General features: G+C 68.9%; 68 protein-coding genes. 32 read left to right on the top strand and 36 right to left on the bottom strand.

All coding sequences use genetic code 11. The features are described 5' to 3' along the window. The 7 genes from FMQ63_RS16985 to opgC all read right to left on the bottom strand — a co-directional run. Positions 1-2468: excinuclease ABC subunit UvrA (locus FMQ63_RS16985; protein ID WP_141276664.1), on the bottom strand; the 2468-nt coding region annotated here is incomplete at its 3' end. Between the two features lie 118 nt (positions 2469-2586). Further along, positions 2587-3945: a sensor histidine kinase KdpD gene (locus FMQ63_RS16980; RefSeq protein WP_011553484.1), complete on the bottom strand. Its 1359-nt coding sequence runs from the start codon at positions 3943-3945 to the stop codon at positions 2587-2589. Beyond that, positions 3942-4622, bottom strand: coding sequence for a response regulator transcription factor (locus FMQ63_RS16975; protein ID WP_011553483.1), 681 nt, complete (start codon positions 4620-4622; stop codon positions 3942-3944). The genes FMQ63_RS16980 and FMQ63_RS16975 overlap by 4 nt, the downstream gene beginning before the upstream one ends. 22 nt (positions 4623-4644) lie before the next feature. After that, a complete protein-coding gene (locus tag FMQ63_RS16970) occupies positions 4645-7734 on the bottom strand; it encodes an efflux RND transporter permease subunit (RefSeq protein ID WP_011553482.1) in 3090 nt (1029 codons plus the stop codon). After that, positions 7731-8840 carry an efflux RND transporter periplasmic adaptor subunit gene (locus tag FMQ63_RS16965; RefSeq protein WP_011553481.1) on the bottom strand — a complete coding sequence of 370 codons (1110 nt, stop codon included), beginning with the start codon at positions 8838-8840 and terminating at the stop codon, positions 7731-7733. Before FMQ63_RS16965 ends, FMQ63_RS16970 begins: the two co-directional genes overlap by 4 nt. Further along, a complete protein-coding gene (locus FMQ63_RS16960) occupies positions 8837-10045 on the bottom strand; it encodes a TolC family protein (RefSeq protein ID WP_216608502.1) in 1209 nt (402 codons plus the stop codon). Before FMQ63_RS16960 ends, FMQ63_RS16965 begins: the two co-directional genes overlap by 4 nt. 68 nt (positions 10046-10113) lie before the next feature. Then, entirely contained in the window at positions 10114-11382 is a 1269-nt protein-coding gene (gene opgC, locus FMQ63_RS16955) for an OpgC domain-containing protein (RefSeq protein ID WP_011553479.1), read from the bottom strand. Between the two features lie 199 nt (positions 11383-11581). Here opgC and FMQ63_RS16950 point away from each other — a divergent pair, with 199 nt between their 5' ends. Continuing rightward, on the top strand, positions 11582-12940 hold the full coding sequence (locus FMQ63_RS16950; protein WP_225909253.1) for a hypothetical protein: 1359 nt from the start codon (positions 11582-11584) through the stop codon (positions 12938-12940). A 12-nt stretch (positions 12941-12952) separates the two neighbouring features. On the opposite strand, the gene FMQ63_RS16945 is transcribed toward FMQ63_RS16950, so the two are convergent. The 4 genes from FMQ63_RS16945 to FMQ63_RS16930 all read right to left on the bottom strand — a co-directional run bounded on the left by FMQ63_RS16945 (position 12953) and on the right by FMQ63_RS16930 (position 16693). Then, complete coding sequence (locus tag FMQ63_RS16945; protein ID WP_020478322.1) at positions 12953-14167, bottom strand: tetracycline resistance MFS efflux pump; 1215 nt, start codon at positions 14165-14167, stop codon at positions 12953-12955. Positions 14168-14324: 157 nt separating this feature from the next. Continuing rightward, positions 14325-14975, bottom strand: coding sequence for a TetR/AcrR family transcriptional regulator (locus tag FMQ63_RS16940; protein ID WP_011553476.1), 651 nt, complete (start codon positions 14973-14975; stop codon positions 14325-14327). A 17-nt stretch (positions 14976-14992) separates the two neighbouring features. Further along, positions 14993-15985 carry an aromatic ring-hydroxylating dioxygenase subunit alpha gene (locus FMQ63_RS16935; RefSeq protein WP_011553475.1) on the bottom strand — a complete coding sequence of 331 codons (993 nt, stop codon included), beginning with the start codon at positions 15983-15985 and terminating at the stop codon, positions 14993-14995. A gap of 102 nt (positions 15986-16087) precedes the next feature. Beyond that, on the bottom strand, positions 16088-16693 hold the full coding sequence (locus tag FMQ63_RS16930; protein WP_011553474.1) for a DUF4136 domain-containing protein: 606 nt from the start codon (positions 16691-16693) through the stop codon (positions 16088-16090). A gap of 245 nt (positions 16694-16938) precedes the next feature. On the opposite strand from FMQ63_RS16930, the gene FMQ63_RS16925 reads away from it, so the two are divergent. The 3 genes from FMQ63_RS16925 to FMQ63_RS16915 all read left to right on the top strand — a co-directional run bounded on the left by FMQ63_RS16925 (position 16939) and on the right by FMQ63_RS16915 (position 24977). After that, positions 16939-19083 (top strand): M13 family metallopeptidase, encoded by a 2145-nt coding sequence (locus tag FMQ63_RS16925; RefSeq protein ID WP_011553473.1) that lies wholly within the window; start codon positions 16939-16941, stop codon positions 19081-19083. A 75-nt stretch (positions 19084-19158) separates the two neighbouring features. Next, positions 19159-19734, top strand: a complete 576-nt coding sequence (locus tag FMQ63_RS16920) for a GNAT family N-acetyltransferase (RefSeq protein WP_011553472.1) — start codon at positions 19159-19161, stop codon at positions 19732-19734. 164 nt (positions 19735-19898) lie between these two features. Continuing rightward, entirely contained in the window at positions 19899-24977 is a 5079-nt protein-coding gene (locus FMQ63_RS16915; RefSeq protein WP_011553471.1) for a tetratricopeptide repeat protein, read from the top strand. A 25-nt stretch (positions 24978-25002) separates the two neighbouring features. On the opposite strand, the gene FMQ63_RS16910 is transcribed toward FMQ63_RS16915, so the two are convergent. Next, positions 25003-25743 carry a molybdopterin-binding protein gene (locus FMQ63_RS16910; protein ID WP_011553470.1) on the bottom strand — a complete coding sequence of 247 codons (741 nt, stop codon included), beginning with the start codon at positions 25741-25743 and terminating at the stop codon, positions 25003-25005. 186 nt (positions 25744-25929) lie between these two features. Between FMQ63_RS16910 and FMQ63_RS16905 the strand changes: the two genes are divergently transcribed. Then, positions 25930-26601 (top strand): FMN-binding negative transcriptional regulator, encoded by a 672-nt coding sequence (locus FMQ63_RS16905; protein ID WP_225909252.1) that lies wholly within the window; start codon positions 25930-25932, stop codon positions 26599-26601. Here the strand turns inward: FMQ63_RS16905 and FMQ63_RS16900 are convergent. Further along, on the bottom strand, positions 26585-27418 hold the full coding sequence (locus tag FMQ63_RS16900) for a hypothetical protein (protein ID WP_225909251.1): 834 nt from the start codon (positions 27416-27418) through the stop codon (positions 26585-26587). The genes FMQ63_RS16905 and FMQ63_RS16900 overlap by 17 nt on opposite strands. 311 nt (positions 27419-27729) lie before the next feature. Between FMQ63_RS16900 and FMQ63_RS16895 the strand changes: the two genes are divergently transcribed. From FMQ63_RS16895 to FMQ63_RS16885, 3 genes are all read left to right on the top strand, one after another. Further along, positions 27730-28917 (top strand): hypothetical protein, encoded by a 1188-nt coding sequence (locus FMQ63_RS16895; RefSeq protein ID WP_020478772.1) that lies wholly within the window; start codon positions 27730-27732, stop codon positions 28915-28917. Positions 28918-29065: 148 nt separating this feature from the next. After that, complete coding sequence (locus FMQ63_RS16890; RefSeq protein WP_011553466.1) at positions 29066-29602, top strand: AAA family ATPase; 537 nt, start codon at positions 29066-29068, stop codon at positions 29600-29602. Positions 29603-29712: 110 nt separating this feature from the next. Beyond that, on the top strand, positions 29713-30129 hold the full coding sequence (locus FMQ63_RS16885) for a hypothetical protein (RefSeq protein ID WP_020478771.1): 417 nt from the start codon (positions 29713-29715) through the stop codon (positions 30127-30129). Positions 30130-30171: 42 nt separating this feature from the next. Here FMQ63_RS16885 and FMQ63_RS16880 read toward each other — a convergent pair whose 3' ends face one another. From FMQ63_RS16880 to FMQ63_RS16870, 4 genes are all read right to left on the bottom strand, one after another. Then, the gene (locus FMQ63_RS16880) at positions 30172-31380 is read right to left on the bottom strand and encodes a multicopper oxidase family protein (RefSeq protein ID WP_275955097.1); all 1209 of its coding nucleotides are present in this window, start codon (positions 31378-31380) and stop codon (positions 30172-30174) included. Between the two features lie 274 nt (positions 31381-31654). Next, positions 31655-33163, bottom strand: a complete 1509-nt coding sequence (locus tag FMQ63_RS16875; protein WP_011553464.1) for a TolC family protein — start codon at positions 33161-33163, stop codon at positions 31655-31657. Continuing rightward, positions 33160-33381, bottom strand: coding sequence for a heavy metal-binding domain-containing protein (locus tag FMQ63_RS38740; protein ID WP_081436795.1), 222 nt, complete (start codon positions 33379-33381; stop codon positions 33160-33162). The genes FMQ63_RS16875 and FMQ63_RS38740 overlap by 4 nt, the downstream gene beginning before the upstream one ends. Positions 33382-33786: 405 nt before the next feature. Continuing rightward, on the bottom strand, positions 33787-34176 hold the full coding sequence (locus FMQ63_RS16870) for a PaaI family thioesterase (RefSeq protein ID WP_020480721.1): 390 nt from the start codon (positions 34174-34176) through the stop codon (positions 33787-33789). Between the two features lie 56 nt (positions 34177-34232). Between FMQ63_RS16870 and FMQ63_RS16865 the strand changes: the two genes are divergently transcribed. Beyond that, positions 34233-35267: a GlxA family transcriptional regulator gene (locus FMQ63_RS16865; RefSeq protein ID WP_011553462.1), complete on the top strand. Its 1035-nt coding sequence runs from the start codon at positions 34233-34235 to the stop codon at positions 35265-35267. Positions 35268-35354: 87 nt separating this feature from the next. Here FMQ63_RS16865 and FMQ63_RS16860 read toward each other — a convergent pair whose 3' ends face one another. Beyond that, positions 35355-37817 carry an arylsulfatase gene (locus FMQ63_RS16860; protein ID WP_020478768.1) on the bottom strand — a complete coding sequence of 821 codons (2463 nt, stop codon included), beginning with the start codon at positions 37815-37817 and terminating at the stop codon, positions 35355-35357. 247 nt (positions 37818-38064) lie between these two features. On the opposite strand from FMQ63_RS16860, the gene FMQ63_RS16855 reads away from it, so the two are divergent. Then, positions 38065-38289 (top strand): heavy-metal-associated domain-containing protein, encoded by a 225-nt coding sequence (locus tag FMQ63_RS16855; RefSeq protein WP_011553460.1) that lies wholly within the window; start codon positions 38065-38067, stop codon positions 38287-38289. Positions 38290-38488: 199 nt separating this feature from the next. Here FMQ63_RS16855 and FMQ63_RS16850 read toward each other — a convergent pair whose 3' ends face one another. The 5 genes from FMQ63_RS16850 to FMQ63_RS16830 form a co-directional block, all read right to left on the bottom strand. After that, entirely contained in the window at positions 38489-39124 is a 636-nt protein-coding gene (locus tag FMQ63_RS16850; RefSeq protein ID WP_011553459.1) for an RNA polymerase sigma factor, read from the bottom strand. 58 nt (positions 39125-39182) lie between these two features. Next, complete coding sequence (locus tag FMQ63_RS16845; protein WP_011553458.1) at positions 39183-40505, bottom strand: multicopper oxidase family protein; 1323 nt, start codon at positions 40503-40505, stop codon at positions 39183-39185. A 43-nt stretch (positions 40506-40548) separates the two neighbouring features. Next, the gene (locus tag FMQ63_RS16840; RefSeq protein ID WP_020480723.1) at positions 40549-41949 is read right to left on the bottom strand and encodes a TolC family protein; all 1401 of its coding nucleotides are present in this window, start codon (positions 41947-41949) and stop codon (positions 40549-40551) included. Between the two features lie 585 nt (positions 41950-42534). Next, the gene (locus FMQ63_RS16835; protein ID WP_011553456.1) at positions 42535-42915 is read right to left on the bottom strand and encodes a cupredoxin domain-containing protein; all 381 of its coding nucleotides are present in this window, start codon (positions 42913-42915) and stop codon (positions 42535-42537) included. 187 nt (positions 42916-43102) lie between these two features. Continuing rightward, on the bottom strand, positions 43103-45388 hold the full coding sequence (locus FMQ63_RS16830; protein WP_011553455.1) for a cation-translocating P-type ATPase: 2286 nt from the start codon (positions 45386-45388) through the stop codon (positions 43103-43105). Between the two features lie 353 nt (positions 45389-45741). Between FMQ63_RS16830 and FMQ63_RS16825 the strand changes: the two genes are divergently transcribed. From FMQ63_RS16825 to FMQ63_RS16785, 9 genes are all read left to right on the top strand, one after another. Further along, entirely contained in the window at positions 45742-46215 is a 474-nt protein-coding gene (locus FMQ63_RS16825; protein WP_011553454.1) for a cupredoxin domain-containing protein, read from the top strand. Positions 46216-46425: 210 nt separating this feature from the next. After that, on the top strand, positions 46426-47778 hold the full coding sequence (locus FMQ63_RS16820; RefSeq protein ID WP_228556438.1) for a multicopper oxidase family protein: 1353 nt from the start codon (positions 46426-46428) through the stop codon (positions 47776-47778). A gap of 207 nt (positions 47779-47985) precedes the next feature. Beyond that, positions 47986-49413, top strand: coding sequence for a sensor histidine kinase (locus FMQ63_RS16815; protein WP_020478766.1), 1428 nt, complete (start codon positions 47986-47988; stop codon positions 49411-49413). Next, a complete protein-coding gene (locus FMQ63_RS16810; protein ID WP_011553451.1) occupies positions 49410-50810 on the top strand; it encodes a sigma-54 dependent transcriptional regulator in 1401 nt (466 codons plus the stop codon). Before FMQ63_RS16815 ends, FMQ63_RS16810 begins: the two co-directional genes overlap by 4 nt. A gap of 95 nt (positions 50811-50905) precedes the next feature. Next, positions 50906-51934, top strand: a complete 1029-nt coding sequence (locus FMQ63_RS16805; RefSeq protein ID WP_020480725.1) for a PQQ-binding-like beta-propeller repeat protein — start codon at positions 50906-50908, stop codon at positions 51932-51934. Positions 51935-52075: 141 nt separating this feature from the next. Next, positions 52076-52702: a DUF305 domain-containing protein gene (locus FMQ63_RS16800; RefSeq protein ID WP_331274236.1), complete on the top strand. Its 627-nt coding sequence runs from the start codon at positions 52076-52078 to the stop codon at positions 52700-52702. Between the two features lie 349 nt (positions 52703-53051). Next, positions 53052-55517 (top strand): heavy metal translocating P-type ATPase, encoded by a 2466-nt coding sequence (locus tag FMQ63_RS16795; RefSeq protein WP_011553448.1) that lies wholly within the window; start codon positions 53052-53054, stop codon positions 55515-55517. 35 nt (positions 55518-55552) lie between these two features. Next, entirely contained in the window at positions 55553-56155 is a 603-nt protein-coding gene (locus FMQ63_RS16790) for a c-type cytochrome (protein WP_011553447.1), read from the top strand. A 28-nt stretch (positions 56156-56183) separates the two neighbouring features. After that, entirely contained in the window at positions 56184-56609 is a 426-nt protein-coding gene (locus FMQ63_RS16785) for a hypothetical protein (RefSeq protein WP_011553446.1), read from the top strand. A 72-nt stretch (positions 56610-56681) separates the two neighbouring features. Here the strand turns inward: FMQ63_RS16785 and tmk are convergent, their stop codons facing one another. Together tmk and FMQ63_RS16775 are read right to left on the bottom strand one after the other, a co-directional pair. Continuing rightward, the gene (gene tmk, locus FMQ63_RS16780; protein WP_011553445.1) at positions 56682-57347 is read right to left on the bottom strand and encodes a dTMP kinase; all 666 of its coding nucleotides are present in this window, start codon (positions 57345-57347) and stop codon (positions 56682-56684) included. Continuing rightward, positions 57344-57682 (bottom strand): hypothetical protein, encoded by a 339-nt coding sequence (locus tag FMQ63_RS16775; protein ID WP_216608522.1) that lies wholly within the window; start codon positions 57680-57682, stop codon positions 57344-57346. The genes tmk and FMQ63_RS16775 overlap by 4 nt, the downstream gene beginning before the upstream one ends. A 177-nt stretch (positions 57683-57859) precedes the next feature. Between FMQ63_RS16775 and ribB the strand changes: the two genes are divergently transcribed. Beyond that, on the top strand, positions 57860-59011 hold the full coding sequence (gene ribB, locus FMQ63_RS16770) for a 3,4-dihydroxy-2-butanone-4-phosphate synthase (RefSeq protein ID WP_020480726.1): 1152 nt from the start codon (positions 57860-57862) through the stop codon (positions 59009-59011). A gap of 33 nt (positions 59012-59044) precedes the next feature. Here the strand turns inward: ribB and thrC are convergent, their stop codons facing one another. From thrC to greA, 5 genes are all read right to left on the bottom strand, one after another. Beyond that, positions 59045-60385: a threonine synthase gene (gene thrC, locus FMQ63_RS16765; RefSeq protein ID WP_011553442.1), complete on the bottom strand. Its 1341-nt coding sequence runs from the start codon at positions 60383-60385 to the stop codon at positions 59045-59047. Then, the gene (locus FMQ63_RS16760) at positions 60382-60945 is read right to left on the bottom strand and encodes a hypothetical protein (RefSeq protein ID WP_011553441.1); all 564 of its coding nucleotides are present in this window, start codon (positions 60943-60945) and stop codon (positions 60382-60384) included. Before FMQ63_RS16760 ends, thrC begins: the two co-directional genes overlap by 4 nt. Before the next feature lie 100 nt (positions 60946-61045). Next, positions 61046-61684 carry a protein-L-isoaspartate(D-aspartate) O-methyltransferase gene (locus tag FMQ63_RS16755; RefSeq protein ID WP_011553440.1) on the bottom strand — a complete coding sequence of 213 codons (639 nt, stop codon included), beginning with the start codon at positions 61682-61684 and terminating at the stop codon, positions 61046-61048. A 27-nt stretch (positions 61685-61711) separates the two neighbouring features. Continuing rightward, a complete protein-coding gene (gene recG, locus FMQ63_RS16750) occupies positions 61712-64609 on the bottom strand; it encodes an ATP-dependent DNA helicase RecG (RefSeq protein WP_020478763.1) in 2898 nt (965 codons plus the stop codon). A gap of 112 nt (positions 64610-64721) precedes the next feature. Then, on the bottom strand, positions 64722-65240 hold the full coding sequence (gene greA / locus FMQ63_RS16745) for a transcription elongation factor GreA (protein WP_011553438.1): 519 nt from the start codon (positions 65238-65240) through the stop codon (positions 64722-64724). Between the two features lie 190 nt (positions 65241-65430). Between greA and FMQ63_RS16740 the strand changes: the two genes are divergently transcribed. From FMQ63_RS16740 to FMQ63_RS16715, 6 genes are all read left to right on the top strand, one after another. Then, a complete protein-coding gene (locus FMQ63_RS16740; protein WP_011553437.1) occupies positions 65431-65961 on the top strand; it encodes an FHA domain-containing protein in 531 nt (176 codons plus the stop codon). A 10-nt stretch (positions 65962-65971) separates the two neighbouring features. Continuing rightward, positions 65972-66376 (top strand): MGMT family protein, encoded by a 405-nt coding sequence (locus FMQ63_RS16735; protein WP_011553436.1) that lies wholly within the window; start codon positions 65972-65974, stop codon positions 66374-66376. Positions 66377-66460: 84 nt separating this feature from the next. Beyond that, entirely contained in the window at positions 66461-67009 is a 549-nt protein-coding gene (locus tag FMQ63_RS16730) for a M15 family metallopeptidase (RefSeq protein WP_044274213.1), read from the top strand. A gap of 123 nt (positions 67010-67132) precedes the next feature. Continuing rightward, positions 67133-69346 carry a DUF4139 domain-containing protein gene (locus FMQ63_RS16725; protein WP_011553434.1) on the top strand — a complete coding sequence of 738 codons (2214 nt, stop codon included), beginning with the start codon at positions 67133-67135 and terminating at the stop codon, positions 69344-69346. Next, positions 69346-70902 carry a mucoidy inhibitor MuiA family protein gene (locus FMQ63_RS16720; RefSeq protein WP_020478762.1) on the top strand — a complete coding sequence of 519 codons (1557 nt, stop codon included), beginning with the start codon at positions 69346-69348 and terminating at the stop codon, positions 70900-70902. The genes FMQ63_RS16725 and FMQ63_RS16720 overlap by 1 nt, the downstream gene beginning before the upstream one ends. A gap of 93 nt (positions 70903-70995) precedes the next feature. Further along, complete coding sequence (locus FMQ63_RS16715) at positions 70996-71706, top strand: hypothetical protein (RefSeq protein WP_225909250.1); 711 nt, start codon at positions 70996-70998, stop codon at positions 71704-71706. Positions 71707-71725: 19 nt separating this feature from the next. Here FMQ63_RS16715 and FMQ63_RS16710 read toward each other — a convergent pair whose 3' ends face one another. Beyond that, the gene (locus FMQ63_RS16710; RefSeq protein ID WP_231405820.1) at positions 71726-72853 is read right to left on the bottom strand and encodes an FAD-dependent monooxygenase; all 1128 of its coding nucleotides are present in this window, start codon (positions 72851-72853) and stop codon (positions 71726-71728) included. Positions 72854-73019: 166 nt separating this feature from the next. Beyond that, entirely contained in the window at positions 73020-73868 is an 849-nt protein-coding gene (locus FMQ63_RS16705) for an MBL fold metallo-hydrolase (protein ID WP_026114009.1), read from the bottom strand. Positions 73869-73971: 103 nt separating this feature from the next. Between FMQ63_RS16705 and FMQ63_RS16700 the strand changes: the two genes are divergently transcribed. After that, positions 73972-74466: a PaaI family thioesterase gene (locus tag FMQ63_RS16700; protein ID WP_011553429.1), complete on the top strand. Its 495-nt coding sequence runs from the start codon at positions 73972-73974 to the stop codon at positions 74464-74466. An 18-nt stretch (positions 74467-74484) separates the two neighbouring features. Here FMQ63_RS16700 and def read toward each other — a convergent pair whose 3' ends face one another. Beyond that, positions 74485-75090, bottom strand: coding sequence for a peptide deformylase (def, locus tag FMQ63_RS16695; protein ID WP_011553428.1), 606 nt, complete (start codon positions 75088-75090; stop codon positions 74485-74487). A 22-nt stretch (positions 75091-75112) separates the two neighbouring features. Next, positions 75113-75826 carry a ferritin-like domain-containing protein gene (locus FMQ63_RS16690; protein WP_225909249.1) on the bottom strand — a complete coding sequence of 238 codons (714 nt, stop codon included), beginning with the start codon at positions 75824-75826 and terminating at the stop codon, positions 75113-75115. A 742-nt stretch (positions 75827-76568) separates the two neighbouring features. Here FMQ63_RS16690 and FMQ63_RS16685 point away from each other — a divergent pair. From FMQ63_RS16685 to FMQ63_RS16670, 4 genes are all read left to right on the top strand, one after another. Further along, positions 76569-77369, top strand: a complete 801-nt coding sequence (locus FMQ63_RS16685) for a TonB C-terminal domain-containing protein (protein ID WP_020478761.1) — start codon at positions 76569-76571, stop codon at positions 77367-77369. Between the two features lie 47 nt (positions 77370-77416). Beyond that, positions 77417-78085 (top strand): hypothetical protein, encoded by a 669-nt coding sequence (locus FMQ63_RS16680; RefSeq protein WP_225909247.1) that lies wholly within the window; start codon positions 77417-77419, stop codon positions 78083-78085. 76 nt (positions 78086-78161) lie between these two features. Next, positions 78162-78641: a hypothetical protein gene (locus tag FMQ63_RS16675; protein ID WP_011553425.1), complete on the top strand. Its 480-nt coding sequence runs from the start codon at positions 78162-78164 to the stop codon at positions 78639-78641. Between the two features lie 29 nt (positions 78642-78670). Next, positions 78671-79153: an SRPBCC family protein gene (locus FMQ63_RS16670; protein ID WP_011553424.1), complete on the top strand. Its 483-nt coding sequence runs from the start codon at positions 78671-78673 to the stop codon at positions 79151-79153. 15 nt (positions 79154-79168) lie between these two features. On the opposite strand, the gene FMQ63_RS16665 is transcribed toward FMQ63_RS16670, so the two are convergent. Further along, the gene (locus FMQ63_RS16665) at positions 79169-80320 is read right to left on the bottom strand and encodes a fatty acid desaturase (protein ID WP_011553423.1); all 1152 of its coding nucleotides are present in this window, start codon (positions 80318-80320) and stop codon (positions 79169-79171) included. A 294-nt stretch (positions 80321-80614) separates the two neighbouring features. Between FMQ63_RS16665 and FMQ63_RS16660 the strand changes: the two genes are divergently transcribed. Next, the gene (locus FMQ63_RS16660) at positions 80615-81700 is read left to right on the top strand and encodes an NADH:flavin oxidoreductase (protein WP_011553422.1); all 1086 of its coding nucleotides are present in this window, start codon (positions 80615-80617) and stop codon (positions 81698-81700) included. Positions 81701-81777: 77 nt separating this feature from the next. Here the strand turns inward: FMQ63_RS16660 and carB are convergent, their stop codons facing one another. Next, positions 81778-85029, bottom strand: a complete 3252-nt coding sequence (gene carB / locus FMQ63_RS16655) for a carbamoyl-phosphate synthase large subunit (protein ID WP_011553421.1) — start codon at positions 85027-85029, stop codon at positions 81778-81780. Positions 85030-85210: the final 181 nt, after the last annotated feature.

Raw genomic sequence — 85210 nt, 5'->3', positions numbered from 1 at the left:
CGCCCGCCCTTGTCCCCAGCGCCCGGGCCCATGTCGATGACCCAGTCGCTCGCGGCCACCACGCGCATGTCGTGCTCGACGAGGATGACGGTGTTGCCGGAGGCCACCAGCCCCTCCAACTGCGTCATCAGCTTGTCCACGTCGGAGGGGTGCAGGCCCGTGGTGGGTTCGTCCAGCACGTACAGCGAGCTGCCGCGCTGGGCCCGCTGAAGCTCCGTGGCCAGCTTGATGCGTTGGGCCTCGCCGCCGGACAACTCCGTCGCGGGCTGCCCCAGCCGCAGGTATCCCAACCCCACCTCCCGCAGGACGGCGAGCGGCCGCTGCACCAGCGGGTCCTCGCTGAAGAAGTCGTGGGCCGCGTCCACCGTCATGCCCAGCACCTCGGCGATGTTCTTGCCCCGGTACTGAATCTCCAGCGTCTTGGCGTTGTAGCGGGCCCCCTGACACGTGGGGCACGGCGCGTAGACGCTGGGCAGGAAGAGCAGCTCCACGCTGACGAAGCCCTCACCTTCGCACGTCTCGCAGCGGCCCTTGGCCACGTTGAAGGAGAAGCGTCCCACGTCATAACGCCGGGAGCGTGCGGCGGGCGTCGCGGCGAAGAGCTTGCGGACGTTGTCGAACAGCCCCGTGTACGTCGCCAGGTTGGAGCGCGGCGTGCGTCCAATGGGCTTCTGGTCTACCTGCACCAGGCGCTTGATGCCCTCCATGCCGGAGGCAATCCTGCCGCCGGTGGTGTGGATGACCGTGCGCTCCAGCTCCTCTCCCTCGTCCTCGTTCTCCGGCACCGCGTGGCCCAGGTGTCCGGCCACCAGCTCCACCAGGACCTGGCTCACGAGGCTCGACTTCCCGGAGCCGGAGACCCCCGTCACCGTGGTGAGGACGCCCAGCGGGAAGTCGACGTCCACTTCCTTCAGGTTGTTGCGCGACACGCCCTGCAGGCGCAGCCAGCCCTTGGGCGAACGCCGCGTGCCGCGGTGCTTCTCCGCGTCGCCGAAGAGATAGCGCCGCGTCCGGGACGCCTTCACCGCCTTCAGGCCTTCGAGCGGACCGCTGTAGAGAATCTGCCCGCCCTGCTCGCCCGCGTCGGGCCCCACGTCGACAATCCAGTCCGCGTGGCGGATGACATCCACCTCGTGCTCCACCACGAACAGCGAGTTGCCTGAGCCCTTGAGCTGGTCCAGCGCCTTCAGCAGCGCCGCGGTGTCCGCGGGGTGCAGCCCAGCGGACGGCTCATCGAGCACGTACACCACGCCGAACAGGTTGGAGCGCACCTGCGTGGCCAGCCGCAAGCGCTGGAGCTCGCCAGGAGACAGCGTCGGCGTTCCGCGCTCGAGCGACAGGTAGCCCAGGCCCAGCTCCGTCAGGACGTTGACGCGCGCCAACACGTCGTGGGCGATGCGCTGGGCCACCAGCGCCTTCTCCGGATGCACACGGGCAAGCGCCGCCACGTCCTTGGCCGTCCCATCCGCCACGGGCGCGAGCAGGTCCGTGAGTTCACTGAGCGGCAGACGCGACAGCTCGCCGATGTCGAGCCCCGCGAAGGTGACGGACAGGGACTCGCGGCGCAGGCGCTTGCCGTGGCATTCGGGGCAGTCGCCGCTCACCATGTACTGCGAGACGCGCCTCTTCATCAGCGCGCTCTGCGTGGTGGCGAAGGTCTGGAGCACGTAGCGCCGGGCGCCCGTGAAGGTGCCCATGTAGCTGGGCGCCGCCTTGCGCTTGAGGGCCCGCTGCGTCTCGGCCGGAGTGAAGCCCGCGTAGACGGGCACCGTGGGCTGCTCCTCCGTGAAGAGAATCCAGTCCCGGTCCTTCTTCGGCAGCTCGCGCCACGGCCGGTCGACGTCGTAGCCGAGCGTCACCAGGATGTCGCGCAGGTTCTGGCCGTGCCACGCGGGCGGCCAGGCGGCAATCGCCCGCTCCCGGATGGTGAGCGAGTCATCCGGCACCATCGACTTCTCGGTGGCGTCGTAGATGCGGCCCAGCCCGTGGCACTTGGGGCACGCGCCCGCGGGGGTGTTGGGGGAAAAGGCATCCGAATCCAGGTGCGGCTGCCCTCGCGGATACGTGCCCGCGCGCGAGTACAGCAACCGCAACGAGTTCGCCAACGTCGTCACGCTCCCCACGGACGAACGCGTGGTGGGCGCGCCCCGGTGCTGCTGGAGCGCCACGGCAGGGGGCAGCCCGTCGATGGCGTCGACCTCCGGCACACCCGCCTGGTCGATGAGACGGCGCGCATAGGGGGCCACGGATTCGAAGTACCGCCGCTGCGCTTCCGCGTAGAGCGTGCCGAAGGCCAGCGACGACTTGCCCGAGCCCGACACGCCGGTGAACACAACGAACGCGTCGCGGGGAATTCGGACGTCGACGTTCTTCAGGTTGTGCTGGCGGGCGCCGCGCACCTCCACGAAGCCTTGCTCGGTGGTACCTGACGAGTCTGATTGCTGCTTCGAACGACGAGCCCTGGCCATACGCCCCACGCTGAGTTGTCGGAAGGGATGAATTCCGGCGGCGTTGTACCGGAGGCAGATGTGGGAGACACGCGCGAACACGGGCCACTGCCCCCGGGCTCGACGAACGCTCCCGGGCTCACCGGCCAGGCAGCGTCAGCAGCACCCGCGCGCCCGGGCCCGGGCTTTCCACCACGCGCGCGTCGCCACCATGGCCCCGCGCCACCTCGCGCACGAGACTGAGTCCCAACCCCACGCCCCCCGCGTCCCGCTCCAGGCGGTGGAAAGGCGTGAAGACGTCCTCACGGTGCGTCTCCGGGATGCCGCGCCCCTCGTCCTGGACAGCGACTTCCCAATGCGCGTCCCGGTGCGCCAGCTCCAGCCGCACCTCGGACCCACGAGGCGCGTAGCGGAGGGCGTTGGCCAGCAGGTTGTCCACCGCTCGACGAACCGCCATCGCATCCATCCGGCAGTCGGCCTCGTCGGGGCCTACCACGCGCAGCGACACACCGCGACGGTCCGCCTCCGCCCAGGCCCCCGCGGCGGCTTCGTCGAGCAGCCCGCGCAAATCCCCCTGCTGAAAATCGAGGGCGCCGCCCGCCGCCGACAGCTCCAGCAGCGCACCGGCGACGCTGGCCAACCGGTCTACCTCGCGCCGGTTCTCCTCCAGCACGGTGCGCAACTCCTCCGCGCCACGCTCGCGCCGCAGCGCCAGGTCCAAGCCGGTGCGCATGAGGGCCAGCGGCGTGCGCAGCTCGTGCGCGGCGCGCGCGATGAGGCGTTCTTGCGCTTCACGCGCGGCGCGCACGCGCACCGCGGCCTCGGTCAGCGCCAGGCGCACCTCCATGATTTCGTCCCGGGGCTCATCCACGGGCACCGGGGCCACCATGCCTCCGTCGCGCGAGCGAGCCACCTGGTCCGCGATGCCATGAAGCCGTCGCGCGAGCCCCCTCGCCTGCCAGCCCTGGATGCCAATCAGCACCCCGCCCAGGAGCAACGCCAGCACGGTGGCGACGGAGGTGAAGGTGCCCACCGCCTGGTCCACCGTCCCCAGGGACGCCACCAACTGCAGGACATGGGGCACGCCCTTCGGCGAGCGCACCTGCACCGTCAGCACGCGAAGCCGCAGGCCCGAGCCCAGACGCTGCGTCTCCAGCCGCGACGTGGGCCCGTCCTCGGGTAGCACCCGTTCGTAGACGGTGGGTGACTCGGGCGGGAAGACGGAGAGCAGCGTCCCATCCGGGCCATAGAGCCGCGTCGCGGGGACGAAGGCGCGCACCTCTCCCGCCAACGGGGAGGGCTCCACGTGCAGATGCGGGCGCCCATCCGGCGCGTCGAAGAGGCTCACGCTCTCCGCGGCGGCTTGCGACAGCAAGGCTTCGTCCAACGTCCGTTCGAGCACCACGCGGAACACCTGGACAGCCACGCCCAGCGCGGCGACCACCGCCACCACGGGCACCACCGCGCCCCACAGCCACATCCGCCGGACCAACCTCACCGAGCGCCCTCAATCACCAACCGGAAGCCCACGCCACGCACCGCCTGGATGGTCACCCCTTCCGCGCCCACCTCGGTCAGCTTCGTGCGCACGTAGCCCACGTAGACGTCCACGATGTTGGGAGGCCCATCGAAGCTGGGGCCCCACACCTTCGCCAGCAGGCTGGAGCGGGTGTGGACTTCGCCCGCGCGCGAAGCCAGCTCACCCAGCAGGGCGAACTCGCGGCCCGTCAAGGCCACCTCACGGTCGCCACACGTCAACATCCGCCGCCGGGCATCGATGTGGATGGCCCCTCCGCCCCAGGACTGCGTCTGGCCCTCGGAGCGGCGGTGCAGCGCCTCCAGGCGCGCGAGCAGTTCCTCGAAGGCAAAGGGCTTCACCAGGTAGTCATCCGCGCCAGCGCGCAGGCCCGTCACCCGCTCCCCCACCGTGCCGCGGGCGGTGAGCATCAGCACCGGCGTCATCAAGCCGCGTTCGCGCCAGCGCCGCAGCAGCGCGACGCCATCCATGCCAGGCAGGGCCCAGTCGAGGATGATGGCGTCGTAGGCAACCTCGCCTGCCTGGTCGAGCGCGTCTTCCGCCGTGCGGCAGGTGTCCACGAGGTGGCCCTCTTCCCCGAGCCCCCGCCGGAGCAGGTTCGCCATCCGCTCCTCGTCTTCCACCAGCAGCAGCCTCACGGCACCGGCCTCCTTCACCCCATCATGCACGCGCCTGCGTGCGCGTCCTACCCGCGAACCATGGGTAGAGTGTGGGGAGGATGACCAGGGTCAGCAGCGTGGAGGTGACGAGCCCGCCCACCACCACCGTGGCCAGGGGCCGCTGCACCTCGGCGCCCACCCCGCGAGCGAGCATCATCGGGATGAAGCCCAGCGCCGCCACCAGCGCCGTCATCAGCACGGGCCGGGCCCGCTCGCGGGCCGCCATCACCACCGCCTCACCGGGAGCATGGCCGTCCGCTTCGAGCCGCTGTTCGCGCGACATCAGCACGACGCCGTTGAGAACCGCGATGCCGGACAGCGCGATGAAGCCCACCGCCGCGGAGATGGACACGGGCAAGTCCCGGGCCGCCAGCGCCATCATCCCGCCCACGCACGCGAAGGGCACGTTGGCGAAGATGGCCAAAGCAGGACGCATGCGACGGAAAGCGAACAGCAGCACGGCGAAGATGAGGAGGGCCACGGCGGGAAGCACCAGCGAAAGCCTTTGCCGTGCCTCCGTCAAGGTCTCGTACTGACCGCCCCACTCGAGCCGATAGCCATCAGGCGGAGCGAGCGACTGCTCCACGCGGCTCCGAGCCCGCTCCACCACCGTCCCCAGGTCCACGCCTCGCACGTTGAAGCCCACCACCAGCCGGCGCTGGCCCCCTTCCCGGCTCACCAGCCCAGGCGAGGAAGTCAACCGCACGTCCGCCACGCGGGAGAGCGGAACCAGGCCTCCCGTCTCCGTGGGAAGGGGCAGCTCGGCCAGGGAGAAGGCATCGGACGCGCCCGTCAACCGCAGGACGATGGGCACGCGCACCGCCCCATCCCAGGTGGCGCCCACCTCCACGCCACTGCGCACCGCGCTCACCGCCTCCAGCACATCGACCGCGCCCAGGCCCGCGCGGGCCGAATCGAGTGGGCGAGGCGTCACCTCGAAGAGCGGCACCTCCGGCGGAGCGAGCACACGCACGTCCACCGCACCCGGTTCCTGGCTCAACAGCGCCGCGGCCCGGCGAGCCAGGAGCCCGAGTTCGGTCAGGTCCTCGCCGTAGATGCTGAGCGCCACGTCCGTCACCGCGCCCCCGAGCAGCTCGTTGAAGCGCATCTGGATGGGCTGCGTGAAGGCCGGGTCTCCACCTGGGACACGGGCTTCCAGCACCTGCCCCATCTCCTCGATGAGCGACTCACGGGTGAGCCCGGGCCGCCACGCATCCCTCGGCGCCAACGACACGAAGACGTCCGCCATCTCCAAGCCCATGATGTCCGTGGCCACCGCGGGGCTGCCCACGCGCGAGACGACCTGGCGGACCTCCGGAATCGCTTCGAGCAGGACTCGCTCCATCCGGCCCGCTTCGCTCACCGCCGCGTCCAGGCTGATGTCGGGGACACGCGTGGTTTGAATCACCATGTCGCCTTCGTCCAACTGCGGCGTGAACTCCGTGCCCGCGTGAGCGAAGATCCACCCACCCACGGCCAACAGGAACACGGCCACGGCGGCCACGGGCACGCGCCGGCGCACGCTCTGACGCAACGCCGGGGCGTAGAGACGCTCGAACCAGCGGACCAGCAGTGGCTCACGCGCGGGGACGTGCTCGGGGCGAATGAGCCAACTCGCGGCGGCGGGGATGAAGGTCAACGACAACAGCAGCGCGGTGGCCAGCGCGAAGACGACGGTCATCGCCATGGGCCGGAACATCTTCCCGTCCACGCCTCGCAGGGACAAGATGGGCAGGTACACGAGCAGGATGATGAGCACGGAGAAGAAGACGGGACGGGCCAGGGACACGGCCGTCTCCTCGACGTGCTCACGGGGCGAACGCTGTTTCTCCTCCGGCGACAGATGCGCCAACCGGTGGAACAGGCCCTCCACCATCACCACCGCGCCATCCACCAGCAGGCCGAAGTCGATGGCTCCCAGGCTCATCAGATTGCCGGGGATGTCCAGCGCCACCATGGCGGTGGTCGCGCCCAGCATGGACAACGGAATGGCCGAAGCGACCAGCAGACCCGCGCGCACGCTGCCGAGCAACAGGAAGAGGACGCCCACGACGAGCAGCCCTCCTTCCAGCAGGTTCTTGCCCACGGTGCGCACCGTGCCGCGCACCAACGTGGCGCGGTCATAGACGACGTCCAACCGCACGTCCTCGGGCAGCAGCGCTCGCACATCGGGGAGCGCGTCGGAGATGGCGCCCGTCACGGCGAGCGCATTGGCATCCCGAAGCATCTGCACCATGACGTAGACCGTCTCGCCGCGCCCATTGGAGGTGGCGCTGCCAATGCGAGGCAGCGCGCCTTCGGTGACCTCGGCCACGTCGCCCAGGCGCACGGCCATGGCCCCTGGCCGGGGAATCAACGCCTCCGCCAGGTCGGCCGGCACCCGAGGCCGCGCCACGGCGCGAATCAGGACGTGGCGCTCTCCCACCGGAAGGCTCGCGCCCGGAGCGCTGCCGGTGGCTCGCTCCAGCGCGTCACGCAACTGCGCGAGCGTCACGCCCCGCTGGGCCAGCCGCACCGCGTCCGCGCGCACCTCCAGCGTGCGCTGGTGGCCTCCCCAACTGTTGACCTCCACCACGCCCGGCACGGTACGCAGGCGGGGCGCCACGCGAAACTGCGTCAGCTCGAGCAACTGCGCGCCCGTGCGCTCCGGCGAGGACAGCGTGAAGTGGAAGACTTCGCCCAACCCACCGGTGAGCGGCCCCAGCTCCGGTGGATCCACGCCCGGGGGCAGCGTGGAGCCGAGCACGTTGAGGCGCTCCTGCACCTGCTGCCGAGCCCGGTACGGGTCCACGCCGTCCTCGAACACGGCGGTGACGGAGGAAAGGCCATAGCGGGACAGGCTGCGCTGCTCCTCGAGTCCGGGCATGCCGCCCAGCGCCACCTCCACCGGCCGCGTCACCAGCCGCTCCACCTCCTCGGGCGTCAGGCCGGGCGCACGCGTAAGAACGAGCACCTGGTTGGTGGTGATGTCCGGCATCGCGTCCAGCTCCAGGCGGAGCGACACCGCGACGCCCGCCAGCGCGAGCACGCCCGTGAGGACCAGGACCCAGACCCGGTGACGCACCGACCAGCGCACGAGGGCTTCAATCACGGCGTCACCTCATCGGCGTCACCGGCCTGAGACTCCAACAGCAGCGCCGCGCCGTCAGCGGCGACCGTGTCCCGGGCAGACAGCGGCCCTTTCACCAAGGCCTCCGCGCCGGAAGTGGCCAGCACCTCCACCTCCCGGCGCACGGGCTGCCCCTCGCCGCCGCGCGTGAAGACGACCGTGCGCGCACTGTCGAAGGCCAGGGCGCGCGCCGGGACCAGCACCGTGTCCTCGCCCGCCGCGGCCTGGATGCGCAACCGGCCCCCCTGCCCCGCGCGCAGCACGGCGGCGGTGTCCTCTGGCTCGAACCATGCGCGCCACGTTCCATCCGCGGCGTCCACGACCGGGGACTGGCCCACCCACCGCACCGGAACAGCGATGCCCTGGGACGACACGAAGGCGAAGCTGGCGTCCTCGGGAGGACGCACGGACAGGCGGGCCTCCAGGCGCGCGGGGCCGTCAGCGGCCACCCGCACCAAGGCGGCACTGGCCTCGGGCTGCATCTCCCCCAGCACCGCGCGCACCTCGGTGACGATTCCTCCGATGGGGCTCTTGAGCCAGACGGTGCCACGCTCCGCCACGCCCCGGGCTTCCCCGGGAGCGATGCCCGCCACGCGCAACACCGCGTGCGCCGCGACCAGGGCGGCGCGGGCCTCGGCCTGTTGCGTCTGGGCGTCGGCCAGGTCGGGCAGCTTCGCCAGCCCCTGGGCATGAAGCGCCTCCAGGCGCTCCACCTGCCGCGAATAGGCCTCCAGCCTCAGCGAGGCGGCGCTGGCGGCCCCCGCCGCCTCCACCACCTCCGGCATCAGCACCTCCACCAGCGGGTCTCCCGCCTTGACTTGCTGACCCGGCCGCGCGCGCACCTGCTGCACTCGGGCGCGGAACGGCGCGGAGAGCGCGGCGACGGCGTCCGGGCTGGACAGCACCAGCGCGGGGGCCTCCGCCAGGGCCACGCGAGACGCCGCGCGCACGGGCACCCACGCCGAAGGCGCGGAGGCGCGCGCGGGGGGCGGCGCGGGAGGAACCTCCGCGGTGGAAGAACCGGACGTGCACGCCCCGGACAGGGCGAGCATCGGCACAGCGACGAAACGGCGGACGAAGGGCGTCATGGCAGAGCGGAGAGCAGGAGGTGGAGCCGCGCGGCGGCGAGCGAGGCTTCGCCACGAGCGAGCGCGAGCCGGATGTTGGCGGCGGCCCGGGCGCGGCGGGCGCGCAGGACGTCAGGCAGCGTGCTCTGGCCCGCGCGCAGCAACACGTCGGCCAGCCGCGCGGCCTCTTCGGCCTTGGGCGCCAGGGACTTCTCGACGACGGAGAGCTGCGCTGCGGTCTGCTCGCGCTCACGGAACGCCAGGGCCAGCTCCGCGGCGGCGCGCAGCGCGGCTTCCTGGGCCTCGCCCTCCAGACGTTCAGCGGCGGCGAGGAGCGCGCCACGCTCGCGCTGACCCGCGTCGAACATCGGCGGCGTCACGCCCACCATCAGCAGGCCACTGAGCCCGCCGTAGTACTCACGCACGCCCTGCGCGCCCACCGTCACCTGCCAGCCCCGCGCTGCCCGGACCTCCGCCGCGCGGGCCCGCTCCGCCACACCCAGCAGGCGCCGGGCCTCCGCATCTGGAAGCTCGGAGGCGCGCGCCAGCCACCGCGCTTCTTCGGAAGACGGCGGCAATGCCACTTCCGGCAGTGCCTCCGCGACCACCAGGTGCGCGTCGGGCTGACGGCCCACCAGTACCGCCAACGACAGCCGCGCGTGGGTCACCTCCGCCTCGCGAGCCAGGAGCGCGACCTGGGCCTCGGCCTCGAACCCTTCCGCTTCGGCCAGCTCCAACCGGGTGGCGCCGCCCAGCGCCAGCGCATCCGCGACGGAGGTGCGCAGGGCACCCGCCAACGTCGCTTCCTGCTCGGCCGTCGCCGCGGCCTGCTGGGCCGACCAGAGCGTCAGCCAGGCCCGCGCCACCTCCAGCCGGCGGTTCAGCAGCGCGGCCACGGCCTCCCGCTCCAGCGCCCGGGTCTCCGCGCTCGCCGCGTCGCGCTGGGCCCCCGCCAGGTTCGACAGGAAGAGCGGTTGCTCCACCGACACCGTCAGCTCGAAGCCTGGCCCCTCGGGCTGGGCGCGCCGCCCCGGCACCACGCTGAGCGTGGGGTTGGCGGCGAGCCACGGCAGCCGCGCGTCCCACACACGCCGCGTTTCCACGGCGCGCGCCAGGCTCGCGGGCAGCGCGGCTTTCGCGGCCAGCGACTGGGACTCGGCGAAGGTGAGTGGAGGGGACTCTCGCGCCGGAGCCGCGGCGAGGAGTGTGACGAGCAGGACCCACATGCCGCGCACCCTAGGGAGGGCGCGCGCATGCCGTTTGAGGGCATCCTGAGAGAATTCTCAGAGAAGCCCTATGGGGTCCGACTGCTGCGCAGCGCGGCCGCCTGTCTGCACGCCACCAGCAGCATCACGGTGAACGTGGCCACCAACACGACGACCTCTTCCCAGTCGGCCAGCGGGTCCTCGTTCTCATTGAGCAGCGCCAGGCTGAGCAGGCACAGCACCAGATGCACGGAGAACACGGGCAGGGACGCACGGCCCAGCGCCTCCAGCACGCGGGGGCGCAGCCAGCGGAACACCTTGGGGCTCAGCCAGCTCGCCAGCAGGGCCACGGCCAGGAAGTTCACCAGCCTCACGGGCGCCAGGGTCCACTTGTCGATGAGGGCGCCATACAGGTCCAGGTCGATGCTGAAGATGCCCACCTGGTAGCGCATCAGCAGCAGCGCCACGCTCACCACCAGCGCCCCGCTGAGCAGCACGGGCGAAACGACCTCGCGCTTCTCCGGCGCCGTGGCACGGCCCACGCCCAGCCACACGCCCAGCACCCACAGGAACTGCCAGGCGAACAGGTCGAAGGCCCCCGACAGCTCGATGCGCAGCGGTGGCCACGGCAGCACCGGGATGAACACCAGCAAATCGTAGAGCGCGCGCTTCAAGCCCAGTTGCGCCGACAACCACACCAACCCGCTCAGACACAGGATGCGCGTCCACCCCGCCTTGCGCGCGCCCAGCAGGATGAAGGGCGTCAGCAACAGCAGCACGACGTAGAGCGGGAGGATGTCGAGCAGCGGTGGACAGTAGAGCAGGAACAAGCTGCTCCACAGCGCGGTGAAAGGGTCCTCGTGGAAGAAGCCCAACAGGTTGTGGATGGCGGGACGGTGCGTCGCCATGCCCAACGTCCCGATGACCGCGAACGCGAAGGCCAGCAGCGCCACGTGGTAGCCGTAGACCTTGAGCGCCCGCTGCCAGAGGCTGCGCCACAGCACGTTCGGATCCGCCGCTTCAATCTTGTTGGCGTACACCACGCCCACGAGGAACGCGGACAGGAAGACGAAACCCTCGGCCGCGGAGACGAATCCGAATGGCTGGTTGCTGATCGTGTTCAGTCGCGTCGGCAGGTGCGTCAGCGTCATCAACACGAGCAGGATTCCGCGCAGGCTGTCGAGCTCGGGTCTGCGATTCATGTGGACGAAGGTCGGCTTGAAGGGTTCTCGGGTCAGGTGGGCCGTTGAGGATGCCCTCAATGGAGGATTCCACACTGTCCATAACCCATTCCGACAGAACAGGCCCAGCACCCACACACAGGGCGCCTCCTCCGAGGAAGCCCCCCACGGCCACATCGACGTCACCACACACGCAGTCTGTGTCACAGCGAGCACAGCGCACACACACGCTCCGTAACTGGCTAGGCTGCGAGCGCCTCGGGCCCGCCGGGCGCCGCCGCCAGTGGCAGCGCATCCAGGTCAGGCCCCGCGGCGGCACGGCGGGCCGGTCATGGCCCTCTCACTGCCCGGCCTCGCCGGGTACAGGAGAACCTGGATGCTCACATCGAAGAATCCCCAGCGCTTTCTGCACGCAGCACTCCTCTGCGCCCTGTCCTGGAGCGGCCAGGCGATGGCCTCCGGCGCGGAGGAGCTTGCCCCCACCGACGCGAAGGCACGGATCCATCCCCAGAACGCGAGGGCCCTGTTGCGCGCGGAGCGCCTCCTCGCGTCCGAGCCCCACTTCCTCCCTCCGCCGTTGCCTGACTGTCCTGGGATGATCGACCACGGCGTCGTCCGGCTCGGCGTCGCGCCCGCGGGGCACCTGAACCTCCCCTGCCCCACCAACACGGTCTCCAGCGGCACCTTCGGCACCCGCACGATTGGCTTGCGCTACCTGCCCACCAACGGCGAGGCCGCCGCGCCCGGGAGCGCGTGTGAGGGCTGGGGCGTCGCGAGCGCCGACCTGGGCATCTCCGGCTACAGCTCCGCGGACTGCGGCGCGTCCTCCAACCTCACGGCGGAGATCAACGCGCCATCGCCCATCTCCACCATGTCGGTGGTGCGCGTGGGGAACACGTTCCGGGTGACGCACATCTACACGCCGTCGCCGGTGACGAACCATCTGTACCAGGTGGACGTCCTCATCGAGAACATCGGCACGGCCTTCATCGCCGACCTGCGCTACACGCGCGGCATCGACTACGACATCCTGCCGAACACCTTCTCCGAATACGTCACCGTCGCGGGCACCGCGGGCAACCCCTGGGTGGTGAGCGCGGTCGACAACAACTTCGTGTCGCTGGACCCGCTGGCCATCAACTACTCCCTCATGGGCGGCACGGGTGACTTCACCAACGTGGGCCCTGGTGACCTGGGCGCGCAGTTCGACTTCCGGCTGGGCTCGCTCGCCGTCGGACAGGTCCGCTCCTTCCGGACGTTCTACGGCGCCGCGGGCAACCAGGCTGACGCGCTCAACGCCCTGTCGGCCGTGGGCGCGAGCACGTACTCGCTGGCCAAGGGAAATTGGAACGGCACCGGAGACCCGCTGAGCCCCACCGGTGCACCTGCGGGGACGTTCGGCGCGACCACCGGCCAGCCGAACACCTTCATGTATGGCTTCCGCCCGCCGGAGTCGCCGACGAGCTGCACGGTGGAGTGCCCTCGCGTCCTGTCCCACGGCGTCTACACCGTGGACCACTCGGGCGACCTGGACCGCTGCGTCGTCAACGGCCAATACGCGAACAACACCGTGGCCGTCACCTACCTGTTCGGCGAACGCGTCGAGTTCATCTGCAGCGACTACGGCAGCCCGCATGGCAATCCGTGCAACGTCGGTCCCGGCGCCGACACCTGCAACCTGGCGGCCTTCCAGAGCCTGTGCAGCAGCCCGACGTTCGCGCAGTACTGTCTGTAAGCGGCCCCGCGCTCAGACTTTCAAGGTCGACTGCGGCGGCGCGTCCGGAACGCGCCGCCGCAGGAGCGAAGCCCCCACCAACAGCGCGACGCCCGCCGCCACCGCCCCACTGGTGAAGGGCGCACCAGGCCCCAGCCGTGAGTAGAGGAAGCCGCTCCACACCGGCCCCACCACGCGCGCGAGCCCGCCCGCCGACTGCACCACGCCCAGCACCCCGCCACGCAGCTCGCGCCCCGCGAACCCGGAGGCCAGGCTGGCCATCAGCGGCTGCAACAGGCCCGTCCCCGAGCCCACCAGCACCATGGCCAGCACCAACATGGCACCGTGGCCCGCAGCGGCGATGCACGTGAGCCCGGCCCCCATGCACGCGGCGCCCACCAGCACCAATGTCGTGTCCCGGACCCGGCTCGTCAGCCAGCCGATGACGAAGGCCTGAAGCACGAAGGTGACCAGGCCCATCAACGCGAAGAGCCGCCCGATCTCCTGTTCGCCCCAGCCGAAGCGCGCCTGGGCCAGCAGCCCCAGCGACACCTGGAGGTTCGTCATCCCGATGAACACCAGGAACGTCAAAGCCAGCACCGCGCCCAGCCCGGGCCGGGCCAGGACGTCGGACAGCCGCACCCGGGGACGGCCTGGCTCCTGGTGCCGCTCCGCCTGCGGGCGGTGTGTCTCCGGAAAGAAGAAGAGCACGCCGAGCATCGCCGCCGCCGCCATCACCGCGCCCGCCAGCGGTGGCGCCCAGGCGCCATGCACATGGAGGAGGCTGCCAATGACGGGCCCCAGCACCATGCCCAGGCCAATGCCCGCGCCGACGAGCCCCATGCCCGCTGCCCGCCCACTCTCGTCCGTGACGTCCGCCACCGCCGCCTGACACGCCGCCAGGTTTCCCGCGGTGGCTCCCGCGAGCAGCCGCGACGCGAACAACCACGGCAGCCATTGGACGTGGGTGGAGTACGCGAACAGGGCCATGGAAATCGCGTTGCCCAGCAGGCTCAGCAGGATGACGGGGCGGCGCCCCACCCGGTCCGACAGCCGCCCCAGCACCGGCGAGGCGACGAGCTGCGCGAAGGAGAACAACGCCAGCAGCACACCCGCCGTCGTGGCCGTCCCGCCCATGGACTCCACGTAGAACGGCAGCAACGGGATGATGAGGCCGAAGCCCACCAGGTCCAGGAACACCGTGACGAAGACGAGCGCCCGTACCCGTCGCTGCACATTCCGGGGCACGGGAGAAGTCCATGATGGCGGGGGCATGCGCCAGATGATTGACGGCCCCGCCCGCCAGGGGAACAGGTTTCGCATCCGGCTCTGCCGCGGCGTCCAGGGGTCCTGCGCGAACCGGGCCCGCGCCTACTGAGACGCCCTGCCCGCGCCAGGGTCCGCCTCAGCGCCGCTTCGCGGGAGGCGGGCCCACGGGCCTGGGGACCAGCAGGTCCTCGAAGAGGGAGAACACCTGCTCCGCCCCGCGCTGGAGCGCCGGCACGCCGCTGTGCGCCCACTGTTCGAGCAGCCACCCATCCGTGACCTGTCCGATACCCATGAGGGACGTCAGCAGCAGGGACTCCGGCACATCGCCACGCACCGCGCCCAGCGCGCGCCCGTCCGCCAGGACGCGCTGGAACCACGCCACCAGCGGCCCTTCGAAGCGCAGCCACGCCGCCTGAAGCTTCGGATGGGTGCGCGCCTGCGACATGCTTCGGAGAAGCCGGGCCGAGCGCTCGTCGTTCACGATGTGCGTCGTCAGCGCGAAGTACCGCTCACGCAGGGTGCGCCAGAAGCCGTCCGCGTCCGCGGGCCGATGCCAGGCCCCGAATCGCTGCGCCAGCGTGTCCAACGTGAGGGCCAGCACGGCGGCATAAAGGTCGTCCTTGCCCTCGAAGTAGTAGTACGCGACCCCCTTCGAGAAGCCCGCGCGCTCCAGGATGCGGTTGTAGGAGGCCCCATCGAAGCCGTGCTCCGCGAACTCCTCCGCGGCCACGGCGAGGAGTGTCTGTCTGCGCTCGGGGTCGAGCCTGCTGGCGCGGGGACGGGGCATCGGACGCAGCGCTTCTATCAGGATGCGCCAGGAGTGTCGCCGAGCGCCGCGCGATGCAGCTCATGCCACGCGACGATGGCGCGGTCCGCCCGAATGAGCGTGCCGTGAGTCAGCGCACCGGAGCGAGGCAGGCTGGAGCGGACCATCCGGTAGTCGTCCGGCTGGATGAAGCGGAACTCGAACGCAATCGCCAGCCGGGCAGCGAGCCACCGGAGCCCTGGCAGCCGGACGTATTGCTGGTGGAAGCGCGCCGCGATCCACGTGTGCTCGGCATCCACGGGCGTGCAGACGACGGCGGCGACCAGCCGGGGCGTGAAGCGCAGGTGGAGGACGCCCGGGTAGCCCACGTCGATGGCGAAACGGAACCCCGTCCCAGGCGGACGTGTCTCCTTGCGCAGCCAGCCGACGGTGCGAATAGCCCCTGCGTCCACGTGGACCTCATAGGGGTCCAACCGCGTGTAGCCCGGCGGGACATAACGCCGGTGCGCGAAGGGAAAGTGATGGAGGTCCATCATCCCCTCCATGACCCGGGTGAAGCGTGCGTTCCAGACCTCCTCCACCGCGGCGCTGCTCGAATCAGGTTCCGGCGCGTCCGCGAGCCAGGGCAACGCGGGAAGGGACGCGGGCGCCCTGCCCCCCAGCCATGCCCAGATGAACCCATGCGCCTCTCGCACCGGATGCATGCGCAGCGCGAGGCCTCGCGAGGGCTTCGCGTCAGGCCCCTCACAGGGCATGGCCAGACAGGCGCCGCCACCGCCGTAACGGAAGCCGTGGTAGGGGCATTCGAGCGCCCCCTGCCGCACGCGTCCGAGCCCAAGGTCCGCGCCCCGGTGGGGACAGGCCGCATCCGCGCAGTGGGCCTCGCCCGCGGCGTCCCGCCAGAGCACGAGCCGCCGCCCCAGGCGCTGGATTCCCAAGGGCCGTCCTGTCCCGAGCGCCGGTGACCGCGCCACCGCGTACCAATGCGCCGCCCACTGCTCGGCGTGCTTCGAGCCTGTCGCCTCGTTCATCGAACACCCAGCCTGGACCGATGGTTGGACCACTGGTCTAATACTGGCGGCCGACATGAGGGCTCGCAACCGAAAACGCGAGGAAGCGGCTGCCTGGCCGGCTCAGGACGCTTCCGGGCGGGGCGGGAAGCGCGACAGCATCTTGTGCACGGCGTCGTTGATCTTCTTCTGGAGTGCATCGGGCGACAGGTTGCGGTGGAGCTCCGCCTGGGCCGTGCCGCGCCAGACCAGCCGCTGCTCCCGGGCATCCACGCCGTCGAGGATGAGCGTGCCCACGTCGTATTCGCGGACATAGGTGCGCGGGCCCCCCATCCCGTACGGATAGCCGTAGGGTCCGTAGAAGGAACTCCAGGGGCTCCAGTATGGGCCCCAGGGGTAGCCATAGAAGGAGTCCACCGTGTCGACAGACACCTTGGTGTTGATGGCGCCCTGCCACCCCACGAGAAAGTCCGGGTCCTCGCTCATGTCCACCCTCTGGTAGCCACGGGCCTTCAGCTCCTGGTCCACCGCCATGCGCACGCGCACGTCAATGATGTCATTGTAGACGCGGGCGTCCTTGCCCTGGGGCTGCGGCAGCCAAGCGTACCGGCGGAAGTCATCGATGCGCTCGACGGCCGTGGGGTCATAGTTGGTGTTGACGCGGATGCCCGAGCAGGCCGCCAGCGCCAGCCCCAACAGCACGGGGGTGATTCGGAACAACAGCCGCATGGGAGCCTCCTGGATGTCGGGGCGCGGACACATCGCGGCCCCGGCTCCCTGCAAACCTAGGCGTCCGTCACGCGCCCCTCGGGTATGGCCCGGCCGTTCGGCGACTGTGGCGGAGCCGGGCCGGGCGAAAGGTCCGCCCGCTCGGGATGAAACCGCCGAATCCGCTGTTCGGTCCGCGCCTTCGCACGCCGGACCGTCTATATCCCCGGTTTTCGGCTCGCAGTCCCCTGTTTCAGGAGCAATCCTTGACACATCCCCATCGACGTTTCCCCGGCGCCAGGCATGTGCTGGTCTCCGCGTGCACCACTGCGCTGCTCACCTCCTGCGCGTCTTCCACCTCCGCGGAGAAAGCAGAACCGCCCGCGCCTGTCGCCACGGCGCCCGCCGAGGCCCCCGCGTCCAAGCCGAAGCCCACGTATGGGACCTTCGGCTTCGATACCCCCGGCATGGACCGCGACATCGTGCCGGGCAACGACTTCTACGGCTTCGCCAACGGCACCTGGGTGAAGCGGACGGAGATTCCGCCGGACCGCTCCAGCTACAACATGTTCACCACGCTGGCGGAGCAGGCGGACCAGCGCAACCGCGAGCTCATCGAGGAGCAGCGCCAGGCCCCCGAGGGCAGCGAAGCCCGGAAGGTGGGCGACATCTTCGCCAGCTTCATGGATGAGGCGGCCATCGAGGCCAAGGGCGTGGCGCCGCTCAAGCCGGAGCTGGAGCGCATCGCCGCCATCGGGCAGCGCAAGCAACTGGCCACGGTGCTGGGCGCCACCCTCCGCGCGGACGTGGACGCGCTCAACATGGGCGACGTCACCACGGACCGGCTCTTCGGCCTCTGGGTGGCCGAGGACCTGAACGAGCCGTCGCGCTACGCCCCCTACCTGCTGCAAGGCGGCCTGTGGCTGCCCGACCGGGACTACTACCTGGTCGACAACCCGCGCTTCACGGAGCTGCGCAAGAGCTACCAGGCGCACATCGCGGCCATGCTGAAGCTGGCCGGCTTCGATGACGTGGAGGCCCGCGCGGGCCGCGTCTTCGCCCTGGAGCGAAAGATGGCCCAGGCGCACGTGTCGCAGGTCGACACGCGGGACATCTCCAAGGCGAACAACCCCTGGCCGCGCGCGGAGTTCGTGAAGCGCGCGCCCGGCCTCGCCTGGAAGGAGTTCTTCGACGCCGCGGGCCTGGGCACGCAGGAGCAGGTCATCGTCTGGCAGCCGAGCGCGCTGACGGCCCTGTCGAAGCTCGCCCAGAGCGAGCCCCTGCAGGCGTGGAAGGATTACCTGGCCTTCCACGCGGTGGCTCGCGCGGCCCCGTACCTGCCCAAGGCCTTCGTCGACGAGAGCTTCGCCTTCAACGGCAAGACGCTGAGCGGAACGCCCGCCCAGAAGGAGCGCTGGAAGCGTGGCGTGGACGCCACCAACCTCTCCATGGGCGAGGCGGTGGGCAAGCTCTACGTCGCGAAGTACTTCCCGCCGGAGGTGAAGGCGGAAGCGGAGGCCATGGTCCGCAACATCATCACCGCGTTCGAGAAGCGCATCGACGCGCTGACGTGGATGTCGCCCGAGACGCGGACCCGCGCCAAGGAGAAGGTGGGCACGCTCCAGGCAAGCATCGGCCACCCGGAGAAGTGGCGTGACTACTCGGGGCTCGACATCGTGGCCGGTGACGCCTACGGCAACGCCGAGCGCGCCGTCCGCTTCGAGTACCAGCGCAACGTCGCCAAGCTGGGTCAGCCCGTGGACCGGAAGGAGTGGTACATGGTCCCGCAGTTGGTGAACGCGCTGAACTCACCGCAGCAGAACTCCATCATCTTCCCGGCCGCCATCCTGCAGCCGCCCTTCTTCGACGCGAACGCGGACCCGGCCGTCAACTACGGCGGCATCGGCGCGGTCATCGGTCACGAAATCGTCCACAGCTTCGACGACGTGGGCGCCAAGTTCGACGCGCGCGGCAAGCTGGAGAACTGGTGGACGAAGGAGGACGAAGCGAAGTTCCAGGCCGCGGGGAAGGCCCTGGCGGCCCAGTACAACGACTACCGCCCGCTGCCGGACCTGTCTGTGAATGGCGAGCTGACGCTGGGTGAGAACATCGCGGACATGGCGGGGGTGGCGGTGGCCTATGACGCCTACCAGCTCTCCCTGGGCGGCAAGCCCGCGCCTGTCATCGACAGCTACACCGGTGACCAGCGCTTCTTCCTCGGCTTCGGCCAGGTATGGCGCGCCAAGTACCGCGAGCCGTACCTGCGCCGCATCATCATGACGGACGGCCACGCGCCGGGCCCGTACCGCACCGCCACCGTTCGCAACCTCGATGCCTGGTATGGCGCGTTCGATGTCAAGCCCGGGCAGACGCTGTTCCTGACTCCCGAGCAGCGCGTCCGCATCTGGTAGACGTCAGAGGAGCCGCATGACGCGGTCGTTCCCGCCAGTCGGATTCATTCGCGGCCGGCTGGCGGTTCGAACTCAATGCCAAACACAAAGGCGCTTGAAATGTCTCACCTGGCAAGCAATGGCCCCGTACTCGAAACACAGCGTCTCATCCTCCGGCCGCCCCTGGCCGAGGACCTGGATGGCTTCGCGGCGCTATCGGCCGACCCGGAGTCGGCGCGTTTCATCGGAGGGGTCCAGCCGCGCGCGATGGCGTGGCGCACCCTGTGTGTGATGGCGGGCTCGTGGTCGCTCCAGGGCTTCGCGATGTTCTCCGTGCTGGAGAAGTCCACGGGCGCGTGGGTGGGGCGAGTGGGCCCGTGGCAGCCGGAGGGCTGGCCAGGAACGGAGATTGGCTGGGGCCTGCTCCGCGAGTACTGGGGCCGGGGCTACGCCACGGAGGCGACGGCGGCGACCATGGACTGGGCCTTCGACCACCTCGGCTGGACCGACGTCATCCACTGCATCGTGCCAGAGAACACCCCGTCCCAGCAGGTCGCGCTCCGGCTGGGGTCGCGCGTGCTGGGACAGGCACACCTGCCACCGCCGCACGACATGCTCCGCGTCGACCGCTGGGGGCAGAGCCGCGACGAGTGGCGTGCTCGGCGGAAGTAGGCGCCGCGTTGCTCCAAAGCAGGGTTCGCCTGTCCGTCCCCTGGGGTGGCTGGCACCCAAATCGTCAGGAAAGACGGGAAGTTGAGGGACCGCCCAAGCGCATGTTACGACCGGCGACGGCCAGTCTCTCCTCCCCCGTATTGGCCATTCGGAGCCGGCTTTCCATGAGCGAGCGCAACGACGTCCCGAGGACCACTGTTCCCGTGGCCCCCCTGCCTGTGTCTGGCGCGCCCGCGAGCCCGAATGCTCCGGTCACGGAGACGCAGGCCCAGGCCGCGACCACCGCCCCCTCGACTGCCGCCAACACCCGCGCCGAGGATGAAGCGCGCGAGCGCATCGCATCCCTGGAGCGCGAGGCCAAGGCCCTCAGCACCGCGGAGCCCCACACGGCGGCGTTGCTCTTCCACGAGGTGGGCCTGCTCTGGGAGGAGCCGCTCAAGAATCCGCGCAACGCCGCGGTGGCGTTCCAGAACGCGTACAAGCTGGCGCCGCGCTACCTCGTCAACATCCGCGCCGCCCGCCGGCTCTTCGCGGACGTGGGCAACTGGCAGATGGTGCTCCAGTTGATCGACGCGGAGCTGGCGGCCACCGACGACGCGCGCCACCAGGCCGCGCTGCTCTTCGAGAAGGGCATCATCCTCCAGGAGCGCCTGTCGCGGGACGAGGAGTCCGCCGCGTGCCTGAAGCAGTGCCTGGAGCGCCGGCCCACGGACGTCGTCGTCCTCACCCAGCTCGAGTCCGTCTACGCCGCGCGCAACGACGCACTTGCGCTGGTGGAGGTGTACCGGCTGATCGCCGCCACCGTGCAGCAGCCTTCGCTGCGCGCGCACTACCTCACCGCCGCGGGCCTGCTGCTGGAGGAGCGGCTGAAGCAGAAGGAAGGCGCCGCGGCCCTGTTCCGCGAGGCCTTCGCGCTGGACCGGTCGGACCTCCAGCTCCTGGCTGCCATGAAGCGGCTGGCCGAGCGCGAAGGCCGCGTGGATGAGCTGCTCGCCGCGCTGGGGGCGGAGGCGGCCGCGCTGGGCGCGCAGGCGGCGCCCGCGTACCTGCAGATCGCCAAGGTCTACGAGCGCAACGACCGCAAGGACGACGCGTTGGCCGCGCTGCTCGCCGCGCGGCAGGTGTCCCCCAACGAGCCGCTGGTGCTGAGCGAGCTGGCCGGAATCTACGAGACGCAAGGCCGCTTCGAGGAGCTGTCGGACGTGCTGCTGGCACGCGTGGGTTCGCTCAACGACGAGAGCGAGCTGGTGGCCACCAACCTCCGGCTGGCGGCGCTGTACGAGGAGGTCCTCAAGCGCGAGTCGGACGCGGCGGCGCGGTATCAGGCCATTGTCGCCCGCATTCCCGGCCACGCGGCCGCGCTGGCGGGCCTGGGCAAGCTGTACTACCGCATGCAGGACTGGGAGCGGCTGGTCGCCGTCTTCGACGCGGAGGTCGCCGCCGCCGAGGACGCGAAGCAGAAGGCCGCGCGCATGTACAAGGCGGCCGAAATCCTGGAGGAGCGGCTGGGACGGCAGGAGGACGCCATCTCCCGCTACAACGCCTGCCTCCAGTTGCAGCCGGGCTACCTCCCCGCGCAGAAGGCCCTCACGCGCCTCTACGAGCGCCAGGGCCGCTTCGCGGAGCTGGTGGCGATGTATGAGCAGGACCTGCTCCAGACAAGCGACCGGGATCAGCTCATCACCACGTTGAACAAGATGGCGGTGGTGTACGAGGACCGCCTGGGCGACCTGGACCACGCCATCGAGTGCATGAAGCGCATCCTCGACCTTGCGTCGGACCACCTGCCCACCATCCGCAACCTCGCGCGGCTCTATGAGCGGGCCAGTCGCTTCCGTGAGCTGCTGGAGACGCACGACCTGGAGGCGTCGCTCGCGGGTGACACCAAGCAGGTGCTGTCGCTGCTGCACCGCAACGCGGAGATTCTCGACGAGAACCTCAAGGACCGCGCGGGCGCCATCTCCGCGTATGAGCGCGTGCTGGCGCTGTCCCCGTCCTATCTCCCCGCGCTCAAGGCGCTGGGCCGGCTGTACGCGCAGGATGGCCGGTGGGAGAAGCTGGTGGACATGTACCGGGCGGAGTCGGAGAGCTCCGCCTCCACCGAGCAGGCCGCCGCGCTCATCTACAAGATTGGCGAGCTGTACGAGCAGCGGCTGAACCAGGACAACGAGGCCATCGCTTCGTACAACGAGGCGCTGATGCTGGCGCCCAGCTACTTCCCGGCGCTGCGCGCGCTGGCCCGCATCTACCGCGCGCAGGCCGCGTGGGAGAGCCTGGTGGAGGTGCTGCGCGCCGAAGCCGCCAACCGCACCGACCCGCTGGAGCGCGCCAACGCCCTCTACCAGGCGGCGGCCATCTGGGAGGAGCAGCTGCTTCGGCCCGAGCTGGCCATCGACACGTATCAAGAGGTGCTGCGCCTGACGCCGGGCCATGCCGCCACGCTTCGCGCGCTGGAGCGGCTGTACCTGGCGCAGGACAACGTGAAGGAGCTGGTCGGCATCCTGGACCGCGAGACGCAGGTGGGCAGCACGTCCGCGGCGAAGGTGACGGCGTACCTGAAGCTGGCGCGGCTGTACCTGGACCGCTTCCAGGAGCCCTCCCGCGCGGCCCAGTGCTGCGAGGCCGTGCTGGCGCTGGACGCCGGCAACCTCACCGCCCTCACGCTACTGGAGCGCATCCGCGCCTCGGACCGGCCGCGCCGCGCCGAGCTGCGCCAGCGCATCGCCGACCGGGTGAACGACCCGCGGTTGGCCATGGCCCTGCGGCTGTCCGCCGCGGTGGACTTGGACAAGAGCCCCGCCGAGGGCACGCTGGAGGCCTACAAGCGCGCATTCGATGCCGACCCGGGCGATGCGCGGCTGGCCTTCGTGCTGGAGCGAGGCCTGCGGCAGGCGGGTGACGCCGCGGGGCTGGCGCGCCTGTACACCATGCGGCTGGCATCCGCGCAGGACGCCGACGAGGCCCTGGAGATGCTGCTGCGCACCGCCGAGCTGGCGGACACGCGCTTCAACGACTTGGAGCGGGCGGCGGCGCTGTACCGGCAGGCCCTGGAGCTCCAGCCGCAGTGCCTGCCCGCGATGCAGGGAGCTCGCCGCGTGGCCTTGAAGCGGGGCGACTTCGCGGGAGCCCGCGCCGCCCTGGAGGCCGAGGCCCGGGTGTCGCGCGATCCGCGTGGCGCCATCGAGGCGCTCATCGGCGCGGCGAAGCTGGCCGTGGGCCGGCTGAATGACGCGGACGGCGCCACGGCGCTGTACCGGCAGGCGCTGGAGAAGGATCCGCTGCACGCGGGCGCTCAGGCGGGCTTGGAGGAACTGCTGGCGCAGCGCGGTGGCTCCGCGGACCTGGCGGCCCTGCAAGAGCGGCGCGCCGAAGCGAAGCTTGCGCAACGGGACGGACTGGCGGCGGCCACGGCGTTCGTCAGCGCGGCGCGGCTGCACCACACCGCGCTGAATGACCGCGCGCGGGCGCTGGCCCTGCTGGAGAAGGCCCTGTCCGCGCAGCCGGGGCACCCGGAGGCGCTGGAGCTGCGTGGCGCGCTCTTGCTGGAGGCGCAGCAGTACCCCGAGGCCGCGGCCATGCTGAGCCAGCGCGTGCAGCTCGGCGGCGACCCGCGCGTCCTGGCGCAGTTCCACATGACGCTGGGGAACCTGTACGCGTCGCACCTCAATGACCCGAGCCGGGCCGCGGCGCACTACCAGACGGTGCTGGCCACCCTGCCCCGTCACCTGGAGGCGCTGGAGCGCCTGGCCGGGCTGCACACGCAGGCGCGCAACTGGGCGGGCGCGGTGGACTGCCTGCACAAGCTGCTCCAGCAGGAGCTGCCGCCGGAGCCGCGCGCCCGCTTCACGCTGGAGCTGGCGCGTACGTATGACGAAGGGCTGGGCGACGCGGGCGCGGCCACCCCGCTCTACCGCCGCGCGCTGGAGCTGTCCCCGGGCAACCCCGCCCTGGTGGACCGGTTGGTGGTCCTCTACGAGCGCGCTCGGAACCTGCCGGAGCTGGCGCAGTTGCTGGAGGCCCAGGCCACGGGCCAGTTGGCCGTGGAGCCCAAGCGCGCCGCGACGCTGCGGATGCGGGCCGGGGACCTGTACGCGGGTCCGCTGTCCGAGCCTGCTCGCGCCACCGCGCTGTACCGGCAGGTGGTGGATGGTGATGGCACCAACCTCCAGGCCCGCGCGGTGCTCGCGGAGCTGTACGCGCGGGACTCGTCATCGGTGCCGATGGCCATCGAGGAGCACCGGCAGATTCTCCGGCAGGACCCGACGCGGGTGGACAGCCTGCACGCGCTGTTCAAGCTCTGGGAGGGCCTGAAGCAGCTCGACAAGGCGTTCTGCGCGGCGGCGGCGCTGCACTTCCTGCGCTCCGCCAACGAGGTGGAGCTGGCCTTCTACATGGAGGCCCGCACGCGGCTGGCGCAGGAGGCGCGCGAGGCGCTGACGCAGACGGATGTGGACTCGGTGCTGATGCACCCGGGGGCCCGGGGCCCGCTGCTCGAGGTGCTGCGCGCGATGGGCGAGCACCTGGAGAAGGTGTACCCGCCCAACTTCGAAATCGTGGGCGTCAATCCGAAGGCGGACCGGCTCAAGCCGGACTCGGCCGTGTACAAGGCCATCCGCGCCGTGGCGCAGGTGTTCGGCGTGGAAACCTTCGAGGCCTACCAGGCGCGGCGCGGGCTCACGGTGCTGGAGACCACGGAGCCCATGTCGGTGTGCATTGGCCAGGACGTGGTGCGGCGCTTCAACGCGCGCGAGCAGAAGTTCCTCCTGGGCCGCGCGGCGCTGGGGCTGCTCAACAAAACCGCGGTGCTGGAGAAGCTGTCCCAGGGCGAGACGGCGGACCTCTTCGGCAGCGCCGTCCGCCTGCACGCGCCGCAGTTCAGCGCGCTGGGCCGGCGCAACGACGAGTCGGTGAAGCAGCTCAAGCGGGCCTTCCCGCGCAAGGCGCTCAAGGCGCTGGAGAGTCCGGCGATGTCGCTGGGCGACGCACAGAAGGTGGACCTGGCGCCCTGGCTGGAGGCCCTCGACTACTCGGCGGACCGCGCGGGCCTGCTGATGTGCGGCGATGTGGCGGTGGGCCTGGGCATGGTGCTGCGCGAGGACCCGAACTTCGCGGGTGCCCGGCTGGATACGCCCGAGCCCATGATCCAGGCCGTGCGCGAAGGTGAGCGCCTGCGCACGATTCTGGCGTGGACCTTCACGGACGACTTCTTCCGGCTGCGCCAGCGGCTGGGACTGGGGCTGTAGGCGCTTTCGGAACGCGGCGGGAGCCCTACTCCCGCCGCACCACCGCGCCTTCCGGCAGGCCCGTGAGGATGCGCGTCAGGGCGTCATCCACGGGCCCGCGCTGGGCGGACTCCACCGTCACCTTCACCCGGTAGTCCTTGTCCGTGTCGAACTCCGGGTAGGAGCCGATGGCTACGTGCGGCATGTCGAGCGCCACGCGGTCCAGCACGGCGGCGATGTCGCTTTCGCCCAGCCGGAGGTAGAGGCAGCTCACGGCCACGGGCGACCCGCTCAGCCGCGCGAGCACGGTCTCCAACTGCATCCTGAACAACTGCGGCACACCGGGCAGCAGGAAGATGTCATCCACCGTGAGGACGGGGAACCACATGTCGGCCTGGGGAAGCAGCACGGCGCCCTCTGGGGCATCGGCGAGCCGCAGCCCTTCCGCCGTCACCGGCCGCTCCTCGGTGGCACGGGACATGATGAGGTCCAGCATCTCCTGCAGCCGAACCACGTTCCGTCCCATGGCCAGGGCCACCGCGCGCACGGTGACGTCGTCATGGGTGGGGCCGATGCCGCCGCTGGTGAAGACGTACCGCGCCTTGCGCCGGGCCCGGGCCACCGCGTCCACGATGGCGTCCACGTCGTCGAGGACCGTCTCCACCGAGTGCAGCGGGATGCCCACCTCGCGCAGGCGCTTGATGAGGTGCGGCCCGTTCAGGTCATGGACCTTCGCCGTCAAGACCTCGTTGCCGATGATGACTGCCGCTGCGCCGGTCCGCTCCATAAGGGGTGGGATTCTAGTCGAATCCGGCCGGAGATGGTGATGTACGGCTCGACCCCCACCGACTCCAGCCAGCGGACGTTCTTCGCGGAGAAGTGGCCCGCGTCCGCGCTCAGCTTTCGGGGCACCTCTTCGAGAGGGGCGACAACACATTCGCGACCTCGCTCCATCAACGGCCACTGGACCCTGATGTCGAAGCTGCACTGCGGAATGGAAGGAAGCCAGGTCATGCACCCCACATCAGTGTTTCACTGGAAGGACCGCGCCGAAATGCTTGCGTTCGTGCGCGCTCGGAGCTTCGCGACGTTGGTCGATGAATCCCTGCGGGTGGCGCAGGTCCCGTTCATCGTCGACGAGGCCGCGAGTCGTCTGCTTTGCCACTTCTCACGCGGCAACCCGATGTCGCGGGCGTTGCCGATGCGAGTCGTCGCAGTGGTCAACGGGGCCGACGCCTACGTGAGCCCGGACTGGTACAAGAGCCACGATCAAGTTCCGACGTGGGATTACGAGAGCGTCGAGATCGTCGGCTCGCTCACGCCCGTCGACGACACGCTCCTGCGCGATATCCTCGCCGCGCTGAGCGCGGAGCACGAAGCACGCATCCCGGACAAGGCTCCGTGGACGATGAACAAGCTGCGCCCTGCGACGCTGGACAAGATGCTCACAGGCATCGTCGGCGCGGCACTCTCGATCGAGTCCATCCGCGGCACCCAGAAGCTCTCGCAGAACAAATCCGACGACGACTTCGACGGCGTCGTCGCCGCACTGGAGCGGAGCCCGTCGCAGCACGATCGCGACGTCGCGGCGCGAATGGCACTCGTGCGGCGTCGCCGTGCGGAGGCACTCACTGGACGCGCTTGAGGTACGCATCCGGTGCGCACGGCCGCAGCCGCCTGAGCGCTGCCTCGGCGCCCTGGCGTGTCGGCAGGAAGCTGGCCACCACCCACTTGTCTCGGGTGAGCCGCGCGAAGTCGTTGGTGTCCACCATGAGCAGCGTCGCGCCCTTGCAGTCCGCTTCCAACTGCGCCTCGGCCACGCGGGCCGCCGGCACCGAGTCCTCCGTACGGAGGATGACGGCCCAGGCTTCGGCAGGCCGCTCCACCACCTTCTTCCGTCCTGCGTCCCAGCGCAGCTCGGTGAGGGCCCAACGGTCCGCCGACTCTCCCACGCCGATGTCGAGTGTGCGTGAGAAGAGGAGCCGGCCGTCCTGGACCTCCACGCTGGAGGAGGTGGGGCCCTGCCCCTCGGTCCCCTCCCAGGCCCGGGTCACGCCCTTCGCGTCCGCGAGGAACAGGGCATGCTGGCGGTGCACATGTTCGTAGCCGGCCGCGTGGGTGATGAGAAGCGCCGTCGGCCCTCCCTGGAGCTCCACGGCCCGGAGATGGAGGTCCCAGGAGGTCGACTCATCGCCACCAGTCCAGCTCCATCCAGGCGCCGTCGACTTCGCCACGTTGCACGTGAGCGCATCATACGGCTCGGACAGTGTCGCCGTGCTCTTCGCGCCGCCGCGGCGAACGCGCAGCGCATGCTGGCCCCCCTTGCATGGCATCGCCACGGCCTCGATGCGCGGGTCGCTTCCCGCTGAACCCAGCACCTGCTCCTGGGCGCTCTCCGGCGCGGCTCCGCTGAGCAGCACGACGGCGGCGAGGACGAGGACGGCGCCCGAACGTCGGCGCATGGGACTGGGAACCTGGGGCATGGACATGGCCGTCTGGGCCTCCGCGAGAAGCGCTTCACGGGACTCTGCACGCACTCCGCGCCTCGCAAAAGGGGGCAGGGAGAGAACAGACACGTCAAAGCGGAGGGCTGACACGTCATTTCCCAGGTGAAGCCTGCTTCCTGGCCAGGGGTGAGTGAGCAATTCCCTCTGGTTGCGGTGTTGGCACCTCCCCTGCATTTCCAGCGAGTGGGCACGCGGGCCGAAGCCCGGGAGGCCCATATCCCACTCAGTATCCCTGAGTGGGTCCCACAACGCCGCAGAGGACCCCTATGTCATCCACCACCCTTCCCCTCAATCTCTGTCAGAAGGCCTTCCTCCTCGCCTGGGAGTCCAACGGCGTAGGCGACACGCCAGGCGACGCCAAGAGGCTGGCCAAGGCACTGCAAACCAAGCTCACCACCTTCCTGGCCCTGTCGGACGTCAAGAAGGCCATGGAGGGGCAATGGTCGCTCGTCTGGGGGCCGGCGGTGTTCGTGGACCAGGAAAGCCCAACGACCTACGCGGACAATGTCATGTACGTCGCGGCGAGCCCCGACCAGTCCGTCTACGTCGTCGCCATCGCGGGAACCAACGCGTCTTCCCAATATGACAAGAATATCGAGGACAACAGCGTCAACACCACCAAGCTCTGGACGACTGCGTTCCCGAACCTGCCGTCCTACGGAGTGCCTTCGGGAATCAATCCCTGGCCCGTTCTCTCGACGGGGACCGCGCTGGGCGTCAACAATCTGCTGGGCATGACCGACACGCTGATGACCCAGCAAACCTTGGTGGAATTTCTACGCTCGGTGAGCGCGACGGGTTCAAAGACGCTCATCTTCAGTGGCCACAGTCTGGGCGGCGCGCTGGCGCCGACGCTCGCACTCGCCCTGTTCAATCCATCAGGCGGGCCACTCAGCACTGGGGACTGGGACCACGTCTACGTGCTCCCGGCCGCCGGTCCCACCCCTGGCAACCAGGGTCTCTCCGAGTTCTTCGAGCGGGTGTTCCCGCCGGTCAGCCTGAACCTGCCCCAGCCCCAATACGCCTGGAACCAGAACATCTGGAACAGCCTCGACGCCGTGCCACACGCGTGGGTCGTCGACAGCCTCAAGGAGATTCCCACCCTCTATCCCGCGAACTGGGAGGGTGGACAGGTCCCCTCGGACATCACGAAACTGGTCAACCTCGCCGTCGCGGCCTCGGAACTTGGCGGCGCCCTTCCTGGCCCCTACACGCAACTCCCCAACGTCAAGGTGCCAGGCACCTTCCACGGCACCAATCCCATCACGACCGAAGCCCAATTCTGGGCCGAAGTCGGGTACCAGCACCTGGATGCCTATCAAATCCTCTTCGGTGTCCAATCGCTGGTTTCCGAAGGCTCCCAGTCCGCACTCCAGAAGATGTTCAAGCGGTGGCTGGGCTCCTTCTCGCGAATGACCACCCAGAGCGTGAGTCGCGCCGCGGCTGCACGCTGACGGGCCCCACAGCGAAACTGCGCCGGGGAGGAGCCGCGACTTCCTCCCCGGCGGTGAAGCGCACCTGTCGAAGCAAGCGGCCTGATTGCAACCGGCCTGGTGTCTCGACAATCCGGTGCGGTACATACCCGCCAACTCGAAGGAGACCATGACCGTTCATCTTCATGTCATCACAGGCGGCCCCGGTTCCGGCAAGAGCAGTCTCATCGAGGCGCTGGCGGTGGAGGGACTCGCGCACATGCCTGAAGCGGGCCGTGCCATCATTCAGCAGCAGGTCGCAATAGGCGGCCATGCCCTCCCTTGGGCTGATCGGACGGCCTTCGCCGAGCTGATGCTTGGATGGGAGATGCGAACCCACAAGGAGGCCTGCGAACTACGCCGTCCTGTCATCCTGGATCGCGGCGTTCCCGACGTCATCGGATACCTTCGGGTATGTGGTCTTCCAGTGCCTCCACACCTCTGGAAGGCCGCGGAGCTGTTTCGCTACAATCGACGTGTCTTCATCGCGCCGCATTGGCCCGAAATCTTCGCGCAAGATGCCGAGCGCAAACAGGCCCCCGACGAAGCGAAGGCGACCTATCGCTCGATGGTCGAGGTCTACACCAGCCTTGGCTACGAGCTGCTCCCCCTTCCCCTGGCATCGCTCCCGGAGCGGGTGCGTTTTGTGCGCTCGAATATCGAGTAGGCCACGCGTGCTGTCTCAACATGGGGGCGGCAAGAAACAGGTTGACGCACAAAATCCACCCGAGAATACTCGGAGTAACAATCAGGCATTTCTACTATAAGGACTACACCATGGGACTCGCCGAGCGTCGGCGCATCGCCGCCATCAAAGACTCTCACTCCGCCCGATTTCAGTCGGAACTCAACGCGGCGATTGGATTCGAACTGCCGTTTGAGATTGATGTTGCGAGCTTCCCCGAGGACAAGACGATCCTCGACTGCTACGACAGCTACTACGAGTCATATGGCCCGGGCCTCGTCGTCACTGTGATGAAGGAAATCTGCAAGGATGACATGGGCCGTGAGGCCGTCAGAGCCAAGTTCAACAGGATTGTTTTCCTGAATGTCGCCAAGAGTGCCGACGACCCGGGCACGAAGAGTATTGAAATCAAAGACCAAACCCTCTTCGTGCGCGAGAGCTTCTACGGCTACTCAGACCAGCTTTATGGCGACTCTGAACTTCAGTCGGCCCTCGAGGCGATCCTCTAGCAGCACCCGGGCTCACTGGAGGTCTCCAGCGTTGGGCTCGGGTCAGGCCGGTGCGCCGGGATCGACCAGGGCCGGGGCGTTCACGTCGATACCGTCCCGGCGCAGCTCGTCCGAGGTGGCCGCCACCGCCAGCGTGCCAGGTGGGTTGTCGTACCAGCCAGGGTCCGCGTAGCTCTCCAACCGTTCGCGAACCTTGAGCACGGTGAACATGCCTCCCGCCGTGATGTAATCGTGCTTGCCCTGGGCCCCCAGCATGGGAATGGAGTTGGGCGGAATGGGCATCCCCATCTCGCCCATCTCCGCCATCCCCGTCTGGCCCATCGTCATGTAGCCCGGTAGCAGCGTGCGGACCCTCGCGTCCAGGCTCCCCGGCTTCACGCCAATCATATTGGGGAACGCATGGCCCATCTGATTCATCATGTGGTGCGTCATGTGACAGTGCAGGGCCCAGTCCCCGGGCACGTCCGCCACGAACTCGATGACACGTGTGCTGCCCACGGGGACGAGCACCGTTCCCTCCGGCTGCTGCGCGGACTCGGGGACGCGCCCGCCATCCGTTTCGGTGATACGGAAGTGGAAACCGTGCAGGTGGATGGGGTGATGGTTCTGCGGGCTCAGGTTGCCCAACCGGATGCGCACCCGCTCACCCTGGCGCACCACGAGCGACTCCGTGCCCGGGAACGCCTTCGCGTTCATGGTGAGCACGTTGAAGTCCGTCATCTCATTCGGATTGGGTCGCTCCGTGCCGACATCGATGCGCCATTCATGCAGGAGGATGACGAAGTCCCGGTCGACGCGGGGCCCCACAGGTCGGCGCGGGTGGATGATGAACATGCCCGTCATCCCGAGGCCAATCTGCGTCATCTCGTCATGGTGCGAGTGATACATGTTCGTACTCGCCTGGCGCAGGGTGAACTCGTACCGAAACGTCTCGCCAGGAGCGATGGACTTCTGGCTGAGGCCGCCCACGCCATCCATACCGCTGGGCACCAGGAGTCCGTGCCAGTGGATGGTGGTGGCCGCGGGTAGCCGGTTCGTGACGTAGATGCGCACCCGGTCCCCCTCCACCGCTTCGATGGTGGGCCCGTGGACTCGACCGTTGTAGCCCCAGCAGAAGGCTTTCAGTCCCGGGGCAAACTCATGCGCCACCTCCTCGGCCACCAGGTGGAAGACCTTCACGTTGTCCACGACCTTCCACGGCAGCTTGGAGCCATTGGGCACCACCACGGGCCGGTAGTCCCGGTCGGGCATTCCGGGGCGCAACCAGTCCTGCCGCGCATACCGCTGGCCGGTGTCAGCCGCGGAGCCCTCGCGAGGCCCACGTGCGCCTGAGACGGCTGACTGGGCGCGCGCAGCGGAGCCACTCAGCAGCAGCGAGCCTCCCGTGAGCGTGGCTCCCGCCGTGGCAAGCATGCTCCGCCGCGTCAGCGTTCCCTCGGCTCCAATCGCCGGAGAGTTTCCAGGGGCCCCCCTGCGCTCCCGAGCTCCAGGGGCGTCATCCTCACGGCCCGGTGCGCGCTCGGTTTCAGTCGTGCGGGTGCTCATGGGGGCTCTCCGTGCCATGGGTGACATCCTGCCCGTGCCCCGAGGGCGTCCCGGGTGGTGCTGGCTGCGCGGGTGGGCCGGGCGGCCCAGGTGGTACGCGTTGGGAAGGCTGCGAGGGCGATGGCGTGGGTGCCGCGCTGCCCTCCCGCAGCCGGCCACCCACGAGTTGCTCGAGGTCGGCCCGCGCCATCCAGTAGTCGCGGACGGCCTCGATGTAGCCCTGATACGCATCCACCTGCTCGCGCTTGGCGGAGAGCAGTTGAAAGAGACCTATCTGCATGGCGTTGTACTGGAGCTGCGACTGCTCGACGACCTTCTCACGAAGGGGCAACACCACTCGCCGGTAACGGTCGGCCACCAGGCGAAGCGCCAGCAGCCGGGCGCGGGCGGCGCGCACTTCCGAGCGGGTGTTGACGGACAGCTCCATCAGCCGCCGCTCACCCTGGCGGTGCTGAGCTTCCAGCCGGGCGATGAGGGCCTGGCGCTGGTCGAAGATGGGCAACTCCAGAGACAGGGTCGGGCCAAAGAGCCTGGGGCCGTCCGCGTCCCGGTGCTCGTGAACGCCCACGTCCACGCGCCCGAAGAAGCGAGTACTCCGCGCGAGCTCCAGCGCATTCCAGAGCAGCATGACCTGCTTTCGGGCAGCGTCGATGTCCAGCCGGTGACGGATGGCGAGCGACTCCAGGTGCGCCAGCGAAACCTCCTGGTCAGGCAACGGCGGGAGCTTCTCGGAGAGAGTCCATTGCGTACGTGGCCCCCACAGGCCCATGAGGCGGTTGAGGTGCTCCCGGGCCTCCACCAACGCGAGCTCCCCCTCCGCCAGTTCGAGCCGGGCTCCCTCGGCGGCGGCCTGTTCACTCGCAAGCTCCAGCTCGGTGATGTTGCCCGCTGCGCGCAGCCGGGCGGAGAGGTCCGCCGCCGCCACGGCCGCCTGGAGCGCCATGCGGCGCAGCTCCATGAGCTGTTGGAGGGCCTGCACCTCGCTGAAGGCCTTGCGCACCTTCGCCGCGGTGGCCAGCGCTTCGTGCGCCACCCGTAGCGTGTCCGCCATGAACTGCTCCCGGGCGACGCGCTTGCGCAGGGGCAGCGTGAAGAGATCCACGAAGTCCTGCACCAGCGAGACCTCGTGCTCTGACGCGCCACGCCCGGAAATGGGAAAGCCGATGCTCCCGTCCAAAGTCGGGTTGGAGAGCAGGCCGGCCTGAACCATGTCGGCCTGCGAGACGCCCAGGTCCTCGTAGGTGGCCTGGAGCGCCGGATTGTTGAGCAGGGCCACCTCCACCGAATGGTCCGAGGTGAGGTCCTCCTTCAGGAGCGCGTCGAGATGGCGCGCGACCTCAGCGTCCTCTGGAGTGCCCTGGTTCCAGCGCGTCTTGCGGCCCAGCCGCTCCTCGACGAGCGCCGCGACCTCCGCGTGGCCACGCTCCTTCTGGATGGACGCGCAACCTCCTGCTAGCAGTGCCGCGCCCACGAGCAAAGACAGCCTCACGGATGCCCCCCGTGCCCGGGGGCGTGGTCATGGTCGGCCGGTGCAGCGCCGGGTGCCCCTGCGTCCCCCACCTCCGTGTCTCCAGGCTTCTCCGGAACCAGCCCCATAGCGCACTTCGGGCAGCTTCCTGGCTTGCTGGACTGCACTTCAGGGTGCATGGGGCACGTGTAGACGACAACGCCTCCATCCGAGGATGCACCGTGATGGGAGTGCCCCATCTCTCCTTGTGACATGTCAGACGCAGGCACTTCCGGAGTGGAGGCCGCGAATGCGGTCAACTGGGGCGCTGGCGGGGCCTCGGGCGCATCTGGATTCGAGGGGTCCATGGAGGCGGGCAGCCTCTTCGGCTCGGAGACACAAGCAACGAAGGAAACGATGCTCGCCAACAGCCATCGGTTTCGGCACATGGGGACCTCGATCGAGGTTCCGTACCACCCGCATCCGCTCGGCAAAAGCCACCGGTGAAGCACTGACGCTCAGAGACATTGAAACTGTAAGCCCGACAACGTGCGGCGCCTCGCACTCGGACTCACGCAGCTTCGTGTCGGACATGCGTCGGCCTCCGCAGGGGCAATGCCGCCGACCGCACGCGGAGGGAACACGTCACATGACCGCGAACTTCGTCAGCGCAGGTAGGCGGTGCCCTGGAAGGCGGCGACCAACCGTTCCTCGGCATCGACGATGCGCACGTCGTAGGTGGCCAGCTTACGGCCTCGCGATATCTCGGTGGCTCGCGCCTCGATGGCCCCATCGCCGGCAGCCGCGAGGTACGCGATGTTGGCTTGCACGCCGATGGCTCTCTGGTCGTGGGAGTTGCAGGCCACCGCGAAGGCAACGTCCGCCAGAGCGAAGATCACGGCACCGTGCGTTGTTCCGAGCCCATTTGAGCGGCGCGACGATGTGGGAAGACGGACGCGCGACGTTCCGGGACCGACCTCCAGGAGTTCGATGCCAAGCTCTCGTGCGAAGGCGTCCTTCTCGAAATACTCTCGTCCAGCGGTGGTTTCAGCCATGGTCAGAGCATGGCTTGGAGGGGTCGAGCCCTCCAGAGGCGCGACGGACATAGACTATGGCGAAACGGACAACCAGGAGCGCTCGCGTCGGAATCTGCCTCTATCCCGGCGTCTGGGGTTCGAGCGCAAGCCTCGCGAAGGACCTGATCCACATCGCGTCGGTGATCGCTCAGGCACGACCGGGCAGCGGCAATATCGAGGCCCGATTCCTTGGTGCAAAGCCGGCCGAGGTGACGACTGCTGGCGGACCATTGCTCCGCGCGGAGGACGCGTGGGATCGCGTAGACGTCGACGTGCTCGTTCTCCCGTCGCTGGCGATTCCGTTCATGGAGCCCGCGCGGCAGCCACCGGGGCTCTCGGACTGGATTGCCGGGCAACACCGGCGAGGGTGCCTGGTGCTCGCGCTCACCACAGGGAGCTGGTTGCTCGCGGAGACAGGTTTGCTCGATGGCCACACGGCGACCACGCACTGGGCCTGCCTGGAGCGCTGTCGCCGCCAGTATCCACGGGTGAACTGGACGAGCGAACAACGGCTCGCGGTAACGGGAAGACTCGTGACCGCGCGGGACATGAGCGCGTCAGCGACGGCGCTCTGTCACGCAATCGGTCGCGTCCTGAGCGCGCCGATCGCCGAGCGCACCTATCAGTACTCGCTCATCTACGAGCCCGGCGCGGATGCGCTGCCCCTGCTGCACACCATTCCCCTTCGCGACCACGGAGACGCCCAGGTCCTCATGGTGCAGGAGTGGATCGAAACGCACTACGGCGAGCCTGTCGCTGCAGAGGGAGTTGCGCGGATGGTGCACATGAGCCCGCGCAATCTCCGGCGCCGCTTCCTCGACGCCACGGGGAAGACCCTTGTCGACTACCTCACGGAGGTTCGGCTGGCGCGCGCCCGAGCGCTTCTACTCTCCAGCAACGAGGCCGTCTCGCAGATCGCATACCGCGTTGGGTACGAGGACGCCTCCACGTTCACCGCGCTCTTCAAGAAGCGGCACGGGCTGACACCGAGCGCATATCGGAAGACGTCGGCGGGGCCCGCTGGCTTGAGCCCCGCATACGACGGCGAGCGTCGTACTGCGATTACGTAGCGAGCCACATGACCGCGCGACGACAGTTGCTGTCACGTAGCGATGTCCGCGATTTCGCGTCCTGCCTCCAGGGTGAGAAGCCCTCCCTCACTGCCGGGCCATCGCCTGGGTGACCTGAGCATCCGTGTGGCGTGCTGGCTCCAACGCTGTCTCCGGGTGCAAGTCCACGGTGACTTCGACGACCTTGCCCGTAAAGGCCGCGAGCGGCTCATACTCGTCGGTCACGGGCGCTCCCTTGTCGCAGCCGACGTCGAACGTCTCGTCGAGGCTGTACATGAACGCCATCGTCTGCGGAATCCTGCCCTCGGCGACCCACTTGCCGTCCACCGCGAGGCGGCCCATGCCTCCGGCGCCGTAAATGACGGGCTTGCCCGTGTCGGTTCGATGCTCGGGCTGGATTTCGAACTCGAAGCGGAGCGTGTGGCGGCCCGGACCGATCTTCTGCTGCGCACGGATGTATGTGTATTCGACAGCGGCGAAGTTGTAGCAAAACGTGGGGACGCCGCCTTTCAGGTAGAGGGACCACCCGGCGGTGTCTCCGCCCATCACGACGATGGGACCTTCGGCGCCCTGCTCGGGGATTTCAATCTCGGCGGTCATGGCCCACGAGCGGTTTTTCGTGTCGGGCGCCGCGGCCTCGGGAATCCGTACCGCCCCCAGCCCGAACGTGAACCGCGTCCGTTTCTTGGCCAGCTCGGCCCTCCCCAGCAGGCGCTCCTGGAACCGGTCATCGAGCGGGAGCACGTTGTAGCGGCCGGCCTCGGCCCACCACAGGCCGACCAGATGAATCATCCGCTTCACGGCCGGGTCATCTTGCTTCGACAAATCCCGCTGCGCCATGAGGTCATGACACTCGGTCGGGTCTTTCTCGAGGTCGTAGACCTCCCAGTGATCCTCGTCGAAGGACCAGGCCGCATGGTTCTCCCACGGCTTGCGACCGTGGTAGGTGACGGCCTTCCACTTCCCGTTGACGATGGCGCGGTTGCCCAGCATCTCGAAGTATTGCGTCGGGTGATGAGTGGGCGCGTCCGCGTCGTCGAACGAGTAATTCATCGGCACGCCTTCCATCGGCGCCTGGGAGACGGAGTTGACGACGGCGGGCGCCTCAATCCTGGCGGCCTTCAGGATGGTGGGGACGATGTCGATGACGTGGTGGAACTGCGTCCTGATTTCACCTCGGGCCTGGATGCCCTTGGGCCAGTGCACCACGAGGGGATTCCGCGTCCCGCCGAAGTGCGTGTACTGCTTGCAGAGCTTGAACGGTGCATTCATCGCCAGTGCCCACCCCACCGGGAAGTGGTTATAGGAGCCCGGCTGCCCGAGCCTGTCGATGCGCTGGAGGTTCCCCTCCAGAGTCTCGACCGTCTCGGGGCGCTCCGTGCCGAGCGCGCCCTCGTTGAAGAGGCCCGAGTTCGTGCCTTCGCCGGAGCAGCCGTTGTCGCCGATGAACACGAAGAGCAACGTGTTGTCGAGCTGGCCCGACCGCTCCAAGTACTCGACGACGCGCCCAATCTGCGCGTCCGCGTGCGACAGGAAGGCGGCGTAGACCTCGGCCATCCGCGCGAAGAGCCGCTTCTGGTCGTCCGACAAATCATCCCACCTGGGCACGCCTTCGAGCATGGGCGCGAGTGCGGCGTTGGCCGGAATGACGCCCAACTGCTTCTGCCGCGCCAGCACCTGCTCGCGGTAGCGGTCCCACCCCATGTCGAACTTGCCACGGTACTTCTCAATCCACTCTGGCCAGACGTGGTGCGGAGCGTGGCAGGCGCCGAACGCGAGGTAGGCGAGCCACGGCTTCTCGGGCGTCAACGACGCATGGTTCGAGATGAAATCGACCGTCTTGTCGGCGAGGTCCTCCGACAGGTGGTAGCCCTCCTGCGGCAGGCGCGGAGGGTCGATGGCCTCGCGCCCCGCGTAGAGCTTCGGGTACCACTGGTTGTTGTCACCGCCCATGAAGCCGTAGAAGCGGTCGAACCCGAAGAGCGGCCCGTCGGGCCACCGGTCGAACGGGCCCGAGGGGCCGGACTCCTCCGACGGCGTGTTGTGCCACTTGCCGAGCGCGAACGACGCGTAGCCGTGCTGGTGGAGCATCGCGCCAATGGCGGCCTTGTCCGGCTTCTGGCGCGCGTCGTAGCCAGGGAAGCCGGTTGCGAGCTCGGTGATGTTGGCCATGCCAACCGAGTGGTGGTTGCGCCCCGTCAAGAGGCACGCGCGCGTCGGTGAGCAGAGGGCCGTCGTGTGGAAGTTGGTGTACCGGAGACCGTTGCCGGCGAGCCGCGTGATGTTCGGCGTCTCGACCAGGCCGCCGAACGTGTCACACGCCCCGTAACCGACGTCGTCGAGGATGATGTACAGGATGTTCGGCGCCCCCTTCGGCGCCTCGGGAGGCACGGGGAAGGCCGGCTCGGACTCCTCCCACGTCCTGCCAATGCGGCCGGGGAAACGCTCCCCTTCGTGGTACGTCTTCATTCCACCGGAGACCGCCGCCGACTGCCCGTCGCCGCCCTGCTGCTCCTCGGACGTCTTCCCCTTGCCACTCTTCCGCGCCATGTCGGGCCTCCCCCTCTCCCCAGGCAAGGTTGAGAGCACAGGACTCCTCTGCAACCGGACCGTCTGTCGCAGGCAACATGCGCTTGGGGCGCCCAGGCAGGCGCGGGCGCGCTGGCCTGGAGCCCTTGGGTTTGGCACGCCGGTTGTCAGCAGTGAGTTCGGCGCCGCGCGACTGTAAGTACCCGCGACGGTCCGCGTCTCCCTCTTCGAGCCGGCGATGAACGCCGCTTGATGATGGAGCCACCCGATGAACCCGAATGATGAGACCCTCCTGAAGGTCGAGGGAATGTCCTGCCGGTCCTGCGTCAGCCACATCAACACCGCGCTGCGGAAAGTCGAAGGCGTGCAGGACGTCAACGTGCGGTTCGAGCAACGCCAGGTTCTCGTGAAACACGACGCCGCGACCGCGAACGTCAACATCCTCATCGAGGCGCTCCGCGACGCCGGGTACGAATCCGCCCCCACCGCATGAACTGCCCCCGTGTGCGGACGGGCCTCCTTGCCCGTCCGCACCACCAGCCCCTCCCCACACCAATCCCCTCGTGTGAGCCGCCGTCGCGGCAATGACAGCCAACCTGCGCGTGAAGCCCAGACGGACTCGGGCTCCGCGCGGCTTGGCTGCGCCCGTCGACTGGAACAGCCGGGCATGTCGCTTTGGAGCCGCGGTCAGGTCATGCCTTCGCGCTCCCGCAGCCCCCGGCCTTCTTCTCGGCGCCCTGCGTCGCGCACGTGCAGTCCAGACAGCCGTGCGAGGCGCACGTACCGCACGAAACCTCCAACTGTTTCTTGAGCGCCTTGCGAGCACGGTGCAGTCGCACCGCCGCGTTGTTGGACGTGATGCCCGCCTCCAGGGCGAAAGCCGGGACGCTGACGCCCTCCACCTCCACACGCCGCAGCGCCTCGGCATACTCGGGCTTGAGGGTGCCGGCCAGCCGGCCCACGCACTGGCAAACAGCCTGCGCCAGTTCCGCTTCCGGCGCATGGCCCTCCTCGAGCTCGCTGGCCAGCGAAGCCAGCGCGCGCTCCGTCGTGCCACGACGCCGGTAATGGTCGATGACCGCGTTGCGCAGCACGCTGTAGAACCATGCCGTCAGCGACTCATCTTCGCGGAGCGTCTCCGCCTTGCCCATGCCACGGACGAACGCATCCTGAAGGATGTCTTCCGCCACCGCGCGGCTCCCAACCCGACGCTCGAGGAAGCGCAAGAACTCCCGGTGGTTCTCCACCAGACTGGAAATGACGTCGGCGGACAGGGGCCGCACCACGCCATCGCTCTCCGCACCCGCTCCCTGATTCATGTCGCTCATGCCGTTCAGGTACAGGGACAGAGGACCTGGTGCAAGCCGTCCTCTGCCCCCTTCGCCATCAACCAAAGCGCACGTCCGGATTGATGCCGTCCGCGTCCATGCGCACCGGGTCGGCCTTTTCCGCCACCGTCCCCTTCGGGTGCACGTACCAGCCGCTCCCATCCTCGGTGTCCGGGTTCTCGCGCACCTTGAGGAGCGTGAACATGCCGCCCATGTCGATGGGGCCGAAGGGCCCCTTTCCGCCCTTCATGGGAATGCTGTTGGCCGGCATTGGCATGCCCATCTCTTCCATGCCGCCCATGCCATCCTGCCCCATCGTCATGTACCCCGGCACCAGCGCCTGCACCCGCCGGTCGATGGCCCGTGCGTCAGCGCCCAGCGTCACCGGACCCGCGTGTCCCATCTGGTTCATCACGTGGTGGGTCATGTGGCAGTGCATGGCCCAGTCACCCGGTTCGTCCGCGACGAACTCGATGACCCGGGTGCTCCCCACCGGCACCAGGATCGAAGTCTCCGGGTAGCGGGCGGACTCGGGGACGAAGCCCCCATCCGTCCCCGTCATTTCGAAGGACAGGCCATGCAGGTGAATGGGGTGGTGGTCCATGGCGGACAGATTCCCCAGGCGGATGCGCACCCGCTCCCTGCGTCCGATGACGAGCGGCTCGGTGGCCGGGAAGGCCTTGGAGTTGAACGTGAGGACATTGAAGTCGCTCATCGCGTTGGGGTCCGGCCGGCGCATGCCTGGAAGCACCTTCCACTCGTGCGTCATCAGCGCGAAGTCGCGGACCACCTTCGGGCCGCGCGGACGCTTCGGATGGACGATGAACATGCCCATCATCCCCAGCGCCATCTGGGTCATCTCGTCGTAGTGCGGGTGATACATGTACGTGCCCGGCTGGTTCAGCGTGAACTCGTAGGCGAACGTTTCTCCGGGGGCGATGGGGCGCTGGTTCAGCCCGGACACGCCATCCATGCCATTGGGAATGATGAGCCCGTGCCAGTGCACGGTGGTCGGCTCAGGCAGCCGGTTGGTGACGTAGATGCGAAGGCGCTCTCCCTCCACCGCCTCGATGGTGGGCCCTGGCGTCGAGCCGTTGTAGCCCCACGCTTCCACCTCCAGCCCAGGGGCGAAGGTGTGCTTCACAGGCATGGCCACCAGGTGGCCCACCTTCACGCCCCCCACCTTCCTCCAGGGTAGCGTGGAGCCGTTGGGCGTGGTGACGGCCACCTGCCCGCCCGGAGCGACGATGCTCGGCGTCCTGGCGCGTGCGCTGACGGGAGCGGAAGGCACGGCGTGGGACTGTCCTTGCGCGAGGGCTTGGCTTGCGACCAGCGTGCCCCCAGCGAGCGCGCCGAGCTGAATGAACTGTCTGCGGTCCATGGTGGTGTGTCCTCTCAATGTCGAAGTGCCGTGAATGCGAAGGTCAGTGCGCGTCCGCCGCGGCGGCTGGACCGGAGCTCGCGCTCATCGACGAAACGCGGATGGAGCCCAACTCCAAGCCTTGGTGACGGCCCGCCAGGAGTTGCTCCAGCGCCGAGCGGGCGCGGTGGTGGTCGAGCAGCGTCTCCACGTAGGTGCTGGCCGTGTCCGTCACGGCGGCCTGGGCACGCAGCACCTCGAAGACGCCCACCTGCATGGCGTTGTACTGGAGCACCGTCTCGTCGAGCACCTGGCGCCGGGCCGGCAGGAGCACGTCACGGACGTGCCGCGCTCGTCGCCCCGTGGACTCCACTCGGCCGCTGGCCTGGCGCAGCGAGGCGCGGATTGCGGTGGCCGTGGCCTCGTAACGGGCCTTCAAGGACTCACGCGAAGAAAGGGCCGCCATGCGCACGCCCTGCTTGCGGTCGAACAGCGGCAGCCCCACCGTGAGGTGCGCCCCCATCTCCCACCGGTCCTCGTCCTTCTCGCCGTGGAAGCCGCCGGACAGGTGGGGCAGAAACCCCTCCGTCCGCGCGAGCCTGTGGCGCCGGTCGGCGGCCTCCATGCGGCCGCGCAGCTCGGCCAGGTCGAGGCTCGCCTCGATGGCGCGCGCCTCCAGCCCCTCCCCCGAATCCAGGTCGTTGACTGGGTCGGCCAGCGGCGAATCCACCGTCCACTGCGTGCGGGGACCGAAGAGGCCCAGCAACACATTGAGGGCCTCGCGCGAGTCCAGCAGGGCGTTCTCGGCTTCGGCCACGGCCAGGCGCGCGGACTCCACGGCGGAGCGCTCGGTGGCCACCTCCAGTGCGCGGACGTTGCCCGCCTTCTCCAGCTCCACCGCCGTGCCGTAGCCCGCCTGTGCGACCTGCAGCGCCCGGTTGCGCAGTTCCAGTTGCTGGTGCCGGGCCTGGACCTCGTAGAAGCCCAGGCGCGTGCGGTAGGCCACATGCAGCACCTCGCCCGCCGTGAGTGCGCGCTCAGCCGCGCGCTCGGCCTGGGCCACCCCGCGACGCTGCGGCAGGAGGATGAGCTCGGACAGGTCGTACTCGAGCCCGATGTCCCCTTGCAGCGGCTGCCCGCCACGGGTGGGCTTTCGCATCTCCAGTTCCACCTCTGGATTGGGAGGAAGGCTCATCTGCACCAGGTTGCCAGTGGCGATGCCCAGCGCGTGCATCGCGGCGCGCAGGTCGCGGTTGTTCAGCAGCGCGATGCGGACGGCCGTGTCGGCGGTGAGCGGCTGGGCCAGCAGCGCCCGCACTGCCGCGTCCGCGTCCTCTCCCCGGAGGGCCTCGCTGGTGAGCCCGGCCATCGGGTCCCCAGGCGTCCAACGAGCGCTGAGCGTCGTGTGCACGTCACGCGCATCATTCGCCAGGGGAACGGTGACGCATCCCCCCAATGTGAGCATGGATGCAACGAGGGTACCTGCGGCGGGCCGCTTCCAGCGTGACGATGACCAGGTCTTCATGGTGCCTCTCTCTCCGTCGCGGGCGGCTAGTGCTGGTGATGGTCGTGGCTGGGGGCGGGACTGCCGGCATCCGGGGCGCTACCGGAGTGCCCCCCGTGTCCATCGTGAGCGCTCCCCTGCTTCGCGCCATGCCCCGTGTGCCCGCCATGGCCAGAGTGCCCAGAGGGATGCCCCGTCGTGTTGCCTTGCCGAGCGGTGCCACCATGACCGCCTGGGTGCCCGTGATGGCCCGCGTGGTCGCTCCCCTGGACTCCGTCGTCGGAGGCAATCCCCGACGGCGCGCGCAGCGGATCAGCATCTGTCAGCACAGCGACCAGATTCGGACGGGGGGCCTCCGGCGCACGCAAGGAAGTGGGCGACGTGGAATCCTCGTCGAGCGCGCTCCAGGGAGCGGCGGCGCAGGCGGTGAGGGGAGACAACAAGGAGAGGACGAGGAGCTTCTTCATGATGGGATTCCTTTCGGAGCAGGTGACCGGCTTCGGCTCCTTGGACGTGGCAGGGGCCGGCGACTTACAGGTCCGGGGCTCAAACCTCTGCGATGAGGCGGCCGCGCAGCATGCTCATGCCGCAGGTGAAGTCGTACGCGCCGGGCGTGAGCGCGGGCAGGTCAATGGTCACCACGCGCCCGGTGGGCAGCGTGCGCGAGACGCCGAGGTCGCCGAGCACGATCTGCTCCGAGCACGCGGAGCGGTCCGTGCGCAGGACGTTGAGCTTCACCGGCACGCCCGCGCGCACCACGATGCGGTCGGGGCGGTAGCCGCCGTCCACCATCAGGTCCACTTCCTGCGCGCCGCCGACCTCGCTCCGGGCCCGGGTGCGCTGGCGCGGGCCGAAGAAGAACAGGACGGTGGCCGCCGCGGCCAGCACGCTGCCAGAGACGACTCCCACTTCGATAGAATCCAACATGACGCTCTCTCCCTGGACGCAGGTTCCACGCGGCGGGCCAGGGAGCAGGTCGCGCCCTCATGTCCACCGCGTTCACCCCTGTTGACGGGCCAAGAGCCGGGCTCTTACAGGTGCCGTGAATGCACGAACGCCACGGTCCCGAATGGAGGACCGTGGCGCCGTGGGGACTTCGTGAGGAAGGTCTGGCTCAGGCCGCCTGGGGCGCTGGCAGGCGCAGGCGCCGCAGACGCAGGCTGTTGAGCAGCACCGACACACTCGACAGGGACATGGCCACGCTCGCCAGCATTGGTGACAACAGCCAGCCTGTCAGGCCGTAGAGCAACCCCGCCGCTACCGGGATGCCAAGCACGTTGTAGAGGAAGGCCCAGAACAGGTTCTGTCGGATGACCCGCATCGTGGTGCGAGCCAGCCCGAGTGCGGCCGGCAGTCCTCGCAAATCGGAGCGAAGCAGCGCGACGCCCGCGGCATCCCGGGCCACGTCCGTCCCCGTCCCCATGGCAACTCCGAGGTCCGCCTCCGCCAGGGCCGGCGCGTCGTTGATGCCATCCCCCACCATGGCCACGCGCCGTCCCTCCGCCTGGAGCGTACGCACCACGTGCGCCTTGCCGGACGGCAGTACACCGGCGAAGACCCGGTCGATGCCGAGCGCGCGCGCCACCCGTGCGGCCGGTCCCTCATGGTCGCCCGTGAGCATCACCACGTGCAGCCCCATGCTCCGCAGGGATTGGACCACCGTGGCGGCCTCCTCCCGCTCTGGATCCGCGATGCCGATGGCGCCTACCCAGCGCCCGTCCACCGCGATGAGCACGGGCGTCTGCCCGTCCGTCGTGAGCACACGCTCGGCGTCCTCGCTCCCGGACACGCCCCGTCCGTCCAGCATCCGACGACTGCCCACGAGCACCTTGCGCCCGCCAACCTCGGCTTCCACGCCATGTCCCGGAGTGGCGGTGAACGACTCGGGCGTTCCGACCTTCAGGCCCCGGTTGGAGGCCTCGGACACGACGGCACGGGCCAGCGGGTGCTCGCTCGCCGATTCGGCGGCGGCGGCGAGGGTCAGCACTTCCTCCTCCGTCATGCCGCTCGCGGTGAGGACGCGGACCACCGCCGGGCGCCCCTGGGTCAGCGTGCCCGTCTTGTCGAGCACCACGGTGTCGATACGGCTCGCGCCTTCCAACGAAGCGGCGCTCTTCACCAGCACTCCGAGCTGCGCACCCCGCCCCATCCCCACCATGAGCGCCGCAGGCGTGGCCAGGCCCAGGGCGCACGGGCAAGCGATGACCAGCACGGCCACCGCGTTGAGCAGGGCCATCGTCAGGCGCGTCTCCTCGGGGGCCAAGACGAACCAGGCCGCGAACGTGGCGATGGCGATGAGCAGCACCACCGGAGTGAAGACGCCGCTCACCACGTCCGCGAGGCGCGCGATGGGCGCCTTGGTGCCCTGGGCCCGCTCCACCACCTGGACAATCTGCTGGAGCGCGGTGTCACTCCCCACCTTGGCCGCGCGGAAGACCAGGCGGCCCGTGCCGTTCATCGTCCCGGCGAAGACCTCCGCGCCCGCGGCCTTCTCCACCGGCAGGCTTTCCCCCGTGAGCATGGATTCGTCCACCGAGGAGGCCCCGTCCACGACGGAGCCATCGACGGGGATGGACTGCCCCGGACGCACCACCACACGGTCCCCCACCCGCACCTCGGCGAGAGGAACCTCTCGCTCGACGCCATTCTCCAGCACGGTGGCGATGGAAGGGGCCAACGCCTGAAGCCGCCGGATGGCATCCCCTGCCCGGGTGCGTGCTCGCGACTCCAGGAAGCGGCCGAGCAGTACGAAGGCAATCACCGCGGCCGCCGCCTCGAAGTAGATGGGGGGTGCGGCTCCGTGCCCACCATGACCTCCGTGGTCCCCGGTGACCATGAATGTCGGCCACACGGTGGCCACCACCGAGAAAATGAAAGCCGCGCCGGTCCCGAGCGCCACCAGGACGTTCATGTCGGCCGACCTGTGCCGCAACGCGGCCCACGCCGCCCGGAAGATGGGACCACCGCTGTACGCCATGACTGGCACCGTCAGGCCGAGCTGCACCCAGATGGAACCGGTGAAGTCGAGCGCTCCGTGGGACATGGCCAGCACGACCACCGGCAAGCCGAAGAGCACGGCCACGGCGAGCCGGCGCCGGAGCCCTCGCTCCTCCGCGGCGTCCGTCTCTTCGGCGGTGGAAGCCTGCGGCACCTCAGCGCGATAGCCGGCGTCGGCCACCGCATCGGCCAGTGCACTGACGGACGTAGCCCGAGCATCGAAGAGTACGCTGGCACGGCGGGTGGCGAAGTTGACGCTGCACTCCTGGACCCCCTCCACCTCGCTCAGAGTGCGTTCCACGCGGCGCGCGCATGCGGCGCACGTCATACCCGACACGGCGAGGTCCATCCGCTCCAGGGCGCCCGCGGGAGACCGGGACGAGGCTGCTTCAACGGCATTCATGGGGCTTCCTCCTGCCCGCGAGCTAGCGGGTCACCCCACTGACGCGCCTCCCCCGAAAGGCTTACACCTGCGAAGAGGGCCAGCCGCGGTGGCCAGCGCCTCGTGCGCCACCCGCAGCGTGTCGGCCATGAACGGCACTTCACGGCTCCGTGGAACGACGCTGCTCCACGTTCCACCTGTGACCGTGACGGTTACAGCGAAACCCATCCGGGTACTCCGGACAGGTGCCGCGCCACGGCAACCCCGCATGAACAGGCTCGCTCAGCCCTCGGCACGCGTTGTGCTCCAGCGGACCGACTTCACGGGATGCCGGACGTCCTCGAGAGCATCCTCACTCTGGGAGCAACCAAGCGATGAAGAAGAGCCTGATGGGACTCCTTGCTGCACTCCCCCTGATTGCCGCGGCCCCCGCGGTCGCGTGTGACGAGCACGCCAAGCACGGCGAGCACGCCAGCCACGGCGAGCACGCCAAGCACGGCGATCATTCCGCGCTCGGAGGCACGGCCAAGAAGGCCGCTGCGCCCGCACAGAAGCCCGCCTCGGCCCCGGCCACCAGGAATGGCGTCCAGACCGTGGACCTCACGGTGACCCCCAAGGGCTTCGAGCCCTCGGACGTGAAGGTGAAGGCGGGGCAGCCCGTCCGCCTCGTGGTCACGCGCAAGACGGCCAAGACGTGCGCCACGGAAATCGTCATGGCCGACCTGGGCATCAACAAGCCGCTCCCCATGGACACGCCGGTGACCGTGGAGTTCACCCCCAGCAAGTCGGGCACGCTGCGCTACGCCTGCGCGATGGACCACATCAGCGGGCTCGTCACCATCCAGTAGACCGCCGTTCCGGGCAGGCTGCGCACCGAGGTCACGCGCCTCGGGGCCGGGCCACGCCACCACGGCGGCCTGGTCCCCTCCTCGCCCGCAGCTTCCATCCATTCGTGAAGAGGCTTCATGCATCGCAATCGCTGGTTCATCGCGGCAGCTCTCGTTGCCCTCCTCGCAATGCTCGCGGCACTCGGCCTCGGCCAGGAGGATGATGCCGCCATGGCGACGCTCCGGCAGCCGCGCGTGGCACCGCCCTACCCTGAAGACACCCCGTCCACGGGCCGCGTGCGCGAGTTCGAGCTCGTCGCGGCCCCGACAGCCCTCCCGCTCCTGGATGGCCGGAGTCTGGAGGTCTGGGCCTACAACGGCCAGGTACCCGGCCCCACCCTTCGCGCCACCCATGGCGACACGGTCCGCGTGCGATTCACCAACAAGCTGCCGCAGCCGACGACCATTCACTGGCACGGCATCCGTCTTCCGAACGGAATGGACGGCGTGCCCGGGGTGACCCAGCCTCCCATCCCACCTGGGGGAACCTTCCTCTATGAGTTCAAAGTGAAGGACGCAGGAACCTACTGGTTTCACCCGCACCTGCGCGGGAGCGAGCAAGTCGAGCGAGGGCTGTTCGGCGTGCTCATCGTGGAGGACCAGAAGCCCGGTCCTTTCTCACGCGAGCTCGTCTGGGTGCTCGACGACTGGCGACTCGACGCGAGTGGCCAGATTGACGGCCGATTCAACACGCGCCACGACCTCGCGCACGACGGCCGCTGGGGGCAGGTCTCCACGGTGAACGGGGCTGTCCAGCCAGAAGTCCCGCTGCAGCCCGGCGAGCGGGTGCGACTGCGGATGGTCAACGTTGCAAACGGGCGCGTGTTCGCGCCTTCCTTCGAAGGGCTGGGCGCATCTGTCATCGCGATCGACGGGCTGGCCACGGACCGGCCGCAGCCGGCCTCCCGCTTGGAGCTCGCTCCAGGGAACCGCGTCGACCTGGACTTCACCGTTCCCGAGGCGCTGAGCAACCAGCGCATGGAGGTGATGGACCACTTCACCCGCAGGCCGTTCCCTCTCGCAACGCTGGTGGTGTCTGGAGAGGTCGTGCGGCCACCCGAAGTGGCAGCAGTTGCCCCGCCCCCGAGTCCTGACCTCTCTCCAGCGCGTGCACTGCAACCCGCGGAGACCTTTCGGCTGAATGCGAGGCGAGGAGGCCCCTTCGGCATCGAGTGGACCATCAATGACGAGGCGTTCCACCACGAGGGGGAGCATGCCTCCGCGCACCACAAGGTCTACCGGCTCCCTGCCCACCAATGGGCCACGCTGCGTTTCGTCAACGAGTCCTCCCGCCTGCACCCCATGCACGTGCATGGCCAGTTCTTCCGGGTGGTGGCACGCAATGGTGCATCGGTGGACGAGGGACACTGGCGCGACACCGTGCTGATTCGTCCAAGAGAGACGGTGGATGTGGCGATGTTCCCGCAGGACGTGGGGGCCTGGATGCTCCACTGCCACATCCAAGAGCACGCCGAGGCTGGGATGATGACGCTCGTGGACGTCCATGCGGAGGGTTCCCAGTAAGCGAGCCGCGCCATTCCGACAGCGCCGCGTTCGCCAGACCTGAAGTCGAGCCCCCGGCCCATTACAGTGTGACCAGCCTGGTCACACCCGGCCCTTTTCTCGCAACGATGAGGGAACGCCGCCCAGGAATGAGTTCAGCCACTTGCAGCGCGCACCACATTGGCCTGCCTGTTGCTAAATCCCTACCTTCGTTCGCCAGGGGATGTCGTGTCCGGAACCGCTCGCAGGCTCTTATACGCCTTCTCGCTCCTCGTCCTGACCTTCGGCGCGGCAGCCTATGCCGCGCTCGAGGGCATGGCGGAGATCCACGAGGCCCTGCACAGCGTGCGGCGGCAGGAAACGGCCGTGCGCACCACGCTGTCGCTCGCGACCTCGGTGCGAGACCTCTACGCACACCAGGCGCACACCGTCATCCTCGGCAACGCCAGCCACCTGCCGCTCTATGACAGCGCCTATCACCGTGCCATGGAGCGGCTCGAAGCGGTACAAGCCCAGGCCACCACCTCCGAGGAACGCGCCCAGGTGGAGACCATGCGCCGCACCACGACGGAGCTGGACCGGCTTTTCCGCGAGGCGCTCGTGCCAGCCGTGCTGCGCGAGGACCACGCCACCGCGGCCCGTGAACACGCCAGGGCCCTGGAACTGGTCGACGTCATCCAGGAGAGCGCGGACACCCTGGCCTCGCACTACGAGCGCGCCATTGGCAACTTCGAGGAGCACGCGAGCACGGTCCAGCACGCCAGCTTCCAGTGGACGGTCGCCATCCTGGCCGCCGCCGCCCTGCTCGCGGCGGGCGTAGGCCTCTACATCGGCCGCTCGGTGGCCCGCCCGGTTTCACTGCTGGAGGCCGGCGCGGCCCGTATCGCCGCGGGCGACCTCATGACTCGCATCGCGCTGGACCGCCCGGATGAGTTCGGAAGGCTGGCGCAGCAGTTCAACCGGATGACCGCCGCGCTACGCGAGCACCAGGAGCGCCTGGTTCAAAGCGAGCGGCTGGCGGGCATCGGCCGCCTCGCGGCGGGCGTGGCGCATGAAATCAACAATCCCCTAGGGGTCATCCTCGGCTACGTGCGCCTGCTTCAGCGCAAGGCGGAGGGTGCGCTCGCGGACGACCTGCGCATCATCGAAGAGGAGACGCTGCGCTGCCGTGACATCGTGGAGGGGATGCTCGACCTGTCGCGGCCCCTCCAGGTCCCGGGCGAGACGCTGGAGCTGCGAGAGCTGGTGGAGGAAGTCGTCTCCCGGCAGCGGGAGTCCGCCCAGCACTCCGCGGCATCCCTGACGGTGGAAGGCGAAGCCCAGGTGGCAGGGCATCCGCAGCGGCTGCGGCAGGTGGTCACGAACCTGGTCAAGAACGCCATGGAGGCCGCAGGTCCCTCTGGACAGGTGACAGTGGCCATCCAGGCCCACGAAGGCGAGGTGGCGCTTTCATTCCGCGACAGCGGGCCCGGCCTCTCTCCCGAGGCACAGAAGCGGATGTTCGAGCCCTTCTTCACCACCAAACCCCATGGCACCGGGCTGGGGTTGGCGGTGTCGCAGGCCATCGCCCAGGCCCATGGTGGGCGCATCCAGCCGCGCAACCTGCCTGGACGTGGTGCGGAATTCACCCTGCATCTCCCCCGGAGTACGCCGTGACGGACAGACCGAGTGTTCTCGTTGTCGACGACAAGGAGAACATGCGCCACCTCATCACCCGCATTCTCGGTGACGCTTATCAGGTGAGGACGGCTGAAGACGGAGGCCGTGCGCTCTCCCTCATCCAGACGCAGCCGTTCGACGTGGTGGTGACGGACATCCGAATGCCAGGAGCGGACGGCTTCGAGGTGCTCAAGGCCGTCAAGCAGCACGCGCCCACCACCGAGGTCATCCTGATGACGGCGTACGCCTCCGTCCCCAAGGCGGTAGAGGCCATCAAGGAGGGGGCCTACGACTACCTGCCCAAGCCCTTCGACCCGGACGAGGCGTCCCTGGTGGTAGCCCGCGCCGTCGAGCGCAAGCGGCTCAAGGAGCAGGCCGCCTCACTGCGGCGCGAGCTGGAGGGCATCTACAGCTTCCAGAACATCATTGGCAGGAGCGCGCCCATGCGTGCGCTCTACGGCCTGCTGGAGCGCGCCTCCCAGTTGGACATCACGGTGCTCATCACCGGGGAGACGGGGACGGGCAAGGAGTTGGTGGCGCGGGCCATCCACCACGACGGCCCACGCAAGGACCGGCCCTTCATTGCGGTCAACTGCGGCGCGCTGCCCTCCGAACTCATCGAGAGCGAGCTGTTCGGTCACGCCCGGGGCGCCTTCACTGGCGCGGTAGAGACCAAGGCCGGTCTCTTCGAGGCAGCCTCCGGGGGAACCATCTTCCTGGACGAGATTGGAGAGTTGCCCCTGTCCGTTCAGGTGAAGCTCAACCGCACGCTCCAGGACAAGGAAGTGCGCCGTGTCGGAGACGCGGTTGCGCGCTGCATCGACGCACGCGTCATCACCGCCACCCACCGCGACCTCAAGGCCGAAGTGACTGCGGGCCGCTTCCGCGAAGACCTCTACTACCGGCTCAATGTCTTCCCGGTGCATCTGCCGTCCCTGCGGGAGCGGCGCGAGGACATCCCCCTGCTGGCCATGCACTTCGTACAGAAGGCGGCGAAGACCTACCGGCAGCCGGTGGATGGCCTGGAGCCGGACGCGTTGCGTGCGCTCACCGGGTACACCTGGCCGGGCAACGTGCGCCAACTAGAGAATGCCATCGAACGCGCGGTGGCCATCACCACTGGCTCCCGAGTGGGCCCTGACGCACTCCCCCCTGAAGTCACGGGCGGACAACAGGGAGCACTGCCCGTAGACCATCTGGTGAAGATGCCCTTCCGGGAGGCGGTGGACCTGGCGCGGGACCGTGCATCGCGCGATTACCTCATCGCCCTGCTGCGGGAATTCGGGGGCAATGTGACGCGGGCTGCTGAACGCGCGGGCATGGAGCGCGAGAGCCTCCACCGGCTCCTCAAGCGCTTTGGCCTGCGTTCCGATGACTTCAAGGAGTCACCCTAAGCAACACATGCAATCAAGCTGCATTCACAACCGGACACTGCCTCTGTAGATGCCGTCGACATGATTCCGCCGAAAGGACCGTCGAAATGGAACGCATGAAGCCGACACTGTGGATGATGCCCTTCCTGACTGCGCTGGCGATGAGTGGCTGCGCCGACAAGGACCCGAACTCGTTCCCCGTCCTCGAAAAGGACGCCGTGTTCGTCGTGAATGGTGGCAGCAACTCCCTCAGCGTCATTGACGTGGAGCGGCAGGAGGTCACCAGCACCCTTCGATTGAAGGACATGACCTATCCCCACCACATCAGCCTCAGCCCGGACCGGAGCCTGCTCGTGGTGGCGGTCCCCGGCATGGACCTGAGCGGCGGGCACGGCGGCGGGCACGGCGGTCACAGCATGCCTGGCAAGCTCCTCCTGCTGGACGCGAAGACGGGTAAGACGCGGGCTACGCGGCAGTTCGACGTGATGACCCACAACGGCGCCTTCTCGCCGGACGGCACCGAGGTGTGGACGGCCCTGATGGCAAAGCCGGGCGCGGTGGTCGTGCTCGACAGCCAGACGCTCGAGCCCAAGCAAACAATCGACGTGGGCGACATGCCCGCGGAGGTGACGTTCTCCCAGGACGGGCGCTACGCCTTCGTCGCCAATGGCGACTCCAACAACGTCTCCGTCATCAACGCGGCCACCAAGGCGGTGGTGAAGACGGTGACCGTCGGGGCCAACCCGGTCGGCGCCTGGCCAGGAAACGACGGCCTCATGTACGTGGACAACGAGGACGGCAAGAGCCTCACCGGCATTGATGCCAGCACCCTCGATGTGGCGCGCACCTATCCGCTGGGCTTCACGCCGGCCATGGCCGCCACCGCCCCCAATGGGGACCTCTGGGTGACGGACACCGACAACGGCAAGGTCATCTTCTTCGCCGCAGGTACGACGACACGTCAGGGGGAACTGGCCACTGGCGCCGGAGCCCATGGCATCGCGTTCTCCGCTGATGGCGCCACCTCATTCATCACCAACCAGACCGCGGGGACGCTCAGCATCGTCGACGTCGCCTCGCGCACCGTTCGGAAGACGCTCACCGTGGGCACTCAGCCCAACGGACTTGTCTTCCGCAAGAACTGACCCATCTCGAGGTACGAGGTGATTGGCGTGGCTCCCCCCCTGTGAGGTGGCCTGTAACTCCGCCGCTCACAGATGCCACGGGCCACCTCCATGCACAGCATCCGGCGCGGCGGACGCCTCTGGCAATTCGGCACACCGCGGATGCCAGGCGTCCGACCTGGAGGCTGTGAACGTATGAAATCCTCAATGCTATGCAGCGCCCTGGTGGTCGTCTTCCTCGCAGCAGTAGCGGGGTGTGGAGATGACGAGTCGCACGGGGGCATGTCCATGGACAGTGACGTTGCCCCCGAGCGGCTCGTCGTGGACGGCAACTATTCCGACGAGCGGTTTATCGACATGATGGCCGCGCACCACCAAATGGCCACCGAGATGGCCATGGTCGAGGAGCAACGCGGCACGCGTCAGGAGCTCCGGGCGCTGGCCACGAAAATGATTCAGGACCAGCGTCAAGAAATCGAGGAACTGAAGGCCCTCAAGCAGGCCAACTTCGGCTCCTCGGATGTGCCGACGATGATGAGCGAGTCCGAGATGCAAAACAGCGGCATGCTGATGACCGCCGAGCTCGCGCGACAACCGGACGTCGACAAGGCGTTCATCGATTCGATGATGCCGCACCACTCAAGCGCCATTCTGATGGCGAGCGTCGCGCTTCGGCGGACCAGCAACGCGGAGATTCGCGCACTTGCCCGCGGAATCATCGACGCACAGACGAAGGAGATCGGTCAGATGATTGAGTGGCGCAAGTCCTGGTACGGCAGTCAACCGTAGCGGGCATCGGCGCATTCACGACTGGAGGCGGCGAGCCACCGCCTCCACCGCCTTGAGCCCCTGAGCGAAGCAGCCCCGGCGTGGGGCGCAGAAAAGTGTGACTACCTCATCCGGGTGTAACAGCGCGGGTTACGCCAGAGGGAGGCACGCCCGAGTCAATCTCGGAACTTGCCCGTTGGCACGGCTGGCCTCGGGGTTGCTTGTTACCCGAGCTGACAAGCCGCACGGGTTCGCCCTGAGAGCATTCCTGGAAGGCAGCCATGGGCCCGCTTCGGGCGACAGGCCGCTTCGCTCGGAACTGTAAGAAGGAACGGGGTGCTTCGTGATCCCGGCAAAAGGAAGCGCGACGATGACGACTCATCTCCCCCCAGAAGCTCACACCGGGCACCACCCTCCGCACCTGCCGGAGGGCAAGACGAAGGACCCCGTCTGCGGCATGTTCGTGGATCCCCAGGCACCGAAGGGCGGCAGCCATGTGCACGAGGGGCACACGTACTTCTTCTGCAACCCGAAGTGCCGCGAGAAGTTCACGGCGGAGCCGCGGAAGTACCTCGCGCCCGAGCCCCAGCCGCCGGAGCCTGCCCCCGCGGGCACCATGTACATCTGCCCGATGGACCCGGAAGTGCGGCAGGACCATCCCGGCACCTGCCCCAAGTGCGGCATGGCCCTCGAGCCCGAGCAGCCGGTCCTCCAGACGCGCACCGAGTACGTCTGCCCGATGCACCCGGAGATCGTGCGGCCCGAGCCGGGAGCGTGCCCCATCTGCGGCATGGCCCTGGAGCCACGGACCGTCACCCTTGAGGACGCGCCCGACCCGGAGTACCTCGACATGCGGCGGCGATTCTGGGTGAGCGTCGTCCTCTCGCTCCCTGTGTTCGTTCTGGGCATGTCCGAGATGATTCCGGGCCAGCCCATCCAGCGCCTCATCCCAGGGCCGCTCATGGCCTGGGTGCAGTTCGCCCTGGCGACGCCCGTGGTGCTGTGGGGGGGCTGGCCCTTCTTCCAGCGGGGCTGGACGTCGGTGCGCAACCGGCACCTCAACATGTTCACGCTGATTGCCCTTGGGACGGGCGCCGCCTACGGCTTCAGCGTCTTCGCCACCTTCTTCCCCGGCCTCCTGCCCCACGCCTTCACCGGCCACGGCGGCCACGTGCCCTTGTACTTCGAGGCCGCGGCGGTCATCACCACCCTGGTGCTGCTGGGGCAGGTGCTGGAACTCCGGGCCCGCCATGCCACCTCGGGAGCCTTGAAGGCGCTGCTCGGGCTGGCCCCGAAGACGGCGCGACTGCTGCGCGAGGACGGGCGCGAAGAGGACGTGGCGCTGGACGGGGTCCACGTGGGTGACCGCCTCCGCGTCCGACCGGGCGAGAAGGTGCCCGTGGATGGCGTGGTCCTGGAGGGCGAGAGCGCCGTGGACGAGTCCATGGTGACAGGTGAGCCGATTCCCTCCGAGAAGACACCTGGCAGCCGGGTGACAGGAGGGACGGTCAACGGCACCGGCGGCTTCGTGATACGGGCCGAGCGCGTCGGCCGCGACACGCTCCTCTCTCAAATCGTACAGCGGGTGGCCGAGGCCCAACGCAGCCGGGCCCCCATCCAGCGTCTGGCCGACACCGTCTCCGGGTGGTTCGTGCCCGCGGTGGTGGTCATCGCCGTCCTCACGGCGTTCATCTGGAGCATGTGGGGACCAGAGCCCCGGCTCGCCCACGCGCTGGTCAACGCCGTGGCCGTTCTCATCATCGCGTGCCCGTGCGCCCTGGGCCTGGCCACTCCCATCTCCATCGTGGTGGGCATGGGGCGTGGCGCGCAGGCCGGCGTCCTCATCCGGGACGCGGCGGCGCTCGAGGAACTGGCGAAGGTGGACACCCTCGTCGTCGACAAGACGGGCACCCTCACCGAGGGCAGGCCGAGCCTCACCACGGTGGTGGCCGCCCCCGGCTTCGACGAGGCGCGGCTGCTTCACCTGGCCGGCAGCATCGAGCGCGGGAGCGAACACCCGCTCGCGTCCGCAATCGTGAAGGGCGCAGAGGCACGTGGTGCCGTCCTCACCGAGACGCACGGCTTCAAGTCCGTGACGGGCCAGGGCGTGACGGGGCGTGTGGATGGTGCGCAGGTGGCGCTCGGGAATGCCCGGCTGCTCGAGGGACTCGGCATCGAGGCAGGGGCGTTCCTGGAGAGGGCGGAGGCCCTGAGGCGAGAAGGGCAGACGGTGATGTTCGTCGCCGTGGACGGCAAGCCGGCCGGGCTGCTCGGCGTGGCCGACCCGGTGAAGGCCAGCACCCCCGAAGCCGTTCAGCAGCTCCGTGCCGATGGGCTGCGCCTCGTGATGCTCACGGGTGACAGCCGGACGACGGCGGAGGCGGTGGCCCGGCGCCTGGGCATCGACGAAGTCCACGCTGAGGTGCGCCCCGAGGAGAAGAACGCGATGGTGAAGCGCCTCCAGGCCGAAGGCCACGTGGTGGCCATGGCCGGAGACGGGGTGAACGACGCGCCCGCGCTCGCCCAGGCCAACGTGGGCATCGCCATGGGCACGGGCACTGACATCGCCATGGAGAGCGCCGCCGTCACGCTGGTGAAGGGTGACCTCCGAGGCATCGTCCGCGCCCGGCACCTGAGCCGGGGCACCGTGCACAACATCCGCCAGAACCTCTTCTTCGCGTTCATCTACAACGTGCTCGGCGTCCCCATCGCGGCGGGGGTCCTCTACCCGTTCTTCGGACTGCTGCTGAGCCCCATGATTGCCAGCGCGGCGATGAGCATCTCGTCCGTCTCCGTCATCGCCAATGCCCTGCGGCTGAAGCGGCTGGACCTCTGACCGCCACCTCGCCGGATTCAAGAGGAGAATACCCCGTGACCTTGCGCCGTACCGTGGTGGGTGGACTGGCTGTACTGGGCGCCCTGACGCTCATCCTGGGCGTGAGCGGCGGGGTGTATGGGCTGACGGTGGCGCGCCGCGGCTTCTCGGCCCGGGAGGCCCCCTCGGCGCTCGAAGCGAAGGTGGCGCGTGCGGCACGGAGCTTCAGCATGCCCGCGGGGGCCCGGGAGCTGAAGAATCCGCTCGCGCCCCTCTCACCGCAGGCCCTCGCCGAGGCGCGAGCCCATTGGGCTGACCACTGCGCCATCTGCCACGCGGCGGATGGCAGCGGGCAGACGCCCATCGGCCAGGGGCTCTACCCGCGCGCCCCCAACATGCGCGCCACCCCGACCCAGGACCTGAGCGATGGCGAGCTGTACTGGATCATCCAGAACGGCATCCGCCTGACCGGCATGCCCGCCTGGGGACAACTCCACGAGGGGGCGGGCAACAACGATAGCTGGGCCCTCGTCGAACTCATCCGCAGGCTGCCGCGTCTCGGCGAGGAAGAGCTCGATGAAATCAAAGCCGCCCTGCCCCAATCCCGGCATGAGCTTGAAGAGCAGCGCATCGAGGACGCGTTCCTCGAAGGACAGTAGCCGTCACATGTGAAAGGAGCGCAATGCCATGAGCCCCCAACCCGTTCGTCCCCGCCTCACGAGCCTCGCCGTGGTGACCCTCGCCCTGTTGACTCCGGCGCTGGCCCTCGCCCACGGCAAGGACGGGGTCCACGTCATGGGCACGGTGAAGGAAGTGAAGCAGGCCGCGCTCGTGCTGGAGACGAGCGACAAGAAGCAGCAGGAGGTGATGACGGACCCCGGCACCCGCTACGAGAAGAGCGGCGTGGCGGTCACCGCATCCGACCTCAAGCCCGGCGAGCGCGCCGTCGTGCACGGGATGAAGATGAACAACGGCCAGGTGCATGCGCAGTTGGTGAAGTTCGGCAAGCCGCCCGCCAAGGGCACAGGGAAGGACCAGGGCGGCACAGGGGAAACCGAGCCGGCTCCCACTCCACCAACGCAGGGGAAGCGTCACGAGCACTCGGGACACTGAGCGCTTCCGTCGCTGGCGAAGACGGCATCCAAGGCAAGGCGCCGCCGGGCGGGGAAAACCGCCCCAGACAGTTCAGCGCTTGCGGGCCAGCAGCTTGCGAATCTCCACCAACGACGCGGCCGTCACGGCCTCGATGCCCTGTTCGCCGTCGATGTGGACGATGCGCTCGTGCTTCTCCCGGCGGCGGATGGCGGCCACGTACTGCTTCGCAATCCGCCGCTGTGCCTCGTCCGCCTCGAACAGCTCCGCCGCCCCGCCGCGTGCCTTGCGGCGCCGTGCCGCCACCTCTGGCGCCACGCCGACGAACAGCGTCAGGTCCGGCGACACCGCGCACGCATTCACCGCCTCCACCCATTCCATGGGCAGCGACGCCCCCTGGTAGGCGAGGGACGACAGGACGTAGCGGTCACACAGGACAATCTGGCCCGCCGCCAGCGCCGGGAGCACCCGGGCCGTGAGGTGGTCCGTCCGGTCCGCGGCGAACAGCAACGCCAGCGTCTCCGGCGCCAGCGGGCCCGCCCCACCGGGCAGTCCCAACCGGCCCGTGAGCGCCTGGCGAATCATCGTCCCCACGGGGCCGTCAGACGGCTCCCGCGTGGTCAGCACCGAGTGCCCCTCCGCGCGCAGGGCCGCGGCAAGCCGCTCCACCTGCGTCGTGGTACCCGCCCCATCCAGTCCCTCCAGGACGATGAAACGCCCTGGACGGCGCGCGGCGGCCTTCTTCCGGGCGGCGCTCACCGGGGAAGCAGCGCCGAGGGGTCGTCCAGCCGCAGCTCGCTGCGCAGGGCCAGCATCGACTCGTATTGCTTCAGCTCATCCACCAGGACCTTCCGGCCCAAGCGGTAGCTGATGAAGGCGTAGACGAGCAGCGACACGGACACCAGGGCCGCCGCCCACGCCAGCAGGGGCGTGCGAAGAGAATCGTAGAAGAGCTTGCCCGACGCCCCACCCACCAGGAGGGCAATGACGGTGGACACCCCCGCTCGGGCGAAGCGTGTCGTGCTCTCGCGGGTGGAAAGACTGGCCTGGAGCTGGTCGAGCCGAGCCCGGAGTTCCTGGGTATTGGAAGTCATCACGGCGCCAAGCACCCTACATCACTGCGCCCGTCACGTCGAGTCGGCGCCTACCCACCCGCCGGCCGTAGGCCCTCCAACGGCCCCCTGCCCACCTCATCCCCGCCATCATCCCTACATGCGCCCGGCTACCGGTTGGCTTGCGAGCCACCCTCGCCCACGCTACATGCGCGACTCATGCAGCCCTCCGCCCGGACCGAAACCTCCATGAGTCACGACAGCGAGATCTCCTCCATCGACGACGCCATCCGAGACATCCAGGAGGGCAAATTCGTCATCGTCGCCGACGACGAGGACCGCGAGAACGAGGGCGACCTCATCATGGCCGCGGAGAAGGTGACGCCCGAGCACCTGGCCTTCATGGTGCGCCACACCAGCGGAATCGTCTGCATGCCCATGCTGGCGGAGCGGCTGGACGAGCTCCGCCTCCCGCAGATGGTGTCGGACAACACCGAATCCCATCGCACCGCCTTCACCGTCTCCGTGGACTACCGCCACGACACCCACACGGGCGTATCCGCGGCGGACCGCGCGAAGACCATCCGCGCCCTGGTGGACCCCTCCAGCAAGGCCGACGACTTCCTGCGCCCCGGGCACATCTTCCCGCTCCGCTACCGCGAGGGCGGCGTCCTCCGCCGGGCCGGCCACACCGAGGCCACCGTGGACCTGTCCCGCCTCGCTGGCCTGTCCGCCTCCGGCATCCTCTGCGAGCTGGTGAAGGACGACGGCACCATGATGCGGATGCCGGACCTCAAGGTCTTCGCCCGCGAGCACAAGCTGTCGCTCATCACCATCGCCGACCTCATCGAATACCGCCGCCGGAAGGACCGGCTGGTGCGCCGCGAGCCCGGCCAGCAGACCGTCAACACCCGCTACGGTGAGTTCACCGCCCTCACCTATTCGTGGCTGCCCGACGGCGTGAAGTCCCTGGTCCTGGTGAAGGGCGACCCGGCGTCGCGGCCCAGCACCCTGGTGCGCCTGCACGCGGCCTGTGCCCTGGGTGACGTGTTCGGCTCCCCGTCGTGCAACTGCAACGTGCTGCTGGATCAGGCGCTGGCGCGCATCGCCCGCGAAGGCTCCGGCGTGCTGGTGTACCTGCCAGGCATGCACGGGGACGACTTCGGCATCCACCACAAGCGCAACAACGACGGCAGCAGCGGCCCCACGCGTGGCCCGCAGGAGTCGCGTGACCTGGGCATGGGCTGCCAGATTCTCACGGACCTGGGCATCCACACGCTCCAGGTGATGACCAACTCGGACGTCACCTACCGCGGGCTCGCGGGCTTCGGGCTCACCATCGAGAAGCGCGTCCCGCTCCAGCCGGACTGACGCGCCTCTCGCCGGGCGGACCGGGCCCGTGGTTCAGCCCAGGTCCGCCAGCGCGCCCTTCACCGCGTCCAGCGTCGCGGGCAGCTCCACGGGCGGGTTGGCGAACTGGCTCGTCACCTCCGCCAGCGAGCCGCGGTGGTAGCCCACCTTGAAGTCGGCGAACTTCAGGCCGTGCGCGGTGGACACCACCGCCACGCGCGAGCCCCGGGCAATCACGCCCTGCGCCACCAGCTTCTCCAGCGCCGCCAGCGCCACGCCCGTGTGCGGACAGGTGAAGGTTCCCTCGCGGTCCGCCCGCGCGGCGGCGTTGGCCAGCTCGGACTCGCTGGCGTCCTCCACCACGCCGTCGAACGCCTTGAGCACCTTCACCGCGCGCTTGAATGACACCGGGTTGCCAATCTGGATGGCCGACGCCAGGGTAGGCTCGGCCTGCAGGGGCACCAGCTCCTGGAAGCCGCCCCGGAACGAGCGCACCAGCGGGTTGGCCTTCTGGGCCTGAGCCACGGCGATGCGCGGCCGGCGGGTGATGAGCCCCAGCGACAGCATCAGCTCGAAGCCCTTGCCCAAGGCGCTGGCGTTGCCCAGGTTGCCGCCGGGAATCACCACCCAGTCCGGCGGCTCCCAGCCCAGGTCCTGGCAGAGCTCCACGGCGACCATCTTCTGGCCTTCGATGCGCAGCGAGTTCATCGAGTTGGCCAGGTACAGCCCCGTGTCCGCCGTCACCGCCTGCACCAGCTTCATGCAGCCGTCGAAGTCCGTGTCCAGCGACAGCACCCGCGCCCCATTGGCAATGGGCTGCACGAGCTGCGCGAGCGACACCTTGTCGCGCGGCAGGAACACCACCGCCGGAATCCCCGCCGCCGCGCAGTAGGCCGAGAGCGCCGCGGACGTGTCGCCCGTGGAGGCACACGCCACCGCGCGCAGCGGAACGCCCCGGGCACGCATGTGCTTCACCGCGGAGACCAGGACCGTCATCCCCCAGTCCTTGAAGCTGCCCGTGGGCGAGACGCCGCACTCCTTCAAGTCCAGCGCGGCCAGCCCCAGCTCCGCCGCCATGCGCGGCAACGGCTTGAGCGGCACGCGGCCCTCGCCGAGCGAGACGATGTCCTCCGCCGGGAGCTGCGGATACGCCCACTCCCGCTTGCCCCAGACGCCCGAGCCATCCGGCAGGCGCGCGGAGCCGAAGCGCGTCTCGAAACGGCGCTTCCATTCCGCCGCGGAGACCGTGCGCAGGGCCTTCACGTCGTGCGCGACCTCCAGCAGGCCGCCGCAGCGCGGGCACCGGTACACCACGTCCATCAGCGAGGCGCGAAAGTCACAGCCCTCACTGCACGCGTACTCCGCGCGGAAATCCGAAGCCGACTCCTCGCTCATGCCTCCTCCTGTGCCCGCGTGCCACACTCCGGACAGGCCTTACCGGGCCGCACGCGAGTATGACACGATGCGCAAGAGCGCCAGCCATCGTCGTCGCCAGAAGGTCTCCCAGGCGCCGCTGCCACGGTGGGCTTCGCCCGAGGCAGGCGCATGCCGCAGTTGTCGCAGAGCAGCCCCTCGGCCTGGGTGATGCGGCAGTAACGGCAGACGACGGCGCCCAGCGGCGCGGCGGTGCGAACGCCATCGTCCGGGGCACGCCCGGTGTCCAGCTCGGGCATGGGCGTCACCGGAACGGCCCCCATGTCCCTGGCGCGTGTCAGTTGCAGGTCGGGAACCACCTGCGCCGGCAGATCGGGCCCGGAACGGAGCCGCGTCACGTCCAGGTCGGGCAACACGGCCGCGACCACCGGCGCGCGGCCTCCGGCATGCGGTGTCACCTCCAGCTCCGGCAACGTCGCGATGGGCGCGGTCTCCGCCACGGCCGCGGGGAACCGCTTGCCGCAGACGTCGCACTCCGTCCCTTCGGGCTGAACGTGGTCACAGAGCGGACAGATAATCATGATGTGCGAACGTTAGCGGGCCGCCGCCGACATGGCGAGCAAGCGGACAGAGAGCCTGCCTCCCGCCTCGCTGGGTCAGGAGCCACCCGAGCCCAGGAGGTCACCCCTGCGAGAGCGGCTGCCCCGTCATGGGAACGAAGCGAACCGACAGCAGGGACTCCACCTGGGGCACCTCTCCGGGCCGGAGGGCTCGCTGGATGCGCAACAGTTGCTGGGTGCCCCCCCTTGGCCCCACCGGAATGATCATGCGCCCGCCCGGCTTGAGCTGTGAAAGGAGCTGAAGCGGAACGTCTGGTGGCGCCGCGGCGGCGAGGATGGCGTCGAAGGGCGCCTGGTCCGGCCAGCCCAGTGAGCCGTCTCCTTCCCGGAACGAGACGTTTTCGAAGCCCTGCCGCCCCAACACCTCTCGCGCCGATTGGGCCAGCTCGGGGACGATTTCCACGGAGTAGACCTCTCTGCACAGCAGGGACAGCAGCGCCGTCTGGTAGCCCGAGCCGGTGCCGATTTCGAGGACGCGCTCGTCCCCCTGGAGCTGGAGCGCCTCCGTCATCAGCGCCACGACGTAGGGCTGGCTGATGGTCTGCCCATGCCCGATGGGCAGCGGCGAGTCCGCGCTCGCCTCTTCGCGCAGGTCCTCCGGCACGAAGTCCGCGCGGTTCAGCCGAGCGATGGCCTCCAGGACTCGCGCGTCCTTGATGCCGTGCCGCGACAGGTAGTCGGCCCTTCCCCAGTCACCCATGCCCCTAGCCTAATCATGGCAGGCGCCCTACCCCACCCGTGCGAGCGCGAGCCGCCCTTCCCAGCGTTCCTCGAGCGCCTTCACGAGGCCCTGGTTCTCCTTCGCCTTCATGTCCGGGTCCTTCTCCAGGATGCGCCGGGCCTCGGACTGCGCCATGGAGAGCAGGTCGCCATCCCGCGCCAGGTTGGCCACCGCGAGCTCGGGCAGGCCACTCTGGCGCGTGCCCAGGAATTCACCCGGGCCTCGAATCTCCAGGTCCTTCTCCGCGATGACGAAGCCGTCGCTGCTCTGCTCCATCACCGTCAGGCGCTCGGCGGACTCCCAGGAGCGGGCGCTTCCGGCCACCAGGTGGCAGAAACTCGCCGCCGCGCCGCGCCCCACCCGGCCCCGGAGCTGGTGAAGCTGTGACAGGCCGAAGCGCTCGGCGGATTCCACCACCATCACGGAGGCGTTGGGCACGTCCACGCCCACCTCCACCACCGTGGTGCAGACGAGCAGGTGCAGGCGCTTCTCGCGGAAGTCCTCCATGACGGAGTCCTTCTCCTCCGCCTTCATCCGTCCGTGCAGCAGCCCCACCTTCGCGTCGGGGAACACCTTCCGGAGCTTCTCCACGCCGCGCGTGGCGTCCTCCAGGTCCAGCTTCTCCGACTCCTCCACCAGCGGGTAGACGACGTAGGCCTGGTGCCCCTTGGCCAGTTGCGCGCCCACGGACTCATAGACGAGCGCGCGCTGCTTGTCGTTGAACACCCGCGTCTGAATGGGCGTGCGGCCCGGCGGAAGCTGGTCGATGACGGACAAGTCCAGGTCGCCGTACAGCGTCATGGCCAGCGTGCGGGGAATGGGCGTGGCCGTCATCACCAGCACATCCGGCTTGGGCCCCTTGCTCATCAGCGTGTGGCGCTGGAGCACGCCGAAGCGGTGCTGTTCGTCGATGACGACCAGGCCCAGGCGGTCGAAAGAGACGTCTGCCTGAAGGAGCGCGTGCGTGCCCACGGCCAGATGAACTTCGCCTCGGGCCACGGCCTCGCGCACCTGGCGCTTGGCCTTCGCCGTGCCCGCCGCGCTCACCAGGCCCACGCGGTAGCCCAGCGGCTCCATCACCTTGCGGAAGTTGCGCTCGTGCTGCTCAGCGAGGATTTCCGTGGGCGCCATGACGGCCACCTGGTAGCCGGCCTGCAGCGCGATGAGGGCGGAGACCATGGCCACCGCCGTCTTGCCGCTGCCCACGTCTCCCTGGACCAGCCGGTTCATGGGCTCCGGGCGCGCCATGTCCCAGCAGAGCTCCTCCACCACCCGCGCCTGCGCGCCGGTGAGCTGGAACGGCAGCGCGTTGCGCGCCTTCGCCAGCCGGGGCTCGGACACGTCGAAGGAGATGCCGACCTCCGCCTTCACGCCCTGCCGCTTGAGCGCCATGCCCAGTTGGAGGAAGAACAGCTCGTCGAAGGCGAGCCGCCGGTGCGCGGGGCTCTGGTGCGCATCGAGCGCCTCCAGGTCCGCGTCCCCTGGCGGGAAGTGGATGAAGCGCAGCGCGTCCGGCAGGCCCATCAGGTCCAAGCGGCGGCGCAGGTCGGCGGGCAGCGGGTCATCCAGTTCGTGCGCGTACTGCTCGCCCACGCGGGAGGTCAGCTCGCGGAACGAGCGCTGCTCGCCGCGCTCGAAGCCCGGATACACGGGGACGATGCGGTTGAAGTGGACCGACGTCGTGGACTCGATGTCCTCCGCCGGTTCGATTTCCGGATGGGGCATCTCCCGGCCCGACATGGTGGCGCGGACCTCGCCGGAGAGGACGATGCGCTTGCCCACGGTGAACCGGCTCTTCAACCAGGGGCCCGCGTTGAAGTACGTGGCGGCGATGCTGCCCGAGCGGTCCCCCACGACGGCGCGGAACATGCGCCGGCCCTGACGGCCCGGCACGAAGTCGGCCACCTTGACGATGCCCACCGTGACGCCTCGCTCGCCGGGCTCCAGTTCGGCGATGGTGCGCAACTGGCGGCGGTCCTCGTAGCAGCGCGGCAGCATGAAGAGGATGTCGCCCATGCGGCGCAGCCCCTTCTTGTCGAGCGCCGAGACGAGCCTGGGTCCCAGCCGCTTGCCCAGCGTCTTCAGCGGCGACGCCAGCGGCCCGGAGCGCGGCGCGATGGAGAGGAGCTTCGCCTCGGAGCGAGAGGCCTCCGCCGCGACCGCCCGCTTCTTCTTTCGCTGGGCCTTCTCCTTGCGCGTCTTCGCTCCGGGAACCGCCTCTGGCCCCGTGTCGAGCGCGGCCTGACGGAGCCCCGGCTTCGCCCGAGACGACGGCGCGCCCTGCCGCCCGGTGGCGGGCTGCGGCGCGGTGACGTTCGCCTGCGGAGGCTGCGTCGTCGGCGCCATCCGCGGTGGACGGGCAGGCAGGAGCTCCGAGTCCATTCCGGCCTGACGCCCCCGCGGCGCATCAGGACTCATGCGCGGCATGGGGCCCTCAACGCCGCTCCCGCGCGCAGGGGCCGAGGCTCCACGCGAAGCCGGTCCTCGAGGTGCGTCCGGCCGCGGGCCCGACGTGGGCAGTGGCTCCGCCGATTTCCAGGGCGGCACATACCCCGGAGGCGTCGTGCCTCCCGCACCCACCGGAGCGCCCTGTGTGGACCTCGGCCGAGCCGGAACCGCACCCTCCATCGTCACGCCGTGCAACTCCGCGGGCAGCTCCACCCCGCTGACCTTCAGCCCGGCCACGACTCGCCGCAGCGCGGCCTTGCGGCGCTCGGGCATGGCGTGGTCCACGTCGGGCAGCGCGGCCCTCAAGTGGTCCAGTGCCCGTGCATCCACGCCACTGGCCCCCGCCAGCGCGCGCTCCAACACCGGGCGCAACGACTTCACCGTGGCCAGCATCGCGAAGTCGCGCTGGCACACGTACCGGAGGGGTCCAACAAGGCTGGCGAGCGGGTGGTTCACGCGGGGGTTCCGCCGTACATCCTACGGAACGGGGATGACGTCTCCCACAAAACGAGACCGGGGAAGCGAGCCCTGGCCCGCTCCCCCGGCAACTCACTGCGACCTCCGAGGCTCAGCTCCCGCTCGCCGGGGCCTCTTCCTCGGGCTCCTCGAAGCGGATCTCCTGGACTTCCAGCTCGCGCACGCCGCCGGGGCTCTGCACCGTGGCGATGTCGCCCACCTTTTTACCGATGAGCGCGCGCGCCACCGGCGAGGTGACGGCAATCCACCGCTTCTTCAGGTCTGCCTCGATCTCCCCCACGAGCCGGTAGCTCACCGGCTTGTCGGTTTCGGTATCGAGCAGGTCCACCGTCGCCCCGAAAATGACCTTGTCGCCGCCGAGCTTCTTTGGGTCGATGACCTCCGCGCGGGCAATCCAGTCGTTGAGGGTCAGGATGCGCCCCTCGATGTGCGACTGTTTCTCCTTCGCCGCGTGGTACTCCGCGTTCTCACGCAGGTCACCATGTGCGCGAGCGACCTCGATCTCGCGCGAGATCTTCCCCCGCTCGACGGACTGGAGGTGCTTCAGTTCCTCCTTCAGCTTGCGCAGTCCGGACGGGGTCATCGGGATGTTGTCGCTCCCGCTGCTCATCGACACAGCTCCTTCCACCACTCCCAGGTTCAAATAAGATGGAGGGCCGGCGCTCCTCTTCCGGAGCCCGGCCCCCGCGACCAAACAAAAGCCCAATGTAAGGAACCACTGACAAGTTGGTCAATGAAACCCGTACAGGGAACGGGGGGATGGGCTGGGCGCGCGCCCTTTGACCCGCTAGTCTGCCCCCGTGCTGTCCGTCCAGGAATTGCGCGGGCTCGGTGCCGCCCTGCCCCCCAGTGCCTTCCAGCGTCAACTGGGGCCTTTTGCACTCATCCAGCGCCCGCCTTCCGAGGCCTCGACCGCCGTGCTCGCCCCCACCCGCATGGCGGCGCCCTCGGAAATCGAACAGGGCATGCTGGCCTTGCTGTTCGAGTTCGAACACCTGCGCGTGGCCACCCTGCCGCCGCTCAACGCCACCGACCGGCTGCGCATTGGCCGCCGCATGGACTGCGACCTGGTCGTCGACGACGCGTCCGTGTCCAAGATGCACGCGGAGCTGCGGTGGAACGAAGCCGACCAGCGCTGCACCGTGCAGGACCTGGGCTCCACCAACGGCACCTTCCTCAACGCCCGCTCCCTGGGTGGCCGCGAGGCCGTGCTGCGCGACGGCGACATCCTCAGCGTGGGCAACGTGCAGTTCTGGTACCTGCTCACCCGTACCCTGCATGAGCGCCTGCGCGCGGGCGAAGCCACTGGACTGGGCTCGCGCAGCGGCTGAACCTTCCCGCATGTCCACACCGCCACGCGACGAGCGCGACTACTTCGAGCGCATCTACACCGTCACCACGCAAGTGCCACCTGGGCAGGTGGCCACATATGGGGACATCGCCGTCATCGTCGGTGATGGCTGCGATGCCCGCGTCGTGGGACATGCACTGGGCGCGTTGGGCGCCCGCGCGGACAGCGTGCCCTGGCAACGCGTCATCAACCGCACGGGTGGCATCAGCACCTCCGGCTACGGACAGCGCGAGGCCCTGGAGGCGGAGGGCGTCACCTTCGACGAGCGCGACCACGTCCGGATGGCGTCACACCATTGGACGGGCCCCAGCGAGACGTGGGCCCGCGCACATGGATTCCAGCCGTTGCCTCCGCGCGAAGTGAAGACTCCGGACGCGCAATTGAAACTGTTCTGAACAGGCGCTCGCCCTCCCGTCTGCTTGCGTCGAGGCACAGACGCGCGAAAGTTCGGATTCCGGCCACGGGGCCGGCTTCCAAACATGTCGCTCGCGCTGCTCCGCTGGGGAGTCTTCATCCTCCTGTGTCTTTTCGCGCCCCAAGCCGTCGCCGGCGACGCAAAGCCCCGGCGAAGTGAGGCGAAGGGCAGTCGGCTCGTTCGTCTCAAGAACGGCCAGTTGCTTCATACCGACGCCGCGGACGCGTACCGGCGGATGAAGGCCGAAGCGCGTTCGAAGAACATCTACCTCTGGGTCCACAGCGGCTACCGCTCCCCCGCGAAGCAGCGCCGGCTCTATGAGCGCTACCGCAAGGGCAAGGGGCCCCAGGCGGCACGGCCCGGGCGCTCCAACCATCAGCGAGGCCTCGCGGTGGACCTGGTCATCGGCGGTGTCAAGACACCGACCTATGACTGGCTCGTGTCGAATGCATGCCGCTTCGGATTCAAGCGCACGGTGCGCTCCGAGCCCTGGCATTGGGAGTACCGCCCACACAGCACCCGCGAGCCGAAGCCGGGGCGTGACTGCGTGGGCCGCCCCTTGAAGCGTCAACGGCCCCAATCTCCGCCCGTGGCGAGCACCGAGAAGAGCTGAGGCGCGCTAGCTCCAATGCAGCGTGTCGTCAATCCGGCCCAAGGGCATCCCGACCTCACGGGTTGGTGCCTTTTGTCCGGGGGGACTGATTTTTATCAGACACCTCGATTACGGTGAGCAGCCATGCTCGTCGTCACATCGAACCTCGAAGCCGTCACCGTCCACGCGGAGGGGGCGCTTTGTACGCGGGTCGCCACGATTCCCACGGCGGGAGGGATGTTGCCCACGCAGGTGCGAATCAATGGACTGCCCCTGTCGTTGCAACCCGGCTCGCTCCGGGCGTCCGTGGTGCACGGCCCGTCGGGACTCGCCGTGCGCGACCTTCGTCCCACCTATGACGTCCAGCTTCCGCCAGAAGTCGACGTGCCCGCGGAGCACCGCGCCTTGGAGGAAGCCGAGCACCGCCTCTCCGACCTCACCCAACAGCTCGCGCGCGTGGGTCAGGAACTGGATGCGCTGTCGAAGCTGTCCCCCGGGTTTCCGCCCCGGCCGAAGGAAGCGCAGGAGCCCCGGGACGCCCCCGTGTCCGCGATGCTGTCGCTCATGTCCTTCGTGGACACCGAGCTCGCCGCGCTCCATTCGCGGAAGCTGGACCTGGAGCGGCAGCAGCGTGACGCCGAAGCCGAGCTGCGCTTGCGGCGCAACCGCGTCGCCGAAGCCTCTTCGTCCGTGCGAGGCCAGCGCGCCCGCGTGTACCGCGCGGTCGTGCTGACGCTGTCGGGCCCCCTTCCCGCGGATCCGGGGGCGCGGCTCGCGCTCGAATACGCCGTCCAGGGGGCGCGCTGGGTGCCCACCTACGACTTGCGCCTGCCGCGAACGCTGGAAGAGGGAACGCTGCGCATGCGCGCCTCCGTGCTCCAGCGCACCGGCGAGGACTGGACGGGGGTGAAGCTCGCCGTCTCCACCGCGGACCTCGCCCGGCATGCGGAAGTCCCCGAGCTGAAGGCGCTGCGCATTGGCCGCCATCAACCGGCTCCCGCGCGTTCGGGCTGGAGGGAGGCGCCACCGGGGCTCGATGAGCTGTTCGCGGGCTACGACGCCACGCGGTCGCCCACGCCGGTTCAGCCTGAGCTCCTAGCCGAACCCGAGCCCATGCCCGCCGGCCTCGAGCAGCCCCAGAAGAACAAGCGCAGTGCCGTGCCCATCGCGCCCAAGCCCGACTTCGCCATGCCGGAAGCGGCCGCGCCACCGCCTCCGCCGGCGGCGGCCCCTCGAAGTGCTCCGATGCGTCCCAGTGCCGCTGCCCCCGAGGACGAGGAGACGACATCGCGAGCGCGAGCGCGAGGCGGTGGCTTGATGTCGCGCGCGCGCCGACCGCCACCTCCGGCCGAACTCGAGGAGGCGCCCGAGAGTTCATTCGACGATGACGCAGACGGGCTCAGCATGGATACCGCCTCGCTGGGCGGTGGTGGTGGTGGCGGCGAGCGAACACCTCCGAGGCAGGAGCCCTCCGACGCATTGTTGGACTACGACCGCCTGACCATGCCGCCCGCGGATGACCAGGGCGCGCGTGGCAGGCTGCAACCGCGCCCCGGGCACGTCACCCAGGAGCTGGTGGCCCTGGCGGAGGTCCACGCGCAGATCGACATCACCGTGCGAGTCGCCCTGAGTCTGCAGGAGACCTCTTCCATATGGGCGGCCCCCGCGCCGGCGTGGTCCCAGCCGCCACGCACGTCCTCGCCTCACTTCGATGCGCGCTTCGATGTAGAGACGCGCGCGGACGTGCCTTCGGATGGAGCGTGGCACACCGTGCCGGTGTTGTCCGTGCCAGTGGGGCTGTCCGCGGAATACGTCTGCGTCCCCTCCGTGGAGTCGCGTGCGTTCCGCACGGTGCGCGTGGAGAACCGGACGCCGTATCCGCTGCTGGCGGGTCCCGTGGACGTCACGCTGGAGAACGAGTTCCTGATGACGTCCCCCCTGCCCACCATGGCCCCGGGCTCGACGCAGCGGCTGGGGCTCGGTGTGGAGGAATCCATCAAGGTCGCGCGCAACACGCGGTTCGACGAGGCCATGGGCGGCATGTTCGGCGGCTCGACGATGCTGACGCACCACGTGTCGGTGGAGCTGGCCAACCGGCTCAGCAATCGCGTCCTGGTCGAGGTGTGCGAGCGCGTGCCCACCGTTCCCGTCAATACGGAGAAGGACATCAAGGTGGAGGAATTGGAAGTGGCCCCGCTCTGGCAGAAGCGCCTGCCCTTGCCCGGTGAAGCGAAGGTGGAGGGCGAGCGGGCGTGGCGCGTGGTGCTCCAGCCAGGTGAAGCGCAGACGCTGAAGGCGACATGGACGGTCAAGATTCCGGGCAACAAGATGCTCGGCGGCGGCAACCGGAGGACATGATGGGCACCCCTTTCATCCTGCCCGTGGTCAAGGTCACCGTCCTCGAGGACCGGGCGCTCGTCGAGCGGCGGGGGGAGATTCCCCTGTCCGTGGGAACGCAGCGACTGGTCATCCAGGGACTGTCCCCGCTCGCCGTGGACCGCTCGCTCCAGGCGAAGGTCGCGGGTGGCACCATCTCCCAGGCACGCATCCGCCGGGCGACGAAGCCGCAACCACCCGAGGCCGAGCGCGAACACCGCACGGCGCTCGGAAAGCGCGTCGCGGAGCTGGAGCAGGAGCTCCGGCGCGTGGTCGCGGACGAAACCCGGCTGGCGGCGCGGCTGCGGCTGTTGGACACCGCGCGCGCCGATGTCCACCGCGCCATCTCCGAGCAGGCAGGCGCCGGACAGTCGCGGCCGGAGACGTGGCGGGAGCAGTTGGAGACGGTGCGCCGCGAGCAACTGTCGGCGGACTCGGCGCTCCGAGAGGCTGAGCGCCGGACGCTGCGACTGCGGGAACAGTTCGACGAAGCACGGGCCTCGCAGACGGCTGTCGAGCTCCTGGAGCCAACGGTCGACACCCAGGCCGAGCTGGAGGTGGGCCACCCCACGGGCGGGCCCGCCACGCTGTCCGTCACGTACCTGGTGCCCTGCACGGCCTGGCGGCCGTCCTACCGCGCAACGCTGTCCCGCGAAGCCTCCGGTGAGTCCGTCACACTGGAGTGCGAGGCCGTCGTCTGGCAGCGCACCGGTGAGGAGTGGAAGGACGTGGAGCTGGCGTTCTCCACCGCGCGCCCCACGCTGGGCGCCACGCCGCCGCGGCTCCAGGAGGACCGGCTGTGGCTGCGGGACAAGACGGAGCGCGAGAAGCAGGTGGTGGAGGTGGCCATCCGTGAGGAGGTCATCCAGACCGCGGGCGAGGCCGGCGCTGCCCGACGGGACGATGCGCTACCGGGCATGGACGACGGAGGTGAACCGCTGACGGTGACGGCCCCGCATCGGGCCAGCGTGCCACCGGACGGCGAGCCCTACCGCGTGCCCCTGTTCCAGTTCACCGCGCCCGCTGCCTCCGAGCTGGTGGCCATGCCGGAGCAGTCCCCCCTGGTGCACCGGGTGGCCCGGTTCGACAACACGGGCCCCACGGTGTTGCTCGCGGGCCCCGTGAAGCTGGTGCGCACTCACGGCTATGTGGGGCGTGCGCAGCTGCGTTTCACCGGCAAGGGCGAGCGCGTGAAGCTGGGCTTCGGCAGCGAGGACGCGCTGCGCGTGGCACGAACGGAGGACGTGGGACGGGAGACCAGCCGGCTCACCGGCCGCAAGGTGACGACGCACAAGGTGCGACTGTTCCTCTCCAACATGGGCGCGAAGTCGGTGCCGGTGGCCATCGAGGAGCGGATTCCCGTCTCCGAGGTGGAGTCGGTGGAAATCCAGTTGCAGAGGGAGAGCACGAAGCCCGCGCCCGCGCGCGTCAGCGAGGATGGCATCGTCCGCTTCGAGCTGACGGCGTCGCCCCGCTCGCAGCAGGAGCTGGCGATGGACTACGTGGTGACGAGCGCGGCGAAGGTGGCCGGGCTCTGAGCAGGCCCGGGTTCCACCGCGAAACAGCCCTGGGGGGCCGGGACTTCCACCATGGTTCCGGCGGAAGCATTCATCCCCCCGGGAGGAAGCCCCATGTGCATCACTCGCGCGGTGTCCACCATCGGCTTGCTGATGTCTGCCTGCCTGTCCTCTCCAGCCCTGGGAGCAGAGCCGCCCCCAGAGCAGGAAGCGACGCTCCCGCCGCCACAGCTCGCGGTGGAGGTCGGCGGGACGCTGTCTCCGATGCGGCATCCCGCGACGGAGGTGCCAACGCTGCGTTCACGGGTGAAGACGGTGAACGCCCGAAGCGGAGCCGCGCGCCTTTCCGGCGGACTCCACTTCAACCTCGTCCGTGGCTCCGAACGGAGCGACTGGTGGTGGACGAACGGCATCGACTGGTACCTGGCGGGTGGTGACGTCCAGGTACTGGCGCTGCGGCCGGGGCTGGAGAAGCGGTTCTCGCTGACACGAAACGTGACGCTCGGGGTGAGCGCGTTCGGCAGCGCGGCGGAGGTCTCATTGCCCACGGGGCAGATTGGTCAGGTGCAGCCAGGGGAGCCGGGCTACACCCCCATTGGCGGGAACAACTTCTACGAGGGCCGCATGCGCAAGTGGGCCTTCGGCGCGGGCGGACTGGCTGCGATCCAGGTCAAGCTGAGTCGCTACGTGCATGCGCGCGTCCATGGGGGCTATACGCGCTACTTCGAACAGGCGGACGGGCTGCAGCCGGCTCCTGATGCGGCCGCATTCACGGTTTCGCTCGACGGCCCGTTCGCGGGGGCGTTGCTTGGACTGGACCTCTAGAAACCGCTCCTCGAGAGCCCTACTCGGCGTCGCGCACCAACGCTCGGACCTGCCGGGCGGCGAACCCTTGAGGCACGAGTTGGAAGAGCGCATTACGAATGAAGCGCCCCGCTGAACTCTCCCACTGGGCCACGCGCCCCAGGCTCCATGAACGCGTCACGAAGCTGTTGGCACGCCCGAGCCGACGTTGCTCGTAGGCCGCCAGCGCCGCGTCCACGGGGCCCTCCCCGGCCAGCAGCTCGGCCAGCACCACGGCATCCTCGATGGCCTGACACCCGCCCTGCCCCATGTTGGGCGTCATCGGGTGCGCGGCGTCTCCCAACAAAGTCACCCGGCCCCGGCTCCAGCGGCTGGCAGGCGGCCGGTCGTGGATGTCCGTGCGGATGATGTTCGCTTCGTCCGTCGCGGCAATCAGGTCCGCGATGGGCGCGTGCCACCCGCCGAAGAGGGACTGCAACCGGGCCCGTGTCTCCCCGGGGGCATCCTGCTCTCCGGCCGGAGCATTCTGCGTGGCGAACCAGTACGTTTGCCCGAAGCCAATGGGCACCACACCGAAGCGCGCCCCACGCCCCCACGTCTCTGAAACAAGTCCCGGCGTCGCGCTCGGGACGTCTGGGCACACGCCCCGCCAGCTCGTGTAGCCCGAATAGCGCAGCGGCGCGTCGCCCAGCAGCGCCCCACGCACCACCGAGCGCAGCCCGTCCGCCCCCACCAGCGCATCGCCCGTCACCGAGCTGCCGTCCGACAACCGCACCGTCACCGTCTGGCCATCGTCGTGAAACGCCGTCACGGTGAGCCCCAGCCGGACGTTCTCCTCCCCGGCATGGGCCATCAGCACGGACTGGAGCCGCGCCCTGTGGACACACACCAGAGGCAGCCCCAGCTCCTCCTGAATCCGAGTCACCGGAAGCCGCGTGAGCGCCGAACCCGACGGCTTCAGAATCGCGCTGTCCGTGGGACACGCACCGGCCTGGGCCACCTCGTCACACAGGCCGATGCGGCGCAGGGCCGCCGAGGCGTTCATCTGAACCGTGAGGCCCGCGCCCACCCATTTCAAGGCGTCGGAGCGCTCGAAGACAGTGACGGAGAGGCCCGCGCGCCGAAGCGCGCAAGCCAGCGTGAGTCCACCAATTCCAGCCCCAGCCACGAGAACATGCCTGGGCGATGACGTGCTCATGCGCCGCGCTTTAACAGGTATGCCGTGGCGAGTCGCGATTCATGTGCAACACAGTGACGGGAGGTCACTGCTGCACCACCGCCGCGGAGTTGCCATACGGGGTCTGGCGCTCTGACACGTACTTCACGGGCACGGCTCACCCGAACCAACGGCCCGCTTCGGGAGCGAAGACGCGGACGCGTTCGGCCAGCGACGGCGGCAGTCGCGCGCGCAACGTGGCGTGGACGGATTCAGGAGGAAGCGCCTGGCTGAAGTGCATCAGGACCAGGGCCTCGTTGCGGAACTGGTCCGCGCGCGCGAGGAGTTCGTCCACGTGGAGATGCGCCTTCGCCTGAGCGTCCTGCACGGAGTGGCGCGCGTCGACGAAGGTGCACTCGAGGATGAGCACGCGCGAGTCGAAGAGGCCTGGCTCCGTGTCCAGGACGCGGGACAGGGTATCGGTGGCATAGGCCAACTCCAGCCGCTCCACTTCGTCGAAGAGCGCTTCGCCTGCTTGCCGCCGCCTGGCGATTTCCTGAGGCGGGAGTGACTGGTGCTCGAGCCGGAGCTTCGCGACACGGCGAAAGAACTGGTAGCCGAGCGACGGCACCGGGTGATGCGTCCGGAATGCGCGAACGAACAGACCTTGCCCCAGGGGCCGCACGTCCCCTGGCAACATCGGCACGGTGTGCACCTCCATGGAGGTGTGGTGCAGCCGCGACATCACGGCGAGCGACGCCTGGACGTTCTCCTCGATCTCCGCGGGCAGGAAGACCTGGGGTGCCCCCTTGCCGATGAGCCGACGGATGCCGAGCAGCGAGCCGAGCCCGCTGGCATGGTCCGGGTGCGCGTGGCTCAAGAAGATGCGGTCCGAGCCACAGAAGGAGCGAATGGGTAGCCCCACGTCGAGCACTACGTCCAGTTCGGGGACCTGGAGCGACGTGTACACGCCGCCCACGGACACGCCTCGGACGGTGTAGGGACCTGCCTGGACTTCAGTGAGCATCGACACGGACACTATCCTGGGCATGGACGAGACACGCGACGAAAGGCCCCTGCTGGGCCAGGATGTGCGCATCGTTGCGCCTCCCTTGCAGTCAGGGCCCCACATGGAAACCTCATCTCTCCAAGAAGTCGTCGCGCCAGAAGGCATCTGCTACGGCTGCGGCACCAAGAACCCTCACGGCCTGCACATCCAAAGCTACTGGGATGAGGACGGCATCCACGTGGTGGCACGCCACACGCCCGATGCCCGGTACAGCGGCTGGCCGGAGCTCGTCTACGGCGGTCTGATTGCCATGCTGGTCGACTGTCACTCGAACTGGACGGCCATGGCGTACCACTACCGCGCCGAGGGCCGCTCACCTGGCAGCTCGCCGGCCATCGAATGCGTCACCGGAAGCCTGGGCGTGAAGTTCATCAAACCCACGCCCATGGGCGTCCCGCTCACCCTCCGTGCACGCGTCGAGGGCGAAGTCGGACGCAAGAGCCGAGTCCTCTGCGAAGTCTTCGCGGGCGAGACGCTGACCGCGGTGGGTGATTCCATCTTCGTCCGCGTCGACACGGCCCAGTTGAAGGCCGCGGCGCACGGCCGCGAAGGCTGACGCGAAAGACGTCGTGCCCTACCCCTTGTCGGGCACTGGCAGCCCCAGCTCGGCGCGCAGCTCCTCGGTGCTGCGCCCCGCCTGGTACCGGCGATGGTTCTCCGCGGTGGTGAAGCTCCGTGTCTCCATCCGGTCCACGTAGAGCGTGCCGTCCAGGTGGTCCAGCTCGTGTTGGAGAATGCGCGCGTACCAGCCCCGGGCCTGGACCGTCACGGGCTGGCCGTGCTCATCGAGTGCATCCACGCGCACGGCGCAGGCGCGGGGCACCAGGGCCGCGAAGCCCGACACACTCAGACACCCTTCGTGGAACTCCGCGGGTGCCGCGTCCTCCACCACCAGCCTGGGATTGATGAGCACGTGGAAGGGAACGGGCTTCCGTCCTCGCGCCGCCCGCTCGCTCTCCGAGAGGCCGGCCTGATACTCGGGCCGGTCCTCGATGACGACGACTCGCAGGCCCACGCCCACCTGGGGCGCCGCCAGCCCGACGCCGGGTGCGTCCCGCATCGTGTCGCGCATCTGCTCGATGAGCCGCGCCGTCTCCGGGCTGGCAATCTCCTCCGGCGTCAAATCGCGCGCCTTCCGACGCAGCACCGGGTCCCCTGCCTGGACAATCTTGAGCACCATGCCGCCAGCGTAGCAGGGCCCGCTACGCTCCTGACCGGCGACAATGCTCCACCCACTGCCGTCCGGGAGTGGTGTCCACTCCGCACCGTTCCAGCCCGGGAAAGACGACGTCGTGCAGGGCCTGGACGAACACCTCGAGCTTCCGCTCATGCGGCAACACGCCGTGCGCCAGGAGCATGGAACCCTCCGCATCGGACAGGCCCTTCGCGAAGAGCCTGGGCGACACGCTCTCCTCCAGCATCTCAGGCAGGTACGGCGACAGGAACGCCACGGAGCCCGATTTGGCTGCATGCGCGAGGTAGCCCCACCCCAACCGGCTGTGCGCGACCTCGTCCCGAAGGATGTCTCGAAGCACCGCGCGCACCCGGGGTGGTCCGTCCACGGCCAGCACCGAGGTCAACCCGGCCGTGCTCTCCGTCTCTGAGATGCAGCAGGCGGCGACGACTTCGTAGAGCACGCGCTCACGGAAGCCGAGGGCTTGCGGGGCAGTCTCCCGCGCCACCAGGGGAACGGGGGGCATTACCTTTTGTCCGTAGGTGCGCGCCATCAGCTCGCACATGCCCGCGTGGCGCCGTTCGTCCTCCGCAGCGCGGCTCGCGAGTTCCACCAGCGTTTCGGGCGTGGCCAGTTGCTCGAGCGCTCCCGCCAATCGGGCGAAGCGCAGCCCCGCCTCCAGTTCCTCCTGCCTGCGGAAGACCCAGGTCTCCGCGACGAACTGCCGGAGCGCGTCTGGCATCGTTCTACCCGGTCTCCGCAGCAAGCGCTGGTCAGCCGGAAAGCCATCATCAGGAGCGTTGTTCATGGTGGCCTCGAAGCACTGAGCGTAACCGACGCGCGAGACAGACGGCGGTAAAGGAATCGCTTGTCGCAGTGAGTCATTGCGTTGGACACCGCACGGTCGCACCCCATGTCCTGATGGGGACTGCACGCAATGGCGCGCACAGCGGGACGTAGGCGTGTCCAGGCCAAGGTCCGTGCTGGGTATGCTGGTAGGACGTGGAGACCCCGTCCCAGGGAGCGTGAGAGTCGAGATGCGGAGGATGCGACGACTCGGCGGGGCCGCGCTGGTATCGCTCGTCATCCACGTGGGGCTGCTCTTGCTGCTCGGGTCTGTCGACCCGCCGGAGCGTGCACCTCGCCGGGCCGTCACGTCGAAGCCGCTCGCGGTGGACATCGTCACCACGCCACCTGTGCTGACGCCCCCACCTCTCCCGAGGCAGCCTGCACCCTCGGCGTCCACGCCTCGTCCCAAGGGAAAGCGGGTGAGAAAGACACCGGCCGGGGATGGCCTCGTCGCAGCGCCATCCCCGGCACCTCCCGACGCACCCGACACGGGTGCTGCGCCGGAAACCACCGCATCGCCGCCGGACGCCCCGCGCAGGCCGCAACAACTCCACGTTGGCGCCGAGTCCCTGCCCTCGTTCCTGGTGCCAGGAGGAGCGCCACTCGCCGGTCCAAGGACACCGAGTGGACGCACGTTGCGCCCTGGCGACCCGGCACCTTCCCGTGAGCAGCTCGCCGCGCAGGAGGAGGCCATCGTCGCGGGGCGTGTGGAGGAATTCATCGTCGACAATCAGGCCCAGCTTCGCGTCGCCAACGGTCTCATCGACCCGTATTTCAGCCGCCTTCGAGAGGCGCTTGAGAAGGGCCTCGAAGATGCGCCGGTATTCCCAGGAACCAGCCTGGTGAATCAGGCAGGGACCGCCTGGGCTTCCCGAGCCAGCAGCTTCGGTGCGGCTGGCAACCCAGGAGACGGCCCACCGCCGAAGGCGCCCACCACGACCGAACAGCTCTACGACCTCCAGCAGCGCGCCGGAGACGACTCCATGGAGCGCCCGCGCCTCTTGGCCCAAGCGGGTCAGGAGCTCCAACATCTGGCCACCGGTGGCGGCTCGAAGCTCGTCGTGACGCTGGAGCTGACGCAGGAGGTGGATGGCACCCTGCGCGATGCGAAGCTCATCTCGCTGAGTGGCAACCCGGCCTACGACGCCTACGTCCTGAACGCCATTCCGGCGTCACTTGCGAAGCTCGCTGCGCCACCCGCTGGCGCGCGAGGTGTCCGAGCCGACGGCATCCATACCTTGTGGGCCGTGGAAGGCCGCGTCGTGTACCTGCGCAAGCTCAAGGAACTGAAGGGACAGGACGCCTGGTACATCGCCGCGACGAGCGCTGCTGGCATCCTGGCCGGACGCTTCGAGGAGACGACGGGCGAAATCGAGGTCATCGACTTCCGCAACCCACGGTTCGTGTGCCGGTCCCACTTGTTGCGCGTCTACTGATGCGAGATCACGGGCGCTCATCAGCGCGGCTGCACGTACAGCAGGTCATGGGCGAAGCAGTGTCCGACATGAAGAGTGTCCATGCCTTGCGCCTCGCGACCGTCGGCGAGAAGCTCCTCGGCGTGACCGACACGTTGAGCAAGCCTGTTCCGGAAGATGTGCTCGAAGCTGCGGATGCGCTCCTTCTAGACGGGCAGTTCATCCTTGCTATCAAGCTCTTCAAGGAGCGAACGCGCTGTGGTCTCCACGATGCACTCGAGTGGATCACACATCGCACCGAAGCGCTGATGGAACTCCACCCTCGATTTCGTGCGGAGGAAACGGCAAGGAAAGAGAGGGAGACGTCTCCTTCTTCTTGGCGCACGCAGGGGCTGGAGAATCTGTCCCAGTTGGCCCGTCCGCCCTGTGCCGTGGAGGCAATTTGGGATGGAGACTCGACGGGTTGGCTCCTCACGCTCGAAGCGATTTTGCCCGGAGCGTCTAGGGAGCATCCGCGGTTCACGAGCGTCCGCTTGGTCACCATGCGCGGAGAATCTGGGGACATGCGGTTCATCCAGGGGAGCGTCCCATCCTGGTCCGGAAAAGAAATCGCAGAGGAACTTGGCCAGATTGCGCATGAGCGATGGGGAATCCCCTTCTACTTCCCTTCGCCGGACAATCCGATTGATGACGCTCCACGCTGGTGGGATTCGCAGCTGGAGCCGGGTACGCCTTGACGATTTGCAAGCACGGGCGGAACAGCCCCATCCGGTCCCACTTGTTGCGCGTCTACTGATGCTAGGCTGACGCGCCATGGCTCGTCGCAAGAAGGCCGATGAAATGGCCTCCCGCGTCCGAAACCTGCTCGCGATGGACGCCGCGGGCATCATGCGCAGGCTCGATGCCCGCCGGGATGAGATGTTCGCCCTCTTCTCCCGCCTGCGCAGCCGCGAACCGCTCCTGGGCACCATCGCGTCACGGTACGCCGACGGCGCGTTCGACCAGCTCATCCACCTGCCCGAGCAGGAACAAGCCGTGGTGGACCACTTCTACGGCCGCCTGGATGAGCTGCGCTGGTACTTCACGTACACCGAGGACATGCCCGGCACCGCCCAACTGATCTTCTCCAAGCTGCACAAGCGGCTGGAGGAGTCCTACCGAGTGCTCGTGGTGACGCTGGGCCCACCGGTTCCGCCAGATGGCTCGCGCGTGGTGGATGTCGAGGCCGTCCGGCACGACGCCGCCGAAGCTCCACCACGGAAGACGCTGACACGAACCACGCGGCGCGCGTAGGCCGCACCGCCCACGAACAGGATGCCCCCGTGACGAACACGACAGGCCCTGGGAAGAGAATCGACACGGCGTCGCGAGTCATCGCGGCCTCGCCAGGAGCCCTCTACCGGGCCTTCGTGGAGCCCGAGGCCGTGGCGACCTGGCTCCCACCGGAAGGCATGAAGGGCCACATCCACGCGTTCGAGCCACGCGCGGGCGGGACGTACCGGATGACACTCTCCTACGACAATGCGGACCACACCGCGCCCGGGAAGACCTCCGCGCACGAGGACGTCGTCGAGGGCCTCTTCGTGGAGCTCGTCCCCAACGAACGCATCGTGCAGCGATTCGAGTTCGAATCGGATGACCCCGCCTACGCGGGCACGATGACCATGACCTGGACGCTGACGCCCGTCGCCGGGGGAACCCGCGTCACCGTCACCTGTGAAGACGTGCCCGAAGGCATTCGCCAGGAAGACCACATCGAGGGACTGACCTCGACCCTGGCGAACCTCGCAGCCTACACCGAGTAGCCGAACGTCCCTGCCTCACGCCGCGGGAGCAGGCACAGCGGCCACTCCGGCATCCTGGGCCGGGCGCTTCGGCGCGAGCTTCCGCATGGACGTCTTGCCCACCACGACGTCCACCATCTTCTTCGCGCGGGTCCAGACGCTCTCCTGCACGTAGGGGATGCCGTACTTCTCGCAAAGCGCCTTCACCTGCGGCTGCACCTCGCGGTACTTCAGCATCGGCAGGTCCGGCCAGATGTGGTGCTCAATCTGGTAGTTCAGCCACAGGTGGGCGAAGTCGTTCAGGTCCCCGCCCGTGCGGTAGTTCGCGCTGCCAATCACCTGCTGCACGTAGCGCTCGCCACGGCTCTCCGGCTTCGAGTCGAACCGGTACAAGTCCTCGCCCGTGTGGTTCGGCCCCACCACCAGGAACGTGTGCAGGCTGGTGAGGATGTCCGCCATCACGGAGTTGCAGAACGCGCTGAACGACGCCCACGGCCCCAACACCAGGTAGAGCGCCGGGAAGAGCCCGAACTGCACGGCCGAATACGGCAGATAGCAGCTCAGCAGCAGCTCCTTCAGCTCCTCGCGCGTCAGCTCCCCACCCTTGCGCCGGCCCTTGCGGCGCAGCGAACTGAGCGTCTCCGGCGCGTAGTAGCTGGCCCGCCACGTCAGCGCGAGCAGCGAGAGCTGCACGTACCGCAGCGCCAGCGAACGCTCCGGGTTGCGCAGCGTCCCCTCCGCGTTGCGCTCCAGGAGGTCGGGGTCCGCATCCTCTCCAGTGTGCGAGTGGTGGAGCACGTTGTGCTCGAACACCCAGGCCTCCGGCAGCATCCAGTCGAGCCAGTCCAGATAGCGGCGGCTCCCCTTCGCGAAGCCCTTACCCGTGCGAGACGCCGGAAGCCCCGGCACTCGGTCGTAGCCCCGATGCCCCACATGGTGCATCAGCAGCCAACGCGTGGACCGCCCGACACTGAGCGCCGCCGCGCTGAGCGGGTTCGGCGCCAGCCAGCAGGTCGCCGCACCCAGCGCGGTCGCCGCCCGACCCCAGCGCTCAATCTTCCGGAGGTGCGCCGCATCCGCCTCGCCCAGCGATGCGTCCAGTTGCTCACGAAGCGCCTTCAACTCACGGTGAAACCCCTCCACGTCCACGGAAGAAATGTCGAAGTCGGGGGCAGCCTGGGACGGCATGAACGGCTCTCCTCGGTCGCGGAGATGGACACGGGCGAAGGGGGGCAACAGCTCGGCGCGAACCGTAGCCGCCAGGGTCCGCGGGCGTCCAGCCACGCTTTGCCCTCGGCCCCTGCTTTCGAACGAGGCCATGCGGAGCCCCGAGGCGCAGGTTATACCCCGCGCCTCGAGTCCGGCTCACAGGGCGACATTGACGTCAAGGGGAAGCAGGCCGCCGCGCGGCACGGCAAGCGGCCTGGCGCCCCCATCAGCCCGAGCGAATGGACCCGCCCACATCGAAAGCGAGATGCCGTCATGACCGACCTGTTCGCGCCCCTCGAGCTCCGAAAGAGTGTCATCGCGCCCAACCGCATCTGGCTGGCGCCCCTGACGAACACCCAGAGCCATCCCGATGGCACGCTCTCCGACGCGGAGCTTCGCTTCCTCGCGATGCGCGCCGATGGCGGGTTCGGCATGGTGGAGACGTGCGCCGCCTACGTTTCCCAGGACGGCAAGACGTGGCCGGGCGAGCTGGGCGTTCACGACGACGCGATGCTGCCCGGACTGAAGCGAATGGCCGCGCGCATCCATGAAGGGGGCGCCCTGCTCTCCGCGCAGCTCTTCCACGGAGGACTTCGCGCCAACGCCGAGGTCAGCCAGCGCGAGGTGTGGAGCGCCAGCGCGTATGACGCGGACGGCCTCCACTGCCGCGAAGCCACCGAGGCCGACATCGAGGGCGTCATCGCGGCCTTCGCGAACGCGGCGCGCCGCTGCGCCGAGGCGGGGTTCGACGCCGTGGAACTCCATGGGGCGCACGGCTACCTATTCTCGCAGTTCCTGAGCACCGTCTTCAACCGCCGGCAGGACCGATGGGGCGGCTCGCTGGAGAACCGCTGGCGCCTCCTTCAGGAGACAGTCCGCGCGGTGCGGCGCGCGGCGCCCTCCCTGGTCCTCGCCGTGCGCCTGTCGCCGGAGGACGCGAGGCAGGCCAGGGGCCTGGACCTGGACGAGTCGCTGGAGGTCGCGCGCATGCTCACGCGCGAGGGCGTGGACATCCTCCACCTGTCCCTGTGGAAGGCGGCCCACAACACCCTGAAGCGGCCGGACCAGCACGCGACGCCGCTCTTCCGGCAGGCCGTGGGCACCGGTGTCCGCATCGTGGTCGCGGGCGAGGTGCGCACGCGCGAGGAGGCAGAGGCCCAGCTCGCGCGCGGGGCGGATGCCGTGGCCGTGGGCCGAGCGGCCATCGCGAACCATGACTGGCCGCGCCGCGTGCAGCGAGGCGACGCGCTCCAGGTGCCGCCGCTGTCCCCCACCACGCTCAACGCCGAGGGCCTGTCCGACGTCTTCGTGAACTACATGCGCAACTGGCGCGGCTTCGTGACGGACCAACCGGCCTGAGGCGGCCCGGAAACGCAGACGGCCCCACTCCCAGGAGGAGCGGGGCCGCATGACTCACGTCCAGCGAGCGCTGCGTTTCAGCGCCGCGTGCCCGGGGGCGCCGCGTTGATGCCCAGGTACTCCTGGAGCGGCTTCACTTCCAGTTCCGTGCACTTGAGCGACTCCAGCGCGCCCACCGCCATCCGCGCCGCCTGCACCGTCGTGTAGTACGGCACCGAGTGCATCAGCGACTCGCGGCGGATGGAGAAGCTGTCGGCGATCTCCTGCTTGCCGAAGGTGGTGTTGATGACCAGCACGATTTCGCCGTCGACAATCTTGTCGACGATGTTCGGGCGGCCCTCCGTCACCTTCTGCACCACCTGCGCCTCGATGCCCTTCGTCGCCAGGTAGGTGTGCGTACCGGAGGTGACGACGAGGGAGAAGCCCATGCTCCGCAGGCGCCGCGCCAGGTCCACCACCGCCGGCTTGTCGTCATCCTTGACGGAGATGAACACCTTGCCGCTCTTGGGCAGCTTCACGCCCGCGGCGAGCTGGCTCTTGGCGAAGGCGGACGCGTAGTCGTTCGCCAGGCCCATCACTTCGCCGGTGGACTTCATCTCCGGCCCGAGGATGACGTCCACGCCCGCGAAGCGCGCGAAGGGGAACACGCTCTCCTTCACCGCCACGTGCTTGAACTCCGGCTCCTGCGTGACGCCCAGCTCCTTGAGCGTCTTGCCCACCATGCAGAGCGCGGCGATCTTCGCCATCGCCACGCCGGTGGCCTTGGAGATGAAGGGCACCGTGCGGCTCGCGCGCGGATTCACTTCCAGGATGTAGATGGTCTTCCCCTGGATGGCGAACTGCACGTTCATCAGGCCCACCACGCCCAACTCGCGCGCCAGGGCGATGGCCTGGTCCTTCATCCGCTCCACCAGGTCCGGCGACAGCGAGTGCGGCGGCAGCGTGGCCGCGGCGTCACCGGAGTGCACGCCCGCCTCCTGGATGTGCTCCAGCACGCCGCCAATCATCACCGCGCCGGTGCGGTCCGCCACCAGGTCCAGGTCCACCTCGATGGCTTCCTTCAGGAAGCGGTCGATGAGCACCGGGTGCTCGGGCGATGCGCTCACCGCCTCGCGCATGTACCGCTCCAGGCTGGCCACGTCGTAGACGGTCTCCATGGCCCGGCCGCCCAGCACGTAGGAGGGCCGCACCATGACGGGGTAGCCAATGCGCTCGGCCACCTTGAAGGCCTCCGCGTGGCTGCGCGCGACGCCGTTCTCCGGCTGCTTCAGGCCCAGCTTCTCGATGAGCGCGGCGAAGCGCTCCCGGTCCTCCGCGCGGTCGATGGCGTCCGGCGACGTGCCCAGGATGGGCAGGCCCGCCTTCTCCAGCGGCACGGAGATGCGCAGCGGCGTCTGGCCGCCAAACTGGACGATGGCGCCCACCGGCTTCTCGCGCTGGGACACCTCGAGCACATCCTCGATGGTCAACGGCTCGAAGTAGAGGCGGTCCGACGTGTCATAGTCGGTGGACACCGTCTCCGGGTTGCAGTTGACCATCACCGTCTCGTACCCGGCCTCGCGCAGCGCGAAGGCGGCGTGGACGCACGCGTAGTCGAACTCGATGCCCTGGCCGATGCGGATGGGGCCGCTGCCCAGGATGAGCACCTTCTGCCGGTCCGTGGGCGGCGCCTCGTCCTCCTCCTCGTAGGTGGAGTACAGGTAGGGCGTGTACGCCTCGAACTCCGCGGCGCAGGTGTCCACCCGCTTGTAGACGGGCCGGATGTTGCGCGCGTGCCGGTGCGCCCGCACCTCTTCCGCCGGGTAGCCGAGCAGCCGGCCCAGATACTTGTCGGAGAAGCCGTGCGCCTTGGCCTGCCGGAGCACCTCGTCCGGAAGCTGGTCCAGCCGCCCGTACTCCTGGAGCGACTGCGCCTCGTTCACCAGCATCTGGATGTAGCGAAGGAACCAGGGGTCGATGGCGGAGAGCGCGTGCACGTCCTCCACCGTCATGCCTTCGCGGAAGGCCTGGGCCACGAACCAGGGACGCTCCGGGCGAGGGATGCGCAGCGCCTCGCGCAGCACCTTCTCCCGCTCCTCCTTCTCCGCCGGCAGCTCCGGGGACTCCAGGCCCACGCGGCCCAGCTCCATGGAGCGCAGCGCCTTCATGTACGCCTCCGGGAAGGTGCGGCCAATGGCCATCACCTCGCCCACCGAGCGCATGCTCGTGGTCAGCGTCCGGTCCGCGTGCGGGAACTTCTCGAAGTTGAAGCGCGGCACCTTCACCACCACGTAGTCCAGCGTCGGCTCGAAGGAGGCCGGCGTGTCGCGGGTGATGTCGTTGCGCAGCTCATCCAGCGTGTAGCCCAGCGCCAGCTTCGCGGCGATCTTCGCGATGGGGTAGCCCGTCGCCTTCGACGCCAGCGCGCTGGAGCGCGACACGCGCGGGTTCATCTCGATGACGACCATGCGGCCGTCCTTCGGGTTGATGCCGAACTGGATGTTGGAGCCACCCGTTTCGACGCCAATCTCCCGGATGATGGCCAGCGACGCCTGCCGCATCCGCTGGTACTCGCGGTCCGTCAGCGTCTGCGCGGGCGCCACGGTGATGGAGTCACCGGTGTGCACGCCCATGGGGTCCAGGTTTTCAATGGAGCAGACGATGATGACGTTGTCCGCCGTGTCGCGGACCACCTCGAGTTCGTACTCCTTCCAGCCCAGCACGCTCTCCTCCACCAGGATGGTGGTGGTGGGGCTGGCCTTCAGGCCCGAGCGGCAGATGGTCTCGAACTCCTCGCGGTTGTACGCGATGCCACCGCCGGTGCCACCCAGCGTGAAGGACGGGCGGATGATGGCCGGGAAGCCGATGTCCTCCACCAGGCTCATCGCCTGGTCCAGCGTCGTCGCGTAGCCGCTCTTGGGCAGGGCCACGCCAATCTTCTGCATGGCCGCCTTGAAGAGCTGGCGGTCCTCGGCCTTGTTGATGGCGTCCAGGGACGCGCCGATGAGGCGCACGCCGTACTTCTCCAGGATGCCCTGCTCCGCCAGCGCCTTGGCGAGGTTGAGCGCAGTCTGGCCACCCATGGTGGGAAGGAGTGAGTCCGGTCGCTCCGAGGCGAGGATGCGCTCCGCCGCCTCCACCGTAATCGGTTCGATGTAGGTGCGATGCGCGAACTCAGGGTCCGTCATCACGGTGGCGGGGTTGCTGTTGAGCAGCACCACCTCCACGCCTTCATCCCGGAGTGCCTTGATGGCTTGTGTACCGGAGTAGTCGAACTCGACGGCTTGCCCGATGACAATCGGACCCGAGCCAATCACCAGAACCTTGCGGATATCGGTACGCTTGGGCATCGGGGCGCCCCCATACCAACCTCCGCCCCCACATGCGAGGACTGTGTTGAAGCCGCCTGCTCGCACGGACGCCGGGCCCCGCCCGCGGTCCTCTGCTAGGCTCCGCCGCCCACGGAGGTTCCATGCGCCACTGGTCCCTGGCACTGCTCGTTTCGCTCGCGTCCCCCGCCCTCGCCCAGGA

This window comes from Myxococcus sp. CA005 (assembly GCF_006518205.1).
Classification (GTDB): Bacteria; Myxococcota; Myxococcia; order Myxococcales; family Myxococcaceae; genus Myxococcus; species Myxococcus xanthus.
Note: the sequence above shows the minus strand (reverse complement) of the source record. Positions and strands in the feature narration are given on the sequence as shown.

Excerpts from the sequence above, each read along its gene's own strand:
- FMQ63_RS16735 (WP_011553436.1), top strand. The coding sequence starts at position 65,972 with ATGTCCACACCGCCACGCGACGAGCGCGACTACTTCGAGCGCATCTAC.
- FMQ63_RS16855 (WP_011553460.1), top strand. The coding sequence starts at position 38,065 with ATGAACCCGAATGATGAGACCCTCCTGAAGGTCGAGGGAATGTCCTGC.
- FMQ63_RS16660 (WP_011553422.1), top strand. The coding sequence starts at position 80,615 with ATGACCGACCTGTTCGCGCCCCTCGAGCTCCGAAAGAGTGTCATCGCG.
- FMQ63_RS16920 (WP_011553472.1), top strand. The coding sequence starts at position 19,159 with ATGCCAAACACAAAGGCGCTTGAAATGTCTCACCTGGCAAGCAATGGC.
- FMQ63_RS16900 (WP_225909251.1), bottom strand. The coding sequence starts at position 27,418 with ATGCGCCGACGTTCGGGCGCCGTCCTCGTCCTCGCCGCCGTCGTGCTG.
- FMQ63_RS16935 (WP_011553475.1), bottom strand. The coding sequence starts at position 15,985 with ATGAACGAGGCGACAGGCTCGAAGCACGCCGAGCAGTGGGCGGCGCAT.
- ribB (WP_020480726.1), top strand. The coding sequence starts at position 57,860 with ATGCAGCCCTCCGCCCGGACCGAAACCTCCATGAGTCACGACAGCGAG.
- FMQ63_RS16895 (WP_020478772.1), top strand. The coding sequence starts at position 27,730 with ATGTCATCCACCACCCTTCCCCTCAATCTCTGTCAGAAGGCCTTCCTC.
- FMQ63_RS16825 (WP_011553454.1), top strand. The coding sequence starts at position 45,742 with ATGAAGAAGAGCCTGATGGGACTCCTTGCTGCACTCCCCCTGATTGCC.
- FMQ63_RS16940 (WP_011553476.1), bottom strand. The coding sequence starts at position 14,975 with ATGCCCCGTCCCCGCGCCAGCAGGCTCGACCCCGAGCGCAGACAGACA.
- FMQ63_RS16960 (WP_216608502.1), bottom strand. The coding sequence starts at position 10,045 with ATGTGGGTCCTGCTCGTCACACTCCTCGCCGCGGCTCCGGCGCGAGAG.
- FMQ63_RS16915 (WP_011553471.1), top strand. The coding sequence starts at position 19,899 with ATGAGCGAGCGCAACGACGTCCCGAGGACCACTGTTCCCGTGGCCCCC.
- FMQ63_RS16830 (WP_011553455.1), bottom strand. The coding sequence starts at position 45,388 with ATGAATGCCGTTGAAGCAGCCTCGTCCCGGTCTCCCGCGGGCGCCCTG.
- FMQ63_RS16680 (WP_225909247.1), top strand. The coding sequence starts at position 77,417 with ATGGGCGAAGCAGTGTCCGACATGAAGAGTGTCCATGCCTTGCGCCTC.
- FMQ63_RS16800 (WP_331274236.1), top strand. The coding sequence starts at position 52,076 with ATGCCAGGCGTCCGACCTGGAGGCTGTGAACGTATGAAATCCTCAATG.
- FMQ63_RS16850 (WP_011553459.1), bottom strand. The coding sequence starts at position 39,124 with ATGAGCGACATGAATCAGGGAGCGGGTGCGGAGAGCGATGGCGTGGTG.
- FMQ63_RS16865 (WP_011553462.1), top strand. The coding sequence starts at position 34,233 with ATGGCGAAACGGACAACCAGGAGCGCTCGCGTCGGAATCTGCCTCTAT.
- carB (WP_011553421.1), bottom strand. The coding sequence starts at position 85,029 with ATGCCCAAGCGTACCGATATCCGCAAGGTTCTGGTGATTGGCTCGGGT.
- FMQ63_RS16835 (WP_011553456.1), bottom strand. The coding sequence starts at position 42,915 with ATGTTGGATTCTATCGAAGTGGGAGTCGTCTCTGGCAGCGTGCTGGCC.
- FMQ63_RS16965 (WP_011553481.1), bottom strand. The coding sequence starts at position 8,840 with ATGACGCCCTTCGTCCGCCGTTTCGTCGCTGTGCCGATGCTCGCCCTG.
- FMQ63_RS38740 (WP_081436795.1), bottom strand. The coding sequence starts at position 33,381 with ATGGGGCACTCCCATCACGGTGCATCCTCGGATGGAGGCGTTGTCGTC.
- FMQ63_RS16725 (WP_011553434.1), top strand. The coding sequence starts at position 67,133 with ATGCTCGTCGTCACATCGAACCTCGAAGCCGTCACCGTCCACGCGGAG.
- greA (WP_011553438.1), bottom strand. The coding sequence starts at position 65,240 with ATGAGCAGCGGGAGCGACAACATCCCGATGACCCCGTCCGGACTGCGC.
- FMQ63_RS16755 (WP_011553440.1), bottom strand. The coding sequence starts at position 61,684 with ATGGGTGACTGGGGAAGGGCCGACTACCTGTCGCGGCACGGCATCAAG.
- FMQ63_RS16845 (WP_011553458.1), bottom strand. The coding sequence starts at position 40,505 with ATGGACCGCAGACAGTTCATTCAGCTCGGCGCGCTCGCTGGGGGCACG.
- FMQ63_RS16705 (WP_026114009.1), bottom strand. The coding sequence starts at position 73,868 with ATGCTCACTGAAGTCCAGGCAGGTCCCTACACCGTCCGAGGCGTGTCC.
- FMQ63_RS16795 (WP_011553448.1), top strand. The coding sequence starts at position 53,052 with ATGACGACTCATCTCCCCCCAGAAGCTCACACCGGGCACCACCCTCCG.
- FMQ63_RS16880 (WP_275955097.1), bottom strand. The coding sequence starts at position 31,380 with ATGCCCGACCGGGACTACCGGCCCGTGGTGGTGCCCAATGGCTCCAAG.
- FMQ63_RS16675 (WP_011553425.1), top strand. The coding sequence starts at position 78,162 with ATGGCTCGTCGCAAGAAGGCCGATGAAATGGCCTCCCGCGTCCGAAAC.
- FMQ63_RS16805 (WP_020480725.1), top strand. The coding sequence starts at position 50,906 with ATGAAGCCGACACTGTGGATGATGCCCTTCCTGACTGCGCTGGCGATG.
- FMQ63_RS16905 (WP_225909252.1), top strand. The coding sequence starts at position 25,930 with ATGTCGAAGCTGCACTGCGGAATGGAAGGAAGCCAGGTCATGCACCCC.
- FMQ63_RS16730 (WP_044274213.1), top strand. The coding sequence starts at position 66,461 with ATGTCGCTCGCGCTGCTCCGCTGGGGAGTCTTCATCCTCCTGTGTCTT.
- FMQ63_RS16785 (WP_011553446.1), top strand. The coding sequence starts at position 56,184 with ATGAGCCCCCAACCCGTTCGTCCCCGCCTCACGAGCCTCGCCGTGGTG.
- thrC (WP_011553442.1), bottom strand. The coding sequence starts at position 60,385 with ATGAGCGAGGAGTCGGCTTCGGATTTCCGCGCGGAGTACGCGTGCAGT.
- def (WP_011553428.1), bottom strand. The coding sequence starts at position 75,090 with ATGGTGCTCAAGATTGTCCAGGCAGGGGACCCGGTGCTGCGTCGGAAG.
- FMQ63_RS16930 (WP_011553474.1), bottom strand. The coding sequence starts at position 16,693 with ATGCGGCTGTTGTTCCGAATCACCCCCGTGCTGTTGGGGCTGGCGCTG.
- FMQ63_RS16775 (WP_216608522.1), bottom strand. The coding sequence starts at position 57,682 with ATGACTTCCAATACCCAGGAACTCCGGGCTCGGCTCGACCAGCTCCAG.
- opgC (WP_011553479.1), bottom strand. The coding sequence starts at position 11,382 with ATGTGGCCGTGGGGGGCTTCCTCGGAGGAGGCGCCCTGTGTGTGGGTG.
- FMQ63_RS16820 (WP_228556438.1), top strand. The coding sequence starts at position 46,426 with ATGGCGACGCTCCGGCAGCCGCGCGTGGCACCGCCCTACCCTGAAGAC.
- FMQ63_RS16715 (WP_225909250.1), top strand. The coding sequence starts at position 70,996 with ATGTGCATCACTCGCGCGGTGTCCACCATCGGCTTGCTGATGTCTGCC.
- FMQ63_RS16910 (WP_011553470.1), bottom strand. The coding sequence starts at position 25,743 with ATGGAGCGGACCGGCGCAGCGGCAGTCATCATCGGCAACGAGGTCTTG.
- FMQ63_RS16885 (WP_020478771.1), top strand. The coding sequence starts at position 29,713 with ATGGGACTCGCCGAGCGTCGGCGCATCGCCGCCATCAAAGACTCTCAC.
- FMQ63_RS16870 (WP_020480721.1), bottom strand. The coding sequence starts at position 34,176 with ATGGCTGAAACCACCGCTGGACGAGAGTATTTCGAGAAGGACGCCTTC.
- FMQ63_RS16950 (WP_225909253.1), top strand. The coding sequence starts at position 11,582 with ATGCTCACATCGAAGAATCCCCAGCGCTTTCTGCACGCAGCACTCCTC.
- FMQ63_RS16690 (WP_225909249.1), bottom strand. The coding sequence starts at position 75,826 with ATGCCAGACGCGCTCCGGCAGTTCGTCGCGGAGACCTGGGTCTTCCGC.
- FMQ63_RS16840 (WP_020480723.1), bottom strand. The coding sequence starts at position 41,949 with ATGCTCACATTGGGGGGATGCGTCACCGTTCCCCTGGCGAATGATGCG.
- FMQ63_RS16700 (WP_011553429.1), top strand. The coding sequence starts at position 73,972 with ATGGAAACCTCATCTCTCCAAGAAGTCGTCGCGCCAGAAGGCATCTGC.
- FMQ63_RS16665 (WP_011553423.1), bottom strand. The coding sequence starts at position 80,320 with ATGCCGTCCCAGGCTGCCCCCGACTTCGACATTTCTTCCGTGGACGTG.
- FMQ63_RS16890 (WP_011553466.1), top strand. The coding sequence starts at position 29,066 with ATGACCGTTCATCTTCATGTCATCACAGGCGGCCCCGGTTCCGGCAAG.
- FMQ63_RS16720 (WP_020478762.1), top strand. The coding sequence starts at position 69,346 with ATGGGCACCCCTTTCATCCTGCCCGTGGTCAAGGTCACCGTCCTCGAG.
- FMQ63_RS16760 (WP_011553441.1), bottom strand. The coding sequence starts at position 60,945 with ATGATTATCTGTCCGCTCTGTGACCACGTTCAGCCCGAAGGGACGGAG.
- FMQ63_RS16860 (WP_020478768.1), bottom strand. The coding sequence starts at position 37,817 with ATGGCGCGGAAGAGTGGCAAGGGGAAGACGTCCGAGGAGCAGCAGGGC.